Raw genomic sequence first — 112,173 nt, forward strand, 5'->3', positions numbered from 1 at the left:
ATTAATTTTCAGGGAATTCTACAACAGCCTAGACTAAGCTAACGCGATGTTGGATCAACTCTAAGGCGCTGATTTCACGTCTAAATGTCTTCGAACCCACCAACGAGTGATGCGAAAAAGAATGACTATTGTCAAAAAATTATGATTCCGCGCGGTGCTCGCGTTTCACACAAAGCACAGTATCAACGGGCTTTTCAAGCCATGTCTGCAGACATGTCGGGCGCTCAGTTGACTGTACCAACGGCACGAGACTGAGGCTCGACTGAGCACTGCGACGCGCGTCAGTGAATAAAGCCAAGCCGGATAGCCTTAGCGATCGCCTGGATGCGATTGACGGAGTCCAGCTTGATGGTCGCGGAGCCGAGGTAAGCATTGACGGTGTGAACGGACAGACCAAGCTTGGTTGCTATTTCTTCGCTGATCCTGCCATCGCCTGCCAGTTGCAGGCATGCGACTTCTCGCTCGCTGAGTGCCTCTGACGGCGAGACGCGACGCTCGTCCATGGCCAGGAGATCAATCATGATCTGCGTGGATTTGACGTGCTGCTCCAGCATGAGTTCATTGTCGAGCAACAGGTTGCCACCGCAAAAAATGACGAAGCCGTTGCCCATCGTGCCAAGCCGCACGGGGAAGCCGACACCGGAATATCCAAGGTTCTCGTTGTCGAGGCGAATGAGAAGGGCGGGAACGTCCGGCAGATCGGCAAAGCCCGATTCTTGCTCGCTCGTCCAGGCGACGGGGAGCAGGGACGATTCAAGATGATCGAGCAGACGTTCACCGAGTACCTTAACCAGCTGAGCGCTTTGTTCGCCGGCAGCCAGACCAAGATTTTCAAGTTCGCAGGAGAGCTTCCTTTTGTTGGGAAATCCGGCTGCAACGGCACGCAGAACGATGAAGTTTTTGGCGCCCAGACTTCTCTGCATGGCAACCAGCTTGGGGAAGAGGTCGGACCGCGTCACGGAGGGAATGGTCTTCGACGCTATCGGCTGACCCGATCCCTCATTGCTCAAATCCTTGACGAAACCCATGATGCGCCCTTTAGACAAGGTTGTTACGGACCGCGTAGGCAATGGCCTCCGAGCGGGTCTTGGTTGCTGTCTTGCGCATGACGCTGGTGATGTAGTTGTTGATGGTGTTGCGCGAGATGCCAAGGATCATGGCCATTTCATCGCTGGTCTTGCCTTCGGCAATCCAGAAGAGGCATTCAAGCTCTCTTTCTGTCAGATCGATATCGCGCTCGGTCTTCGTGCCTTCGACGATGCCAAAGCTTGCAAAGTAACCGGCCAGCATTCCAGCTTCACGAAGTCGATCTTCTGCCGGCAGAACACCTTCGGCAAACATCAAGAGCAGCGAGAAGCGGATGCGTCCAACGCAAAAGGTAATCGTCCAGTACTGGCGATCGATCCCTGCTGGCGCGACCGCATCGTCGGGAAGAGACAGCACGCGTGGCTTGAGCAGGGAAAGGCATTTCTCCATTTCACTGGATCGGCTCTGTGTCCCGGTCAATTCGTTGGCAAGCTTGCGCACCAGATCGAAGGGCCAGTCGGAGGTGACGATGAAGCTGAGGCTTGCCTCTTGCAGGAGGTCTTCACGCGACAGCAGATAGTGCGAAGCGCCGACATAGGATGTCAGATGCTCCATCGCACCAATGATGTCACTTTCCGCCGCTGCGGCTGCAATCTTGCGAATGAGCTGGTTGCGTGGCAAGGGCCTCGCAATCGTTTCAGCTGGCGCGGCAGACAGCCTGCGAATATCGACATCCACTTTCAATAGCCTACGCCCTCTCGTTCCCCGGACGGGGATGCCTAAACGGGATGGAACTCATTTCCATTCAGAAGCGCCGCTTTTGACGAACACCCCTGGCGACCGAATCGTTGTAGTCTAGGAGACGCTTGAAGAAATGTACCCGTCTGTAACGACCTATCCACTCTTTTTCGCGTGCACTACAACCCTGAACATATACCTGTTCGAAATTGCGCACATCCGCCTTTTCAACATACCCCACCTGAAATCGGCGATTTGATGAACAAATACTAAATCACATCCGCCATACGCCTACAGCAAGAATTTTCGAATAAACGAAAAAGGCCGGAGTTGATCCAGCCTTTATTCTTATCATGCTGCTTTTTCCACTGCCCATTTGCGGAGGATCTTGGCAGCACGTTCTTCGCTGATTTCCACCATGCGCGAAAGTCTGCGTTCCGGCCCTTCGCGGACCCTGCGGTTGAAGTCGCCCTCGCCTGTGTCCCCGCCAAGAAGATCGTCGGTACTGTCGAAGCCGAAGTCCGCTCCGAAGCCTTCCATGAGGCCGCCAGCAGCGCCACCGCCCATGGCAGGAGAGAAGTCTGGCAGTTCAAGCCCGGCCGAATCCTGGGCCAGTTCCGCCGAGGCAGGAGCCCCACCCGCCGACATGGAGCGGACGACCGGACGGACACCAAGCCAGACGACCAGGAAGGCGACCGCGACGAAGGCGAGCGAGTTGATGATGCCAGCGGAGTTGCGGCTCAATACTTCGGTGAAGCCTGGGCCGGCAACAGCCTCGTCCAGAAGCTGCGTCTCAAGGAAGTCCATGGCGGTGATCGTCACCACGTCACCACGCTCGGTCGAGGTACCGGCAGCAGAGGTGACGATCTTCTGCATCTCCGCAAGATAGGCGTCGATCTTGGCCTGGTCGGCCGGATCGCCGATCATCTTCGCGAGGCGACCCTTGTTAACGACGACCGCGACGGAAATCTTGTCGATCGAATAACCGTTGCGAACGGTCGCCACGGTTTTCGAGTTGATTTCGTAGTTGGTCTGCTCTTCCTTCTTGGCCGTCTCATCGGACGACTTCGGACCGGCGCCACCGCTCTGGGGAGCCGCCTGTGGTACGTTCTGTTCGACCGTGGCTGCGGAATCCTGCTGGGTTTCCTGGGATTTCTGATCCTCCTTCGTGGAGCGAACGGAACGCTCGACACGCGAGTTCGGATCGTAGACGGTTTCCTGGATCTGCTGGCTGTCGGTGTTAAGCGACGCGGTCACGCTCGAGCGGAAATTGTCCATGCCGAGGAAGGGCGCGAGGGCCTTGTCGATCTTTGTCTCAAGTTCCTGCTGCACGTTCTGCGCCAGCGTCAGCGACCGGCTCATCGCGCCGTTGCTGACATCGTCGCCCGACGCCAGAAGCTGGCCAGTGGAGTCAAGAAGGGTCACGTCATCGACTTCAAGACCGGGCACTGCGGATGCAACAAGGTGCCGAATGGAAGCGGAGGCCTTTCGGCCCGCGGACGCGCTCGCCCGGATCATGACGGAGGCAGTGGGCTTCTGTTCCCCCCGCCGGAAGTTGCCGACCTCGGGCATGACGATGTGAACTCGGGCGGCCGCAATCCCGTCGATCTGCTGGATCGAGCGACCGATCTCGCCTTCGAGAGCGCGCACCCGCGTCACTTCCTGCATGAAGGATGTGAGACCCAGAGAGCCGACATGGTCGAACAGTTCGTAACCGGCATTGGCGCTGTCGGGCAGGCCGCGTTCGGCCAAAAGCAGACGAGCCTTGCTCGTCATGCCAACTGGAACCTGGATGCTCGTTCCATCCGAGCCAACCTGAAAATCGACATTGGACTCGGCAAGCGCAATGCTGATCTTGTTCAGATCCATGGTTTCCAGGCCGACATAAAGCGTCTCATAGGCCGGCTTGTTCACGTAAAGAGCTGCAGCGAGAATGATTGCCATGGACAGAACGCCCACACCACCCAGCACCAAAAGCCGCGTCTGGCCTAAGGCCGCGAAGTTTTTAAAAACCTGAGGGAGTTGATTTAACAGATTCATTCTGTTCCGCACCGTCATTCATGGGTTCGAGACCTTCTGGTCCCGATGCCACCCTAGAGGACGAAGCTTGCGCGAGGATTTCTCATAGAACGCCCTGCGTCCTGACGGACGCGCAAAGGACGCTCTATCTCCTTAAGTCTGCGCATCGTGCTTTCCGAAAATCGCGTCCGATTTCCGGGCCGATACTGTAACTGATGCCGCCCTCCGGGTGGAGGGCGGGAATAAAGCCGCTGAAAGTGCCCTTTTAGGCGGCCAAATAGGTGGAGATGACGGCTGCGACCTGATCGGATGTCAGCGCACGCATGTGGGTGTTGAGAAGTGCCGTGACCTGGGCACTGGAGAGGCTGACCAGTGTCTGGGTGGAAAGCCCTGCGACGCCGCTGGAACTGAAAGCGGCAATGTCCTCGGTCGAAAACTTGGCAATATTCTCCTTGGAAAGCGAGGCGACCTGTGCGGCGGTCAGCGCCCCGACCTGCGCGGGCGTCAAAGCCTCGCTCTGGCTGGTCGTCAGCGATGAGATTGCGCCGGTTGTCAGGCCAGACACCGCGCCGCTGCTCAAGGCGGCGATCTCCTCGGTCGAGAGAAGCGCGATGTCGTCGGTGCCAAGCGCTGCGGCCTGAACTGCATTCAGACCGCCAATCTGCGCGGTGGTCAGAGTGGCAATTTGACCCGTGCTCATCGCCACGATCTGGTTATAGCCGAGATTGCCGATCTGGCTTGGGCTGAGAACCGCAATGTCGGCGCTGGTCAGGGAGGCGATAAGCGCCGTGGAAATACCACGGATCGCACCCGTGCTGATTGCCGCAATGTCAGCCGTGGAGAATGTCGCCATCCCGGCGGCGGAGATGCCGGCAAGACCATCGGCGCTCAATGCCGCGATCTGACCCGTCGAGAGCGCGCCGATCTGATCGGGCGCCATGGCAGCGATCTGCTTGCTGGTCAGCCCGGCGATCGCCCCCGTTGCGAGGCCCGCGACTTCACCGGTCGACAGCGCAGCGATAAAGCCGGTCGACAGGCCTGCAATGGCGGAGGCGTTGATTGCCGACAGTCTTTCAGGGGTAAAGGTATCGAGCATCTGGGATGTCAATCCGGCAATGGCGCCAGATGTCAGGGCGTTGATCTGCGTTGTCGATAGCGCGTGCACCTGTTCGAGGCTGAGCGCCCCCACCTGCTCGCTGGTGAGCCCCGGGATGCTTCCGGTGCTGAGTGCCAGAATTTGGGCAGTGGAAAGCGCTGACAGATCCGCCGTCTTCAGGCTGGCGATCTGCTTGGACGACAAAGCACCGATCTGGCCGGTGGAAAGACCGACGAAATGATCGTGGGAGAACGCCGAAAGCTGCGTGGTAGACAGGCCGGAGATGCCGAGTGTGCTCAGCGCAGCAATGGTTTCAGCCGAGAGCCCGGCTATCGTTTCCGTCGACAGACCAGCAATACCCGTCGCACTGATCGAGCCGACGTCCGCCGTCGAGAAGGCGCGCAACTGGGCTGCGCTCAGAGCACCAATCTGTCGCGATCCGAGAGCGGTCACCTGGGTTGGGGTGAAAGCCTCGACCTGATCGACACTCATCGCTTTGATCTGAAGCGTCGTCAGTCCGGCAATTCCGCCAGCACTCAGAGCGCCGACCCTGTCTGGCGAGAGAAGAGCAATCGCGTCCGTCGACAAGCCCGCTATGGCACTGGATGTCAGCGCCGCAAGGTCTTCGGTCGAGAAGCGCGCGATATCGTCCGTCCCCATGGCTGCGATCTGCGTGGAGGTCAATGCGCCAACCTGTGCAGGGTTAAGCGCTTCTACCTGATCGGCCGACAGTGCCGCGATGGCTGCCGAAGAAAGACCCGAGATGGCTGCAGTGCTCAATGCGCCTATCTGCTCGCGAGAAAGGGAGCCGATGCTTGCGGTGCCGAGAACGGAGATTTGGCGTGAGCCGAGAGCGCCGATCTGAGCCGTGGTGAGAGCTTCGAGTTGCTCTTTCTTCAAGACCGCTATTTGAGCGGTCGAGAGGCCGGCAACGCTGGCCGTTCCGAGTGTCGCAATGCGATCGGCGGAAAGGCTGGCAAGGGTGCCGGTGGAGAGGCCGGCAACAGCCGACGATGTCAGCGCCGCCAGTTCCGCGGTCGAGAAGACGCCGAGATCGTCTGTTCCAAGAGCGCCGACCTGAAGGGAGGTAAAGGCGCCGACCTGCGCGGTGTTGAATGCCTCGACCTGGCTCGTGCTCAGGGCGGCAATCTGGTCGGAAGACAGGCCTGTGATGCCGGTCGTGCTCAGAGCCGCGATTTGCGCAGTCGTCAGCGCTGCCATGTTGGCCGTGGAGATGGCCGCGACCTGTCTAGAGCCAAGCGACGCGATCTGCGACGTCGTCAAGCCAGCAAGCTGGGCGGAGGTCAGTGAAGCCATCTGGCCTGTGGAGAGACCCTGAATGCCCCCGGTCGTTCCTAAAACGGCAATGCGGTCGGCGGACAGGCTGGCAAGTGCCGTGGTCGAGAGGCCCAGGATTGCACTCGAACTCAGCGCCGCAAGCTCTGCGGTCGAGAGAACGGCCAAGTCATCCGTTCCGAGAGCCGCGACCTGCGTCGAGCTAAACTGTGCCACCTGTGATGTTTTGAGCGCTTCGACTTGCTCTGTGGTGAAGCTTGAAATCTGCGCTGCGGTCAAACCCGAGACGCTGGCGTCGTTCAATGCGGCGATCTGCGATGTGCTGAGCGCTGCAATGCTGGCCGTGCCAAGAACGCCAATCTGGCGCGATCCGAGAGCGCCGACCTGCGGCGCCGTCAAGCTACCAACCTGGGCCACGCTGAGCGCCGCAACCTGCGCTGTGGTCAAACCTGAGACGCTAGCAGTGGACAAAGCAGCGATGGTTCCAGCTGGCAACGCGGCAAGGGTTGCCGGTGGCAGGCCCACAATGGCGGTTGCAGAGAAAGCCGCGATGTCTCTCAACGAAAACGCCTTGATATTATCGACCGACAGCGCCGCAACTTGCGAGGAACTGAGCGCACTCACCTGAAGGCTCGTCAGCGCTTCGGCCTGGACGGCAGTCAGCTTTTCGACCTGAGCGGAGGAAAGGCCAGGTACAGCATCCTTGTTGATGGAGGCGATCTGGTAAGCATCGAGGAGCGCAATGCCAGTTGTACCCAATGCCGCAACCTGCCGGGAGGACAAGGCTGCCACCTGCCGGGTGGTCAGCGACTTCAGTTGGTCGGAGGACAACGCAGCGATCTGGCCCGTCGTCAATCCGGATATCCCGGCCGGACTGATCGCCGCCAAATCTTCGGTTGGCAGTTTCGACATCGCATCGGTGGAGAGACCAGCAACTGCCGACCCATTGATTGCCCCCAGGGCCGCTGCGGACAGCGCGCTGATATCATCCGATCCGAGTGCTGCAACCTGCTGTGACGTCAATGCCGCGATCTGCCTGGTGGACAAGGCGGCAACCTGGCCGGTCGTCAGTGCGCCGATCTGACCAGTGGTGAGAGAGGATACGGCCGCGGTTCCCAGCGCTGCGATCTGACCTGTGGTCAGTTCGGCGATAATGGCGGTCGATAGGCCGCCGATCGTACCGGGTGCGATGGCACCGATATCGGCTGTCGAGAACTTGGCCATAGCCTCCTTGCCGAGAACAGCCAGTTGCGCCGAGGTCAAGGCGCCGACCTGAACAGCGGTCAGCGCTTCCGCCTGAAGTGTGGTCAGTTTAGCCATTTGCGTGGCCGTGAGCCCCGATACACCATTGGTGCTCAAAGCCGTCACCTGCGCTGCCGACAGCGTCGCGATGTGGTCGGTGCTGAGAACTTTAATCTGGTCAGCCGAAAGCGCTGCGATCTGCTTTGTCGTCAACGCGCCGGCCTGGGCTGTCGTCAGCACCGACACCTGCTTCGTCGTCAGATTGCCGAAAGCACTGGCGTTCAACGCCGTCACCTGAGCTGTGGTCAGCCCTGCCACCACGGCTGTGGAGAGACCGCTGATTGCGCTCGATCCGATGGCTGCAATATCGCCGGTCGAAAACTTGGCAATGTCCTCTGCGCCGAATGCTTCAAGCTGGTCGGCAGAAAGGGCTGCGACCTGACGGGTCGTCAGCGCTTCCGCCTGATTCGGTTTGAGAGCGGCGACCTGTCTTGCGGAAAGCGCGGCGATGGCAGCCGTATTGATCGCCGCGATTTGGGCTTCCGAGAGAGATGCGACCTGGGCCGTCCCTAAAGCCGCAATATGCGACGACGTGAAGGCAGATATCTGGGATGTCGTGAGAACCGCCAACTGAGCGGTTGTCAGCGCAGATATGTGGTCGCCAGGGAGATTGGTAACGGCGCTCGTTTTCAGCGCTGCAATCTGATCGGTGGAAAGTGCCGCAAGGCCTGCAGAACTCAACGCAGCAGTTTGAACGGAACTTAAGGCGGAAACCTGGTTGATGGTCAGCGCTGCCAGCTGGCTCGTTTTAAGTGCTTCGACTTGGCCAGCGGTCAGTGCCGCGATAGCGCCTGTGGAGAGGGCGGCGATCTTGTCGCTTGTCAGCGAGCCGATCAGAGCGCTCGACAGCCCGGAAAGGCCAGACGCCGACAAGGCGGCCATGTCGCCGGTGGAAAATGTGGCAATGTCATCAAGTCCCAAAGCCGCAGTCTGCTCTGAACCAAGTGCGGAGATCTGCCGCGTCGTCAAGGCGTCTAACTGCGCGGTCGAGAGCGTAGCAATCTGCTCTGCCGTCAATGTCGCGATAGCCCCGGTGCTCAGCAATGCGAGCTTCTCTGTGGACAGAGCGGCAATCACCTCTTTCGAAAGACCGGCGATTGCCCCTGCCCCGAAAGCCTGTATGCCCGCGGTCGAGATGGCGGCGATATCTTCCGTACCAAAACCTGCCAGTTGGGTGGATGTCAATGCCGCAATCTGCCCTGGTGACAGCGCAGCCACCTGAACCGTCGACCACGCGACGATCTGTTCTGAGCTCAACCCCTTCAGCGCCGTGCCGGTCAGTGATGTGATCTGGTCGGTGGTCAGCTTTGCGATGAATGCAGGCGTCAAAGCTCCGAGCTGGCCCGACCCCAGGGCGCTCATCTGCTCTTTCGAAAGGGCAGCGATTTGGGCGCTCGACAAGCTGGTCATTTGTTCGGGCGTCAGTTTTGCAACCGCGCTCGGGTTCAGGCCCGCTATCTGGTTTGTCGTCAGCGCCGCAATCAAGTCAGTAGACAGGCCCGGAACCGCCTTGGTGCTCAACGCGGCAAGGGCTGTGGTAGAGAGGCCGGCGATCTGAACCGGCTTTCCTGCGCCTTCGGCGGGCAACCAGACATCTTTGACCTGGTCCGGTTTCAATGCCTCGACTTGTGCAGAGCTCAGGACGGCAACTTGAGATGAAGAGAGTTTGAAGAGTTGCGTAGCGGACAGGGCCTCGACCTGTTCCGTCGTTAGCGCAGCCACTGCGGCCGTTGCCAGAGCGGCCACGCGGTCCGGCGTCAACAGGGCGATGGCGTCAGGGCGCAACCCTAGAATGGTCCGGGCACTGATCGCGTTGATATCCGCCGTGGAGAAGGCATTGATACTCGCTCCATCCAGAACCGAAAGCTGGGCAGAGGTCATAGCCCTGACTTGAACGGACGTAAGCGCCTCAAGCTGCGCCGTCTCCAGGTTGGCAACCTGATCGGTGGTCAGATTTGCAACGGCTTCTGTGCTGAGCGCGGCGACCTGCGCAGTGGTAAGAGCCGCGATGTCTTCAGCCGCAAGCGACTTGATCTGAGCCGCCTTCAAAGCATTGAGCTGGACGGCTGTGAGTGCTTGGAGCTGCGTCGATGTCAAGGCCTTGAGCTGGTCGGTCGATAAGGCTGAAAAGGCTGAGCTTGACAGCTTCGCGACCTGTTCTGGAGTCAAAGCTCCAATGGCTGCGGTGCTGACGCCGAGTATCCCTCTTGAGGAAATTGCAGCGATCTCATCGGGGGTGAATGTCTGAATATCATCGGCGTGAAGCGCCGTCATCTGACTGGAGCTGAGGACCTTGATCTGCAGCGCGGTCAAGGCTTCGACCTGGTCGGTCGAAAGCGCGCCAATCTGGTCGGAGGACAGGCGCGATATAATCGTCGTGCTCAAACCTCCGATTTGTGCCGTCGTCAACGCCTTGATGACTTCAATGCTCAGTCCTGGCATGGCCTTGGCGGAAAGCGAACCGATGGCAGTCGCTTGGAGCGACTGGATCTTGGCCGATCCGAGCACGGCAACCTGAGCGGAGGACATCGCCCCAAGCTGGCTGCTGGTGATGGCGCCCAGTTGCGTTGACGTCAGTGCACCGATCTGATCGGTGCTGAGCTTAGAAAATGCCGCAGTACTCAAAGCGGCAATATTCTCTTTCGTGAGATTTTCAAGAATGGTCGGGCTGAGGCCGGCAACTGCGGCACCGTTGATGGCGGCCATGTCGGCAGCCGAGAAAGTGTTGATCTGGGCCGATGTGAGAGCCGCAATCTGATCGGAATTTAATGCCTTGACCTGCAGCGACGCGAAGGCCTCGACCTGCGCCGTTGAAAGTTTTTCAAGCTGTTCGGCGGTCAGTCCCGTCATCGCGCGGGAGGATAGCGCTGGAATCTGTCCAGTGGTGAAGGCGGCGACAGAGTTCGCGCTTAAGGCGGCCACCTGAGTAGAGGTCAGAGCCTTGACTTGCGATGAGGTTAGAGCCGCCAGCTGAGCGGTGGAGAGGGCACCGATCTGCTCCGTCGACAAGGACGCGATGGCGGTCGTAGACAGGCCCTGGATGGCACCGGACGTCAGATTGACGATATCATCGGTATCGAATGCCGCAAGCTGCGTGGGCCTCAGTGCCCCCAGCTGTAGCGATGTAAGAGCCTTCACCTGAAACTCGCTCAGGGCTTCGAGTTGTTCGATCGCCAGACGCGGAATAGCCTTCTGACTGATTGCCGCGATCTTCTCTGGAGATAAGACCTTCAGCAATTCAGGCGTCAGCCCCGGAATCGCACGACTGGAGATTGCCGCAATATCCTCGATGGAGAATGTCTTGATGTCGTCCGGGCTCATCGCCGCCAGTTGATCGGACGTCATCGATGCGACTTGAGATGCGGTCAAAGCTTCGGCCTGCGCGCTCGTCAGCCCTTCCACTTGCTCGGTCGTCAAGGCGCCGACCTGCCGTCCGGTAAGGCTTGCAATCGAGATGCTATCGAGGACCGCAAGTTGCGTAAGCGTCAGACCGATAATGGCGTTGGTCGAGACAGCGGCAAGCTGGTCAGGCTTGAAGGCCTTTAGATCCCCCGTCTCCAGTGCTGCAACCTGCTCGGACGACAGCGCTCGTATCTGCTGGGATGTAAGAAAGGAGATGTCTTCGGTGTTCCAGTCCTCGATTGCTTTTGTCGTGAGACTTCTGATCTGGTTGACGCTCAGCGAAGATACGATCGATGTCATTGATAAACCTGACCAAAGCTCAAACGGGCAGCATGCCCTCTTTTCTACCTCGGATACATCCCATCGACGGAATACGTCCGGCTATAGCAATCCTAGGTGTAATTGCTTGTGCGAAACTGTCAGCTTTCCGAAGCACGACCTCGATTACAGCGGTGGGTTCAGGAAGGCCGGCATCCTCTCTTGCTTGTCGTGGAGGTCGAGGAAAAGCCTTGCAGTATCCAGCGCTTCACGGATCGTCACGTCCATGTCGAGATATCGATAGGTACCCAGACGTCCGACGAAGCTGATGCCCTCTTCCGCGTTTGCGAGAGCGACGTATTCGGCCAGCTGTTCTTTTTCCTCCACCAGCCTGATGGGGTAGTATGGTGTGTCGTCCGGTCCGCATTCGCGGGCATATTCACGGTAGCACACCGATCCGTCATGCTTTTCCCATGGCGAGAAATGCTTGTGTTCGGTGATGCGGGTGTAGGGGATGGAGGTTTCCCCGTAATTCATCACCGCGCAGCCCTGATAGTCGCCGTCATAGGTGAAACGTTCGAAGTCCAGCGTTCGATAGCCGAGGCGGCCTTTCGCATAGTCGAAGTAGCCGTCCAGCGCACCCGAATAGAAGGTGTGGTCATAGTCGCCCGTGTCCGCCCGATCGAAGCCGGTCTTCAGCCTGACGGTGATGTCCGGATGATCGAGGATGCCGTCCACCATTTCGGTGTAGCCGTTTTCCGGCATGCCTTGGAATTTGTGGAAGAAATAGTCGTCGTCATAGTTGAAGCGGACCGGCAGCCGCTTGAGAATGGAGGCTGGCAAATCCTTTGGCGAACAACCCCACTGCTTTTGCGTGTAGCCCTCGAAGAATGCCTCGTAGAGTTCACGGCCGACAAAGCGCAGCGCCTGCTCCTCGAAGGTCTGCGGATCGGTAATCGACGTATCGGCCTGCTCCTCGATGAAGGCCTTCGCCTCATCCGGGCGCAGGGTCTTGCCGAAAAACTGGTTGATCGTGTGCAGGTTGACCGGCAGGGAAAAAACCTGGTCGCGGCTCGTGGTCTTCACCCGGTTCTTGTAGGGCTTGAAGGTCTGGAAGCGATTGACGTAATCCCAGACTTCGGCATCGTCGGTGTGGAAAATATGCGGGCCGTAGACGTGGACCATCACGCCGGTCTCTGCATCGCGCTCGGTATGGCAGTTGCCCGCAATGTGATCCCGCCGGTCGAAAATTACGACCTCGTGCCCCGCTTCCGCCAACTCACGGCCGATGACCGCACCGGAGAGCCCGGCGCCTACGATTGCAATCTTCTGTCGGGACACGGCGGCTCTGCCTCTGTTCAAGCGGTGGCGGATGCTTGCGTGGTCCACAAGCGGTTGTCATGCTGGATGGGCGAGAAAGCGTCCCATTCGCGCAGCTTTTGAAGATAGCGATCGCGGTAGGAAGCCTCATCGACGAAGTCGAGATTTTCCGACACAAGCTCGCTGCCGATCTCGTAATAGACATCGAGATTGCGAAGATCGGGGACAGGTGTTTCGCCCCGTTCGGCTTCGCCCTGCATCTGCCAGTAAAGGTCTTCGAGCCTTCGCGCGGTAGCGGGAATATCGCGCAGAACACTCTTTTCCCGCTCCGCTTCCAGCTTCTTCCTCACGGCCTTCAGGCTCGCCGGCTTCTTTGCGAATGCAATGGCCTTGGCAACGTAGTCCTCGGGGTCAGTGCAGACAAGCTCGGAACATCCCGTCGCAGCGACGACGCTGCTGCAGAAGCGCGCCGGGAAAGACTTGCCGGGGAATGTCAGAACCGGAAGACCGACGGTCAACGCATCCGCTGCGGTAGAGTGAGCCCCATAAGGGAACGTATCGAGGAAGAGATCTGCCACCGCGATGCGGGCGAGGTGCATCGCGTTCGGGGCTTTCGGCGCGAAGAGCAGACGCTCCGGCGCAATCCCGGCAGCCTCTGCCAGATCGCGCAGGCGCTGATCGGTCTTATCGCCACCAGTCAAAAGCCACAGGATGCTGCCCGGCGTTTCATTCAAAATGCGCATCCACTGCGCGAAGGTGGATGGTGTGATCTTCTGCATGCCGTTGAAGCAGGCAAACACGAAGGTGTTCTCTGGCAAGCCAGCTTCCTGGCGCGACGGGCGCGCCGCGATAACGCGCTTGCGGTCGAGCGGCTGATTGCAGGCAATCCGCAACACTTTTTCCGAATAGTAGATCTCGCTTTCCTCAGGCACGATCACCTCGTCGGCAATCATGTACTGGTGGAAAGGCGTGGCCATGGAGCCCGGGTAGCCACAGAAATTGACGATGACGGGCGCGGGGCGATAGGCGAAAATCTTGGTGCGGGCGTGCTTGGTATAGCCGTTGACGTCAATCAGGATATCGATCTCGTCGCTTGCGATCTGCTGCGCGGCTGCTTCGTCGGAGAGCGCGGCGACATCGCGCCAGCAATCCATGACCGCCTTCATCCGAGTTTGTGTCGGATCGTTGGCAACGGCTTCTCCGCAGTAATAGGCGTAGATTTCGACACGTGCCTTGTCATGCAGTTCCAGCACCTCTCTCAGCGCAAAGCCAACGGCGTGATCGCGCAGGTCTGATGACACGTAACCGACACGCAGCCTCTGGCCGGTGCCCGTTTTCTTACGGACGGTGGCGCGGGGGAAGTTTCGGATATCCGGTCGCCCAATGAGCGCCTTGCCGTATTGATGGGCGTTGGCCAGCTGAAAGATCGGATCGTCGGCATAGCAGCCAAGCGTGAGCGGCGGCATGGCGTCGATCATCTGGCGCTGGGTGACGTGATTGGAGGGCACCAGGATCGGCCATTTGCATTGGCGCTGGCGCAAAGCGCTCCAATGCTGTCCGGATTCCAGCTTGTGCGGGCGAAGCTCCATGGCCTGCCAAAGGGCTGCCTCCGCCTCCTCCATCAGTCCGGCATTTTCCATGACACGACCGATGTGCTGGAGCGCCAAGTGACGATAGAGCAGCTGATCCGGCGTCGTTTCAGATGTTTTCTCTGCAAAGCCCTGCCACTGCTGAATGGCAAGCGTCGCCATTCCGGCGTCTTCATAGGCAAGGCCGAGATTGATGTGGGCAGGGCCGAACATCGGATCATGCTTCAACGCCGCCTGCATGGCAGTCACGGCACCGGCAAGATCGTTCATCTGTCGCAGCAGAACGGAGAAGTTGAAGCAGACCATATGCTGGCCGGGATGGGGGTCGTTGAAGGCGAGCCAGCTCTTGTAGAGTTCTGCCGCCTCCTGGCGATTGCCTTGCGCCGTCAAAGTTTCTGCGAATTTCAGCAGGTCCACCAGCGAAAGACGCTGGGTTTTTGCAAGCTCCAACAAAGTGGGGAGGAGCGAATTCTGGGCCGTGCCGCCAATCGATGCATTCATTGCATTCAGAACCTTCAAGCCGGCCGCCCCGCCGGAGGCGGAATCATGGCCGTGATAGACTGACAACCGATTATACAATGAAGCTTGTGCGGCGCTTTACGCAACGAGAGGGGGATGCGGCCAAATCCATCAACCGGCCATGGCTCTCACAACTCATCAAAACTGTCGTTCAACATCTCGATCTTGCGCAAGCGTTTGCGACCGGATGGGCCGGCTTTTTCAAGGCAACGCGTAATCAGCAAATGGCAAAGCGCCATGACAGCCGTGTGGTTGAACAGCGGACCCGGCGCGAGCGTCTGACACCGGAAATGCCAAGTGGCACCGCTATGACCGGGAGCCCCCTCATCGGTGACGTAGATGAGCTTGGCCTCCGACGCCTTGACATGGTCTAGGATCGCATCGATCTGGGCAACGCGGCGTCGCATGGCAAACACCACGACGATATCGGCGTCCTGCAGACTGGCGAAATGTTCCCCCAGTGTCTGGCCAGGGCCAGGGATGGCGACGATGTTTTCAATGACCTGCGTCAGTTGCCATTGAAAATAGGCTGCGAATGGCTGGCTGCTGCGAAATCCTATCACCCAGACTTTCCGTGCCTGAAGCAGACAATCGGCGGCACTTTCTATCTGCCTGTCCGAGATGGCAAGGAATGTCGCCTCGATATTCGCAATATCCTGTGCGGCATGGGCTTTGACGGACTGCATTGTTTCGCTCTCGTCGGAGCGTTCCAGAAAGAGGCGCGAGCCGGTCTGTTTCTCCGCGCGCGCATGGCGCCGCGCCTCCTCGTAGCTGTCATAACCCAGCCGCTGGATGAAGCGCGTGACGGTCGCCTTCGACACATGGGCCAAGGCGGCAAGTTCCTGGGCGGAATAGCTCGCGAGCTCGCCCGGAAAATCGCAGACGAATTCGCCGACGCGTTTTTCCGCTGGATGAAGGTCCGGAAGGGCCTGCCTCACTCGAAACAGAAACGATTTTTCCTTTACCACAGCGCGCTCCGGCAAACGGTAGATGGGCGACTTTCTGCCGCCCGAATGACGCTTGCAACAAAAACAGCGCGTCGATGAAAGGACAGGCAGCCTCAACCATGGACGGTCGAGGCCTGGCCTTCTTAAAGCGCTCGGACCATCCACTCCACGGCCGACCTGATCGGCGCGATAACCGGAGCGGGAAACATGCCCTGCAACTGTTCCGCTGCCTGCCCGAGAGGCCCTCCGCCAATAATCACAGCCTCAGCCCCGTCCTCTTCGAAACATTGACGCGTCGCGATCGCCAGCGCTGCAAGCAGTGCATCGGGTGCGGAGGCGAGTTGTTGCGGATCGCCTGTCGTCAGCCGCGTTCCGGTAAAAAGAGATGCGACGCCAAGAGCTTTCGCCTTGGCAACGAAACTCCCCACGAGGTCTGGCGTGACGGTGGCGATGCCGAAGCGCCGTCCGCCCGCAGACGCCTCCATCATGCTTGCCTGACATATGCCGATACAGGGGATGCCGGACGTCTCGGCAAGCCGCTCCAGCCCAGGATCGCCGAATGCACAGATGATGAGGCCGTCGCTGCGTTCGGCAAGGTCCATTCCCATGAAAACGACGCCCTCTTCGGCAGCGGCAAGGGCTTTTTCATCGAGGATCATCGGCACGCCTTGTTTTGCCGTCAGGCCTTCAATGGCAAAGCCCTGCGGCAGGTAGAGGCGCGCAATATCCGTCATCATCGCAGTCGTTGCCTGCGATGTGTTGGGATTGATCAATCCTATGCGTTTCATGACTTTCAAGGTGCCGCCAAGGCACTCCCGCCCCCTATGTTCCTGTATTTTCTCGACGAGCGCCCAGCATTCCGAGGCCTTCAGTGCGCGAGAATACAGGCGACCTGTGAATCGGCAGACAGCCGCGTGAGCGCAGGAACATCCGCACGACACTCTTCACGCGCCAGCTCGCAACGGGGCGCGAAGGCGCAGCCCGGCGGCATGGCTGCAAGATCCGGCGGTGCGCCGGGAATGGTGATCAGCCGGTCGCGGCCTTCGGCCAGCTCCACACGCGCGCCCAGCAGGCCCTTGGTATAGGGATGGCGCGGGTTGCCGATGAGATCGCCGACACGTCCTTCCTCGACGATGCGTCCGGCATACATCACAGCGATCCGGTCTGCGACTTCCGCCGCAACGCCAATATCATGCGTCACGAAGATGACCGACAGGCCATATTCCTTCTGCAACTCGCGGATCAGCAGCAAGATCTGGATTTGTACCGTTGCATCGAGCGCCGTGGTCGGCTCATCTGCCAGCAGCACCTTCGGATTGCAGGCAAGCGCCATGGCGATCATCGCACGCTGCAGCATGCCGCCGGACATTTCATGCGGATAATTGCCAAGGCGCCGCTCGGGTGAGGGAATGCGAACTTTCTGGAACAATGCAAGGGCGCGTTGAGCGGCGACGGTGCGCGAGACGTTTTCGTGGCGCATGATGGTCTCTTCGATCTGGCTACCGACCGTATAGACCGGGTCCAGCGCCAGACGCGGTTCCTGAAACACCATGGAAACAACGGCTCCCCTGAGATCAGACAGAGCGCGGCTGGAAAGCCCCATAATGTCGCGCCCGTCGACCGACATGGCGCCTTCAACAAGTGTTCCCTTGGGATGAAGCCGCAAGAGCGAGCGCATGGTCACGCTTTTGCCCGAGCCGGACTCACCCAGCAGGGCCACCACCTCGCCCGGCTTGACGACCAAGTTTACGCCGTTGACGGCCTTGACGGATTTGCCGCCGCGCCGAAACGTGACCGACAGGTTGCGGATATTGATCATATCGTCGTTCTGCATCGTCATGCCTCCGTCAGTGCTGGTGCACGGCTGTGGCCGGAACCGGGTTTTGCCATCAGGCAGGCAGCTGCCTGGCTAGGAGACATCTCGGTGAGCGGCGGCAGCACCCGTTGACAGACATCCTCGGCAAAGCTGCAGCGGGTGTGGAAGCGACAGCCGGGGGGCGGATCGATGGGGTTGGGCGGATCACCTGTCAGCGGCGGCGCTTCGGTGCGTTCTGCGGGGTCGATTTTCGGCATGGAGGCCAGAAGTGCTGCCGAATAGGGGTGACCGGTATTGCCATAGATTGCATCGCGACTTCCGATCTCCGCCACCTTGCCGAGATACATGACCATGACCCTGTCGCACATGAAGCGAACGACGTTGAGATCGTGGGAGATGAACAGATAGGTCAGGCCGAAATCGCGTTTGAGGTCGAGCAACAGGTTCAGCACCTGCGCCTCCACCGATTTGTCGAGAGCCGAGACCGCTTCATCCAGAATGACGAGGCGTGGCTTGAGCGCCAGTGCCCGGGCGATGTTGACGCGCTGGCGCTGACCGCCGGAAAGCTCATGCGGATAGCGACCGGCAAAACGCGATGGCTCGAGGCCGACGCGGTGCAGCAGATCATGTGCCGTTGCAATCGCCTTTGCCGCTGGCGTGCCGTGGACCTGCGGTGCGAAGGCAATGGATTCCTCGATCGTCAATCGCGGATTGAGCGAGGCGTAACTGTCCTGAAATACCATCTGCACCTGACGGCGATAGGCAGAAAACGGCAAGACGCCGCCAACCGTTTCTCCGTCAAAGAGGATTTCGCCCTGGTCGGGTGCGATCAGTTGCATGAGAAGCCGCGCCGTCGTCGATTTGCCGCAACCGCTTTCACCGACAACGCCGAGTGTCTCTCCTTTCAGTATATCGAAATCGACGCCATCGACGGCGCGCACGACTTTTTTCGGTTTCAGGAAGCCGCTTCCCTTGACGGGAAAGTGCTTCAGCAGCCCGCGGGCGGAAATCAGTGGCTGGACCGGGCCACCCCTTTCTCCGATCGGCAGTTCAAGGCTTGGTGCTCCAACGACTTTCATCATGACTTCACGTCCATGGCTGTGCGCAGCCCGTCTGAGAACAGGTTGAAGCAGATCGAGGTGATGAAGATCATCACGCCGGGCAAGGCTGCAACGAAGGGGTTGGTATAGATGGCGGTGCGCAGCGTGTTCAGCATCAGCCCCCATTCTGCATCCGGCGGACGAACTCCAAGTCCGAGGAAGGAGAGACCTGAGGCAAGGATCATCGATACGGAAATCAGGCTCGTGGCGAAGACGAAGATCGGTCCGAGCACATTGCCGAGAATATGGACCCTGACGATGGTGAAGGCGGGAGCCCCGGACGCGCGGGCGGCATCCACATAATCGAGCTTGCGGACCTGGGTGGTGACGCTTTCGGCGACACGGGCGATCTGTGGGATGAAAACGACCGTGAGGGAAACAAGCGCATTTGTGAGGCCAGAGCCAAGCGCGCCGGACAGCGCCACGGCCAGCAGCACGGAGGGGAAGGCATAGAACACGTCAATGGTGCGCATGATCAGCGTGTTGGTCAAACCGCCCGCGTAACCGGCGATAATACCGATTGCCGAACCGATGACGAAGGCGATGGGGACCGGGATGACGCCCATGAGGAGCGACAGTCGCGCGCCGTAGATCAGGCGCGAAAGCATGTCGCGTCCAAGCTCGTCGGTGCCGAGGATATAGCCGGGTGTTCCGATCGGCTTCAGCCTTCGGATGACGCTGCCCTTCGCCGGATCGTAGGGCGCCAGATAAGGCGCGAAAATGGCCATGAGGATGAGAAGGACGAGAATCCCAAGCGCCACCATGGCAACGGGATCACGACGCAGTCGCATCAGAACGCCGCTCCAGAAGCCGGGAGACTTGGCGATTTTCTCGACGGGAATTGCGGATGCTTCAGCTATTGCGGCCATTGTCAGCTCCTCTGGATGCGCGGATCGATGGCGCTTTGCAACACGTCGACAATGAGGTTGAGAACGACGAAGAACATGGCGAGCACGAGGATGGTGCCCTGCAGGATGGGCAGGTCACGGGTGAAGATCGCGCCGTTGAGCAGGAAACCGGTACCCGGCCATGAAAAGACCGTTTCGATCAGGATCGAACCACCAAGAAGATAACCCAGTTGCAGACCCATGACCGAGAGAGCGGTCGGAGCGGCATTGCGCACCACATGACGCAGGATACGCCCGCTCATCAGGCCCTTGGCAGCCAGCGCCAGCGTGAAGTCCTGCGCGTATATATCTGCCACCAGCGAGCGAATGGTGCGGGCGATGATGCCCATGGGAATGACGGACATGGTAACGGCCGGCAGCACGAGATATTGAATATAATGCCAGCTGAAACTGCGGCCGGCAGAGCCACCTGGTCCTCCACCCATTGCCGGAAGCCATCCGAGTGTCACGGAAAAGGTGATGACCAGCACCATGCCGAGCCAGTAGTGCGGCACGCTGACGCCAAGCATCGAGATGCCGGAGGCGATGCGATCGACCCATCCGCCGCGAAACACACCGGCGAGAAAGCCGAGTGTCGCGCCGCCGACAAATCCAATGACCGCCGCAGACACGGCGAGAATGATCGAATTGATGGATGCATCGATGATCTCGCCGAGAACAGGCCGTCCGGTAGCGATCGAGGTGCCGAGATCGCCATGCAGCGCATGCCACATCCAAATTGCGTATTGTACGGCCAGAGGACGGTCCAGACCGTAGAAAGCGCGCATTTGCGTCTGCATCTCAGCCGAAGCATCCGAGGGAAGAATGGCGGCCAGCGGATCTCCCGGAGCAATATGGATGAGCATGAAACAAACCATGCTCACGCCAATTGCCACAGGGATGACGTGCAGCAGTCGCTTGAGCGCGTAGAGAAGCATGAAACCCTCTTGATGTTCGTGGCAAGGATCGGAAACGGCAGGCCGGGCGAGAACCCGGCCCGCTATCGCTTGGGATCAGCGATTAGGGATCGACAGTGACCGGCGAGAAATCCTGGAACCAGTTCTGTGCCTGCACGAAGCCCTTCACCTTTTTCGACATGGCGCGGGGGTTGACGTCATGCGTGACCATCAGGAACAGCGCCTCGTTGACGTATTTTTCGTGGATTTTTCTCAGAACCTTATCCTGTTCCGCCGCATCGAAGGTGTTGCGCACTTCGGCAAACAGCGCATCCATTTCGGGATCGCAGTAATAACCCCAGTTCGTGCCATTCGGCGGAGCAAGGTTGCACTGCGACTGACGGATCAGCGCCGTGAAGGGGTCTTGAATGAAGTAGCTGTAGTTGACGGCGGTGGCGCCCTTCGCGCTTGGATCCTTGGCGCCGGCGCGCCAGATGTTGATGACCGTATTCCAGTCCGCAACCTCGTATTCGACATTGATGCCGATTTCTGCCAGCGTTTGCTGGATGTATTCGTTCATTGCCAGAGGCAGCATCTGGCCCGATCCGGATGAGGAGATGACGACCTTGGTGGTGATCGGCTTGTCTGGACCGTAACCGGCCTCGGCCATCAACTTCTTGGCCTCCTCGATATTGTATTCCAGCTTGAATGTCGGATTGCCGAACCACTGGTGGCCGGGGGGCAGGTATCCTTGTGCCGGGACGGAAAGACCGCCGAGCAACTCGTTGATCCCTTCGCGGTCAACGGCAAGATTGGCGGCCTTGCGCACGCGCACGTCGTTCCAGGGTGAACCTTCGACGCGCGACAGGTGCCAGGTCCAGTTGTGTGGGTAGGAATTGGTGACGATGTCGAAACCCGCATCCTTGAGCGATTTGACGGAATCGGGCGCGGGCGCCTCGATCCAGTCGACCTGACCGGAGCGCAGGGCGGCCACACGGGTGTTGGGTTCGGGAAGCGGCACCAGAACCAGCTTGTCCAGCTTCGGCACGCGCGCCTTGTCCCAGTAGTCCTTGTTTGGCGTCAGTTCGGCGCGCTCACGCGGCGTGAACCCGTTTTCCAGCTTCCAAGGTCCCGTACCGGACGGCTTCTGAGCCACGGCATCCCAGCTTTTGCCCTGTGCCTCCCAATTCGCAGGCGAGGACATGAGTATCCAGCTCAACTGATAGGGGAGCGTCGCATCGGGCGTTTTGGTCACGATTTCGACCGTCAGCGGATCGATGACCTTGTAGGAGGCCACGGCTGGAATACGCGATTTTCCCTGCGCCGACTGGCGCTTGTCGAACTGGGGTGAATCCGGCACGAGAATCTTGTCGAGGTTCCAGACGACAGACGCCGCATCGAAAGCACTTCCATCGTGAAACTTCACGCCGTCGCGCAGTTTGAATGTCCACTTGGTCTTGTCGACGGGATCCACGGACCAGGATGTCGCGAGGGAGGGAATGAGGGTCGAGGGTTTGTCGGCACTCGAAAGGTCCCACTCGATCAGAGCGTTGTAGAGCGTATAACCCATGAAGCGCTGACCCTCGCCGCCCTGATCGGTCTGGCCGGTGGTCAGGGGGATATCGGAGGCCGTCATGCCGATGCGGAGCGTACCTTCGGCCAGGGTTTCGCTTGCCGTCATGGCCAGAAACGCCAATGCAGCAGAGCCCATCAACCGGGCGCGGCGCAATTTCTCGATGATGCCCGCAGCTGCCGGTGTTTTTCTGAAATCGTTTGTCATGCGTTCCCTCTCGTTCGATAGGCTGAGTATGTCTCAGTCGGGATACGCAATGCAGGTTTCGTGCCAGATGATATGAAACCACAGTTTCATATCTTTTTCAGTGAGTTACGCTTTCGTGCAGTCTTGCGATTGCTCTCCTTCCCGCGAAACCTGCTGTAATCGCATGCGGTAACAGGCGTCAGTGCCTAAAAATGGCTTGTTAGACGAAGAAGCGCGTATGTCTGCTAGAGAGGCGGGTTTACGGGCTCGCGGTCGTGGAAGCTAGCTCCGGCAGAGCGGCGTAGAATGCATCGTGCAGTATGCGCGGCGGCTTGTACCAGTGACGGGTTAAGAGCGAGGGAAGACACTCTGCGCTTACACGACAGCATCCCCCCGAAATCGGAATCGATTGTCGGAAAAGTACGATGGTTGAAAGAATGAGAAGTGTCGTTAATGCGTCCAGAAGGACGCAACGCCCGCTCTAAAACAGATCGAAGTCGCCAGATGCCTTGTCGATCGGCTGGGAGTGCCCGTGGCGCAGACCAGCGCCAAGTGCCTTCTGCATTTCGGCGAGCTTGACGAGGCTGAGAGCCGTCGTCACGTCCACGGCCCATTCCACAGGGATGGAGCCGGTGATGGTGTCGATGAACTCCGCAAGTCCGCGGGCCTTCTGGACCGCAAGATCGATACCCTGCAAGAGTTTCAACCCGTCATCGGTGACAGCACCATTGGTGGCCTCCAGAAGCTGGGGCTCAATGCGTTCGATCAGATAGGCAACGTCATGCAGTTCCGAGACGACCCGCATCAGGATCGTGGGCAAAGCCTCTTCAAACATTTCAGGTCCAGCACGCTCAGCGATATGCATAGGCAACTCCGTTGTCAAAAAAATTCGATATCGCTTGCCGCCGGCTTTGCAGCCGGAACCGGACGGGTTTCCAGCGCGACGGTCTTCTGGGTTTCGGCACCGCTCAGTGGGTGCTGGCGCGCCCTGCCCGAGACCGGCCAGAACTCCACCTTTCGGCCATGCTCTCCGCCCGTGGAGCTGCCGACCACCCGAATGCCTTCATCCTTTAAGAACTGCATCGCGAAGATTGCGTTCTGCTCCCCCACATTGGAGAAGCTGGCAATGGTCTTGGCGCCACCAAAGACCTTTGCCTCCAGACGATCACGGCGCGCGCCCTGCTTGAGCAAGCCGTTGATCAGAAGTTCCATGAGATGCACCCCATACCGGGTCGCATCTCCGCCCCCCATACCCCCTGTACCCGGCAGCAGAAAGTGATTCATACCGCCGACGCCCGCAACAGGGTCTCTGAGACACGCAGCCACGCACGAGCCGAGGATGGTCGACAGGACCACGTCGGGATCATTGGCGATCTTATACTCGCCCTGAATTATGTGTACGCGCTTGGCTGCGGTTTCGATCATTTCAGCGATCCAAATACGGCTTCAATAGCCGCCCTCATCTTGTCGATAGAAAACGGCTTGGCCAGCACGTTGTTGGCGCCGAGTTGGGCTGCTTTCTGCACCAGAGCGCGGTCTCCCTGCGCGGTCAGAATGATGAAGGCGGCCTTCTTCGTCGACGGGTTCGTGCGAACCGCCTGAAGGAAGCCGAGGCCATCCATCTTCGGCATGTTGAAGTCGGAGATCACCAGATGGTGGGGCTGTTGCTCCATGATCTTCATGCCCTGCTCACCGTCGCCGGCGGCAGTGATTTGCTTGAAGCCAAGCTGCGTGAGCGCATCACTCAGCAACAGGCGGCTGGTGACCTGATCGTCAACGATCAACACTTTTATCTTTTCTGCGAGAGACATTTAATCAGAACCTTCTTTTCGGGCGGCAGTTAGTTTCAGAATTTCTTCGCCGATGGCGTTCAGCGGAAGTTGATGTTCGACCGCGCCAAGCTCGTAAGCCACACGCGGCATTCCATAGACCACACAGGTTTTCTCGTTCTGTCCGACAGTGCGGGCACCGGCATGGCGCATCTTCAAGAGGCCTGCCGCACCGTCACGTCCCATCCCGGTCAGAATGGCGCCGACGGCGTTGCGACCGGCAAGTTCGGCCACTGAATCGAACAGAACGTCTACCGATGGCCGATGACCATTAACAGGCTCGCGTTCGATCAGCCTGCAGCATGGCGCGGCATGATTAACAACCTGCAAATGCCGGTCGCCACCAGGTGCGAGATAGACCTTGCCGGTCTGAAGCCGCGCGCCATCCGTCGCCTCTTCCACTACGGGCGCGCAGAGCCGGTTCAGGCGCTCGGCAAAGCTCTTGGTGAAGGTTGGCGGCATATGCTGGGTGATCACCGTCGGTGGGCAATTGATCGGAAACTTCTGCAAGACGGCGATCAGTGCTTCCACGCCACCGGTGGACGAACCAATGGCCACGATTTTGCGACCGACGCTGTAATTGGTGACCGCAACCGGCTGCGGCGCGGCTCGTCGTTCGGTCACGGCGCTGCGATAGGTGCGGTGCAGCGAGCGAGCCGCTGCCTTCACCTTCTCTGCAAGATCGGGAAAGGGCTGCGCGTCGCCCGGCACCGGCTTGCCAACGCAATCGAAGGCACCGATTTCGAGCGCAGCGAGGGAGGCATCCGCGCCGCGATGGGTCAGCGTCGAAACCATGATGACCGGCATGGGGCGCAGGCGCATGATCTTGTCGAGAAACTCAAGCCCGTTCATCTCGGGCATCTCGATATCCAGCGTCACGACGTCCGGATTGAGTTCCTTGATGGCGGCGCGCGCTTCCATGGCGTTGCCTGCCTGACCGATGACCTCGACATCCGGGTCGGATTGGAGGACGGCGGAGATCAGGCCACGCATGGTGGGAGAATCATCGACGACGAGAACGCGGGCGGGCATGCTCATGCTCTCCTCCCGGCGGACTTGCCGATGTATTTGTAGGTGGTGATGCCGGTATTGTCGAACTGCTCCTTGGCTTCGCCGGAAACGCGTTCGGAATGACCGATATAGAGGTGACCGCCCTGCGGCAGCAGGCCGGCAAAGCGCGACCAAATCTTCACCTGCGTCGGCTCGTCGAAATAGATGACGACGTTGCGGCAGAAGATCACGTCGAAGCCGCCCTTGAACGGCCACTGCGCCATCAGGTTCAGCTCGTTGAAGGTGATCAGACGCTTGACCTTGTCACTGATCTGGTGCTTGCGGCGTCCGCCGGCATCCACTTCCTGGAACCATTGCTTGCGCATGGCGGGCGATACGGTTTCCAGCGCGCCGTCGTCGTAAAGACCGGCCCTCGCCTGAGCGAGAATCTTCGGGTCGATATCGGTTGCCAGGATCTTAAAGTCGTAATCGGTAGCGTTCGGGAAGAGACCGAGCACGGTCAGTGCAATCGAATAGGGCTCCTGGCCATCCGAACAGGCTGCGGACCAGATGCGAACGCGTCCGCCGCTCTTTGCCCGTGCGATAAGGCCCGGCAGAACCTCGTCGCGCAGGTGATCGAAATGGTGGTTCTCGCGGAAGAAGCGGGTGAAGTTTGTGGTGAGATGCGACAGCATTTCCCGGCGGGCGGCAGCACCCTGCTCCGAGGAGACCAGTGCGCAATATTCCTTGAAGCCGGAGAGGCCGAGATTACGGATGTGCTTGGACAGGCGCGAATAGACGAGCGACGCCTTGGTATCGTTGAGGTAGATACCGGCATCCGCGTAGATCATTGCGGCGATATCCGCCAGGTCGCGACGCGTCAGCGGGTATTCGCCGCTGACGAGCACTTCATCCTGGGATCCACGCTGTTCGTTGAACTTAAGCGCTGTCATTCATCACCAACTTTTCAGCCTGTTGCCGCGAGCGACATTTCTTGTTTCAGGGACTGGCCGCGCGAGGCGCCGACCACGGCATCCACGTCAAGGATCAGCGCTACGCGGCCATCACCAAGGATGGTTGCGGCAGCGATGCCCGGAACATGGGTGTAGTTGGCTTCAAGGGACTTGATGACCACCTGACGCTGTCCCTGGATGGCATCGACCATCAGGGCGCGCTGGCCGCCGCCTTCGGATTCCACGAGAAGCGCCACGCCATCGACCGGGTTGGCCTGTGTGGCACGGAAGTTGAGAATGCGACCGACATCCACCAGCGGGCAGAAGGAGTTGCGGATCGAGATCAGCCGCTGATTGGAGCCGAAGGAATGAATATTCTGCGCTTCCGGCTGTAGCGTCTCGACGATCGCCGTCAACGGCACCACAAGCGTCTGGCCCGCAACCGTGACCACCATGCCGTCGAGAACGGCCAGTGTCAGCGGCAGGCTCATGGTGAAGGTCGAGCCGAGGCCAGGGCGGGACGAAATGCTGATGCGGCCACCGAGTGCCTGGATCGAACGCTTCACCACGTCCATGCCGACGCCGCGACCGGAAATGTCCGAAATCTTGTCGGCGGTGGAGAAGCCCGGTGCGAAGATCAGGTTGTCGATTTCCTCATCCGTCAGATTGGCATCTGCCGAGATCAGATCATTGTCGATCGCCTTCTGGCGGACGCGCTCGCGGTTGATGCCGGCGCCATCGTCCTGCAGTTCGATCAAAATACGGCCCGAACGATGCTTGGCCGTCAGCTTGACGGTACCTTCCGGATTCTTGCCGGCGGCTTCGCGCTTTTCGGGTGTTTCGATGCCGTGGTCGACGGCATTGCGGATCATGTGGGTCAGGGGCTCGGCCAGCTTGTCGATGACCGTCTTATCCACTTCGGTGTTTTCACCTTCCGTGATGAGGCGGATCTGCTTGCCGATCATGTCGGCAACTTCGCGGACGATACGTGACATGCGCTGGAAGACCGGCTTCACCGGCTGCGCGCGGATGGCCATGACGCTATCCTGGATTTCACGCGTCAGTTGCTGAAGCTCTTCCAGACCCATGTTGACGGCAGATGTGCCCGTCGTATCGTTTTCGATGACGCTCTGCGACAGCATCGCCTGGTTGATGACGAGCTCGCCCACCAGGTTGATGAGGCGGTCGACGCGGTCGAGATCGACGCGGATCGTCTGACCGGCGCTGGCGTTGTTGGCGGCATTGGCAGCATTTGCCGCAGCGGCAGGCGACGCTGCCTCGCGCTTTTCGACGGCAGCAGCAACGGCCTGGGTGACTTCCGTTGCAGCCGATGCGGTGGCGACAGCCTTTGCAACGACCGGCTCGTCCATGGAGGCCGGCTGAACCGCTGGCTCATGCACATCGTCTTCCAGCGCGGAAAGATCGAAGGGCACCGGAATCATCGGCAGTTCTTCATCGGCCGACGTTTCGTCTTCGGCCATCACGATGTCCAGCTCGCAATCCCACTCGGCAAATTCGAAGACGGAGCGGATGCCCTCTTCGCCCTTGTCGGTCTTGATCGCAATCTTCCAGAAGAAATAGGCGCCTTCCGGGTTCATCTCGTCAAGCGACGGCAGCGTGCTCATATCGCAATTGACGCTCATCTCACCGATGCGGGCGAGATCACGCAGCAACAGCGCCGATTCATTGCCCTTGGAATAAAGAGCTGCCGACGGCTTGAAGGTGATATTGAATGTGGGCGCTTCCATGAGCGGAATGGCCGCGTCCTCGAAATCGCCAAAGGAGAAGGCGATCGGCTGGAAGCCGCTGTCATCTGTCGGCGCTGGTGACGGTGCCGGCGGGGGCGCGACGGCTGCTTTGGCTGCCGGCTTGGGAGCTGCCGGTTCGGCTGCGGACGGCGTGATCGTCTCACCGTTGGCCAAAGCCTCCAGTTCCTTGACGAGACCGCGGGTGCGGCTTTCATCGACGCTGCCGCCATCGCGGGAAGCATTCGTCAAATCGGCGAGAACATCCGCCGATTTCAGCATCACTTTCAGGACATCCTGATTAGGATCGAGCTTGTTGGATCGAACGCAATCGAGCGTGGTTTCGAAGACGTGCGCGAAAGCCACCAGTTCATCGAGACCGAACGCACCGGCTCCACCCTTGATGGAATGAACGGCACGAAAGACAGCATTTACGGTTTCCGGGTCGCGGTCGCCGTCATTCAGTTTAAGAAGTCCCGATTCCAGTTCGGCGAGTTGTTCCTCGCACTCCTGGAAGAAGATTTCTTTGATTTCGTTCATATCCATCGTGAATGATCCCGTATCAGGCAGTTACACGTTCAATGGCATCGATCAGTTTTACGGGGTCGAACGGCTTGACGATCCAACCGGTCGCGCCAGCCTGGCGGGCACGGTTCTTCTTCTCGGCGTCGCTTTCGGTGGTCAGAACGAGGATTGGAACGGCACGGTACTTCTCGTTGCGACGAACGCCCTCGATGAAACCGAAACCATCAAGGCGCGGCATGTTGATATCCGTGACGATGACGTCGGGATTGCAACCTTCAAGGACTTCAAGACCTTCGACGCCGTCTTCGGCCTGAATGGTTTCGAAACCGGCATTGTTGAGCGTGACCAGCAACATGTTGCGGATCGTGCGGGAGTCGTCGACTGTGAGAACTTTTTTCTTCATTCCTATATCTCCTTCGGGAGCATATGACCGATATCAACGCCGATCAGTTTAAGGGTTTTATCAAAGGCTTCAGAAGCCTTTGAAAATGTGAATTGCTTGCCATCGGCCTCCCAGGCCTTGATGCCAGCCATCAATATCTGGACGCATTGTGCGCCGACACGCTCGACCTCGGAGGCATCGACCGTAACCGGCTTGCCTCTGAGTTCTTTCAATTTTCCGTGCAAGACGGATGCTTGATTGAGGTCCAGCACAGGTGACAATTTCAGTGTCGAATGCGCTGCTGTCCTGCCTGCCATCAAATGACTCCTTGGCGTTTGTATTGTTGCTGCGCATGGCCGTAATCCATGCGCTCGGGACGCATGACGGTCGCATTGGCTCTTCTCGGCTCCGGCGCGATCGCCTCTTCGGCATAAGCCTGGCGGGCGATGCGGAACTCGCGCACCGTGCGGCCGAGTTCGAGAATGACGGTGTGAAGATCGTCGGCCTCATTCGCCGATGAGGACAGGCGCTCGGCGGCGCGATGCGCGTCGGTTCCGATGGCCTCCAGTTCGACGGAGACGTGGTTGAGATGACCGGAATGCTCGCCCGTGCGGCGGGCGACATCGCCGATCATGTCGCTGATGCCAGAGACCTGACGCACGACACCTTCGATGGCTTCCTGGGTGCGATGAACCATGCGCACGCCTTCATCGACTTGCGTCTTGGTGCCGTTGACCAAGTTCTTGATCTCCCGTGCGGCTTCGGCGGAGCGTTGTGCCAGCGCCCGGACTTCCTGCGCGACGACGGCGAAGCCGCGTCCGCTTTCCCCCGCACGTGCGGCTTCGATGCCGGCATTCAGCGCCAGGAGATTGGTCTGGAAGGCGATTTCGTCGATGGAGCCGATGATGCGGCCGATCTGTTCTGCCGATTGCTCGATATCGGACATGGCGCTGATCGCTTCGCCGACCGCCATGCCGCTTTCGGTGGCGGCATTGCGTGCCTGCGACACTGCGGATTCGGCTGCCGAAATCCGGTCACTGCTATCACGGACATCGTGGATGACCGCGCCAAGGCGCTGCGAGGCATCGCCGAGGCGACGGGCCTGTTCCGTCGAGCCGGTGGCAAGGCCAGAATTTTCGCGCGACATGCGCTCGGCGACGGTTTGCGTCTTGTGAACGCTTTCTTGCGTGGCGGCCATAGAATGACCGATCCGCGTCATGGCAGAATTGAACGCTTCGGCGATCTCGCGGTAGGCTTCCGGCAGTTCGCCAGCGATGCGGGCTGTCAGATCGCCGGCGGCAAAGGCATTGAGCGCGTCGCCAAACAGCGTTACGACCTCTGCCTGATCGCTCTCGCGCTGACGGGCAAGCTCTTGTGTGTGGCGAATGCGCAGTTCGTTAAAGCGCAGGGAGACGGCAATCTCGGTATCGACCATCACCAGCCGAACGACGGATTTGACCGCTTCGGCCAATTCCTGATGGCGTTTGCGCGCACCCGGCAGCAGTGAGCGAGGTGGATGCTGCGCAATCAGGCCTGCGAGCAGATTTTCCAGCACGACCGCACGACCGGCCACACTCCAGCGCGGATCGAGGCCCATGCGGCTTTCGGTGTCGGACAGAACCTTGACGCGTTCGGCATAGAGGGCATCGAAACGCGCATCGGTCAGCACCGACCAGTGCGCCGTCTGCATGTCGTGCAGCCGTTCGATCTGATGATCGCTCTCGAAGGATGGCGAACAGTCCGGCATGGACTGGAAGCGCACCATCAGGTCGCGAAGTCCTGCCTTCAGATGAGGCTCGAGCATGGTGCGGTAACGGCGCAGCAGATCGCACTGGTCCTGATCAAGACCAGCAAAACGCAACCGGCCAGCCAGGCTGCCGCCTGTTGCCCTTCGCGAGTGATCTGTTGGCAGGTCCTGCCCCAAGTGACGTCCCCAATGTTTTACCGGCCAGACCGGCAGATGACGGTTAAGAGAACGCCAGTATCCTTGAGGGATGTCACGACATGGGCATCCGTAACGGACGCCTCACAAGCGTTAGCTGAGCCTTCTGCAACCAAACGGAATACCGGATCGACCCGGTACGGCAGCGCGGCATCATGCCTGGAAGGAGAGTCGCTCTCCATTTCGCCGTGAAATACGACTAATCTTTATGGTTAATTCCTTGCCTGAAAGTTAAGAATCTTCATTTCAGGGCATGATTATTAAAATTTGTCATTGATTTGCAGGAGAGCGTGCCCTGTGGCAGGTCCTGCCTCCGGCGTTTTGGATATCTCGCCGGTTTTTCATCTTTTTCGGCCTGGCGCGCTGGACAAGCGTTGCGCCATTACCCTAAGATAATCAATATGATATTTGCTTCACGATGGCGCTGTAAAGCGTGCCGCTCACGAATGTCGAGCGGTTTGCGATGACGTCGCACGTTGAAACAAGATGCGGGAGCATATCTGAAAGATCGCGACACGGTTTAGCTGAGGCGCACATACGTAGGAGGTGACGATTTTGCCATGGATGGGACGACATCGCGGTCTTCCGCACCATCCTGTCAGGGTCATCAACCTTCTTGTTGCCGGCATGCTGGTTTTCTTCGGCACGCCCGCCTTGGCAAATTCAAGTCCCGCCCTCAAGCCGCAACGACTGGAACGATCGTGCCTCTCCAGCGAAGAGCGCGCTTTCTCAACTCTGGAACGCTCTCTCGATCAGCCCGGCCTCAATCCTTGCCGCTACGCCCACACACTGCCCGTTCACGATTTTGTTGACGCATTTTTATCCGCTCCGGGGGTGGTAACGACATACATCAGAGCCCAGATTGGGTTCGACCCGGCGCGATCGATTTTGCATCGGGTTCAGCCCGTCCGCGTGGCGTCGCCGCGTGGACCTCCCCTAAAAGACTTCTCCTAGTCCGCCGGACTGCCGTTTCTTTGTTGGAAGGATTGGCATCTCTGGTGGAAACAACCGCGGAATATTTTAACGCCAGAGAAAATTGCCATCCTTTATGAGACTTGACGTTATCCTTCCCATTTTGATCGCTCTTCCCTTTATTGGCAGCCTTTGCACTGCCATGATGCCGCGCAATGGCGCAGCCCGGGGCCCGGCAGCCGTCGCGGGCGGCATTGCGCTTTTCGGTCTCATCTCGACGATTTTCCTCTACACCAGCGTCACCAATGGCCAGGTGCTCAAATATCACGTGGAATGGCTGCCGCAGCTTGGCCTGAACTTCACGCTCCGACTGGATGGCTTTGCGTGGATGTTCATGGTGCTGATTACCGGCATCGGTTTTCTCGTGGTGCTCTATGCCCGCTACTACATGTCGGCAGACGATCCAATTCCGCGCTTCTTCGCCTTTCTTCTGGCCTTCATGGGGTCGATGCTCGGCATCGTGCTGTCTGGCAACGTCATTCTGCTGTCGATCTTCTGGGAGATGACCAGCATTTTCTCCTTCCTGCTGATCGGCTACTGGCACAACAATGCCGCGGCCCGCGATGGTGCGCGCATGGCCTTGACCGTGACGGGCATCGGGGGCTTTTGCCTTCTCGCTGGCCTGCTGGTCTTAGGACACATCGCAGGAAGCTATGATCTCGATGCGATCATTGCCGAGGCGTCCAATGTCAAAGCCCACCCGCTTTACCTCACGGCCCTCGTCCTGATCCTGATCGGTGCACTGACCAAGAGCGCGCAGTTCCCCTTCCATTTCTGGCTGCCCAATGCGATGGCGGCGCCAACGCCGGTTTCGGCCTATCTGCATTCCGCCACCATGGTGAAAGCAGGCGTCTTCCTGCTGGCCAGGTTTTGGCCGGTGCTTGCGGGCACGCAGGAGTGGTTCCTGCTCGTCGGCTTTGCCGGCATGACCACACTTCTGCTCGGCGCCTATTTCGCCATGTTCCAGCAGGACCTAAAGGGGCTTCTGGCCTATTCCACCATCAGCCATCTCGGTCTGATCACCACGCTGCTCAGCCTCGGAAGTCCGCTGGCAGCCGTTGCGGCGATCTTCCATATGGCAAACCACGCCACCTTCAAGGCATCACTTTTCATGGCGGCCGGAATCATCGACCATGAGACCGGCACACGCGATATGCGCCGATTGAGCGGGCTTTATCGCTATCTGCCGGCGACTGCGACCCTTGCCATGGCCGCAAGTGCTGCCATGGCAGGCGTGCCGCTCTTCAACGGCTTTCTCTCCAAGGAAATGTTCTTCGCCGAGGCGATCGAGACCCATGCGGATTCGTTTCTCGACAAGGCGCTTCCCTATGTGGCAACCCTTTCCGGTGCCTTTGCGGTGGCCTATTCGCTGCGCTTCATCCATACGGTGTTCTTCGGGCCTCCGCCGCATGACCTTCCAAACCCGAAACCGCACGAGCCGCCGCGCTGGATGCGCTTTCCGATCGAGTTTCTCGTGCTCGCATGCCTGATTGTCGGTATCGTGCCAAGCCTTTCGGTCGGCCCCTTCCTGCACACTGCAGTGGTATCGGTTCTTGGTCCAGAAACGCCCTATTACAGCCTGGCGATCTGGCATGGTTTCAACCTGCCGCTCACCATGAGTATCGTTGCGCTGATCGGCGGCGTCGCGATCTATGCGCTTCTTGGAGATTACTTCTCCAAATGCGATGACGGTCCGCCGATCTTTAGGCACTTGAAAGGCCAGCGCATCTTCGAGCGCATCATCGTCACCGTCTCGTGGAAATGGGCACGCTGGCTGGAAAGCACGCTTGGCACCAGGCGGTTACAGCCGCAGCTGCGTATCCTTATCTTCGTCGCGCTCGTCGCCGGTTTCTCGCCATTGGTATCATCACAGTTCTCGCTCACCCTTCCGAGAGTTACCTCCTTCGATCCGATTTTTGCGGTTCTCTGGGGCATCGGCATGATTGCGGCCATGGGTGCTGCCTGGCAGGCGAAGTATCATCGGCTGGCCGCACTGGTCATGCTCGGTGTTTCCGGTCTCGTCACCTGCCTGACCTTCGTATGGTTGTCAGCACCCGATCTCGCCATCACGCAGTTGCTCGTCGAGATCGTCACGCTGGTGCTGATCCTGCTTGGCCTGCGCTGGCTGCCGAAGCGCGTGGTAAAGGTCGATAACAACAATGAACTGCCCGCGCAGCTTCGTCGTGGCCGCGACTTCCTGCTGGCCGTCTTCTGCGGCATCGGCATGACGGTGATTGCCTATGCGGTGATGACGCTGCCTGTGCCCAACACCATTGCCAACTACTTCCTTGAGCGCGCCTATAGCGAAGGCGGCGGCACCAATGTCGTCAACGTCATCCTCGTCGATTTCCGCGGCTTCGATACGATGGGCGAGATCGCAGTTCTGGCGATTGTCGGTCTCACCGTCTTTGCCCTGCTGCGTCGTTTCCGTCCAGCGCAGGACAGTGTCGGCCTGCCTGAGCAGCAGTTGATCCAGAATGCCTTCGATGCCGAAAGCCCCGAGCGCAGCAAGGGCGATACGGTGCGCGACTATCTGTTGGTGCCGTCAGTCATCATGCAGTGGATGTTCCCGGTCGTCATCACCTTCTCGATCTTCCTCTTCATGCGCGGTCATGACCTTCCAGGCGGCGGATTTGCCGCAGGCATCACCATGGCGATTGCCTTCCTGATGCAATATCTGGCAGGCGGCACCCGCTGGGCGGAAGATCGTATTCGCATTTTGCCGCTGCGCTGGATGGGCTTCGGTCTGTTGATGGCAGCCTCTACCGGAATGGGCTCGTGGTATTTCGGCTATCCGTTCCTGACCTCCTATTTCCAGTATACGGAGATCCCCTATATCGCGAAGATGCCGACAGCGTCTGCCCTGCTCTTCGATCTTGGGGTCTTCTCGCTCGTGGTCGGCTCCACGGTTCTGATTTTGATAGCACTGGCGCACCAATCACTGCGTAACTACAAGGTACGCACACCCGACGCCGCCAAAGCGGAGGATGTGTAATGGAACTCATTCTAGCCATCGGCATCGGTGTGATGACAGGATCGGGCGTCTGGCTCATCCTGCGTCCGCGAACCTATCAGGTCATTGTCGGCCTCTCGCTGCTGTCCTATGCCGTCAACCTCTTCATCTTCGGGGTGGGTGGCATCAAGACAAACGCGCCGCCGGTTTTGCTGGACGGCGTTTCCGTCTCGCAGCTGGCCGACCCTGTGCCTCAGGCGCTGGTTTTGACGGCCATCGTCATCGGCTTTGCCACCACCGCACTCTTCCTCGTCGTGCTTCTTGCCGCGCGCGGTCTGACGGGTACCGACCATGTGGACGGGAGGGAGAGCAAGTGAACTCGTTCCCATCCCACATCGTGATTGCACCCATTCTGGTGCCGTTGATCACCGGCGCGATCCTGCTCTTCATCGACGAGCGCAAGCGCAAGACGAAGGCGGCGATCAGCTTCATTTCCACCCTGGTGCTTCTCGCCGTCTCCATTGGCCTTTTCATCGAAGTCAATTCGACGGTGAACACCGAAATCGCCGCGATCATCTCCACAGGCGTCTATCTCCTCGGCAACTGGCCTGCCCCGTTCGGCATCGTGCTCGTGGCGGATCGGCTGTCAGGGTTGATGGTGCTTCTTGTGTCGCTGCTGGCGATCCCGTCACTCGTCTATTCGCTGGCAAAGTGGCACAAGTCGGGTGCCCATTTCCATTCGCTCTTCCATCTGATGCTGATGGGCGTGAATGGCGCGTTTCTGACCGGCGACCTCTTCAACCTCTTCGTTTTCTTCGAAGTCATGCTCGCGGCATCCTACGGTCTGCTGCTGCATGGCTCCGGTCAGTTGAGAGTGAAGGCCGGTCTGCATTACGTTGCGATCAACCTCGTTGCCGCACTGTTCTTCCTGATCGGCGTCAGCCTGATCTATGGCGTGACCGGCACGCTCAACATGGGTGACCTGGCACAGCGCATTGCGGGCCTCAATCCGGACCAACGCATGCTGCTGCAAACGGGCGCGGCCGTGCTCGGCATCGCCTTCCTCGTCAAGGCCGGCATGTGGCCGTTGAATTTCTGGCTGCCTGCCGCCTATGGCGCAGCCTCTGCTCCTGTCGGCGGCATTTTCGCGATCATGAGCAAGGTCGGCATCTATGTCATTGCACGGCTTTCCTTCCTCCTCTTCGGCCAGACGGCGGGGGATTCTGCCGGTTTCGGCCATGATGCACTGCTGATCGGCGGTATTGCCACCATCGTCTTCGGCACGATCGGCGTTCTGGCCTCCCAGGCGCTCGGCCGTCTTGCCGGCTTTTCGGTGCTCGTCTCTTCGGGAACGCTGCTTGCCGCGATGGGCACGGGTAATCCGATGGTGGCGGCAGGTGCGCTCTACTACCTCGTCAGCTCCACGCTGACCATCAGCGCTTTCTTCATGCTGATCGAACTGGTGGAACGTGGCCAGGATGCCGGGGCGAACGTTCTTGCCGTGACCATGGAAGCCTATGGCGATGGTGAGGAGGAAGAGGAGCAAGAGGAGGTCGGGGTGACGATGCCCGGCACGATGGCGGTGCTTGGTACCTGCTTTGCCGCCTGCGGCATTCTGCTTGCCGGATTGCCACCACTTTCGGGCTTCATCGCCAAGTTCTCAATGCTCTCCGCCATTCTCAATCCGCAAGGCATGGGCGCTGACACCGAAATCTCGACCCTCTCCTGGTGGCTTGTGTTCCTCATCGTTTTCTCCGGCCTTGCGGCTCTGATATCGATGACGCGTGCCGGCATTCGCACCTTCTGGAGCTCTCTTGAGGGCACGGTTCCCCGCGTCTTCGTCATCGAAATCGCGCCCATCATGCTGCTTATCGGTCTGACACTTGCGATGACCGTGCAGGCTGGGCCGATCATGCGATACATGCAGGAGACGGCACGCATTCTCGACCTGCCGGAAAGCTACATTCAAGGCGTGATGACGGCGCCGCGAGCCGGCAATCCTGGGGAGGCAGCGCAATGATCCGCCGCATTCTCCCCTACCCGCTGTTGACGCTGTCGCTGATCATCTTCTGGATGACGATCAACAGCTTCTCGCCTGGGCATCTCGTGCTAGGAACAGCCGTGGCGCTCATCGCCTCCTGGTCGATGGCCTCACTTCGACCAGCAAAGCCTCGCATCCGCAGTTGGAGCGCGGTGGTGAAGCTGACCTTCATCGTGCTTTACGACATCATCCGGTCGAATATCGCAGTCGCCACGCTCATCCTGTTCGGGCGCAAGAGAAGCAGCAAGTCCGGCTTTCTCACCATCCCGCTCGACATTCGCGATCCGCTTGGACTTGCAGTTCTGTCCATCATTCTGACAGCCACGCCGGGCAGTGCATGGCTGGAATACAATTCCTCCCAGGGCACATTGCTGATCCATGTGTTGGACAATGTCAGCGAGACCACCTGGATCAACCTCATCAAGAACCGATATGAAAAAATGCTGATGGAGATATTCGAATGAGTTCGATTATCCTTTTCTGGTCATTCTCTTTGGCCCAAATCTTCCTGGCAATTGCCATGTCGATATCCGTCTATCGTATCGCGATCGGCCCCCGTGCGCAGGATCGCGTGCTCGGCGTCGATACGCTTTATGTCAGCTCCATGCTGCTTTTGATGACCTTCGGCTTGCGCACCGGCAACGATATCTATTTCGAGGCCGCACTACTGATGTCGATCCTGGGCTTCGTCTCGACAGTGGCCCTTTCCAAATTCCTGATGCGTGGTGAGGTGATCGAATGATCAATGCTGGCGAATTTCCGCTCTGGGCGGCCATTCTCGTTGCCTTCTTCGTCCTGCTCGGCTCGTCGCTGACGCTGATCGGCACGATCGGCTTTGCCAAGCTGCAGAGCTTTTATGAAAGGCTGCATGCGCCGACACTGGGCACAAGCTGGGGCACGGGCGGCATTGCCATGGCGTCCATCATCTACTTCTCGGTGTCCGGCGGCCGCTTCGTCTTCCACGAAATCTTCATCGGCATCTTCATGACCATCACGACGCCGGTCTCGCTGATGCTCCTCGGCCGCGCGGCACTTTATCGCGACCGCGCCGAACAGAACCCGAGCAAGCCGGACAGGCTGTAACAGGCAGAAGGATCGCGGACGCGGCAGTTTGGCCGCGCCCGAACCGTTCGATCAGACGCCGCTTGCCGGAATTCCGGAGCGCTGCACCTTGCGCGGCGCGGTCAGTTCCTTCCAGGTGGAGAGCGCTTTTGCCGGTGCCGTCAGCGGCGGACGGGAAACGAAGCGGCCGTGGCCTTCCCGGCTCTTCATCGCGCCTTCCTCCACGGCCACCTGACCGCGCGTCAAGGTAAAGCGCGGCAGGCCCATGACCTCCTTGCCCTCGAAGACATTGTAGTCGATCGCCGATTGCTGGTTCGTAGCCGTTATCGTCTTGGCCAACGCCGGATCCCACACGACGAGGTCGGCATCCGCACCAACGAGGACCGCACCCTTCTTCGGATAGATGTTGAGGATCTTGGCGATATTGGTGGAGGTGACGGCGACGAATTCGTTCATGGTCAGGCGGCCAGTGCTGACGCCGTAAGTCCAGAGCATCGGCAGCCTATCTTCCAGTCCGCCGGTGCCATTCGGGATCTTGCGAAAATCTCCAAGACCTGTGCGCTTCTGCTGCGTGGTAAAGGCGCAATGGTCTGTCGCCACGCATTGAAGCGAGCCTGCGGCAAGGCCAGCCCAGAGGCTGTCCTGATGCGCGTTGCTGCGGAAGGGCGGAGACATGACACGACGTGCGGCGTGGTCCCAATCCTTGTCGAAATACTCGCTCTCATCCAGCGTCAGATGTTGGATCAGCGGCTCGCCATAGACGCGCATGCCCTTCTGCCTTGCGCGGCGGATGGCTTCGTGGCTCTCCTCGCAGGAGGTGTGGACGATATAGACGGGGCAGCCCGCCATATCGGCGATCATGATCGCACGATTGGTGGCCTCGCCTTCCACTTCCGGCGGGCGGGAATAGGCATGCGCCTCCGGACCGTCATTGCCCTGCGCCATCAACTTTGCCTGCATCTGCGCCACCACATCGCCGTTTTCGGCATGGACGAGCGGAAGCGCACCGAGTTCGGCACAGCGCTGGAAGGACGAGAACATTTCGTCGTCATCCACCATCAAGGCGCCCTTATAGGCCATGAAATGCTTGAAGGTGTTGATGCCCTTGTCGCGAACGATCGTCTCCATCTCGTTGAAGACTTGCTCGCTCCACCAGGTAATCGCCATATGAAAGGAATAGTCGCAGGCCGCACGCGAGGTCTTGTTGTCCCACATGGTCAGTGCTTCAAGCATCGACTGGCCGGGGTTTGGCAGTGCGAAGTCCACCACCATGGTCGTGCCGCCTGCGAGTGCAGCGCGTGTGCCGCTATCGAAATCATCGGCAGAATATGTGCCCATGAAGGGCATTTCCAGATGCGTATGCGGATCAATGCCGCCCGGCATGACGTAGCATCCCGTCGCATCCAGTTCGCTACCGCCCTTGAGGTCTGGTCCAATCTCGACGATCACGCCGCCCTCGATGCGGATATCGGCCTTATAGGTCAGGTCGGCGGTGACGATGGTCCCGTTCTTGATGATGGTGCTGCTCATGGCTGTTCCCTTATCATTGCGTTCATGACCGGCACCGCCTCCCGATCGGTTCCGGCTTCATCTTGCGTCTGTTTCGCCGCTGCACCCATCCGTGTCTTTGCGCACGGCGTGGGCGCGCGACCGAGCTACTGCACCACGCCTGCCGTTTCGACGACCGCATGGAACAGCACATCGCAGCCCGCCGCGGCCCATTCCTTGGAAATCTCTTCCGCTTCATTATGGGAAAGACCGCCGACGCAGGGGCACATGATCATGGTGGCAGGCGCGACTTTCGCTGCCCAGCAGGCATCGTGCCCGGCCCCTGAGATGATATCGCGATGCGAATATCCAAGCTTCTCCGCCGAACGGCGGACTGTGTCGACCAAAGCGGGGTCGAAGGTGACAGGGTCGAAATGGCCGACCGCTTCAACCGAATATCCAACGCCGATGGCGGCGCAAATCTCAGCCGCCTCTGCCTCGATCCGCTCGCGCATACGGTTCAGCTTGCCGAGATCAGGGGTACGAATGTCGACGGTAAAGACGACTTTGCCGGGGAGGACGTTGCGGGAATTGGGCGAGAAGATCACCTGGCCGACGCCGCCGACCGCGTCGGGCTGGCTCTCCATCGCCACGGTCTGCGCCATCTCGATGATCCGCGACATCGCCAGTCCCGCATTGACGCGCATGGCCATCGGCGTGGAGCCCGTATGAGCCTCCTTGCCGGTCAAAGTGAATTCAAGCCACCACAGCCCCTGGCAGTGGGTCACGACACCGATCGTCTTGTTTTCGGCTTCGAGGATCGGCCCCTGCTCGATGTGGTATTCGAGATAGGCGTGCATCTTGCGCGCACCGACCTCTTCCTCGCCCAGCCAGCCGATGCGCTGCAACTCCTCGCCATAGGTCTTGCCTTCCGTATCCTTGCGCGAATAGGCGTGCTCAAGTGTGTGGACACCGGCAAAGACGCCGGAGGCGAGCATGGCGGGCGCAAAGCGCGCGCCTTCCTCATTCGCCCAGTTGGTGACGACGACGGGATGCTTGGTGCGGATGCCGAGATCGTTCATGGTGCGTATGACCTCAAGGCCTGCTAGAACGCCCAACACACCATCGAACTTGCCGCCTGTCGGCTGGGTGTCGAGGTGCGATCCGACATAGACCGGCAGAGCATCGGGGTCTTCGCCGGCGCGGGTGGCAAACATCGTGCCCATCTTGTCCACGCCCATCGTCATGCCCGCCGCTTCGCACCAGGACTGGAACAGGGCGCGGCCTTCAGCATCCGCATCGGTCAGCGTTTGGCGATTGTTGCCGCCGGCGATGCCGGGGCCAATCTTCGCCATGTCCATCAGCGCATCCCAAAGCCGGTCGGCATCGACTCGCATATTTTCACCGGGCGCAGCCATAGCGTCTTCCTTCCATTGCTTTTGCCAGCATTCAGCCTGCTCGACCAATACTGCGCGTCGTTCCCATCTTTGGCCTCTTCGGCCTTTCTTGTTTCGTGCCGTGTTTGCTACGGTTCCGGCGCTCGTACAGTGGACGACTGGAATTGCCCCGACGTTCTTATTTTACGATTCGCCAGCTCCGAAGATACATGATGTCGTCACGCTGAAAAGCTTTGGCCTGATCAGGCATTGCGAAGATTATTCAGTTCACACGTCTTTTCCCGACAGGCTGTCGAGGATCGCGGCAGCCACCGCAACCTCCGTTCCCGCAAGACCAACCGAGCAAAAAAGGGTGGTCTGGTCCGATGACGTCCGGTGCGCCGTGCGCCCTGCAACAATATCCGAGAGCTCCACCATGCGTTGCTCATGACTGGAACCCTGAAGGAAAAAGGGGGAAGCGTAGGAGCGGGCTTGTTCTGTGGAATCGGTCGCGATGATGCTGGCTGCAGCGGCGACATCCAATCCCAACTCATGCGCATAAATTGTTTTAGGCCCCAGTGTGTTGATGTGCGCTCCGGGCTTGAGATCGGACATATCCAAGACAGGCCGGGTGCTCGATGTAGCGCAGATCACGATATCCGCCTCCCTTGCCGCATCTTTTGCGCAAGCAACCGGTTTCACCTCGAGGCCAAGCTGCGCCTGCATGTCCTTGGCAAAGGCTGCACGACGCCTCGCATCGCGACTATAGATATAGGCCTTTCTGATTGGCCGAACGGACGCTGCGGCAGCCAACTGCATGCGGGCCTGAAGTCCGCTTCCTATCAAACCAACGACTTTGGCGTCCGGCGGACTGAGGTGCCGGATGGCCACGCCACCGATAGCGCCTGTTCTGATTGCTCCGAGACGCTCGCCCAGGACGACGCCTTTGAGCCGGGCATCGTCGGCCGACCAAACCGCGACGATCTGGGTCTGTTCGTTCCGGGTGAAGGTGGCGTAGACACGGAAGCCAGCGAGTGGCCTGTCACCGGTTATACCGCCTATCGTGAAGACCAAATCTCCGTGGCCATCGAATGGGACATGATGTCGAGGTGGAGACACCGTCTTGCCGTCAGCGCACGCCACCATAAACGCTTCAGCAGCCTCAATCGCCGTCTGCATGAAGCTGTAACCACTCAATTTTTGGTCGTCCAAGATTGTCGTCATGATAGCCACTCCATCGGTTTGGGTGACCTTGCGATCTCAACCACGGTTGAGGTCAATATGTTTTTGGGAGGGCTTCTTTATCAATCGTGCTCTCGACCTGACCGCTTGCGCCGCTGATCTTTATCTTTTCCTTATGCGCACCCGACATCTTCCCAATCGAAATATGACGGCGATCGGCAGCATCATGCTCTCCTGACATAACAGGAGAACACCATGCCCGATGTCCTTTTTCTGGCGCTCGGCTTCGGCACGCTGATCGTGCTGGCGCTTTATGCGCGCGCCCTCAACCGGTTTTGAGAGGTGCTGCGATGCTGGAACCCATCTTCGGCCTCGTCGTGGCGATTGCGCTCGGCGTCTATCTCATCATCACCCTGCTGCGTCCGGAACGCTTCTGATTTTCCTGGAGAATCCCCATGACCATTCTCGGGTGGCTGCAAATCAGCCTCCTTTTCATCGCCGTGCTTCTGGTTATCAAACCGCTCGGCCTCTACATGGCGCACGTGTTCAATGGTGAGCGGACCTGGCTGACGCCGGTCCTCGCTCCCGTCGAACGGGGGCTTTATGCCGTGGCGGGCGTCGATATCAAGAAGGAGCAGAGCTGGCTTGGCTACACGCTCTCCATGCTCGCCTTCTCGATCGCCAGCTTTGCGGCACTCTATGCCATCCTGCGCCTTCAGGCTTTCCTGCCCTTCAATCCACAGGGCTTCGGCAACGTGGAACCGGGCCTCGCCTTCAACACCGCCGTCAGCTTCGTGACCAACACCAACTGGCAGAACTATGCCGGTGAAGCGACGATGAGTAATTTCAGCCAGATGGCTGGATTGACGGTGCAGAACTTCCTTTCCGCCGCAGTCGGCATGGCACTCGCAATTGCCTTTACCCGCGCCTTCGTCCGCTCGCAGGCCAGCACGCTCGGCAATTTCTGGGTGGATATGACCCGCGCCACGCTCTATGTGCTGCTGCCGATCGCGGTCATCGTGGCGCTCGCCTTCGTCGCCATGGGCCTGCCGCAGACGATGGATGCCAGTGTAACCGCAACCACCCTTGAAGGAAGCCAGCAGGTCATTTCGCTCGGGCCCGTTGCCAGCCAGGAAGCGATCAAGCAGCTCGGCACCAATGGTGGTGGCTTCTTCAACGCCAATGCCGCCCATCCCTTCGAAAACCCGACGGCGCTTTCCAACTATCTCAACATCTTCTCGATGCTCGCCATTTCAGCGGCCTTTATCTACACCTTTGGCCAGATGGTCGGCAGCCGCCGCCAGGGCTGGGTGCTGCTTTCCGCCATGGCCGTTCTGCTGATTGCGGGTGTTGCTACCGTCTACTGGGCCGAAAGTGCCGGCAACCCGATCCTCACATCGATTGGTGTCGATGCTGCGCAGGGCAATATGGAAGGCAAGGAAGTTCGCTTCGGCCAGGCCATGACCGCGCTCTATGCAGCTGTCACCACCGGTCTTTCGGATGGCGGCGTCAACGGCATGCACGGCTCCTTCACCGGCCTTGGTGGACTTGCTCCCATGTTCCTGATCCAGCTTGGCGAGGTTCTGCCGGGCGGCGTCGGCTCCGGTCTCTACGGCATGATCGTCTTCGCGCTTCTCTCCGTCTTCGTCGCCGGCCTGATGGTCGGTCGCACGCCGGAATTTCTCGGCAAGAAGATTGAAGGTCGCGAAATGAAGTTCGCCATGCTGGCGGTTCTGATCCTGCCCACCGTCATTCTCGGCTTTACCGCCCTATCCGCCATGCTGCCCTTTGCGGTTGCCAGCATCGGCACGGCCGGTCCTCATGGACTTTCGGAAATCCTTTATGCCTTCACCTCAGCAGCCGGCAATAACGGCTCGGCCTTCGGCGGCCTGTCCGGCAATACCGACTGGTACAACACCACGCTTGGCATCTCGATGCTGCTTGGTCGTTTCGCCTACGTGGTGCCGGTGATGGCGATTGCCGGATCGCTTGCGGCGAAGGTCCGCGTCCCGGCCTCAAGTGGTACCTTTCCGACGGATGGCCCGCTCTTTGTCGGCCTTCTCGTCGGCATCATCCTCATTCTCGGCGGGCTGCAGTTCTTCCCCGCGCTCGCACTCGGCCCCATCGTCGAGCATTTCGCCATGCTTGCCGGCCAGACTTTCTAGAAAGCAAAAAGATGTCCACACATCCAAACTCATCGGCTCCAGCGAGACCTAGCCTCTTCGACCCCGCCATCATCGGTCCAGCCATCAAGAACGCTTTCATCAAGCTTGATCCCAGGCAGTTGATGCGCAACCCCGTGATCTTCGTGACCGAGATCGTCGCGGCCGTCGTCACCATCTTCTTCATCCGCGATCTTCTCGCCCATAACGGCACGGCCGTCTTTTCCGGCCAGATCGCGGCCTGGCTCTGGTTCACCGTGCTATTCGCCACCTTCGCCGAAGCGGTGGCCGAAGGGCGCGGTCGCGCCCAGGCCGACAGTCTGAAACGCACCCGCTCCGACCTGTCCGCACGCCGCCTTAGCGCGGACGGCAAAGAGGAGAGCATCGCGGCCACCATGCTCAAGGTCGGTGACATCGTCATCGTCGATGCGGGCGAACTCATTCCAGGTGACGGTGAAGTCATCGAAGGCGTGGCCTCGGTCAATGAAAGCGCGATCACCGGCGAATCTGCGCCCGTCATCCGCGAATCCGGCGGCGACCGTTCGGCCGTCACCGGCGGCACGCAGGTTCTGTCCGATCAACTCAAGATCCGCATCACCACACCGCCCGGCGCAAGCTTCGTCGATCGCATGATTGCGCTGATCGAAGGTGCGGAACGCCAGAAGACGCCGAACGAGATCGCGCTCTCGATCCTGCTATCCGGCCTCACCCTCGTCTTCCTGATCGTCGTCGTCACCGTCTGGGGTCTGGCGGGCTACTCCGGCACGCTGGTCTCCATCACGGTGCTGGCAGCCCTCCTTGTTACCCTCATTCCCACCACCATCGGTGGCCTTCTCTCGGCCATCGGCATTGCCGGCATGGATCGTCTCGTGCGCTTCAACGTCATCGCCACGTCCGGCCGCGCGGTGGAAGCCGCAGGCGATGTCGACACCCTCCTGCTCGACAAGACCGGCACCATTACCTTCGGCAACCGCATGGCGGCAGATTTCATTCCGGTGCCAGGCGTCACGGCTGAACAGGTGGCGGAAGCCGCACTGCTCGCCAGCCTTTCGGACGAAACACCAGAGGGTCGGTCAATTGTGGCACTTGCGACTGGCGATTTTGGAATCGCCTCGCCCAAGGTGACCGTCGATGCTGTTGTCCCCTTCTCGGCACAGACGCGTCTGTCGGGCGTCGATACGAACGGTAAATCCTTCCGCAAGGGCGCTATCGACGCCATCCTGAAGTTTGCCAATGCCAACGATGGCAAGGCCCCGGCAGAGTTTCATCAGGCCGTAGACCGCATTGCTCGCACCGGTGGCACGCCGCTTGGCGTGGCCGAAGGCAACCGCCTGCTTGGCGTCATCCACCTGAAGGACGTGGTCAAGCCCGGCATCAAGGAACGCTTTGCAGCACTTCGTGCCATGGGCATTCGCACCGTGATGGTCACGGGTGACAATCCCGTCACCGCAGCGGCGATTGCCTCAGAAGCGGGCGTGGACGACTTTCTGGCGGAAGCGACGCCTGAGGACAAGCTCGACTATATTCGCCGCGAACAGAAGGGCGGCCGGTTGATCGCCATGTGCGGTGACGGCACCAACGATGCGCCGGCGCTTGCGCAAGCCGATGTGGGCGTTGCCATGCAGACCGGGACGCAGGCTGCACGCGAAGCCGCCAATATGGTGGATCTCGACTCCAGCCCGACCAAGCTCATCGAGATCGTCGAAATCGGCAAACAACTTCTGATGACACGCGGTTCGCTGACGACGTTTTCGATTGCGAACGATGTGGCGAAGTATTTCGCCATCATCCCGGCTCTCTTCGTCACGACCTATCCGGCTCTCGGCACCCTCAACATCATGGCGCTGTCATCACCGCAATCGGCCATCCTATCCGCCGTCATCTTCAATGCGCTGATCATCATCGCTCTCATCCCGCTGGCGCTGAAGGGCGTGGCCTATCGCCCTGCAGCGGCGGCATCGCTTCTCAGACGAAACCTGCTTGTCTACGGCCTCGGCGGTCTGCTTCTGCCTTTTGCCGGGATCAAGGTCATCGATATCGCGGTCTCCGCACTTCATCTGGTGTAATCATGCTGAACCAAATTCGTCCCGCCATCGTCATCCTGGCCTTCTTTATCGCGCTGACCGGTCTCGGCTATCCACTGGCGATCACCGGTATTGCGCAATCGCTGATGCCTGCACAGGCCAATGGATCGTTGATCCGCAACGGCGACGCGGTCATCGGCTCCAGCCTGATTGGACAGAACTTCACCTCCGATCGCTACTTCTGGCCGCGCCCCTCCGCGACCAGCCCAGATGCCTACAACGCCGCCGCTTCCTCGGGCTCCAATCTTGGTACCACATCTGCCAAGCTCAAAGACCGGGTTGCTGGCGACGTTGTACGGCTGAACGGCGCAGGGATCGCTTCGCCGGTTCCAGCCGACGCGGTGACCACCTCTGCCTCGGGTCTCGACCCGCATATCACACCGGATTTCGCTGCCGCGCAGGTCCAGCGGATTGCCAATGCACGCAGCCTTTCACCTGAGGTCGTAAAAGCGCTCGTCGACCAAAAAACCGAGGGACGGCTCCTCGGGATTATCGGCGAGCCGCGCGTGAATGTGCTAGAGTTGAACCTTGCGCTCGATGCGCTGAAGAGCTGAGACGAATGGCGTCACATGACCGTGAGGGCTTGAACAGGCCCGATCCCGATGCATTGCTTGCCCTGGCGGAGAAAGACCGCCGGGGCAAGCTCACTATATTTTTAGGCGCAGCGCCAGGTGTCGGCAAGACCTACGCCATGCTGGCGCGCGCACGCCGACTGAAGACCGATGGGGTCGAAGTCGTGGTCGGCCTTGTCGAAACCCACGCGCGCGCGGAGACCTCGGCACTTCTCGACGGCCTGGACGTCCTTCCTCGGACCGAGGTGGGCTATCGCGGCAAGATACTGAAAGAATTCGATCTGGACGCAGCGCTTGCCCGCAAGCCGCGCGTCATCATCGTCGACGAGCTTGCTCATTCCAACCCGGAGGGTTTTCGCCATCCGAAACGCTATCAGGATATCGAGGAACTGATCGCAGCGGGCATCGATGTCTGGACCGCGCTTAACATCCAGCATCTCGAAAGCCTGTCCGATCTCGTCTCACAGATCACCGGTGTCACCATTCGCGAACGCGTACCGGACACCGTCTTGAAACGCGCCGACGATGTGGTGCTGGTCGATCTGCCGCCCGGTGAACTGATAGAGCGGCTGAAGGAAGGCAAGGTCTATCTTCCCGATAGCGCCAAGCGGGCCACCGACCGCTTCTTCCGCCTCGGCAATCTCACAGCGCTTCGCGAACTCGCCCTTCGCCGCACTGCAGACCGGGTGGACGACCAGATGGTCGATTATCTGCGTCAGAATGCCATCGAAGGCCCTTGGGCGACCGGCGAAAGATTGCTGGTCTGCATTGGCGCCGATGCGTTGTCCGATAAGGTCGTGCGTGTGGCAAGCCGTCTCGCCTCCGGGCTCAACGCGCCCTGGACAGTCGTCAGCATGGCGCGGGACGATCAGGAGACCATGGATGAGGACAGTCTGAGGCGGATCGACGAGGCCTTTCGGTTTGCCGAAAAACTTGGAGCAGAGACGCGCCATCTGACCGGCAATGACTTCGTCACGGAGATCCTGAAACTTGCGCGGCGTGAGCATGCGACCCAGATCGTCATCGGTTCGCAGCGACGCCGCTGGTTTTCCAATCCTTTCCGACCGAGCCTTGCGGATGCTCTGGCGAAGGAAGCGAGCGGCGTCGGCCTGCATCTGGTCACTGCGGATGGAACCAAGGCGCCGGCATTCGCCCGCAAGAAGCAGCGCTTTCAGCTTTCCGTCTTCTCCCGGTCCCTGTACTGTGCCGTCGGCGCGGTCGCAGTCGCCACCCTCTTCGGCCTGGCGTTGGATGAATTCACCCATCTGCCGAATATCTCACTGCTGTTTTTGCTCGCCGTTCTGGGTGCTGCATCCGCCGCTGGCTTCACGGCAGCCTTGATGGCGGCCGTCGTCTCGGCACTAGCCTACAATTTTTTCTTCATCGCCCCGGTGGAGACCTTCACCATAGCCTCGCCGCATGAGGTCTTTGCGCTGGCTGTCTTCATCGTCGCAGCACTGATCGCCGGCAGTCTCGCATCGCGCATTCGCGAACAAGCGCAGGCAGCGCGCCAGCGCGCCGCAGACATGCAGGCGCTCTACGATTTCTCCCGCAAGCTTGCAGGAACCGCCAAGCCGGAGGAAGTCTTGTGGGCGTCAGTCACGCAGTTGCAAGGAAGCATAGGTCGTCACGTGGTGATGCTTCTGCCCAAGGGTGACGACCTGGAGGTGGTGGCCGCTTGGCCCCCAGACACCGAGCTTGGCGTCTCCGAACTGACGGCGGCGCGGTGGGCAAGCAGCCGATCGGAGCCATCTGGTTTCGGCACGGGCACGCTTCCCAACGGACGCTTCCAGTTTCGTCCGCTCACCAGCCCGCATGGCGTCGTCGGTGTCTGCGGCTTCGAACCCGGCGCAAGCGGGCTTGATTCCAATGCCGAACGGAAACTCGCCGCCATTCTTGACCAAGCGGCCACGGCAATCGACCGCGCCCGTTTGTCCTCCGAAAGCACCGAGCAGGCGGCAAGGCTGGAGGGCGAGCGCTACCGGGAGGCACTGCTGTCGTCGATCTCGCATGATCTGCGCACGCCTTTGGCGACCATCACCGGGTCTGTTACCAGCCTGCGTGAACTGGGTGACCGCATGTCGCCGGAAAGCCGTGACGATCTTCTGCAATCCATCGAGGAGGAAAGCGCAAGGCTCAGCCGCTTCGTCGCCAATCTTCTGGACATGACACGCATCACTGCGGGCACCTTGCAGGCGAAACGGGACTGGGTGGATGTCGCCGACGTGATCCGCTCTGCGGTGGGACGAGCGCGAAAATACTTTCCGACACAGAGTTTCGAGACTGGCATTGCCAGGGATTTGCCGGTCATCCGCGCAGACTCGGTCTTGCTCGGCCAGGTTCTATTCAACCTGCTCGACAACGCCGCCAAATATGGTGGCGGCGATCCGGTGAATGTTTATGCACGGCGCGATGGGGACGAAATCGTCATCTCTGTCACGGACAATGGCAAGGGCATCCCTGCCGAAGACCTCGACCGCATCTTCGAGAAATTCTATCGTCGTTCGCGCTCGGACGGACGCTCTCCAGGAACCGGGCTTGGTCTTTCCATCGCTCGAGGCTTTATCGAAGCCCTGGGCGGGCGCATATATGCAGAGAGTCCGGCGGTGAAAAAGCGTGGCACCCGCATCGTCATGCGCTTTCCGGTGACCGAAAGAAGTGAAGGCAGGCAGCAACGATGACATTGGGACGTATTCTGGTGGTGGATGACGAGCCGCAGATCCGGCGCTTCCTTCGCCCGGCATTGGCTGCCGCCGGTTACGACGTGATCGAGGCGGAGAATGGCGCCGACGCGATCAAGGCGGCGGCAACGGCAGCGCCAGATGTCATCATCCTCGATCTCGGGCTACCGGACATGGACGGCAAAGATGTCATTGCCAATCTTCGCGGTTGGTCGACATTGCCCATCATCATTCTTTCCGCCCGCGACCGCGAAACCGAAAAGATCGCCGCCCTCGATCTTGGTGCCGACGACTATATCGAAAAGCCATTCGGCATCGGAGAACTCACCGCGCGCATCCGCACCGCCATGCGCCATGTCGGCAAGTCCGAGATGCTGCCCTCTTCCATCGAGGCGGATGGCCTGTCGATCGACACACAGCGCCGTGTCGTCGCCCGTGGTGGCTCTAGCATAAAATTGACGCCCAAGGAATACGATCTTCTCACGCTCCTGGCGCACCATGCCGGTCGCGTGGTGACGCACCGGACGCTTCTGACCTCAGTCTGGGGGCCAGCACATGGTGAAGACCTGCATTATCTCCGAGTCTTCATCGGTCAATTGCGACAGAAGGTCGAACAAGACCCGGCACAGCCAAAGATTATCCAAACCGAGCCAGGGGTCGGCTATCGTTTTGTAACGGAATGATGCGGGGAAAAATTGGAAGACGTCGGAGGATGCGCTTTGCGCTTTCGTTCCGGTGCCTGCCCATCAGCCTAGGGGGGCTGATGGGCCTTGACTGGAGTCAACAGACGACGCTTTTGGCGGTGGATCACGCCTTTTGACTGGGATTATGATGACTAGAAAAACTGAGTTTGTCCAGTATTATTTAGCATTTTCTAAAATAAAAAGCCCGACGAAACGCCGGGCTTTCCAAGTCAATACAGTCGGTTAGACTATATTAGAACGAACGCTGCAGACGAACGAAACCGTTCCACTGGTCGGTGTCGGCACCATCTTCGTCGTAGTAGTTGACAGCAACCTTGGTGGAGAGACCTTCGGTGATTTTGTAATCAACCGTGATACCAGCCTGCCATGCATCGCGGTTCGAGAAGTCGTTGGAAACGATGGCCGTACCGGTCTGAACGAAGGTATCAGCACCGTTAATGTCAACAATTCCACCGACAGCTGCACGGTCTGCAACATTGCCGAACCACTGAGCACCGGGGGTGATCGTCAGGCGATCAGTCGCCTTGATTGCGTATTCAGCAGCGATCGCCCATTCGGACTCTGCGTAGTAAGCGTTCGCGCCGGAAGCCCAAACACCAGCCAGGCCGAGCGTGCCAGGACCGATTTCAGCCGTTGCGATCAGGCGAACTGCGCCTTCTTCCTGATCAACGTCGTAGGAGCCGATCAGCTGAAGAGCAGCTGCGCCGAAGTTGCCACCGATGCCGCCGGTGATACCGACGTTGTTGTCACGTTCCTGAGTGTACACGCCGTACAGGTTACCATCAGCGTCGGCTACAGTCGCACCAGTGTCGAACGCGAACTGGCTGCCCGTGCCTTGCAGCTCGTCAACCGAGACACCTGCCCAGAAAGAGCCGGCGTCGTAGGTGTAACGAATGGAGTTGAACAGAGCGTTCGTGGACAGAACGTCAGCTTCGCCAGAGAGGCCATCGTCCCACCAGCTGTAGAACTTACCGACCTTCAGGCCGCCGAGTTCGATGAAGGCTTGGTCAACGAAGACAGACGAAGAAGCCGCGGAACCGTTGTCGGCATTGCCGCGGAAGCCGATGAAGCCACGCAGAGCGCCGAGCTCGGTGTCGGTGCGGGTGTCAACTTCGAACTGAGCGCGCGTGAAGGAGTTCCAGTCAGACGTGCCGGAGAGATCACGACCGAAGTCGGTCTGGAAACGAACGTAACCGCCGAACTTCAAGCAGGTTTCAGTGCCAGGAATGTAGAAGAAGCCCGTGCCGAATGCATCGCAGACGCGTACATATTCCAGGGGCTCTGGCTCAGCAGCGACGATAGCGTCAGCAGCCTTTGCGCCAGATACTGCTGCAAGAGCTGCAGCGGAGCCGATGAGAAGGCTCTTGATGTTCATAATGACCTCCAGTCATGTTTCGTTACAAAAGCGGCGACCAGGAACATGCCCTTGAGGTGCCCCCCGCTTCACGAACCAATAGACAGAAAGCCACCCGCTCTCGCAATCGTATATCACTAAATTAGCATGTTTTCAGATTATCCGAATTTTAGCGTGTTGTATTTTAGGCACAACTTACGTTAGGGCGGACGAATATGACGTTGAAAATTTAAGACCCTGTTAAGGTTTGGCAGGTCGTCTTCAGCAAAGGCCTCGCCTGTGAGAGCACGACATCGCGAGTGGCGATTCGTGAAAAGCGCGTGGCGCGATCTTTGGAAACGACGATTCGCGAGCGCCAAAGTCTTCTCGCTCACTTGACGGAGACTTTGCGCAAGACCGCGCTCCTCACGAGCGCAGTCTTGCGGCGGAGGTCAAAGCAGACGGGGGAACTCGTTATATAACGAACGGATCTCTTGAGCCCTGACAGTTCCGTCGGCCACGAGCCTCATGGTGTTTTCCAGGTCTTGAGGAGCATCGCCACAAATTTCTCCGCCGCGGGTGAAAGCGCACTGCTTCTTCTTTGTACGATCCCGATGGTACGCGAGACCACCGGATCGACAATAGGGCGGGAGACGAGATACGGATGATCTTCCTGTGGGGTCGCCAAGCGCGGCAGAACAGAGATGCCGAGCCCTGCCTCTACCAATCCCAATGACGTGTTGAGGTGCGTCACCTCATAGAACCAGTTGAGTTTGAGATTGTGTCGTGCCAGCGCTCCATCCAACAGGGTTCTGTTGCCGCTGGAGCGATCAACAACCACTAGAGGATAAGGCTCGAGCTGATTCCAATGAATGGTGTCGTATTTCGCCAGCGGATGGTCCTTCCGCATGGCGAGAACAAAAGGGTCATCGATGAGCGGCTCGAATGACAGATCGGGATCGGAATTCCCCATCAGGTTGATGCCGAATTCCACCTCGCCGCGCGCCACAGCCTGCAAGCCTTCATTGGCCGTCAGATCGCGGATGCGCAGTCTTATATGCGGATACTGCTCGCTGAATGTCTTGATGACGGTCGGCAGGAAGTAGAAAGCGGCCGTCGGAACACAGGCCATGGTGATCAGGCCACGGCGAAGCGCGCCATCTCTCATGGCAAAAAGAGAACCATCAAATTCTTCCAGCATGCGTCTGACCAAGGGCATCACCTCTTGTCCCATGGCCGTTGGCGCCACATGGCGTGTGGTGCGCTCCAGCAAAGGGGCACCGATCGCCTGCTCCAGCTTCTGAATGCGCCTGGTCAGCGCCGGTTGCGAAATGTGCAGTGCCTCGGCTGCCCGATGAAAACTCTCCAGTTCCACTACCGCCTGAAACGCCCGAAGATCAAGAATTTCGCAATTGATGCTCATATCGCAATAAACCTCTCGAAAATTGCATTTAACAAATAAGCCTTTCTTCCTCATATTGCAACAACTGGACAGATTGATCCATGAAATGCAAGATTGAGGCGAAGATGAACGATCTCCTTAGGATACCTTGTGTGCTGATGCGCGGCGGAACCTCTCGTGGGCCGTTTTTCCTGGCATCGGATTTGCCACGCGATCCAGCCCAGCGAGATGCCGCTCTCCTCTCTATCATGGGGTCAGGCCATCCGCTTCAGATCGACGGCATTGGCGGCGGCAATCCGGTCACCTCGAAGGTCGCGATCATCGGACCGTCGAAAGTGAAGGGTGCAGATATCGACTATCTCTTCGCTCAGGTTCGGACCGACCGGCAGTTCGTGGATTACTCTCCCAATTGCGGTAACATGCTCGCAGCCGTCGGCCCATTTGCCATCGAAGCGGGGCTCGTGGCGGCCAAGGAACATGACACACTGGTGCGCATTCACAATGTGAATACCGGCAAGTTGATCGAGGCCAAGGTTCCCACCCGCGGCAGTGAAGTGATCTACCTGGGAGACGCATCGATCGACGGCGTACCCGGGCTTGCAGCACCGATTGCCTTGACCTTCGTCGACTCGGCTGGCGCCAAAACCGGCAAGCTTTTGCCGACCGGCAAGCCGATCGACGTCATTGATGGCGTCGATGTGACGGCAATCGACTGCGCCATGCCGATGGTTTTGATGCGTGCTGCCGATCTCGGCGTCACGGGATATGAGGATCCTCAGGCGCTGACGGCCAATCGCGCACTGATCGATCGCATGACACGCATTCGCCTCGAAGCGGGAAAGTTGATGGGTATGGGCGACGTGTCCGACATGGTCATCCCCAAGCCCGTGCTGATCTCGCCCGCGCGAAAAGACGGAACGATGTCGGTGCGCTACTTTATGCCGAATGAATGCCACCCGGCATTGGCGACAACCGGTGCCGTCGGCATTGCGACCGCTGCCGTCACCCCCGGCACGGTGGCATTCGAGGAAGCTGGAGAGCCCAGCGTCCCGACACTCATCCGGATCGAGCATCCGGCAGGACGTCTCGACGTCCAACTTGAACTGCGAAACGGCGCCATTGCGGCCGGTCTTGTGAGAACCGCGCGCCGTCTCTTCGAAGGTTTCGCCTTCGCAAAACCAGCAGCCGCGATTGAACACGCAGCATAGACAACGCCATTATGGCAACAGCATAGAGAAAACCGGGAGGAGACCCACATGCGTAAATTCCTGCTAGCCACTGCAGCGCTCTGCGCCTTCGCAGCCACCGCCAATGCCGAATCCGTCAGAATGAGCGTTGGTTCCTACAATCTCAACAACCTGCCTTTCCCCGTCGCAGCCAGCCTCGGCTATTACAAGGATGAAGGCCTGGATGTGACCACCGAGAACTTCGCCCAGGGCGGTTCCAAGGTGCTTCAGGCACTGGTCGCCGGCTCTACGGATGTCGCGGTCGGCTTTTACGACCACACGATCCAGATGCAGTCGCAGAACAAGCACGTCGTCGGCTTCGTGATGCTGGCCCGCAACTCCGGCCTGGTTCTCGCCGGCAAGAACGACACCGACTTCGATCCGGCCAAGCCCGAGACGATCAAGGGCAAGAAGGTTGGCATCACCTCACCGGGTTCGTCGTCAGACTTCTTCATCCGTTACTACATGAAGGAACATAATCTCAGCGACAACGACATCTCGATCATCGGCGTCGGTTCCGGTGCTGCAGCCGTCGCCGCTCTTCAGCAGGGCAAGATCGACCTGCTCGTCAATTACGACCCGGCTGCAACCATCGTCGTCGAGCGCGGTCTCGGCAAGATCCTGATCGATGCGCGCAGCGACCAGGGCGCCAAGGATGTCTACGGCGGCATCTATCCCACCTCGGTCCTTTACGCGACCCAGGATTATATCGATGCCAATCCAGAAGTGATCCAGAAGGTGACCAACGCCACGGTGCGGGCGCTGCACTGGATGAAGGCGCATTCGGCTGAAGAGATCGTTGAAAAGCTGCCGGACGATTTCGTCTCGGGCGACAAGGCGACCTACATCAAGGCTGTCGAAGCGGCGAAGGCCATCTTCTCTGAAGACGGCAAGTTCGAGCCGAAAGATCTCGAGACGCCGCTCGCCGTGCTGAAAAGCTTCAACGAGGCTGTGGCCAAGGCGACGATCGATCTCAACACCACCTATACCAACAAGTTCGTCGAAGCCGCCGCTTCGAAACCCGCAAACTGAGGGTCCGTCCATGTCTTCACCAGTCAGAAAGCTCACGCCGGTGGCACAGTCAGAACCAAAATCGATGGTCGCCATCGATAATGTGACGATGGCATTTGGTTCTTTCACCGCCGTTCAGGACGTCAACCTCGCGGTTGGCGATGGAGAATTCCTCTCCATCGTCGGCCCGACGGGCTGCGGCAAATCCACCATCCTCAACGCAATCGCCGGTCTGTTGAAACCCGCCAAGGGCTCCGTCAGCATTGATGGTGCGCCCGTCAGCGGCGTACAGAACAATATCGGCTATCTCTTCCAGCAGGATGCCCTGCTTCCCTGGAAGACGGCCTACCAGAATGTCGAGCTAGGCTTGATGTTCCGTGGCGTGCCGGAAGCGGAACGCCGGGTGAAGGTCATGGCCTGGCTTGAAAAAGTCGGCCTCAAGGGCTTCGAGAGCCGCTTCCCGCACATGCTGTCCGGCGGCCAGCGCAAGCGTGTGCAGATGGCCCAGGCTCTCATCACCGAGCCGAAGGTCATCCTGATGGACGAGCCCTTTTCGGCACTCGATATCCACACCCGCCACCTGATGCAGAACGAGCTTCTGCGCCTATGGCAGGAAGATCGCCGCGCGGTCGTGATGATCACCCACGATCTGGAAGAAGCCATTGCGCTTGGCGACCGCGTCGTCGTTCTGGCCGCTGGTCCGAAGAGCCGCGTAATCGAAAGCTTCCCTGTCGATCTCGAGCGTCCGCGCAATGTCGCTGAAATCAAACTCGACCCGAAATTCATGACTCTGTACCGCGATATCTGGGCATCCCTGCGCGGCGAAGTGGAGAAAAGCTATGCACGCCATTAACATTCGCCTCATCCAGGTCGTACTTCTGGTCGTCATTCTCGGTGGATGGCAGCTTGGCGTATCGACCGGCGCCATCGACCGCTTCTTCTTCCCAGCCCCATTCGATATCGTCAAACAGGTGATCGACTGGGTGGGCGACGCGGGCTTCTACAAGCATGTCGGCATCACCCTCAGTGAAACGGTTCTCGGCTATCTGATCGGTACGGGTCTCGGCGTCGGCGCTGGCGTCTGGCTCGGTCTCAGCCCCTTCGTGGCGCGCGTCCTCGACCCGTTCATCAAGGCCGTCAACGCCATCCCGCGCGTCGTCCTGGCACCGATCTTCGTTCTGTGGCTCGGTCTCGGCCTGTGGTCCAAGGTTGCGCTGGCCGTAACGCTGGTGTTCTTCGTCACCTTCTTCAACGCCATGCAGGGCGTTCGCGAAGTCAACCCGGTCGTTCTGTCGAACACCCGCATCCTCGGTGCCAAGCGCTCCGACCTTCTGCGCCATGTCTACTTCCCGGCCGCAGCAAGCTGGATCCTGTCTTCACTGCGCACCTCCGTCGGCTTCGCAGTCGTCGGCGCCATCATCGGTGAATATCTCGGCGCATCCGCTGGCCTTGGCTATCTGATTGCCCGCTCGGAAGGCAACTTCGATGCTGTTGGCGTCTTCGCAGGCATCATCATCCTCGCCATCTTCGTCCTCATCATCGACCTCATCCTTGATGTTGCCGAGAAGAAGCTGATTACCTGGCGTCCAAATGCCGGTGAAGAGCGGCCTGCCTGAGACGGCACATGCTGCGACAGAATTGGAAGGGGCGGTCTATTGGCCGCCCTTTTTATTATCAGGAAGAGCACATAGACGGCGTGCGGCGAAGGTTTTGATCTGCTCCACACACCAGAGCTCCTCAGTAGTACTTAGCCCGCGCGTATAGAAATTCACGTCGCCAGCACGCACTGGCCCTTGCCATTCCCCTTCGCGCCGTAGAGTGCCTTATCGGCGAGCACCATCATTTCGGTCAAATCTGTGTCTTTGCCGCCAAGCGCTGCGCCAATGCTGGCGCCCACATGGGCCGTTCCCATCGAGCCGATGTCATAGGGAGCGGAAAGCGACGCAATCAGCCTGGCACCGAGATTCTCGATGCCCTGAACGGTCCTCTCCTTGCAGAGAATAAGAAACTCGTCTCCACCCAGACGACAGGCCACCGCGTCAGGACCGATCGTCGATGTCAGGCGCCTTCCAACCTCTTCCAACAGCAGATCTCCAACACGATGTCCGTGCCCATCGTTCACCTGCTTGAAGTTATCGAGATCGAGAAACAGAAGCGATGGTCGAGCACCGTGCACGGTCAGGCTTTCGAATGCGCGTTCCATGCCGCGGCGATTGAGGAGACCCGTGAGAGGATCGCGAAAGGATTGCGCCCGGCTCTCGATTTCTGCGATGATCGCACGCACCGTGACGCTCCGCTGTTGCTCAATCATCGTCAGGTTCATCAGAAAGAACAGCACGGTCTGACAGAGGATGAGCGGCAGAAACTCGGGATAAAGAAAGCTGAAACTCGCCTTGAAGCTCAAGTCGAGGAGCAGGACCTGCGTCATGGCGTAGCGCGGCGCGGCGAAGTTGCGGCCGATGATGCTGCCGATTGCAGCGAGACTTGAGGCCAGCACGATGATGGTCATTGGAATGTCGCGCGACAGCACAACAAGCGAGATCGTGAAAGCCTGCGTTAAAGCCCATGTCAGCCCGACCACGAAGAAGGGAGCCTTGCTCCGCTCCGCCGTTCGAATAGCCGCCAGTCTGGCGACGAGGAGCATCACTTCCAACGCTATGATGACCAGAAACACAGGATCACCGATCCTGTAGAAGGCGACACTAAGAACCGCGGTGGAGTTGGCCGCTCCAAGGAAGAACGGCTTGGTGGAGGCGAAGAACATGTCCCCAAGACGCTTTCGCACCTCATGGGGCAATGTCGGATCAATAGATGCAATCCAGCGTAATGGCGCAAAGTTTAAAATCGCGCCCGACGACAACCGCTGCATCAATACCTCCATGTGTGGGAAGCGATGATGCCCGACATCGATTGAAAAGCCATTAATATTCGTCTTCGCTACACTTGGAGAAGTGCCGACATGTTCCCCGTTTCTTCAGATCTTCTGCAATGCCGGCCCCTGTTACCGCAATGTCTACCTCGGTTTTCACAGCAGATAATCGTCCCGATGGTGATGGCTACCCTAGGTAGGGCTGGCTTTTTCACCTCCAATCGGAACGCGATCCGCCTTCGATCCGTTGGACCGACATCGATAATCAGTCCAAGGAGGAAACATCATGAGCATCTTCGGCAAAATCAAAGACGCGATCTTCGGTTCGGCCCATGCCGAGCAGACATCCCCGTCCGCCACGGAACCGACACCTGCCCCCTCATCCATCCCTGAGCCCGCCGCAACCACCGCACCGCCCGTCGGCGGCACGGGCCAAGCCGTTCCCTCCACCTCCGGCAGCTCGGCACCTGTCCCGTCGGCGCCAACCTCTGCATCCACCCAGCAGGTCGATGTCGCGTCGCAGCTCGACGCCGCAGTCAAGCGCAGCGGACATCGCCTCGACTGGAAACATTCGATCGTCGATCTGATGAAGGCGCTCGGCATGGATGCAAGCCTCGCAGAGCGCAAGGAACTGGCGCAGGAACTCGGCTATACCGGCGAACTCAATGGCTCGGCCGAGATGAACAACTGGCTCCACAAGGCTTTGCTTAAAAAACTGTCAGAAAATGGCGGCAAGGTACCCGCAGAATTACTCGATTAAAACTTGGAACCAAACGCGCCGTCCCGCATCCTCTTCACCGAGTGGCGTGGCGGCGCCACCGCTTGCACGTTGACCACGGATGTACTGGCGGCAGATGACAAGCGACAAGAGGTCGGTGCGAATTCGCCCCGGCCTTTTTTGTTGCTTTTGTCTAGGCGAGACCCGGGGTGCTCTGGCCCTGCGTAGAGCCGCGCCAGCGGTACAGCACCTAAAGGGGAGTGGCGCTGGCGCCATTGATCCGCGCAGGCCGAGGGCATCGAAAGGTCGCCACAACGTGCCGATCGTCCAAGCCCGAGTTTCCAAGCGGAGCCAAGGGCCTGCCGCGCATACCTGGTGCGCGGCCGAGCAACATCTGCCGGGCGGCTTCTCCGCTCGCAGATGTGCAGCGCCAGTATCTCGACTACGGCAAGGGCCGATCGCTTGCAGAGGAATTTGCGTCCGCGATCTCAAATGCAGATGTGTTTCGCGGCGTTCGCGAAAAGCTGGAGGCCTCCACGCAGGCGGCGGCGGCTGATAAGACTTCCTCCTCGGAGCGAGGGCCTCTATCTAAACGGTTCAGGATAGTCGCTTTGGTGGCTTTCCCAGCCTTCGCCAGATGTCTCCAACGCGAAGCGGGCGGTTAGTCCGAATATAAAAAATGCCATCGCGAACTGCGCTGCAAAGAGGAATGTTTCGGTTCCTGCGTCTAGATACCACCGGTAACTGAACTGTTGGCCGATGTTGGTATTGACACGCCCGGTTTGCGTAAGGTGCGGCATATCTGCTGTAATATCCGCAACTATCTTCTCCGCCCTGCCGTGCGCAAACTGGATCCATTGGGTTTTGATCATGTGTGTGGCGGGTAGAATGTTGCCAGCATGTCTGTAAAAGAGGGCGCACGTCAGCCGTCGGGAAAATACCTTAAAATCGTGGTGGACGTCTCGCGTAATGCCTACGATCGGCAAGCCTGCGTAGGTATCTCCTGTTTGAAGCGCGATGTTAGACCGTCGCGCTAATTGCCGCTTTTGGTTCGCGGAAACTTCCGTAATCGGCACGCGCGTTGGCGAATTGTTGCGCAGGCCGCTCAGTAGCTTCTCAACCTGAGGCCGTCCACGAATGTCCTCGGCGAAATCGGTGCAGTGGCGATATAACGCAACTGTCTGTTCAGCTGGCCCGGCGGAATTGTTGCACCTTTTGCAAGCAGGAAACTCATAACCTTCTGGTCCGACGCGCCCGATGAAGCACTCCCTTGACGGGACATGATCAATTGTTGTTGCGGCCCCGCCGCAGAATAGCAGTTCGAGTGGGCGCTCAAAAAGCGCTGCAGCTTTTGCTTTTTTGCCCCCATCAACGATCTCTCTTCATTGTCAGAACTGTCGAGCTTGTTGGCCGCTCGCCCACGTGTCGCGATCATTTAATCCTTATGACTCGCCATGCTTCGGACACAGTGAAGACCTCGCAACGGTGCTTCTCACAGCTTGAGATAATAATCTCCATCAGATGTGCGGTTATATGGTCGATTTGAAGGGCGATGTCCCGCAGTTTGCTATATTCGATGCGCCGACTTGATGCCGCTTTTCCTCGCTGGAGCACTGAAACGCCCATGGCGTCGTTTTCTTTCCCCCAAACACCATGTACAATTTGGTCACGATGCGTCTTGACGGAGAGGGCATCGTTTAAAATATTTGTTAGTGGCGTAGCCCATTCTAGTCTGATCTGGGTCGCAATTTCACTCTTCAGATAGCGAGCGCGTTCCACGAACGAAGCTCGGCTCCCTTTGCCGCTTTCAAATGGTTGACCGCCAGCCTGTACGATAAGAACATCGATCAGCCCTTCGAGTTGAGACCAATTGTGCGCCACCAAACCAATGCCAGCGAGCTCATTATCAGTGATGGCCGGCATCACCTTGAAGCCCTTCCGGTTAATCGTAAGCATCGACGGTCCCCCGCAGAGCGTTGCATCCACTCTGAGAGTGGATGCAGATAATTTATTTTTTTAAAGCCCGCAGAGCGGACGCATAAAGATCGAACAACTCGTGCGCTACGCCAGAAGCGTCCTCGTCGGACATCGTGTTGATTGTGGCTTGGATCTTTCCCTCGCCTCCTTGCGCGGAGACAGATGTAACTAGAGAATAGAGAGCGTCGAACCTCTTCCCCAGAGCCTCATCAGAAAAATTGCTGCCATTGATTGTTGTCATCGAAATGAAGGCATTAACCAATCGGGAATGAATACCTCCAATGCCGACAAGGCAGGAAACGCCTGCAGCGAGTTTTTCGCGAACATATCCATCAGTGCTCATTCACTACCTCCCGCTTTTGCTAGTGACGCGGCGTACGTCCTTGAGTTAACCGTCGACCTCTCCTCTGCCAGCGCTCGAAGATGCTTTTCGATCTCGATAAACGTCGCCAGAAGGCCGCATACAATTGAGGCAACTATCAATCCAACCACTACACCGATGACCGCACCAAATACAGCGGCGCCGCCTTGATGGGATAACGTGAAAAAGCCAACCACAGCGCATGCAAGAATGATGAAAAGCGCCAGCAGGTTGTTCAGGCCATCTAGCGCTTTGATAAGTGTACGGTTCATATTACCACTCCCATGAGTTGAGAGCAGATTTCAGCAAAAGCGACTGTTTAGCAAGTAAGATTTCGGACCGACACACGAACACCTGTTGAAGTTGTGATGGTTTTCTATCTTTAGAAAATTTCAGAGCCCTTGCGCGGTGTGGAGCTGAACTTGAATGAAATCAAACGTCTTTTTCAGAAGTAAACTTTAGATCGCGGCGACGCATTTATCGATGCGATTAAGGGCGACGATGCGATCATTGCGAAGCTCGGCTGATGGCTGACAGAAAACGCCCCAAGGGCTTCCAGATTTTTCAGGATAAGGAGCCGCCCTTTCGCTGGCGCTGCTATCATCGCAAGACCGGAGCGGTGATTGATCTGGATAAGTTTCCGTTGTGGACCATGGAGTTTTACGGCGAGTGCTATCGGCTGAGACAGCTTCACGAAAAGAGCGAGACAACGCGGGCCGGAACGCTCGGCGCACTGATCAAGAAGTACAGGGCCAGCCCTGCCTTTCAAAGCGACATCTCTGATCGTACTAGGTCGGACTATCAGAAGCGCTTCGACTACCTGAAAAGTATCGAGGACACGCCGCTAACCAGTTTCACGCCGCCGCTGATCGTGAATATCCGGGGCAGGCAGGCGAAAGCAAAGGCCGTAAATTCGGCTCGTATGTTCGAACGGTTTTGTCGCTTCTCTTTGCCTGGAGCAAGGAGCGTGGCGAGGTGAAGGATAACCCGGCCGCTGGTATCAAAGCCATCAAGCGACCGAAGAACGCGCCACAGGCGCATCGACCATGGATGGATGCTTAGCGCGGTGCGGTGCTGGCAGCGTTGCCATCCCATATCCTGCCAGCGGTCACGCTTCATGATGTTTTACGGGCTTGATCCGCAGGATGCTCTCGCTCTGCCGCGTACAGCCGTTCAAGCTTGAATGATCAACACGAAGCGCGGCAAAACTGGGGAAGAGGTCTATCTGCGCTCCTGAAGCCGGTCGCGGATGCGCTCGCAGCTGCGCCAGCTCATTCGGCCATAATGCTTTGCGCCACCTCGCAGGGGAAGCCGTGGACGATCTCAGGCTTTCGAGCATCATGGCGACCGATCAAGATCAAGCTCGAAGAGAACGGAAGTGTGCAGCCTGGCCTTACACTCAAGGGCTTGCGGCATACCGTGGCAACGATCCTGCGCGAGATGAACATGGATTATGGCACGATCGCCAATGTTCTCGGTCAACGGACCGAGGCCATGGCGAGCACTATTCCAGGCGAGCCGATATGTCGAAACAGACGATCGCAGCGGTCGAGGATTTCGAGGCCGAAGTGAACAGACGGAAAACGAAAAATGTCAAACCATCTTGATAAAACTGTCAAAACCACTTCGAAGCAATCAAGCCGAAAAGTAAAAAAAAACCAGCGATTTGAGTAAGTTAAAATGGTGCCCGGAGGCGGATTTGAACCACCGACACGCGGATTTTCAATCCTAGTGTCTCATTCATAGCCCATTTCCAATTTTGTTTACAAGTGTCGATATACCGTCACTCTCAAGCGAAATACGCCAGCAATTTCAGGCTATTGTCAACAATTATGCCCTCTTGAATGTTTCAGGCACTTAAATCAAGCTAGGTGCCATCGGCTCTTGTCAACCAATTTGGAAGCGGTATAGGAGCGGTATAGAATACGGCGACGGTATAGAGTGAGGCGTAAACGGTATGGCGACTGAGAAGCTGGTCATTGGCGACAAGGAGATCCTCCGGGCGAAGAAGATGGCTGAGGCTGGCGAGACTCCAGACGGCAAGATCTTCATATTCACGGACGAGAAGCTCACCGGACTCCGGCTGATGGTTCAGGGAAAGCGCGCATCCTGGATCGTGAGGTGGAAGGAATATTCCCCAGTCATCGGCTACGTCCACGCGAAGGGCGAGCGGATCATGACAGCTCCGAAGACCGTCCGTGATCTAGCGACCACTGTCCTCAGCCTCCTGAAGGACGATCCGAAAAAGGTTGGGCCTTTCCTCGATGCTCACTGGTCGGGGCAAAAGAAGTCGGACGCGCTGCAGGCGGTTCATAAAACGGCCGACACCTGGACGCTGCGTGAGTGCGTTGAGAAGACGATCGAGGGTAAGACGGCTCCGGATGCGAAACACAAGATCGGCGCGAACACGGTCAAAGACTACCGCGGCACATTCAACCGCGACATCTTTCAGAAGGTTCTCGACAAGCCAGCCGTCCTCGTCACCAGAGGAGACATCGAGAGCGTCCGCGATCACGTCAAGAAGCACGTGGGCGCTTCTCCGGCGATCAAAGTTGTGACCTATACGCGTGCCGTCCTCGACTACTGCGCTCGGAATCATGCCGGGCAATCTGGTCTCGATAAAGTCGACGCATGGTGGCACTTCCTCAATGCGCCCTTTGAGATCAAGCCTCGTAATCGCCGCCCTGAAGTGGAATCCGTCGTGGCCACCCTGTTGCTCGCCGAAGAGTATCTGACAAAGCCGCTACCTGGACGCGCGCAGGGTGTCAACGGCACCAATCCGGGCACTCTCGCGGGTCTTTGGTGGCTCGTACTCACTTGCCAGCGCGCCACCGCGGGGATGTCGCTGCTGGCTCACGATGTCGTTGCCGATCCGGACAGCGAGGACTTCCTGCTTGCTGCATGGGCGGAAGACGTGATGAAAGCAGGTCAGGCTCATGTATTGCCAATACCCGCGCGGGCTTGGGATATGATCAACTCTTTCCGAGAGAAGGGTCGCTACGCAGGATCGCAAGAATGGGCGTTCCCCTCCGAGCGCAAGAAAGACGCACACGCCACGGCATCCGGCGTATACCGCATTCTATACCGTCTGGCGGGACGGGACGCTCTAATCCAAGACACCAAGGTCGAGCGAAAGGGCAAGAAAGTCCCTGAGCGCACCGAACGTCGTGATCTGCTCGCCGAAGCTGGGATCGACTGGTGGTCTCTTCACGACCTCCGCCGCAGCCTGACAAAAGTTCTCGATGAAAATGGCATCCCTGGGGGCGCGACTGTTATCTTAGCACACGACATTCACGAGAAGTCTGAGCTAGCTGTCACCGCTTCGGAACGCGAACGAGAAGACTTCCAGCGTCTGCGCACCGCGCGCATCACGAAGATGGCCTATGGCGGCGCTCAATACATTGCGCTGAAAAAGGAAGCGATGCGGATTTGGACAGACGCAGTCCTGGACGAGTACGAGCGACAGAAAGCTGCGAAATCGGCCGCATTACTCGCTGCCGAGTAAATCCTGCCCTATCCCAGTGCCCGGCAATTTCTCCAAGCCGGGCACTGGGTGCCAGTTCTCAATGCCGGGTCACCGGCACATCGCCGCAATCGGTATCCGACACGCTTTCGCGCTGCAGCTCTCTCACCAAATCTAAGCCGGCACCATAGTCAGCCCAGAAGTGTGCCAGTGCTTCCTGCTCGGATTCAAACATTGCAGACATCGCTGCCCGGCTGCGCAGCCATTCTTCGGCATCGACAACATCCAGATGCACCGGACACCTCGCCCTCGCATCAATGCCGCCGCCGATCATTCCACCGGGTCGACCGCAGAACTCGCACGTGACGACAATTTCCGCCATCGAGGCCCTCTTAGTCGGTTTTATCCGCCATCGACATCTCAACGTCGTCGTTGTCTTCGTTCCATTTCCACGGATCCGAATGCAAACCGTCATCTTCCCGGAACCCTTCGAAGATCGCGGCATGCTTGTCACAGACCGTCTTCGCATATGATCCGGGCCGCAGCCTGCCATGACCGCCGCAAATGTCGCAGGTCGCAAGAGAACGCAGCCGAAACTCCTCGCGCAACCGCTCGACTTCGGCTCGGCATCCGCGCTGGTCGTGGTCGCAGGCGATGTGAAGGACGAGGCAGCCGAACTTCTCCTTGCCGCCGACGATCATCACCTTCCACGCCGCTGGATACGTCTCAACGCGTTCGGCAGCCGACTGCAAGAGCTGCCGCCATCCGACATCAAAAGCGAACGTTGCGTCGGCCGAGATCGTTTCACGATTCATCTTCTTGATCGCATCGAACACGGCGTTTCGGTGGCTCTGGTGCTGTTCTCTCAAACGTGGCCAGAGATCATCGAGGACGAGATCCCGCAAGATCAGAATATCTGTTTCGGTCACCGGCTTCCCGGAGAGCCGCTCAGGCATCGCCGTCATCTCTTCATCGAGCACAGGCTCCGCAAAGCGGTATCCCCAATCCGCGAGCTTGGATTTCGTGATTGCAGATGCACGCCGGATTTCGAGAGCACACATCTGCGCGAGTTCGGCTTTCCTGTTGTTCGTCATCAAATCCTCTTTCCGAGCCGCACCCAGCCATCGTCTGTCAAAGCCATCGCTTTCTCGCGATGCAGATACAGCAGCCTGCTCCAGATCCGCGGTAGCCACTCTCTGTGATAGACGCTGCCGTTCACGCGCCATTCGGCCGGAGTGCTCCCGGACTGCCAGAGATGAATGCTCCATGGCGTGACAATTGGAGCCTGGTACATTTGCTCGTCAGTCGGCTCCGTCTGCCTCGAAAGCCGGAATTCGATCGGGGGCATCAAGTATTCGCCCGGAGCCGTGAGCTGCAGGAGCCTCCGGCCGATACGGAAATCCGTGCCTGTCCTCGCGGCCATGTGCCATCCGAGACGAGAAGCGGTGGCATCCGCGTCGAAGTCATAGAGATCGAGCGCCTCAATCTCTGTGCGTCCGATGCGGATCAAGGCCTCGGTGACGAGCTGCTCGCGATCCAAGCTTTCGACATGGAGGCCGGGCCGCACTCCGAAGCGCCGACGAGCAGCCGTCAATCCAGCCATTCAGGCGGCTCCGATGGGATGAAGGTATCGAGATCCGGATCGTAGACTTCCCAACCGTCGGCGGTCTGTCGATAGTCCCTTGGCTCCGGCTCGTCGGGGACGGCGAGCACACCATCCCGGATTGCATGATCATCGCAGGTCACGGTGAGATAGCCGCGGCGACGGCTAAAACGTCCGCGCTGCCCGCAGTGCTCGCATGTGTGCAGACTGCGCGCTGTCGCGAGTGCGTGGGCTTCGCGGATCGCAGTGATTGACGACAACGGCTCGTCGTAGCTGGAGTCGTAGATGCGCATCGTGCCGAGCTTTTCTTTGATTTGTTTGACAACGTACGGAACGCCATCAGGCAGCTCACGATCGACGAGCGCGAAATAGTCGTCGAGGATTCGAAGCCAACCGACCTCGCACTGGAAGCCAAATTTTGCCGGGATCAGTCGCGGATATTTCGCCTTCAATTCGTCCCAGTCCATCATCGAAAACGCTCCGGTGTCTCAATCGGAATCATCGAGTCTGTCTCGCGGTCATAAGCGTACCATTGCCCCTCGTACTGCATCGTGCCCGAGCTCCATGCCGTCTGCTGACCCCACATCGCTTGATCTGGCGACGCATGCTCAGAGCACAGCGTTCTCCACCATGCAAAGCGCCGCGGAGGCGGACGGCGCAGCCATCCTTCAGCACCGCACACTTCACACGTCATGCCCGATTTCGCTTCTGCCTTACCTTTCGCGAGCCGAGCCGCGAGCACATCGGTGTCGCACCAGATGCGCATCGTTCCCCACTTTTCTTTGATTTCGCGGACAATAAGGATGGGGTCGTGAGGCAGCGCCTCGATCACGAAATCGCGCACCAGCGGCAACCACCCGATGCCGACATCGACATAGCGGGCGCTGTCGAAGACACCCGGGTAGTCTTCACGGAGGTCATCGAGTTTGATGCGAGGAAAATCCGGATCAAGCATTGCTGCAGCACTCCGTTTCGCATTCATCGCACGTCACCAGGCGCGCTTGTCCGCGGTCGCGCGCATGTGCAGACCCGCAGCCCGCGCATGTGTGAAGCGACTGGGTGACATAACTTTGCACAAGGCGGCCGAGCTGAAGCCGGCTACCGGGGTCGAGACGGCTGTCATCGACATCGACAGTGAGCCAGCCGCGATCACTCGTCATCGAGCGGACGCGGACATCCGGGTATTCGCGCATGAGAGCGAGACGCAAGTCCGTCACGAGATCAAACCAGCCAATCGGAAGACGGTCAGTCATGCGTGCTCCAGTCCTGGTAGCATTCGGCACAAAGGAGGCGGTCACCGAGAGCGGTGCTGGGGTCATCCAGCAGCGCTTCCAGACCAGATTTCGCGATGATTGACCCCGGCCGCCCGCAGTGCTCGCAAGCCGCCCGCATTGCGGCTTTGTGCCGCTCAAAGCAGAGGTCGAGAGCGATACGGTCGTCTTGGAAGATGCCGGGCTTGTAATCCGTGTTGATCACAACGAAACCAGCGTTGCGCGTCGTGATGCTCCGGATGGCGACGAGCGGCAGCAGGTCGAGATCGCTGAGCTGCGCGTACATATCGGCTACAGCATTCTGCAGACCGCGGCGGATCCGGAGATGCTCGATGTCGGGAACTGCGGAGCCGTAGTGAGCGCGCATCGACGAGTACCAGGTATCGTCTGGCCTCAGCGGGTAGCTATCATTAGACATCGAGAGACTCCCTGATTTCGGCAAAAGTCATCGGCGCAAAATTGGTATCGGCGCAGTCGATGCCGACATCGCGAGATCGTCCCTGTGGCTCTAGAGAGCCGTGCGAATGCCCGAAAAGGTGGTAGCCACCGCGCAGATGGCGGGGCCAGACACGACACGCGTAATGATGCAGATACAGGTGACAGCCCTCGTCCGTCGTCTCGAGTGCATGAACTGGCGGCTGATCCCACGGCAGCGCAGCAATGTCTTTCCGGACGCGCCCTTTGTTATCGAGATCGTGATTGCCAAGAATGAGACGCTTGCGTCCGGGGAGCATATGGAAACAATGACGCACGTACTCGGAATCGCTGCAAACGGCGAAGTCGCCAAGAATGTAGAGGATGTCATCTTTGCCAACGCGCTCTTAGACTCGCCACATAACAGCGATGTCCATCTCTTCGACGATCGCGAAATTGCGCGTGTCGGGGCAATGCTTGCGAATATTGGAATGGCCGAAATGCAGATCGGCGGTGTAGAATTTACGCGTGAAGGACATAGGAAGACTCCGAGAATAGGCATAGCGAGCGGCACCGCGCGAAGGCGGATGTCAGGCTGCGGCTATCGCTATTCGGAGTACCTGCGGCATTGAGTGCGTCCTTTTGGTCTGATCCGTTGATAGCAGGACCCGGAGAGGTTGTGAGCCCCGCCGAACAAGATTGATGCCGGCGGGTTAACAGAGTGCGATCGGCTCAGGTATTTTTACGTGAGTTTGATCAGACGGCGCGGCGACGAACGAAAAAGGGGGAGCTGCCGGAAGCTCCCCCTCGATGAGATCGTGCTCAGGTAAAACCCGATCCTGAGAATAGTGTGCGGCAACAATAGGCCTTGCACAATAGCCGACAGCAAAGTCAGGCAGCGATATCGTTCAGGACTGCATCCAGGTGCTTGTACACAAATGCGCGACTGACACCGGCACGGATCGAGATGGCCTCCTTCGACATTCCGGCAAGCGTGCCAGCCTCTTGCAAGGCGACGATTGCTGTCTTCAAGGTTTCCAAGGATTTCCGGTAACGGGTGTCCTGCGCATATGCCGCCCCCGCTCTTTGCCTGTCTTCAACCGTTGTCATGTTCTCGACGACGTGGGCCAGACGCTTGCGCGCTTTGGGCTTCTCCAGCCTCGAAGGATCGAAGCTCGTTGCGAGATAGGTGGCCACTTTCTCGATTACGTATGCGGCTCGGTCTTCATCCAACCGGGATGTCGCGGCATAGGATTCCATCTCCTGGTAGATCGCGTTGCCGAGTTCATCGACGGGAAGCTGAATGCGCTCATCGCGTCCGAAGTGCCACCCAGACAGAAGCTTGGCCCCAAAGTCGAGTAGCTTGTTGAAGAGCTCGTTTGAAGCCGTCTTCCCCATGCCGCTCTGACGTTCAGCCGCATGCCGGATCAGTTCAGGACGTGTCGCTTTCATGTTTAGCCTGGAAGCGTACTCTTTCAGAGACATGAACTGGCTGGAATTTGGTGTCAGTGTCACCCAGATCGGCGAAAGGGGGTTCTTGCAGCGAAGAGTGGCGTGCGGAGCGCTGGGATCGACTCCGATATCGATAAGCGCCGCTGCCAGTCCTCTCGAAACAGCTTCGAAAAGGCGGATGGGAGCCTTCCGGCAGCGAGCATCGGCAGAATTCCACGCCCCAGTTTCGAGCATGAAGAGAAAGTGAGGGTTCGCAAAGTGGCCATTCGGCAACTCATCTCCGACGACGATGTGCGGCAAGTGCGGAATAGCACCCGTGTCGACGCGAGCCTGGAGTGCCGACACGCATGCCTCAGCCGATGTGAAAACGGCATCACAGTCTAGTCGGATGAAGCTTAGAAACTCCTTCGTGCCTTCGATGTAAGCACAGTCGAGAGTCAGCAGTTTTGAAAAATACGGAACGTAAAGATCGGCTTTGTTATCCGATGCACGTACCTTGCCTTTCCGGGGCAGTCTGGAAACGAACAACTTCAGGATAGGACTGCCCGCACTCCTCAGTCCACGCTCCGCGAAGGGCTGCCTGACCCGACCTGCAATCTCACGAGCGAAGGGAAGTACGTATCCTTCTTCCACGCGCTCTCGGATCATCCGCTTCTCTTCGGCAGCGCGGACATGAAAGGGATTTGTAATGTCGAACTTGCTAGTCCGAGACTTCATATCCGCGACCTCATCGCGGGACCTGCGGTTCTGGTCATACTTGTGGCAGAAGTCGACAAGCCAATCGCTCGTCGTAGTGATGTTCGAATTCATTTGCACCTACCTGAAGGATGTTCCGGCATCCGTAAAACAATGGTGCGTGTCGGCGGAGAGTGAATCAATGGGTCTGTTCGAATCTCCGTATCTCTTTTTAACTTAACACCACCAGAGACAAATATATGGACGGCAGGTTTACTCGGCGAGCGCCTATAAAATCGTCAACTTTATTGTCCGTGATGGTGTTAAGTTAAAAAGAGATGTTTGAAACGAGCACTCACATAACTGTTGTAGCGTGCGCCGCCGACAGCAATCCTAAGATCACGTAGTGATGGAGAGATCCATCGTAGTGATGAGAGGGAGTGGTCGAGATGCCCAGGCGAGCCGATCCGAGCAAAGATCTAGGTAGACGCGCGACGGAGCGCTGGAGAGCAGGACTGCGTGCAGCGGCCCAGCCAGAAGCGTGTCATGTCGACACTGCGTTGGCCGCAGCGGTGGCCGTTTACGTAGCACGAGTGCAGGCTGCTGGAGGTGACATACCAGCGCCGATCAAAGCGCTTATCGAAGACGCAGTCCGGATTTTGGAGGCCCGCGGCTTTGGTGCGGTTGCGGCGAAGAGGAAATCAGTTGGCCGACTCCTGTACCGACGCGATCGCGAGACGCTTCTCCACACGATCGAGCAGCCGCGCGGGAGATCACTAGCATGACCGATTTCACTCCGAACTCCCCCCATTACTTCACGACTGAGAATCGCAACTCGCGCGTTTCCCGTAGTGAGCCGGGAGCTCTATCATGAGGAAGTTTACGCCACCGCCGCGCGGCGATGATCCTCGCTTGCCAAAAATCGCCGAAGCTCTCCGCATTCTCGCAGCGGTCGCGGCCGAAGACTCCGATTACGCAAAGCTGCAGAACGGAAGAGGTTTTTCAAAACCCGACTCGACGAAAGGGCACGCTCTCGCTCAACTGCGCCCGGGCGTAGTCATCTCCAACCCGTCGACATACGCCGAAGTCATCAAGATGGCGACGCGTTACCGCCGCCAGGCATCGAAAATCGCACAGGGTAATTTGCTGTAACTCGACACGAGTTGCGGATTCCGGATTCACCCACGGTTTCAGCCGGCGCTCGAATCTTTCACACCCGATCGTTGACCATGGTCTCGTACCAGGAGACCGCCGATGACGATCAGATCCGCAGCACCACAGACCATTCCACCGCGCGTTTCGTGGCTCGAAGACGCAGTCGCGGATCTCTACACGCGCGCGGGATCAGAGCCGGGCGGTGGCACTGGTGAGCGAGACGTGAAGCTATGGCAGTCGACTTTCGTCGGCGCTCAGGCGGGCGCAACGTGGGGCACAACCCCGTGGTCGGCATCCGACTTCATCTACGGCCCAGACTCCACCAACGAGTTGTCTTTGCACCAAACCGTTTTCGGCACTGACTCGACCGGAGCACAGAAGTGCCAAGACGGGAAAGGTCTCTACGGTTGGATCTTCCCGACATCCGAAACCCGTTGGCAATTCGGCCCTGAGAACGGCTCACGAAACCTTGCCGTCGAGATTTTCGACCAGCCGGACTCCGGATACGTGCACTCGCTCCGCGCAGCGTCTCTGTCGCTCATGGAGTCGATCTTCAAGAGCGTCGAATATGTCGGCGACTACACGATCATCGACCGAATTTTGGACATTGCGACGGAGCTAGAGTCATTGGCGACGAATGTTGAGAACGCTCTATTGTCGATGCAGACAGAGTTTCAGTCGCAGATAGATTCGATCCGTTGAAACTATGACAGCCAGCTCGACCAAATCCGCGCTCGACTGACGGAGGGAGGCTTGTGATGACCGAGACCGACCTCACACCGCGCCAAGCCGTTTCCGCTTACCTCGGCGACGAAGCTGTTGCTGCGCATGTCCTACGCGCGGCAATCGCTCAATACTTGGTTGGCTACGAGCAGCTCGTCGACCTCGCATCCGATCTCGTCAACGATCCGGAACAGTCCGGCACACGCGAAGAGCTCGCCAGCGAACTCGTGATGCAGCAGACGATGCTCGAGGAGTTCTACGTGCTGACGGCTGCCGCCACGTCGCTGCCGGATCTTGTGCGAAGCCGGACACCTTCGCAGAGAACTCGGGCATGAATTCTCTTGCGCCGACGGCCGCCGAAGCACACCATTCATCTACCGCTGGATTCATTCCCCGCTGGTTCCTTCTGACTGCGCCGGCTGCTGCGCGGTTGATCGCGCGCCCGGGGTTCTTTTTTGATGGGGTGATGCATGGCTAAGGGCGATGTTTTTAGCTTCGATCTCCGCAGCTTCGAGAAGTCTCTGACGAGGATCGAGAAAAAGGTTCTGCCGCAGGCACAGGCCGGGCTTCTCAACGGGATTGCGTTCGGCGCACGCAAAGCGCTGCTCGCACACGCGGACAAGACCATTCAGGGGAAGCCGACCGCGTGGACGAAAAAGGGATTCATCGTCGATAAGGCTAAGCCGGAGAGCCTTGAGGCGGTCATCCGGATCCAGCCCCAGCAAGCTGCGTACATGACGTATCTCATCAACGGCGGCACGAGGCGCAAGGGAGATCCGGGCGCTACACCTTTCGACGTTCTGACCGATGCGCCGGAAACCGAAAGGAATGCGTTCGGCAACGTGAAGCGCGGCTACCTCAAGAGAATCGCGCGTCAGGCTCGAACGGAGAAAACGAAGCGGGCGCGGCTGGCTGCAAAGAGGGAGAAGCTCCGGGCAGCCGGCAAGTCGACGGCAAGATGGGCGGCAGACAACGCGAACAAACCCGGCATCTTCTTCGGCAAGGTCGGTTCGCAGAAGGGGTATTGGCAGCGCGCAGCGAAGCGTGACGGCGACTTCCGCTTGAGGCTACTCGCTCGAATGTCCGACGAAGCTGTCTACAAGCCAATGTTCCGGTGGGACGACACGATCTCCGCTTCTATTAAGTCGTCTGACATCGAGAAAGCCTACGCTGGCGAGATCAAGCGTGCGCTCCGGAAGCTCAACGGCGGGTAACTTCACCCACGTTTACGGGCTCGAAACTCTCCCCCGGGTATGACCTCACGTATTCTGTCGTGAGGTGTCGAATGCAATTTATGGAATTGTTCGCTGGTGTTGGCGGCATGGGTCTCGGACTCGAAGCTGCAGGTCTCACCCACCTGCTCAGCTTCGAACTCGGCGACGCGCCGCATGATGTCCTTGTTCATTCTGGCAAGCTTGCGATCAAGATGGATCTCAGGGATGTCGGCAATGCCGTCCTCGCTATGCGACAAGTGCCCGACGTGATTGTTGGAGGCCCTCCGTGTCAAGACTTTTCAATTGCGGGCCAGCGGCAGATCACTGATCGCGCTAAGCTTACTCAGCACTTCGCTCAAATCATATGCCTTGCCAGACCAGAGTGGTTTGTATTCGAGAATGTCCCTCGGGCTGGGAAATCTAGTCAGTACAAATATGCTAGAGCCCTTTGGAAGCGACACGGGTACGGCCTCACAGAGGCCGTTTTGGATGCTCAGTTTTACGGAGTCCCCCAGCGCCGCGAACGCCTCTTCTGCGTCGGTCGGCTCGGCGAAATCGATCAGTTTCTGCTAGCCGAATTGAAGTCTGCTGCGACCAAGGGGATGGTCGTTCGCGATATTCTAGATCCCAAGCGAGACGATGATGCAGCGCTTCTCGCGGCCGGTGCCTTTTTCGCAAGGCCTTGGATGGGCAAGGCGGGGGAGCCGAGCGGGCGAGGTGTCATATCGATCGACGAGCCTTGCCCGACGATAACACGGAACAGGCACGAAGCTCCGGGAGACGCGTATCAACGGCACCCGGACGGCGCAGCAGACATCAAAGAAGCTCACATACTAACTCCAGGTCAGGTCGCGAGAATCCAGGGTTTTCCGACAGCTTTTGACTTCAAGCGAAAGAAGCAAAAGCGTGCGGCGGAAGGTTGGCCTGAAGCGGTCGTCAATCTTATGGTCGCAAACGCGGTTCCAGTGACGATGGCTCAGCGCATCGGGAAGGTGATCTTTGATAGACACCACGGACTTTCCTTGCCGAAGTTAGGCCCTGATTTCACCGATTTCTTGCTGGCTCGGAAACGCAAGAATCCGAAGTCGAAGACTTTGTCAGACAGAGCGCTAGAGAACATTCGACACAACACAAACCGCGCGCTGCGCATGTGCGACGGTCGCATCTACTCGGACATTTGGCGGCAGATTGCCCATCTCGAATCCGGCTTCGACAAGACCGGAAAGCCGTTCTCAGCGATGACAGCATCGGTTCAGTCAGATCTCCGAAATGCCATCATCGCCTATTGCGAATACCGCGCGGATGCAAAGAGGTTCCCGCCCTCGGATTGGGCACCCGCGAAGCCTTTGGCTCGAGACCTTCGCCTCCGGGCTTTTGCGAAGCCCGTTCGCCGCAAGCGGAAGGGTACCGAACTCGCTCCAGCAACTCCGCATCCGATCACTGAAAGGATCGGAAAAACGGTGACTTGGCCACCGCCGTACCGACCCGGATCTCTCGACCCCGAGCTATCGGCGCTCATGGACATGTTCGATCCCTACGATCACGACGACCCATATATTCCGCAGCCGCCAGCGATTGATCCGGATGAGGCTTGGAGGCCAGAAGGCTACGACCGCGATGACTACGACGGCTATTATGAAGTCGACGAGGACGACGAGAGCGGCGGCTGACTTGCGTCACGCGCCGCCGGCAAGCACGATTCTCCTGTAATCGAGGAGGAAATGCATGCAGACGGCGACCAACATTGAACGATTTCCCATCTGGGCGGCGCGCGCTCCGGCTCCCTCAGCACAGCGAGTGGACTGGGTCTGTCTCGGAAGTGAACACGACATCGCGCACATTGTCAGGCTCTGGCAGCTTGTCATGCGCTTCCGGCTCGAAGACCTGCCAGACGACGAGTCCATCATGTGGCAGCTCTCCGACAAGCTCCGCGGCCGCCGCAGCGATATAGTGCGCATCCGGGAAGCAGACATCGAGATCGATCGCCTCCACCTGAAGGATTTCCGCGACCAGATCGATTGGCTTTGGGATCATCTTGTCGATGAACACGGAGAGCAACGGTACCAGTTCTCGCGGGACTTCGGCGATTTCGTCAGGATCGAGAGCGAGCAGAAGCCGATCACGGATCTCTATGATGCCCGGAGAGCCGTCGACATCATCACAGCGCTGGATGAGCTGATTGCCGACAACGTGATCAGGATTGGGGGGTGAAGTCGATGGCTGCCCGCAAACAGAAAGCGCCCCCTGCCCCGACAGCCGTCGTTGAGACCGCTCCGGAACAACCTGACATCTGCTACCTGGCGAATCCAATCACTGTCGCGCATCAGACACCGCGCACGCGAGAAGAGATCGCGCTCCGTGATGCCGTTCGGAAGGCGCTCAGCGATGTCGAAATGTTGGTCATGGACTTCGTGGCCGAAAAGAAGTCAGAGCGGCTCTCTGATGCTGAAATCGATGAACTATTCGTTGTCGAGCTGCCGATCCAGTTGCGGTATCGAAATGACGGCGGCCGGATCCGGGTGTCATATGATGCACAGATCGTTGAGCGCGCTGCGTAGCCTTGCTACAACTACGGCAGACTTGCAGAAAGAAGCCGCCTGATGAGGGCGGCTTTGTCATGCTTAGTGGTAGGCCGGAGCGTAGTCCGGGGCCAGCTTGTCGCCGAAGTACGTCCTCAGTTCCTCAACGACGGCTCCGAAGTCCTGCGGCATGCCGGTGACACGGTTGCGGTGCAGGTAGCGCTCCCAATCCGACTGCTTTGCATTCGCAAACGCCGGGGTCAAGCACCTCTTCGTGGCCAATCCTCTCATAGGTGTGGACATCGATGTCGGCGGTGGCGCGGTTGAGGTCGAGAAACTCGGGAGCGAAATGATAGCAGCAGCCGCCCTTCAGTGTCAGCGTACGGCTCTCTTCGTGCGCCCACAGCCTGACGCACAGGCGTTCCTGAATGTATTTCTGAAGCTGCTGGGCCGAGTCCAAGCCGCGAGCTTTTGCCTTCGCCTTGATCTTCTCTGCTATTCGTTCGTCGATGGTGTGCGTGTCCGACATTTCGCTCTCCACATCACGTAGTGATCTGAGGAGATGATTTGCGTCGACGATGCATGGCGCAAACGCGCCGGTAGCTTTCAGAGGTAGGCTCGGACGTAGTAAGTCATCTGCTCGGCCGCTTTCTGTCCGCGCTCCCGAGCCTTCGTCATCAAGAAAGAGACATCCGGACGCGTCTCTGAGAGATGAAACGCGCCTTTGTAGACTTCGGCGACATCGTCGACACCGAACATAGCTTCGTTGACCGCCATCTCGAGCAGCGTCCGCTCTGCAGATGCTACGCGATACGGCCGCCCTTCTGTGTCTTCCCGGACTTCTACACCCCACGGCAGATCGACACCCGGGAGCCATTCCAACTCGTAGTCTCCCCACTTGGCGGGCATCCGCATCCGCTCCGGTTGGCTAAGCTGCCGGAAGCCATGCGAGTTCGCGCTCGTCCATCCACGTGCGATTGCCGACTGCATAGCCGTCAGGTGCGCTTGCGGGAAAGCGGCGCAGAGATCCGCCCAATTGGCTTGAGCGGCGAAGCTGTCGAGCAATTCGGCATCGCGCCCGGTCGTCGTCCGCGACTGCTGCAGCCATTCTTGCGCGCGCACGGTCATGTGGTCTTTGACACCGACCTCGCCGACGCGGAGCCTCTTGGCAGTGCGCTCTGAGACATCGAGGACGACGGCAAGCTGCGGGGCCGACAGCCCGGAGGCGGCTGACCATTTCTGAAAGTCGTCGGTCGTCCAAAGTCGGCGGGGCATAGTCGTCTCCATTCCAGCGCAATGACTACTGGGTGTCAGAATATTGGCACCTAGTCAACGAGGGCACGCGCAGACGGTTAATGGTATACGATCGAGAAGACGGAGGATTCGATGATTGGAAAGAAGCAAGGGCGCGCGCCGGAAAACTGGAGTGATGACACGCTCACATCTTACCTGGAGGATTATCGCAACAATCAGTTCGCGACATTCGTGGGCAAGAAAGCCGAGGTCTCTGACATTATTGCAATCGACGGCATTCTAAGAAGACTACTGGAAGGCGCGCGGGATCCTAAACCGTTTGTCCCGATGACATTCCTTCTCCGGGCCCATTCGGCTTATCGTGCAGCGGCGGGAGCCGTTATGGCCGGGCAGCTTTACGAGGCACAGGCATGTCTCCGACTTTGTCTAGAGCACGCTGGCTATGGGCACTACATTGGTGGCGATGTCGATCTGTGGGAGCGCTGGATGCGCCGCCACGACAGCGATGATCATCGCAAGGCTGTCAGGAGAGAATTCACGGCGGCCAATGTTGAGAAGAAACTGCAGGCTGCCGATGCATCGGTCGCGAAGGCGTATGAGATCCTCTACGAGCGCCTGATCGACTTCGGCGCACATCCGAATGAAAAGGGCTTCTCGATGTCGTCGAACATCCGCAGGGAGAACGGCGACATCCACATCGAGGCCGTCTATCTCCACGGAGATGGCATGCAACTCAATCTCGCGCTGAAGACAACGGCTCAGGTAGGCATCTGCGTTCTCAGGATCGGACGGATACTCTACCCGCAGCGTTTCAAAGATCTTGGACTAGATGTCGAGCTAGACGGCATCCGACAGCGGTACTAGCGCAAAGATCTGAAAGGCTTAATCAAGCCTTTTGCACTCATACTTCCATGGATCGCTAATGACCTCGTCGAAGTCTGTGAGACCGCCCGCCGTCGAGTAGGCCGACCTCACATTTGCGAAATCGACATCGAGCATAATCACAGGGGAGTCGAACGGATTTTCAGAGTAGTCGGTGTTCAGTCCGACCACCCGGAGACTATCTTGTGCCTTCCAGACTATCTTCCAATTGTCGCCGACCGGGATCGGGAACTTGCCCGTCTTGTTCTCGGGTGGCTGCTTGGTGAGATCGATCTTCAGGCTGCCAACGTCGAGATCGGCAGTGACAGTGTAGACGAACAACTCCGCTTTAGAGCCGTCGGATCCGATCTGGTATCGCTCGCATTCCATCGACTTCGCCGCAACGGCCGTGGTCATTGAGAGAGCGCATACGATAGATGCGAAGGCAGTGATGTAACGAGTGTTCAGCGACCTCATGGCAGCACCAGAATTGCAAAGATCGCGAACAGGCCGATGGTAACGATCATGCCGATTTCTTTGAGTCGTTTCTCAATTTTCCGTACTGTAGCCGCGTTAACGGGCTCGTAGGGAGTTGGTGGAACGTAATCACCGTCTTCGTCGATTTTGTGATGAGGGACGTAGGCTACGACTGGCTGAAATACAACCTGCACCGTCTCAACCCGCGCCCGCGCGTTTGCTACGTCCAAGTTCGAACCCCTCAGAAGCATACCATAGTCTTTCCGGTGCCATGGCTCTGCAAGAAAGGCATCAACCTCGTGCTCAAACAGCTCCACAAGCACCCGCAGTAGTCCCTTCTGTATCGGAGCAGAGGTCATCGAAAAGCGTTGGATCAAGGCATTGAATTCAGTTTCGTCGACATAAGCTTCGAGGCAAAGGCATGGGTCTTTTCGACCTGTGGGCCACTGATCGCGCTCCGGGTCGAAGTACATGAGCATTCCTGGCTCTTCAGCCATGAGCCCGTCTTCTGGGACTGGTTCCGTTGACGCTCCGGCAAACGAGATACCATCGGATGTCGTCGCTCTACGTTTGCCGCCGACATGACCCTTTGCCAATGGTTTAATATAGATTTCGGCGATCTCTTCGAAGCTAGCTTTCTTTCCGTTAGGCACACTGAAGACGGTGATCCGGTCTCTCATTTTTCCGCGAGCGGTGATTACCGACCGAAGTTTATAGTTCGGATTGCTGGCTTCCGCGACTTTGTCCTGCCACTCCGCTGAATGGCTGATCTCAATGTCAAACAGATCAACATACACCGCTTGAGGTACGCACGCGCTTATAAGCGGATGTCCGCTGCCCCCCTTCTCAGGGTGTTGAATTGTGAACTGATTGACGAGCTTCGCTCCGTCTAGATAATCGAACCTTGTCATATCTCCCCCGCCAGTTGCCGAACACTACCCAGCCACCACTTTCCCGACAAGACGAAACCTGCCGGCGTTTGCGCCGAGCGCCGATAGCCCACACCATCTTCTCCAGACACCAAAGCATAGGAAAGGTGGTGTGAGCATTGTTGAGTGGGAGCCGGTTGATGAGGACAGGCTAACGAGATACGTCGGACGGCAACGAGCCTTTGACATCATGCCGTGGACGGATGAGTCCCATCGGTGGCCATGGCAGTTGCAGATCAGGAGCGACATCTTCTGCCAAGGCGAATACGTGCGTGCGGCCAGGACACAGGAGGAAGCCAGGCTACTTGCTAAGGATCTCACACGGTACGCTTTCGTCGCACTTGATGTAGTCCCCGCCGATCCCGAGGCCGCGGCTATCTACCTCACTCCGCGGAGCGACCCGTCGCGGAAGGCAGACGAGGAAACGCTGCGATCCCGTGATTGCTGGCTTCGCGAAACCGGATGGTATGATCCATCAGTCTGACCCCACAAGCCGCCCGGAGGCGGCTTTTCCATGCGTCCAAAACCTGCCGGCGTTTGCGCCACGCTCCGCCAGCGCACACCATCTTGTCAGGCACCTAAACGAGGAAGATGAGATGCCAGTACTAAATATCAACGAAGACGAGAAGAATGCAGTGATCGCCGCCCTTCATCATGAGCGCGTGCGTTTGACCGGAGAGTGGTCGAAGGCATTCGATGACGAGGAAAGCTCCGTGATCTATCGAGACAGCGAGCTGGAACGGCTGGCTGCGGCCATCGACCTGACGACTGATCTTCGGAGGAAGATTGAGACCGCCGCAGAAGATCAGTCGTCAGGTCGATGGTAAAACTACCACGTTAGAGGGCAATTCCGAAGGGTTGGCGCGTCTACTCAGAGACATGAATCTCGCGCAGCGCAGATACTGAAGCTCTAAAGAGCGCCGCCGAGCTGATGAGCTCGGCGGCGTTTCTGCTCGTGCTTGCTGCCGGACAAAAGAAAACCCCGGATCTCTCCAGGGCTATTCTCCGGCCGCTCAGGCGACCTCATGGGCTGTGCCCGACAGCATAATAGGTGCCGGGATCGCGTTATACAAAGTGCTTGCCGAGCAAATTCATTCCGGTGATCGATCCCGTCGCCCAGCTCCGAGGTTCGGCACCGTAAACGTCACTAACGACGCTGACATACTGACCAACAAAGTTGCCAACGCCCTGCGCCACAGTTCCAATACCGCCAGCAATGTCGCTGACAGCTTGAGCATATTCTGCGGCCCGCCGAGCCGAGTTTGCAGGAAGGTCACTTGCGGCAATCCGGATAAGATCACTGGAGCCACTTACTACCGAGTAGATATCTTTGAGAGCTTCGATCGGGTTCATCACTGTTCCTCCCTGCTATCTGATATTTTCATCGATCGTCGTCCTTTCAAGTGCCGCAGTGAATTTCAGCCGGCGTTTGCGCCGTGCCGCCTCCCAGCACACCATCATGGTATCCGAAACGAGGTGGATGGGATGACGGAAGAATTCAAGACACCGCAGCCAGGCGACTGGGTCGACATCGAGATCCCCGGAGGCTGGGACGTGCTCTACGCAGCGGGTGAACAGCAGCCTGCCCTAACTGATGAGCGGATACTCGCTATCGCTAAGCGGCACCGCAATCATACGCTCACAGCGCAGTCTGGGACGAAGTTTGATGTCATCGAGCACAAGGACTTGGTGGCGTTTGCTCGAGAGATTGAGGGCGCAGTGTTTGGGCGGCAGGTCCGATGGCGGGCTAGACAGCTCCCCGTCATTGCCTGCCTTGCCCTGTTCGCAAATTTCGGCCATCTCAGCTTTGTCAGTTTGCCAAGACAACCCTGACCGTAGTGCTGTTTTCACTTCAGATGTCCAAAGCTGGATTTGGATCTCTAGCATTCGCCTCGGCGCTGCGCTGTCCGATATGGGGCCGACAGGAGACTGTCCGCTTCTCACGCTAGAACCGCAGAAGCGGACAACCGGAATCAGTACTAAGATAGCCTAAATCTCGGTACGCTCCGCTAACTCAAGGGCATCTTCAACGTCGACGCCGAGATACCGCACGGTGTTTTCAATCTTGCTATGCCCCAACAGGATCTGGATCGCGCGAAGATTGCCCGTCGCCTTGTAGATTAGAGCAAACCTGATTGCGGAAGCACATCCGGTTCAGAAAAGTACGACACAGGCACGCTCTGAATACCGGGCGGAAGGCAGGGACGGACCAGAATAGGACGGCCGTCGCTTCACCGTCGATATTTCTGGATGAATCGGCTGTCGATGCGATACTTCCATCGGGCCACCCAAGCGCCAGAGATTGCCAGGCCCCACTTGTCGGCAATAGCCCGCCCATCGGAGAGCGAGATCAGCACCAGCCAGTAGGACTGCGGGCAGTAGGGCTTATGGCGCTTTTGAGAGAGGCTGCGATGGATGTTTGCAGTCAGGACGGGCCCCTGACGCACAGCGAAGACGCCGGCCTTGGGCCGTGGGTCTGGCAAAGACGCGACATCACCGGCCGCGAAAACATCCCGATGAGAAAGGGATCGCAAGGTATGATCCACTCGGATGAAACCCATGTCGTCGAGGAGGAGCCCGGTCTCGCGCAGGAAGGCAGGCGCGCCGCTTGATGTTGTCCAGACGACCTCATCCACCGCGAGCCGCCGCCCGTCACGCGACACCAGTTCGCCGTCGCGAAAAGCCACAACATCGAAAGCCGGGTGGTGAGCGATGCCTGCTTTGCGCATTTCCCGTTCGAGCAGTCGCCGCGACCAACGGCTACGCTCCGGAACCGGCTCTGCGGTACGCCCGACGAGGGAAACACCGATACCGCGTCCCTCCAACCGGCGCTTCAACGCAAAGGCCACCTCGACACCAGCGACGCCCTGCCCCACCACCGCCAGTGTTGAGAGCCGTCCCTCTCCCGCCAGCGCATCGAGCCGAGCAAGCCGATCGGCAAAACTCGCGATTGGCTTTACGGAGATGCCGGTCGATATGCCCTTGGGCAGTGAGGGCGTTGAGCCGATATCGATCGAGAGCAGGCCGTAGCCGAGGCTTTCGCCGCTCGCGAGCGAGACCACGCGCTGTTCCGGGTCAATGCCGGTCGCGGTAGTTTCGAGGAAGGTGACGCCGGAGCGTGTGCACAAGGCAGCCAGATCAATATGGAAATCGTCGAAACTGTATTCACCGGAGATATGGCCCGGCAACATGCCGGAATACGGTGCATGACGGGAGGGCGAAACCAGCGTGATCTGCGCGCCGAAGCCGAGCTCGCCCAGCCGGCGCACCACCTCGACATGGGCGTGGCCACCGCCGAGCAGAATGACCGGGACGGGCGTTGCGCGTCCCTCAGCCATCCGAGGGCTCCTTCATGCCGATACGATGAACAGGACCGCCCGCAGCCTCGGCATCGGCCTCGTCATGGGTCACGAGAATGACCGGCAGGCCGGCGGTCCTTGCGCGCTCGAACACCAGGGCGCGCATCTGGGCACGCAGCTCCATGTCGAGTTTGGAGAAGGGTTCGTCGAGCAGCAGCAATCGGGGTCGAGAGACGAGAACGCGGGCAAGCGCCACCCGCGCCTTCTGCCCGCCCGAAAGCGTGGCCGGATCGCGGTCGGTAAAACCTGTGAGGTCCATGTCGACCAGAATGTCTGCCGCAATCTGCCGACGCTGGCGGCGATCCGCGACATCTGCCGGGATGGCGAAGGCGACATTGGCACCAACAGACATATGCGGGAAGAGCAGCGGGTCCTGAAACAGGATCCCGGCCCGGCGCGCTTCTGGTGCGAGCGACAGGAGATCCACGCCGTCGACGGAGACGGCGCCCTTGGCATCAAACACCGGATCGAGGAAGCCGCCGATGAAGGACAGCAAGGTGGATTTGCCGGATCCCGACGGTCCCATGACGGTAAAGACCGAACCGGCAGGCACATCTGCGGTCAACTCGATCAGACTGATATCGCCGAGGCGGATCAGGATATTCGCAAGGGAAAGGCCGTTGTTGGGCTGTCGCTGGAGCATCATCACACCCTCATGTCCCGGCGATTGCGGTGAAGGGCTGCGGGGATCAGCGCGGCGAGCGCGAAGGCGAGGAACGGCAGGATGGTCTGCAGCAGGGCATAGACTCCGATGACGCGGCGATTGTTGCCGGAGGCGAGCGCGACGGCCTCCGTGGTGATAGTCGAGAGCCGCCCCTCGCCGATCAGCAATGTCGGCAGATACTGCCCGACCGAGACGGCAAAGCCAACGGCGAGCGCCGTCAGGATCGGGCGGATCAGCATGGGCAGGCGGATCGACATCAGCACCGAAATCCGCGACCGACCAAGGGCCGTGGCGATGATCTCGTAGCGGCGGTCGAGTGCCCGCCAGGGATCGGCCAGCGAAAGGAAGACGTAAGGCAGCACGAAGACGAGGTGGACGAACACGAGGGCTGTCAGCCGGTAGTCGCCGCCGCCACTGCCGATGAAAAGAAGCTGAAGGCCGAAGACAAAGGTGATCTGCGGCACGATCAGCGGCAGGTAGAGCACCAACAGCGCCTTCTCGCCGACGCTGCGTCCCGTCTGAAGCTCGCGTTCGAGGCAGCCGATGGTGAGCAGGATGGCCATGAGCGTCGAGGCAAGCCCCGTCACCAGCGTCGTCACCAGCGGGTCGGCGATGCGCGGCAGGGCACTCATCCAGCTTCTGAACGTAAAGCTCTGCGGCAGGAGATCGGGAAACTGCCAGAGACCGGCGAGAGACCAGAGGGCCAGAGTGGCAAGGCCTGCAAACACCACGCCGCCGATCAGGCCGACGATAAGGATCGAGGCGCGGCGCAGGAACTGGTCGCGGAGGAACCGCCAACCTTTTTCTCTCGCCAGGCGAAGCAGGAGAGACGCCAGACGTTCGAGGACAAACCAGAACAGGAGTGCGACCACGGTGACACCCAGTTGCAGGACGGCACCGGCCGAAGCGAGGAAACGCGCCGACAGATCCGGATCATTCATCCACTGGACGAGCCGGGTTGCCAGCGTGCCGGGCAAGTTAGGGCCGAGGATCAGGGCCACGTCCACGACAGACGACGAGTAGGCGATGACGGCGTAGACGGCAAAACGGATCTGCCGGTAGAGCGCCGGCCAGAGCAGGTAGACGAAGCCTGCGATGCGTCCATAGCCGAAGGAGGCTGCAAGCCTTCGGGCCGCCGGGAGTTCGACCTGCGGCAAGGCTGCGAGCGTGACGAGAAAGAGGAAGGGCGTTTCCTTGATCACCAGGCCCGCGATCATCGTCAGCCCCATCGGATCATGGGGGATCAAGATATCCGGCGGCCGATCGATGCCGAGAAGTGGCGCGACGAGGCGGATGAGGAAGCCTGAGGGGGCAATCAGGAAGGCAAAGCCAAAGGCGGCGGCCGCATGCGGAACTGCCAGCAGCGGCGACAGCAGATGCTGCAGGCGCGACAGCGTCGGTGTGCCCGCGTAACTCGCAACGAAGACCAGAGTGATGCCGAGAGAGATGAACGTGGCGGCGAGCCCGGTTGCCACACTCAAGACTGAGGCTGTGGCCAGACCTGGTGTCGCCACAAGGTCTCGAAAGGGTTGCAGGCTGAGGTAATCTCCGCCGAGCGCGGGCAGGTAGCCGAAGGCCGGCAGCAGCGTGCCAAGGAGCCCGAAGGTGATCGGCAAGACCAGAAGGCCAAGCGTGAGGGCGACCGCACTCCTCGGGAGACGTGCGGTTAATCCTGCCACGAAAGAGCGATCGGTCGCTCGAGCTGTCACGGCTTAGTTGCCGCTGGCATATCGTCGGCGCCATTCAACCTCGATGCGCTCCATCCAGCTCGCATGCGGCTCGGCAATCACGGGACCGAGCTTGTCCGGAGAAAGGGTGGCTGCTCCGAGGTCAAGCGCTGCGAAGGCGGCACGATCGGCTTCCGGAAGCTTCGGCATGGCAAGAACGGTCGGATCCCCCCAATAGGCCGGGTCCTGCTTACGAAGCTGGGCTTCCGGCGAGATGAGGAAGTTCGCTGTCAGCAGCGCCCCCTCCTTGGCATTGGCATTGTAGGGAATGGCGACGAAATGAGTGTTGCCGAGCGTGCCGCCGGAGAAGGTGAAGGAGCGTACCGTCTCGGGCAGTTCGCCTGCCTTGATGCCGGCAGAGGCTTCGGACGGATTGAAGGCGAAGATGATGTCCAACTCGCCGTCAGCCAGCTTCTGCTTCATATCCGGATAGTTCTGCGGGAAGGTCTTGCCCGAACGCCAGGCGACCGGATGCAACTGACCGAGATAGGCGAACAGCGGCTCCACATCCTGCTCGAAGCTCTCCTCGACCACCGGCTTTGCCAGCTTGGCGGGATCGGCGATCACTTCGCTCAGCACCTGTTTCAGGAATGAGGAGCCAATGAAATCCGGGGGCGCGGGATAGGAGAACCGTCCTGGATTGTTCTTCGCCCAGTCGAGCAGTTGCTTGGCATTGTCCGGCAGATTGGATGCTTCCGTGCGGGCGCTGTCGTAGAAGAAGACCATCTTCGCGCCGCCCCAGGGGCTTTCCAGCCCTTCCGTCGGCTCGGTGAAGTCAGTCAGAATGGTGGGCTGGTTCTCGATATCGACATAGCGCCAGTTGGGTAGCGCCGTTGCCCAGCCGGGGGTGAGGAGCAGATCCTGCTGCTTCATCGAGACGAAGTTCTCGCCATTGATCCAGATGAGATCGACCGACCCGCCCTCGTTCTTGCCGGCGGCTTTCTCGGCAATCACCTTGGCAACGGCGCTTGCGGTATCCTCAAGCTTTACCTGCACCACGGTCACAGCGTAGCGCGACTGCATTTCGGCGCCGACCCATTCGAGATAGGCGTTGATGTTTTCAGACCCGCCCCAGGCGTTGAAGTACACCGTCTGGCCGGACGCTGCCTTTTCCAGGGCAGCCCAATCGGCCAGCTCGGGGCCGGCAGCCTTGGCCGGAACGATACTTGTGGCTGCCATCAGTGCGGCGGCGAAAATCCCTGTCATCAATCGCATTGTGTGCCCTACTCCCTCAAAATCGACCGCCGGACGCTGATGCGTTGCGGCTTTTGTTTGAACTACGGTTCAGAGATCCGGCGGATCTCACGTTTTCTTGCCAGACCCCATCTGTCGTCGCGCGAGTGCAGCCTTGATCTCCTCGCTCGGCACCGGATTGTGCATGGCACCTGCCATGGCGGTCAGAGCATGAGTGACGCGCATCTGCTCGACGAAGGCCCTGCATCCCCGGCACATCGCCAGATGAAGCTTGATGTTCAGCCGCGGCCAGAAGCCGAGATCGCCATCGATCAGGAGACTGGCACGCTCGGCGACTTCACTGCATCGAAACATGGTTCAGCCCTCCCCGGACATGGTGAAACGAAATCTCATGGCGACGTCCTGCGTTTGCGGATCTGGCGCACCAGCGTCGGGATCAGCGCCACCAGCGCCAATGCGAAGAAGGCGAGCGTGATGTCGCGTGTCACGAGATCCGAGATCTGCGCTTCCCGGCCGCTCGCCTGTGCCGCGACCAATACGCTGTCGACACCCTGGCCGAGATAGGCATAGGCGAAGGTGCCGGGCAGGATGCCGAAGAACGTCGCGGCGATGAACCGGCCGAGGCTGATGTCGAACAGGGCGGCCGCGATGTTGACAACGAAGAAGGGAAAGACCGGCGCGAGACGGATGACGAAGAGGTAGCCGAAGGCATTTTCGCGAAAACCGTCCGCCATCTTCTTGACCACGCCATCGACCCGGTGGCGCAGAAAGTCGCCGAAGGCAGAGCGCGTGGCGAGAAACAGGAGCGAAGCACCGATCGTGGCACCAACGGCAACCAGCGCGCCGCCGATCATCCAGCCGAAGAGAAAGCCGCCGAAGATGGTCAGCACGGAGGCCGCCGGAAACGAGAAGGCGACAGCCAGAATGTAGACGGCGAGAAACAGCAGCGCGGACCAGAACACATTGGCATCGACATAGGCCCTCAGAGCCTGGCGTTGTTCGGCGAGAAATCCAAGGCTGAGATAGTCCTGCAGGCCGAAGGCATAACCAAGCGCCAGACCCGCGACGACGAGGACGACAGGCGTATAGCGCCAGAGGCTGCCTCGACCGACAGCCCCCTTCGAGGCGGTGCGTTCGTCCTCCGGTGGGCGGCCTTGCTGCGGGGAACGGCTGTCAATCATCGTGGTTTCCTCGAAACGCCCGCGCGCCCTGTAAGATCACCGGTTCCGGCGCGACTGATCCCCTATGGTCACTATGGCTTGATGGGGTCGAATGCTGCTGGACATGGAAGGCGATTGTTTTGCTAATGGCGCCCGGGCTGAGGCAGGGGGCGGCGTGGCGCAGGATGAAGGTGACGATCTGGCTCTGGCGCGACACCTCGTTGACGGGGATGGTGCAGTCTTCGAGCTGCTCTATCGCCGGCACAATGCCGCGATGATCCGCTTTTGCGCGGGCATCGTCCGGTCGCGCGACATCGCGGAAGAAGTCGTGCAGGACACCTGGGTGGCTGTGCTCGGCCGCATCGATCTCTTCGAAGGACGCGGGTCGCTCGCAGGTTGGATCTACACGATCCTCCTCAACAGGGCGCGCAGCCGCGCTCGTCGCGAAGGCCGCATCGTGTCCTTCGACGATCTGGGGGATGGCAATGGTCTCGGCGAGGCTTTTGACGGGAGCGGACACTGGCGCACCAGACCCGAGCTCTGGGAAGACCTGACGCCCGAGCGGCACATCGAGGGGCGAAGCGTTCTGCAACACGTCGAGGCGGTCATCGAAACGCTGCCACCCGCGCAAAGGGCGGTGCTGATCCTGCGCGGCCAGCAGGAGCTCGATCCGGCGGAAGTCTGCGCGTTGCTCGACATCTCCGAGGGCAATATGCGCGTGCTTCTGCACCGGGCGCGGCTGACGGTTCGCAATGCGCTCGACCGGCTGAATGCTGGCCTCTGACCGAGATAGGACAAGGCTCATCGGTCACCTCCCGAAAAGGCAAGCCAGCCCTGGCGCCAGCGGATGACTGTCGTCAGCGCGCAAAGGGCGGCAAAGCCATAGGCGATAAGCGGAAAATGGTGCGGCAGGAGACACATGGCGACGAAGACCGCGATCGTCTCGAAACCTTCTGCCAAACCACCGGCATAGTAGATCCCCTTGGAGGGGAATTCCGGCGCCTTGCGACCGAGTTTTGCGGCAACTGCCGAGAAAGCGAGGAAGGAAGAGCCCGTGCCGACGAAGGAAACGATCAGGACGGCAGCCGGCAGCGCATTCACGTCGGGCATCGCCACCGCAAAGCCGAGCGGGATCAACGCGTAGAAGACCATATCAAGCGCGATATCGAGATAGGCGCCACGATCCGTCGGCCCCCAAATGCGGGCGACGGCGCCGTCGAGGCCATCCAGCGCGCGGTTCACGAGGATCAGCAGAAGTGCTGCCAGGAAAGAGCCGAAGCAGAGTGCAGCGAAGGCGCCGAGACCTGCGAGGAAACCGATCAGGCTGACCTGATCTGCCTTCACCCCGCGATGCGCCAGGAATTCGGCGACGGGCTGCAGGGCCGCCTTCTGCAGCGGCAGGATCTTGGCGTCGATCATCCACGCCTCCAGGTCTGAAAGCGTTCGAGCAGTGACAGGAGGAAGCCGTTGATGTGATTGCGGCGCCACTGGCCGGCGACCAGCTTGTTGGCCTCGGCGAGCGTCGGATAGATGTGGATCGTGCCGAGGATCTTGCCGAGGCCGTGGCCATGTTTCATGGCGAAGACGAATTCGGCGAGCAGGTCGCCGGCATGTTCACCGACGATGGTGGCGCCCAAGATCTTGTCCTTGCCCGGCACGGTCAGCACCTTGACGAAGCCGCTGGCGGACCTGTCCGCAATCGCGCGATCGAGATCGTCGATGCCGAAGCGGGTCACCTCATGCGGGATCTTCTTCTCCTTCGCCTCGGCCTCGGACAAGCCCACCCGCGCCACTTCCGGATCGGTGAAAGTCGCCCAGGGGATGACGCTATAATCGGCCTTGAAGCGCTTGAGATCCCCGAAGAGCGCGTTGATCGCCGCAAACCAGGCCTGATGCCCGGCGACATGGGTGAACTGGTAGGGCCCTGCGACATCGCCGGCCGCCAGGATGTTCGGATGCAGTGTCTGGAGGTAGTCGTTCGTCTCGACGACCCTATCCACCTTGATGCCGAGGTCTTCGAGCCCGAAGCCCTTCAGCCGTGGCGCCCGTCCGACAGCGACGATGATCTCGTCGAAGCCGATGCGGAACTTGGCCCCGTCCTTCTCGACCTCGATCCACTTCTCGCCGGCACCTGTTCCACAGGCGACCGCCTTGTGGCTGGTCAGGACATTGACGCCGTCAGCCTTCATCGACGCCTCGACGAAGCGGGCTGCATCCTCGTCCTCGCGCATCATCAGGCGCGGTGCCATCTCGATCTGCGTGACCTCGGAGCCAAGCCGGGCAAAACTCTGCGCCAGCTCGCAGCCGATCGGTCCTCCCCCCAGAACGACCAGCCTCTGCGGCACGGCTGGGCAATCGCGAAGGCGCTCCCACATGTTGTCCGAGGTCAGATAACCGATCTCGGCGAGGCCTGGGATCGGGGGCACGAAGGGCTGCGCACCGGTTGCGATGATGATTGCGCGCGTCGTCAGACGCTGCGTGCCGCCATCGTTCAGCGCGATCTCCACCGTCCAGGGATTAATCAACCTTGCATAGCCCTGCAGGACTTCGACGCCGAGGCCGGTGTAGCGCTCCACGCTGTCATGCGGCTCGATCTCGGCGATCACCTTGTGGATACGCTCCATCACGGCGGAGAAAGGCACCTTTGGCTCGACCGGCTCCAGACCATAATGGTCGGCATGGCGCATTTGGTGCGCCACCCTGGCGCTCTTGATCAGCGCCTTCGAGGGCACGCAGCCGAAGTTGAGGCAATCGCCGCCCATTTTGTTTGCCTCGACCAGCGTCACCTTCGCCTTGGCGGCGGCCGCGATATAGGCCGACACGAGCCCGGCTGAGCCTGCACCTATGACGATCAGGTTTCGATCGAAACGGTTCGGCCGTTTCCAAACGGATGGTGGAAGGCGCTGATCTTGATTTCTAGAATTCATGTTCCGGCCTGGCCCTGTACGTTTCAACAGGAAGACCATCAGAAATCTAAGTTGTTACAAGGCCGCCCAAAGAATTTTTCATGAATGGATTTTCGCTAGCGACGTGCGCTTCGCGTTATGCCCATTTCTGGTTCGCAGAAATCATCTCCGCCGCATATCTATGGCCGCTTTGGGCCACGCACCACGATGGCCGGTACGACCGTAGTGACGGCGCGAAGCGGAAATCATTTCCGCTGTCGGGCCCTTACCGGACATCAGCGCCGCGCTCAGCCCAGCACACGTGTATCAGTACCGTATTGGGCGGGTGCACCGAGATGATGACGTAGGGTGTGCCCCTCATAGTCGCGATGGAACAACCCGCGCTCCTGCAAGATTGGGACGACGCCGTCCACGAAGGCGTCGATCCCGTCCTCGAACACGTCTGGGACTACCCAGAAGCCATCGGCGGCATCAGCTTCAAACCATGCCTGCATGAAGTCGGCAATTTCGATAGAGGGTCCTGCGATGGCTGGGTGAAACTCGATCACTCCGTGCGCCAGTACATCGCGCAAGTTCCAGCCTTCGCGAGCGACCTGCAATGCATAGACCGAGCGAGGGTCAGCCGGGGATGGGCGGGCTGCGGCCAGTTGCTCAGGAGACAACGGTGCGTCGAGACTAGCGGATTCGAGCCGCAGCCCAAGCATCTGCCCCAGGTAGACGACGCGGTCGGCGAAAGTGTGTTCCGTTAGCAGGATACGGCGGTCGAGCCCCGCACGCCTGTCCGACGCGACCGTCGTCATGATGCCAGCGAAGTACTTTATCTCGTCCGGGTCGCGCCCTGCACGTTGAGCAGCCGCCCTTAGCTCGGAGCGCTGGTGGCGGGCATCCTCCATCGTCTGGGGTGCCCCCATCACGCCGGTGGCATAACGTCCGGCTACTTCCAGCCCGTTCCCACCGCCACCTGCCTGAAAGATTACCGGTTGCCCCTGTTCGGAGGGCGGGAGCGGCAACGGCCCGCGTGCACCGACATGCCGCCCGCTTAGATTGATTGGCTTGATCTTCGCGGGATCGGCAAACTGACCGGAGGCTGTGTCGAGCACCCAGGCATCCCGTTCCCAGCTTCCCCATAGAGCCTGGACCAACTGGACGACCTCATGGAGCCGCTGGTATTTTTCCTCACGCGGAGGTAGCTGTCGGCCAAAATTGGCGGCGACAGCAGGGTCCCAGGAGGGCACGGCATTCCATCCCACCCGGCCGTGGCTCATGATGTCCAGTGTCTTGAACTGGCGTGCGAGGTTGTAGGGTTCGTTGAAGGTGGTCGATCCGGTGGCGACCAGACCGATCCGGTTGGTTTCACGGGCGATTGCGGCAAGTGTGAGCATAGGTTCAAGCGAAACCCAGGGAGCCTCCATGGCCACGTCACCCTTAAGCGCAGGGTAGTCGGGCAAGAACAGGAACTGGAACTTGCCCCGCTCGGCGGCCTGGGCGTAGCGCACCTGACTGTCGAAACTTGTGTAGTTTGCCGGATCGACCCAAGGCATCCGCCACGCGCTGTTTTGCGCACCATAGCCGTTGCCCAGGGCAACGCCGATCATCATCTGCTTGGTCATTGACCTCTCGCTTTTCCGCCCACGGAAGCACGCCGTGTACTCTTCGAAGCAATCGCCTGAGCTTTTCGTTTGCCGCGTTCTTCTATGCAAAAACGTCATGGCGCAGAAGCGCCATGAGCGGGTTCTACATTCGCCGGAACTCATCCGTGGAACGTCACGCTTTCCTCAATCGGTGCCTTGCCGATCCGATAGGTGTTCGCGGCATGAGTCGCGTCGGGATAGCCGAAGGAGATGCCGAACAGCATCTTCGATGACTGGTCAATACCAAGCACGTCGCGGATGGTGTCAGCGTACATGCCGAGCATGGTCTGCGGGATGCCGCCAAGCCCATGGGCGGTGAGAGCCAGCAGGAAGGTCTGAGCGTACATGCCGAGGTCACCCGCTACCCGAACGTTGTCGCCCACCTGAGGCATGAATAGGAGAGCGACGTGCGGCGCACCGAAGAAGCTCAGGTTGTAGCGGGCTGCGGTCCGTCGATCTTCTTTGGCTTCCCGCGAGACGCCAATTGCCTGATAGTAGGCCGCCCCCTGGTCCCGCGCACGCTGGCGGTACACGCCGTCGAAGTCCGCGAGGTCGAAGCTGAAATCTAGCTTGTATCGGCCTGCCTCATCGTCGGCCAGAATGGCCTTACTAAGCGCGTCCCGCTTCTCGCCGGAAACGATGTGAACTTGCCAGGGCTGGGTGTTGCAGTTCGAGGGCGCGAGCTGCGCGTCTTGCAGCACCTCCCCCAGAACGTCAGCAGGAACCGGGTCTGGCCGGAAGCTGCGAACAGAGTGGCGGTTGCGAACGACGTCGCGGAAAAGAAGTTCTGACATTTCTCTGTTTCTCGTCTGATTATGCGTTCATGTCGATGACGACCTTGCCGACCATCGCGCCACTGGCGAGGCGTCGATACGCGTCGCGGTATTCGGCAAAAGGAAAGACCTGATCGATGACCGGCTTCATCTGGTGGGCGCTCATAGCGGCCAGAAGAGCCTCGAAGTTCAGGCGGGAGCCGATGGACGTTCCGCCGATGGTGAGCGACCGGGACAGGATGTCAATTGGAGGTAGACCGCCTCCCACTCCGCTGGCGAACCCGACAAGCGCGATCTCGCCCCCGATCTTTGTAGAAGCGGCTGACTTAACGATGGTCTTCTCACCCGCGATGTCGATCAGCCTGTCGACGCCCACGCCATCCGTTAGCTTGAGGATTTCGACATCCCAGTCCGGCTGGCTGCTATAGTTGACGACAGCCTCTGCACCCAGCTCCTTCAGTTTCTCGGCCTTCTCGTCCGATGACGTGATCGCGAAGACCCTTGCACCGACCATTCGGGCGATCTGGAGCGAGAACAGGGAAACCCCGCCTGTTCCCTGCACCAGCACCGTCTGGCCTGGTTGGATTGGCGTGATCCGATTCACGGCTGTCCATGCGGTCACGGCTGCACAGGCGAGAGAAGCGCCTTCAACGTAGGACAGGTAGTCCGGCAGATGGACGATGGCGTTCTCGTGCAGGGCGATGTGCTCCGCCAGCCATCCGTCTTGGGTGAAGCCTAAAGAACTGGACTGATACTCGTGTAGATAGGGGCCGCCGATCCAGTGCTCGAAGCAGCTCGCGGCAACCCGGTCGCCTACTTTCGTGCGGGTGACATCTTCACCGACGGCGACGACTTCTCCAGCACCGTCAGATACGGGAACGACGGCCTCGGTGCGACCCCCATAGTTTTGGTCGAGCACCGCCTGGTCGCGATAGTTGAGAGACGACGCGTGAACCCGGATGAGGACGTCCCGTTTTCCGAGCACGGGTAGCGGCTCGTCGCGCTCTACCAGCGCGGGCTTGTCCGCGAAGTTATACCTTATCGTTTTCATAGATCAGTCCCGTGTTACGTGATTGCACGTGGTGGTCAGAGAATTAAGAATGGCCACCGGCGAAATCGCCGTGGCGGAAGCTGGAATATGTCTCGCGTGCTAGAAAATTGTATCTAGTACACGAGACACTCGAATGCTAGAGGTAATTTATGGAATCTTCATCGCGCACCACCAGGCATGAACTCGACAAGCAGCTTTCATTCGCGCTCTATGGCGCGACGGGCCGAATGGTCAGGCTACACAAGCCGTTCCTCGATCCTCTTGGCCTGACGTTCCCGCAGTACCTCGTCATGGTAGAACTGCTTGACAGGTCACCACGGTCCGTCGGGGAGCTGGGTGCAAGAGTCGGCATGGACACGGGGACAATTACGCCTTTGGTGAAGCGGCTTGAGATCGCGGGCTTGATCACTCGCCGACGCGATGCTCGCGACGCACGGCGGGTACTCGTGGCTTTGACGTCCGCCGGAGAAGCGTTGCGCGAGGGTGTGTGGGCTGTTCCTGGGCAAATTATGAGCGCTTGCAAGATCACTGACGCTCAAGCCGAAGAGCTGCGGGCGGCATTGGATTCCATGGCTCAATCAGCGGAATACTGATTATTCACGTCCGGATGTCCGAATAGGACCTAACTCTGACGTCTCCCGTCGCAGAACTCTGGCCAGGGCGACACTTGAGTTTCTGAGTTCTGCGACGCGCGGAAAACGAAGCTCTGCTATAGCGTCTAATGACCGCTGTTCGCGCTTCTAAGTCGTGACAGGAGTCGGCCCAAACCGGGCATCCATAACCATTTGCACGCTTCAGGGATGGGGTTGGAGGGCGACCGTCGGCTTCCAGCGTTGAGATGAAACAGCGGGTCTTTTCATCACAGGTGCCGCAGCAAACTAGGGTAGTCTGTATAGCCCTCAGGGCCCTCGCCATAGAACGTGTCCTTGTTCGGTGTGTTCAGAGGAAAGTTCTGCTGAAGGCGCTCTGCGAGGTCCGGATTGGCGATATAGTCGCGACCGAATGCCAGGGCGTCGGCATGACCGGACTCGATAAGTCGCTCCCCATCTTCCTTTGACATAAGTTCATTGGCTATGACCGGCCCCCCGAACCGACGCTTGATCTCACCGAGAAGGCTGTCTTCGGCTTCAATTTCGCGGACAAAAATGAAGGCAATCTTCCGTCTTGCCAGTTCGTCGGCGACGTACCCGAAAATTGCCTTGGGGTTGCTGTCCCCCATATCGTGTTCCTCGCCCCGAGGTCGAAGGTGCACGCCGACACGATCAGCGCCCCAAACCTCAGTCACTGCATCCGCAATCTCAAGGAGAAACCTAGCGCGGTTCTCGACTGTGCCACCGTAGCAATCGGTGCGCTTGTTGGTCTTGTCCTGTAGGAACTGATCAATCAGATAGCCATTGGCAGCATGCAACTCGACGCCATCAAAGTCAGCGGCCTTTGCTCGCTCCGCGCCCTGTCTAAAGTCCTCAACGATTCCCGGTATCTCATTCGTTTCCAAAGCCCGTGGAATAGGATGCGGCCTTTTCGGGCGTAGTCCCGAGACATGACCAGCGGCGGCGATTGCGCTCGGCGCTACGGGAAGTTGGCCATCGAGAAGTTCGGGGTCGGAGATGCGGCCCACGTGCCAGAGCTGCAGGAATATGCGACCATCGGCTTCGTGAACCTGCCGCGTGACGTGTTGCCAGCCTTGGACCTGGGCATCGTTCCAAATACCAGGCGTGCCCCAATATCCAACGCCTTGTGGGGACACAGAAGTCGCTTCGCTCAGAATCAATCCGGCACCAGCCCGTTGCCGATAGTATTCGGCCATCATCGCGTTGGGTACGCGCTCGACGCCGGAGCGCTTGCGTGTAAGCGGGGCCATGATAACGCGGTTCGGCAGCTCGAGAGCCCCAACCTTCAACGGATCGAACAAACGGGACATCGATATCTCCTGGTTTAGCGCAGATATGGCTCTGCTTCTGTCTGGAGACAATTGTCCTTCCGGTTGTCAGACTGTACACTTCAAGTCGTCAATTGGAGTGCCTGCAGAATGGCTATTACCAGCACCTTCGGTGGCGTAGAAATCTTTATCACCGTGGTGAAAGCCGGGTCGTTCACTGCGGCGGCGGCACAGTTTGGCATCACCAAGTCGGCCGTCGCCAAGTCGGTGGCCCAGTTGGAGGGTCGGCTTGGCGTCAAACTTCTGCATCGGACAACACGTCGGCTATCGTTGACGCCCGATGGTCAGGCCTACTTTGTGCAAGCCGAAGCCGCACTTGATCAGCTCCGGTCAGCAGAAGACCTCGCACGGTCCAAGGCCAGCGCGGTTAGAGGAATATTGCGGGTGGACATGCCAGTGGCGTTCGGCCGACGGATCGCCATGCCGATCCTATTGGATATCCTCAGGGCCCATCCCGGACTCCGTTTGGAGGCCAGCTTCTCTGATCGTATTATAGACCCTGTCGAGGATGGGGTAGACCTATGTCTGCGGTTCGGCGAGCTGCCTGACCGAACTGACATCTCTGCCCGACCGCTCGGAACACAGCGCCTCGTTCTCTGTGCAGCACCACGCTATCTTAGTGAAGCAGGGGCACCAACAAGCCTACGTGATCTACAAGACCACGCCTGTATCCTCGGAGGCAGGCCAGGCAGAGCCGCACCCTGGCGCTTCCTGGAGGAGGGCGGGCGCGTAAAGTCGCTTGATCCGCTGGCCGCTCACCTAGTGAGCGACGGAGAGGTGGTCATCGATATGGCGGTTGCTGGTTTCGGCTTATGCCAAATGCCACAGTCTCTCCTGCAGCCTTACATCGATGGGAAAGAATTGGTCGAGGTGCTGCCGGATCGGTGCCAGGTGCAATCGCCATTTAACGCTGTGTGGCCAACGACCCGTGCGATACTTCCCCGGATCCGGGTTGTTGTGGATGAGTTCGTTAGACGGGCCAACGCGAAAGCTCTTTAGCAGGCAGAAGATGACGAGTCCTACGTCTGCTTCCAGGTCAGCTCGTATCAAGACTGGCGGACCTGAATGGGGTGGCAACAGGTCCTTCATAATGCGTCGGCGGACGTCCGCTTATGGCGGATACTGTTGAAATACTCCCGTGGGCAGCTTCTCGTAAGCTTTAGCTGAAATGACATTGCTTAGAGGAAGCTCTGTACCCACTCTGCCGCAAATCCGTTTCAGTCAGCTAAGATCATCGGAAATCCATTCCGGACAGTCACGGCAGTGAGTTGTTTTGTCGACCCTCAGCGGAGTTTTTCAACACTATCGGCGTAAAGGCGACGTGACGCGGGCGCCGAGGCTATGTCTGCTTTTAGGCACGCACGACGACACGACAGCCTCTATGACCGACATGGAGGCGCATAGCGGAAATCATTTCCAGTCCGGGGCCGATGGCAGACTGACCGCTGCTAGGGCACCTACGCGAAGGCGGACATCGATGTATGACGGCGAGGTTTCAGCCGATGTCTACTTTCAGGCAGGCACACGAAGGCCTCGGGCGCGAAGCGGAGACGTTTCAGCAATCTGAACTTTGCGGAAACGAATATTGCGACGAAGGTATTATACCAACCGTCATTGATCAGAACCCTTGTGCCCATTTGCGTCTGCCGATCGACATGATCTTCCATGGTCGGTCCTGGAGTGTTCTCCAAGCGTAGCAGCAATGGTCGACGATATCCTCGTAGGACTTGAAGACGCGGTTTGAGAGCCAGTTGTCCCTCATGAACTGCCAGATGTTTTCGACCGGGTTCAGCTCGGGTGATTTGGGCGGCAGTGGCAGGATGGTGATGTTTTCTGGGACGACGAGATTGTTGGACATGTGCCATCCAGCCTGGTCCATGATGAGGACGGCATGTTCGTTATCTGCAACATTACGGGATATCGATCAGGTGCTGGTTCATGGCATGGGTGTCGCACCACGGCATGACGAGAGCGGCAGCCTTGCCCTGTTTGGGGCAGATGGAACCGAAGATATAGGCCGGCTTGGTTCGCTGGTCGTGTGGCGCAGACGGCCTTGTTCCCCGCTTGGCTCAGCGGCGGGTGATCTTGTTCTTCTGGCCTATACGAGCTTCGTCCTGAAACCAGACTTCGATCACTTTGCTCTTGGCGGGGCCGGCGGCAATTTCTGCCACAGCGGCGGGGAAGTTTTTTTAAAAGCCTCGGCCGCTTCGGCATCCTGAGCATGATGTCTTGGGCGAGCAGAGAGCTTGCGCTACCCCATGGCACGCACTTCGCGACCAAGGGCCTCCTGGCTCACCGAGATGCGGAACTCTTCCCAGAGCCATTGCGCCAGATCACACAGACGCCAACGAACGACGCCATCCAGTACGGTGTCGGTCCGCGCTCTATGGCTTGCGCCAAGGCCGCTCGCTGTTCGTCGTTCAGGAGAGAAGGCTTGCCCGAAGCCTTGCCATTGATCAGACCGTCTGGACCGCGATCGTTGAAGCGGACCACCCAGTCGCGCACGATCTGAACTGTCACGCTGCCAAGCCGGGCGGCATCGGCGCGCGAGCCGCCATCATAGATCGATGCAAGAGCCAGAAGCCGTCGCGCCTGATTGGCATCCCGTGTCTGGCGAGCCAGACGCCGCAACCTGGCCCCGTCGAAATCCGACCGCAATGAAAGCGCTGAACCCATCGCAACCTCCTGTTTGCAACAAAGATTCAGATTCGTCGGCTGCTGGGAATCCCCACGAGAGTCACATTCACTGAAGGTTGGTATTATTCCACCAGCGCCATCAGTGCCCGAACTTCGTGCCGTCTCATGTTCCGGGTCAAGCATGCGACGTGCTCAACGTAAACGTCGTTCAGCTCCATTATGGGCAGGCGGACAACGTTGCTTTCTGCCCGGCTGACCGCCAGTTCGAACATGAATCCTATTCCCAGTCCTTGGTGCACTGCCTCGTAGACCGCCTCACGCTCGCCGAGTGAGAGAGCTGGCTCAAGGTTTACGCCAGACTTCCTTATTGCCATGTTCAGCGCCGATTGCGTGAGAGATTGGTCGTTGCGAAAAATGAGTGGCTGATCGGCAAGTTCATGCAGCGAAAGGGGCTTGCCTCGCTTTGCCAGCGGGTGCCCGGCAGGCACCAGCGCGACCGCTCGCTGCTCCATGTACGGAATGCGCGTCAGGCTATCGTCGTCCGGTACGCCTGTCAGGATGATCGCGTCGCATTGTTGCTCATAAAGTGCCGTCGTGACCCGATGCCAGTTACCAAAATTGGCGGTAACCCGGACACCGGGGTAACGGCGCCTGAACTCGGAAATCAGCGCCATTGCCGGATTCGGAGCGCCGCACATGATGTTGAGTTCACCCGTCTTCAACGCGCTCGATGCACCCAGGATATCGGCGGCTACAGCCTCTATAACATGCAGCTCTTGTGTCTCCTGAAACAAGCTCTTGGCGAGTGGCGTCATCCTTGCACCGTCCCCCCTGCGCTCGAATAACAGCACGCCGTAGCTCTGTTCCAAAGCTTTGACCTGCGCCGTTATGGCAGGCTGACTGAGGCCGAGGCGACGCGCGGCAGACGAGAAACTGCCTTCCTTTGCAACCGCATTGAATGCTCGCAACTGGGCATAGCTAAGCTTGGAACGCATTGAGCCTCACGAAAAATGAGAGGTGTCTACCTGATGGGCGGTATAACCTGAATTTATAATGCGTCATTGTAATGTAAAATCTATGAAGTATCTGGCCAGCCATTGAACACATTTTTTTGGGCCTTCCTTCATGGCAAGCGTAAACATCAGATCTGTCGTTAAGACATTCGGGGAGACCCATGTTTTGAAAAGGATCGATCTGGATATTCGGGACGGCGAGTTCATTTCCTTGGTTGGCCCGTCAGGCTGCGGAAAGTCCACTCTATTGCGCATCATTTCCGGCCTCGAACAGCAGAGCGGGGGCAGCATCCTACTAGATGGTGCAACTGTCGATAGGATCCGGCCACGCGACCGCGACCTCGCCATGGTGTTCCAGTCCTATGCACTGTATCCGCACCTGACGGTGGCGGAAAACATCGCCGTACCGCTCGTCATGCGCCGCCTGAACACCACTGAGCGGTCGCTCCTCGGCACTCTTCTGCCGTCGGCGAAGGCGAAGCGCAAGGAGATCGCAGGGGAAGTGGGCAGAGTTTGCGATGCCCTATCAATCTCTATGCTAAAGGACCGCAAGCCTGCTTCACTTTCAGGCGGCCAGCGCCAGCGTGTGGCACTTGCCCGCGCCATGGTGCGTAAACCGAGCGCCTTCCTGATGGACGAGCCGCTCTCGAATCTCGATGCCAAGATGCGGGTACAGGCGAGAGGCGAGATTGCCGCGCTCCACCGCCAATTGGGTTCGACCTTTATCTATGTCACCCACGATCAAGCCGAAGCGATGACCATGTCCGATCGTATCGCAGTGATGATGGGTGGCGAAATCCTGCAGGTGGATACGCCTGACCAGATCTACCAGATGCCCCTGGATCTTCGCGTCGCGGAGTTCATAGGTAGTCCCAAAATCAACGTTCTTCAGGCGGCTCTGACTGAAGGTGACGTCCTATCCTTCACCTTCGCCGATACCGCGAACAACCGGGTGCAGGCGGCTTTTCGTCCAGAGGCGGCTCGACTAGCAGGCATAGCCAACGCACCGCTTGCCGGCGTTATCCACCACATCGAAAATCTCGGCGCCGACCTCTTCGTCCAAGTCATGACCGCTGGCGGCAACCTCGTCGTTGTGCGCTGCGATCCGGGCGGCATCCGCCCAGCCATCGGCGACAAAGTGGGGATCGTGATGGATGAAGCGCGCCTGCATGTCTTCGGCACAGACAACCGGCGAATAGAAGGCAGCTACCGACTGGAGGCTCCCCTATGAGCCTTTCCGCCAGCCAAAACCGAGCAGGCCTTGCCCTCATCGCGCCGGCGTCCATCTTGGCAATCATCTTCCTGATTGCGCCGCTCTCCTCGATTCTTGTGCTGGCCTTTACCGACTATCAGCTCGGTGATCGCTCGCTGAGATTTATCGGTTTCGAAAATTTTCAAGCGCTGATCGATGACCCGGTCTTCTGGAAGTCGTTGAGCAATACGCTGATCTACTCTGCCGTCGTCGTGCCCGGCTCGATGCTGCTAGGCCTGGTCAGTGCGCTTCTGATCGACGCAGGAACCTCGTTACGATCCTTCTATCGCACCGCCTTTTTCATGCCGGTGATGGCGAGCCTGCTTGCCATGGCCATCGTCTGGGAGTTCATGCTGCACCCGAGCTTTGGCATCGTCAACACGACGGCGAAGGCCCTGGGATTTGCCTCGCACAACTGGCTCAAGGATGGCGACATCGCACTCTACGTGCTCGCGGTCATCGGCATCTGGCAAAGCTTCGGCTTCAACATGGTGCTCTTCATGGCCGGTCTTTCTGCCATCCCGCGCGATCTATACGACGCAGCCGAGCTAGACGGCACACCGCATGCCTGGGAGCGGTTCAGGCTGATCACCTGGCCACTGCTGGCACCTGTCGCCGTTTTCGTCGCCATCACCTCCGCCATCCGCTCTTTCCAGGTCTTCGACACGGTTCATGCACTCACTCAAGGAGGGCCGAACAAGGCGACCGAAGTGCTGCTCTACACGATCTATGCCGAAGGCTTCGAGTTCTTCCGCAGCAGTCACGCGGCGGCGATCACGATTGTCTTCATCCTGCTCGTCGTCAGCGTCAGCCTGCTGCGCTTCGTATCCCTCAAGAAGAATGGAGAAGGCGCATGACGGCTCGTTCCTTTGTAAGCTCGGCGCTTCGCCACACAGCACTGCTCTTGATTGCTGCCTTTGCCCTTCTGCCCTTCGCCGTGATGGTTTCGACCTCGATCAAGCCAGCCGACGAGATCTTTTCCGAAACGTTGCGCTGGTGGCCGCAAAAACTCGCCGTCATCGAGAATTATACGGAAGCATTTTCAGCAGCCCCGCTGATGCTCTATCTCATGAACGGCGTCGTCGTTACGGCAGCGATCTTTTTCCTGCAGGTGCTCGTCACGCTGCCGGCAGCCTATGCACTGGCCAAACTGCATTTTTTCGGTCGCCGTCTAGCCTTCGGTTTCGTGCTCTTCTGCTTGCTGATCCCCTATCAGGCAATTGCTGTGCCGCTGTTCATCCTACTGTACTACGTCGGCCTGCTCGACAGCTACAGCGCGCTGGTGTTGCCCTTCACGATTTCAGTGTTCGGCATCTTCCTGATGCGGCAGTTCTTCATGGGCGTTCCGGATGATCTGGTCGATGCGGCCCGTATGGATGGCATGTCTGAATTGTCGATCGTTTGGCGGGTCATGCTGCCGGCCGCCATCCCGGCGCTCACGGCCTTCGGCGTCTTCTCGATCGTCACTCACTGGAACGATTATTTCTGGCCTCTGGTCGCCGTATCAAGCGACAAGTACTTCACGCCGCCGCTCGGCGTCATGGCCTTCCGCAATGCCGAGGCCGGAAATGACTTTGGCCCGCTGATGGCGGCCGCGACCATCATTGTTGCCCCGCTTCTTTGCCTCTTCCTGCTGGCGCAACGACGGTTCATCGAAGGCATCGCCTTCACCGGCATCAAGTAGCAGTCCTCTCACCCCCCCAACCACCGGAGACTTGTCCATGAGAACGATCCTGACCGCCGCAGCCCTGTCCCTGATGGCATCCGCAGCGATGGCCGATACTACTACGATCACCGTGCAGTACGCCTATCCGGAACTGTTCGACACGACCCAGAAGGAGATGCTGGAAGCCTTCAGCAAGAAGCATCCCGACATCAAGGTTGAGTTCCGCACGCCCTACAAGGATTATGAGGACGCCGCCCAGCGCGTGCTGCGCGAAGGCATCACCGGTAATGTACCGGACGTCACCTTCCAAGGCCTCAATCGCGTACGCGTTCTTGCTGACAAGGAAATCGCCGTTCCGCTCGATGATTTCATCGCCAACGAAACGGACTTCGACGCCGCCGGCTATCATGACGGCATGCGCCAGGCCGGCGCCGTCGACGGCAAGGTTTACGGCCTTCCCTATGCCATCTCACTGCCGATCGTCTATTACAATATGGATCTCGTGAAGAAGGCCGGTCTCGACGAAAACAGCCTTCCCAAGACTTGGAACGATATCATCGCGCTCGCCAAGAAGATCGAGGCTCAGGGCGAGGCTGACGGTATCGAAACCGAATGGGCGATCACCGGAAACTGGCTGTGGCAGGCGCTGGTGTTTGCAAATGGGGGCACGATGCTCAATGAGGACGAAACCAAGGTCGCCTTCGACGGCGAGGCCGGCAAACAAGCGATCGGCACACTGGCACGTCTCGTGATCGAGGCGCAGTCGCCGAACATGACGCCGAACGAGATGCTGGCGGCTTTCTCCGCCGGCAAAATCGGTATGATGGTAACCACAACGGCTCGCGTCAATGCCGTCACCAAGCAGATCGGCGGCAAGTTCGAACTAAAGACCGGCAACTATCCGGATCTGAAAGAAGGCGTCTCGCGTCTGCCGGCCGGCGGCAATGTCGCGATAATCACGGCCAAAGACAAGGACAAGCAGAAGGCAGCATGGGAATTCCTGAAGTTCGCGACGGGCCCCGAAGGTGGCGCAATCATGGTCAAGACCACCGGGTACATGGCGCCGAACACCAAGGCGGCCGACCTCCTGAAAGATTTCTATGCCGAGAACCCGAACCAGGCGGTTGCTCTTTCCCAGCTACCCTATCTGACCGGCTGGTACGCGTTTCCCGGCGATAACGGCCTAAAGATCACAGACGTGATCAAGGACCGGTTGCAGTCGGTCATGGACGGCAGTCGCGCCGAGGAAGCCGAGGCGGTTCTCGCCGACATGGCAGCAGACACCCAGGCTCTCCTGCCGCGTCGCTGATCTGCCAACCTCCCGCTACGTGGCCAATCGGCCACGTAGCCTCACCATCAGGAAGGTCACCATGAAGATCGTTCATGTCACTGATATCCACCTCGTGCCGCAGCCGGCAACCTTGTACGGGCTCGACCCGTGCGCGCGGTTCGATGCAGCGATTGTCAGCATCCATGCGGACCATTCCGACGCCGATCTCATGGTCATCACTGGCGATCTGGCTCACTGGGGCGAGGTTCCAGCCTATCAGGCACTTCGCCAGCGTATCGATCTCCTCAAGGTCCCTGTGGTGATGATGGTCGGCAACCATGACGACAGGGCCTCGTTGCGAACCGTGTTTCCCGAGGCGATGGATGATGGCAACGGCTTCGTCCAGAGTAGCCGCATCGAAGGCGGTCATAGGCTGGTGTTTCTCGATACCAAGCAGGAAGGCAGTCATGCGGGAGCCTATTGCCAAACACGGCTGACATGGCTTGCCGAGGAGCTCGCCCAGAGCAACGAGCCTATCCTTATGTTCATGCATCATCCGCCCATCCTGACCGGCATCTCGTCTATGGACGCGATCACGCAGCAGGATGCCGACGCCCTCTGGCAGGTGCTTCAGCCGCATTCGCATCGCATCCGCCACATCTTCCTGGGGCATGTCCATCGCCCGATTTCTGGCAACTGGCACGGCATCTCGTTTTCCCTCATTCCAGGCCTCAACCACCAGGTGCCGCTGGAACTGTCACCGCATGGCGAAGACATCCCCGGCAGCCACGAACCGCCAGCCTATTCTGTAGTCTCAATCAACGCAGACAGTGTCGTGGTGCATCTGAATTACTTCCTTGAAGAGTCGCGGCGCTTCCCGCTCGACGGCTATGAAATCAAGGGCCGCGACTACGCACTCGGTTTTCCAGCGGAGTAGGTCTGGCATGATCTTCAATTTCCACGATACCCGAACGCAGGGAGAAGCTCCTGCGCTGGGTCTCCATTGCCTGAGCGCACGGAATGGATGATTTTCTAAACGTAGACGGTGTCCTGTTCGATCTGGACGGGACGCTCATCAGCGGAGGCCAAGCCCTCCCGTGGGCGCACGATCTCATTGATGCTAGCCGAGGAAATTTCGCGATCGTCACCAATGACGCCGAGCACACTGCTTTCGAAATCGCAATTCTGATGGACCAGCTCGGATTTGCCGTGGCTGAAGAAAGAATTGTAACCGCTGGGATGGCGGCGATCCGGATGGTGGCGGAGAAAATGCCAGGGGCGCAGATTGCCATGGCGGCAAGCGAGTCACTTCAAGAGTATGCGCGAAGCCTCGGTTTAAACATATCTCGGGAACGGCCAGATGTCGTCCTGATCGGCCGCGACCGGACGTTTTCATATGATACAATCCAATCGGCAGCCAATTCCGTACTGGCCGGTGCGCAACTCGTCGTTTGTAATCCGGACCGCACTCATCCTGGCCGAGGTGGGAGCATTGTTCCCGAGACTGGAGCGCTTGTGGCAGCAATTCTGGCCTGCACTGGGCCGGTCCCTCACCAAATAGTCGGAAAGCCCGAACCCGGCATTTTCCTTGCCGGGGCCCAATTGCTCGGCACCTCTCCAAACCGTACATTGATGGTCGGAGACAACCCGGAGACTGACGGCAAGGGTGCTATGCGAGCTGGAATGACCTTCTTGAAAATCGGCTAGTTATGCCGAGGCGCACCAGTGAAGTGACGCCGCTGCCACGACGATGTCCGCTTTCAGGTAGGTGCCAAGACGGCCTCAACGACCGATTTGGAGGCGCGTTCCCGCCACGGCAGCATTCGCTTCCAGCCAGAACTTTCGACTGTTACGGTTAGCGGCCTCGACGGAATGACTGCCGTGATTCCTTTGCAGAATCCGAAAAGCTCGGAGGCTTGTTTCTCACCCAAGTGACGAATGTTCGCACCGCAGGGTCTTCCACGATGGTTTCGATCGTGGAAAACTTCTTGGCGAGTTGAGCATCGGTAAAGATCGAATGGATCTGGTCGTGGCAGATACGGTGCAGGAGGACGGTTTTCTTCCCACCCTTGCTCTTGGGAACGAGATGATGCTCGTCTCTCTGATGCTCCGGGATTACGCGCTCGCACATCGGACAGAACACCGGCTCTGGCGTAGGCTCGTCCCAGGAAGCTAGCTCATCTCTGTTCTTGCGGGCCAACGCTCGATCTTTCCTGTTGTAGACCCCGGATGCTGTTCTCGAGGATGGGTGTTAGTGTTGCACGCGCACGCCAGTAGCACGAAACCATCAGAAGCGCATGGCTTCTTTGAAGGCGCAAAGCGGATCGAATCCTTCGAGAGGCTCTCGCAGCGAAAGGGCGCGACCCCACAACGTGCGGGGCCGTCCTCAGTCAGATTTCAGTCCGCTCGGCCAGTTCTAGTGCGTCCTCAATGTCGACGCCGAGATATCTGACTGTGTTCTCGATCTTGGTATGGCCAAGCAGGATCTGGATCGCTCGAAGATTGCCGGTGGCCTTGTAGATCATGGCAGCCTTCGTTCGCCGTAGAGAATGCGTACCGTAATCCTCCCGACGAAGCCCGATCGCCGTCACCCACTCATCGACCAGTCGGGCGTACTGCCGAGTGCTGAGATGATCAGCGTGGTCGACGCGACTGGGAAAGGCATAGTCATCGACTGTTCCTCCCCTTCGTTGAAGCCAGGCAAGCAGACTAGCTCTGACCTCCGTCGTAATTTCGAACTGCACGGGTCGTCCAGTCTTCTGCTGAACGACCATCGCCCGAGTTCGAATGTCGTGGCCGGTGACGAGGGTTCCGATTTTCAGTCTTACCAGATCGCAGCCGCGGAGCTTGCTGTCGATGGCAAGATCGAAAAGCGCCCGATCTCGTATCCTTCCTTCACGGTCGAGGAAGAAGCGGACTGCCCAGATCTGGCGCTGTTTCAGAGGCTTCTTGACGCCAATTTGTTTGCCTGAGTTCCAAGCCGGTCGACCCAGTGCGCCAGGATCATATTGTGAAATACCCATATTCGTTCTCCTATGGCCACCATTGGCCACAGGCAGAACGCGCATCCTACAATTGTATGACGGTGTCGTGAGGAGACAGTCGGCTGGAGTCCGAAGACCAACGGAAGCGGATATCATGCTTCGGACAAAGCGCCCCTCCTGTCGGCGACAGGGTCATTGCGAAACGGCTACGACTACCTTGCCCTTGGCGCGCCCGGTTTCGACATAGGCCAACGCCTCAGGCGTTTGCGCAAAGGGATACACCTTGTCCACGATCGGACGGATGGCGCCAGCGTCGATCAGATTGGCGATCTCTTGCAGTTGCTGGCCTTCCGCGCGCATGAAGAGGAAGGAATAGTCGACGCCCCGGTTCCTTGCCTTCTTCAGAATGGCTCGGCTCAGCATCCGCATGACGAAGCGCAGAAAGAGATTCATGCGCAGGGCCTTGGCGAAGGGAACGTCCGGCGGACCGGAGATCGAGATCAGCTTTCCGCCCGGCTTCAGCACGTTCAGTGACTTTGCCCGCGTCTTGGCATCCTGGCTGTTCAGCACCAGATCGTATCCTGACAGTACCTGTTCGAAGTCCTGCGTCTTATAGTCGATCACGATATCCGCACCGAGACTTTTCACAAGCTCGATATTCGCCGTACTGGTCGTTGTAGCGACTGTGGCGCCGAGATGTTTGGCGAGCTGGATGGCGAAGGTGCCGACACCGCCGGAACCGGCCTGAATGAACACCTTCTGGCCGGGCTTGACCTTGCCCACCTCGACAAGCGCCTGCCACGCGGTCAGTCCGACCAGCGGTATCGATGCGGCCTGCTCCATGGAGAGGCTTATCGGCTTCAGCGCAAGGTCTGCAGCATCCACCGCTATCATCTCTGCAAAGGTGCCAACCCTGTGATCACGCGGCCGGCCATAGACCTCGTCGCCTGCCTTGAATTGCCTGACATTGACGCCGACACGCACGACCGTCCCGGCCAGATCGTGGCCGAGAATGAAGGGTGGGCGATAGGGCAGGAACAGCTTGAATTCGCCGTCGCGCACCTTGGAGTCGAGAAGGTTGATCGCGGTGGCCTCGATGCGAACCAGCACATCATTGGCACCGATCTTGGGATCGGGCATGTCGGCCAGACGCAGCGGGCCGTTCTTCTTGTATGTGTCGACGACGAAGGCTTTCACAGGCTTTCTCCAGTGTGAAACGATTGTCAGTTCAGGCAGCCAGGAAAGCGAGCGCTTTCGGCACGAACTCGGAATGATATTGGAAGATCCCACCGTGGCCGGCATCCTTGTAGATGATCAGCTCGGCCTTCGGGATGCGTCGCGCCAGATCGCGGCTGTTGGATGTCGGCACCATGATGTCATTGTCCCCATTCGCCACGAGTACGGGGATATGGATCCGCCCCAGATCCTGCGGCGCCTGACGACCCCAGGCCTTGATGGCACCAAGCTGGCGCAGAAAGGCACGCGGTGTCGGACTTCTGTCGCGATCGAGCTGGCGCTCGTTCAGGCGCGCCAGAAAGTCATTCGCTGCCCGACGGCCTTTGGTGGTTGAGGTGAAGAAGAGGTAGGTCTTTGGGTCACGCAGCGTCAGCATACCCTTCAAGATCAGGGGCCACGACACAGCTCCAACCCTTGCGATGCCGGCTCCACCCGCAGGGCCCGTCCCCGTGAGGATGAGTTTGCGCACCAGGCCGGGGGCTTTGAGCGCAACATCCTGAGCAACGAAGCCGCCCAGCGAGAAGCCCATGAGATCGACGGCGGTATAGCCCAGTTCGCTGATGACGGCGATCACGTCGCGTGCCATTTCATCGATGGTCGCAGGCGCCGTTCCGCCGGAAAGGCCGATCCCCTGATAATCCAGCGCGATGATGTGATGGGAGACGGCAAGTCCGTCGACAATCCGCGGGTCGAAATTGTCCAGCACCGCGCCCCAGTGATTGAGGAGAACCAGCGGCACTCCACCGCGTGGACCGAGCTCGCGATAGGCAAAGCGAATCTTGCCTGCAGTGACGGAGCGGTTGGGGGCGTAGCGGTAGCCGTTTGTCGATGCGATGGTCATGAATGCGTCAGTCATGATGGGCCTGCTTTTTGCCCGCGCTCGGGCCAATGGCGTGAGGTCTTGTGCTCAGGCGATGTTGAACTGCTTGCGAAGGATGCGATCGAACAGCGCACGCGGGAGGAACCGCCGGGCGAACGCGGTCTGTCGAGCAGCCTTGCCCGAGGGATAGCGGTGTCGCGGCTTACGTGCCTCGGCTGCGGCCAAGATGGTCGCTGCCACATCGGCTGCGGTGTCGCCAGTGGCCATTGCCGCATTGAACGCGGCCTGGTACCGGGTGAATGTCGGGCGATAGGCTGCTACGGGACGATCGCCCTCAGGTGAGTTCGCTTCGATCGAGGTCTTCGTCGCCCATGGCTCGATGACGGCTACGCGGATACCGAAGGATCGGACCTCATGGTCCAGCGATTCCGAATAGCCCTCGATGGCGTGTTTGCTGGCAGTGTAATAGGCGCCAAAGGGACCGGGAATGAGGCCCACGACCGAGCCGATGTTCAAGATTCGCCCATCTCGCTGCTGACGCATGATCGGAAGAATTTCGTTCGTCACCCGCACAACGCCCAGGAAGTTGGTGTCGAACAGCGCTCTGACCTGCTCGATCGAGCTTTCCTCTGCTGCCCCCGATACGGCGTATCCGGCATTGTTGACCAGCAGGTCAATGCGGCCGAGTTCTGCGTGGGCAAGTGCCACGGCGGCGGCAACGGAAGCGTCCGAGGTCACGTCGCAAGCGATCATTCTGATACCATCGCTGACCTCGCCAAGTGCCGCCTTGCGGCTTGTGCCGATCACCCGGTAGCCCGCTCGGCTGAGTGCCAATGCCGCCGCCTTCCCGATACCGCTGGAGGCGCCGGTCACGAATGCAGTCTTCGGTCCTTTGAATACAGACGTTGCCATAGGTTGTCTTCTCGATCTGGCGCGCGACACCGGCCGCTGAGCCTTGGGAATTGTCAGGGATTGATGATGATCTGGATCAGAAGAGCCGCACCAAGGTGCGGCCCCTGATGGCTCAATTGCCGGCTGCCTCGGCAAGCGTGGGGTAATCTGTGTAGCCTGCAGCGCCACCACCGTAGATCGTAGCAGGATCGATCTGATTCAGAGGTGCCCCGCCCTGCAAACGTGCGACCAGATCAGGATTGGCGATGAACGGTTTGCCGAATGCGAAGAGATCCGCATTGCCACCAGCAAGCTGCGAGGTCGCGAGTTCGAGATCGTAACCGTTGTTGGCAATATAGATTTTGCTGAAGCGGCGGCGCAGCGATCCGTAGTCGAAGGGAGCGACATCGCGCGGACCGCCGGTCGCACCTTCCACAACATGGATATAGGCAACGCCGAGTGCATCGAGCTGATCGACGATATAGTCGTACTGGGCCTGGGGATCGCTAGAGGAAATGCCGTTGGCGGGCGAGACCGGCGAAATCCGGATCCCGGTGCGCTCAGGCCCAATCTCCTTGGCCACTGCAGCGGTGACCTCAAGCATCAGACGGGCGCGGTTTTCGACGGATCCGCCATAGGCATCCGTCCGGACATTGGCGCCGTCCTTGGCGAACTGCTCAAGCAGATAACCATTGGCCCCGTGAACTTCAACACCGTCGAAGCCAGCCTTGATGGCATTGGCTGCCGCCTGCCGGAAATCGTTTATGATGCCCGGAAGCTCATGAAGCTCAAGCGCTCGCGGCTCGGACACATCAGCGAAACCGTTGTTCACGAACGTCTTGGTCACGGCGCGAATGGCAGAGGGCGCAACCGGTGCGTCACCGCCAAGAAGATCTATATGGCTGACACGACCGACATGCCATAGCTGAACGAATATCCGTCCACCCTTTGCATGAACGGCGTCTGTCACCTTCTGCCAGCCCGCGATCTGATCCGGTGTGTAGAGCCCTGGCGTATCCTGGTATCCCTGGGCCTGCTTGGACACCTGAGTAGCTTCGGTGATGATCAGTCCGGCGCTTGCGCGCTGGGCATAATACTCCGCAGCAAGTTCGGGCGGCACGAGGCCCGCTGCAGCGCGGTTTCGGGTGAGCGGCGCCATGACGATCCGGTTGGAAAGCGGGATGTCACCGAGGGCAGCGGGTTCGAAAAGCGGGTTGCTGGTCATTTTGCACCTGTTGTGTGTGTTCGCAGTGGCTTTGGCTTGCTGACCGGGGGCGCTCAGGCGAGCTTGTGGTAGCGTTCAGCGGGGAGAGCGTTGACGAGGTTTCCAAGCATGGCCTTGCGCGTGCCATCGAAGGCGTCCCACTGGCCGACATCGTGCAACGGCGGGATGGTCACCGGTTCCCGGCGGTCGAACCCGACCAGGGCGGCATCGACCAGATCGCCGACTTCCATGACATTGCTCATGGCATTGACGTCGGCGCCCACATGATCCCAGATCTCGGTACGGGTCGTGGCGGGCAGTACCGCCTGGATGTAGACGCCCTTTGGCCCAAGCTCGTGTGCAAGCCCCTGGGACAGGAAGAGCACGAAAGCCTTGGTCGCGCCGTAGACGGTCATGCCGAATTCGGGGGCGAGGCCCACAACCGAGCCGATATTGACGATCGCGCCGTCCCCAGCCTTGGCAAGGCGCGGGGCAATGGCGCCAGCAAGCCGGACGAGCGCGGTCGCGTTGAGCGCCACGAGTTTGGTCATGTCATCGACGCTCTGGTCGACGAAGCTTCCGCCGATCGCCGTCCCAGCATTGTTGACGAGGATGCCGATGCGCGCATCGTCACGCAGCCGGGCTTCGACCTTCGCCAGATCCGTCGCCTGGGTGAGATCGGCTTGGAGGATATTGATGGCGACGCCCGTTTCCTGACGCAGACGGCCCGCAAGCGCCTCCATGCGGACCACGTCCCGGGCGACCAGCACGAGATCATGGCCGCGGCGCGCGAAGCGTTCGGCATAGGTGGCACCAATGCCTGTGGAGGCACCGGTAATCAGGACTACGGAAACTTGGCTCATCGGATTGCTCTTCTCTGTCATTGATACTATATTCATGACAACCATCATGATTGGATTTAAATATGATGGCCATCATGTAAATGTCAACGGGTGTTGCGGAGAATTTTGAAAATGAAGGTCAGCCGAGAACAGATGGCGGAGAACCGTCGCCGGATTCTGGACGTCGCCAGCCGGTTGTTTAAGGACAGGGGATTCGATGCGGTGAGCGTGGCCGAGGTCATGAAGGCAGCCGGCATGACCCATGGCGGCTTTTACGGACACTTCACATCAAAGGACGATCTGGTCGCACAAGCGCTGGCGCAGTCGCTGGCAGCAGACAGTTTCGGGGACGGCGAGTTCAGCGGTTTCGTCCGTTCCTATCTTGCGCCGCGTCATCGGGATAATCCTGCCAATGGATGCCCAACGGCAGGCCTGGCCGCCGCCATCCGCCACCAGACACCGGCGGCAAAAGCAGCAATGACAGAAGGACTGCGCTCCCAGATCGCCCGTATCGAGCAGGCTCTACCGGAACAGGATCCAGCCGCCAGGCGCCGTGCAGCAGTCGGAAGCTGGGCGGCAATGGTCGGAGCCGTCATCCTCGCCAGGGCGGTCGATGACCCTGAATTATCTGATGAGGTTCTTGAGCAGACCCGCGCTTGGATCGACGCTCAGGTCGAGTAGGAGCATGTGAAAGGGCGGATTTCGAGTGCTTAATCTACGTCTGCTTGGAGGATACACTCGAACTTCACGTAATGGCAGAAATGAAGGCGCATAGCGGAAACGTTTCCACAGGGGCACGCGTGAGGCGACCGTCATGCCCGCGGCCGCATCCACCCAGTGCAGGAAGTAGCCGCCCTCAAGGAGGCGCTCGCTGCTGGCTTCATCTCCCGCAAGCGCATTGCCTCAATCTATGGCGACGACGTAGAAGATATCGACGAAGAGAACGCTCTCGACCAGCAGAGATCCATGAAACTCGGCCTCAAATACAGCGTCTACCCCGGCCTTGAAGGGCTGGATTTCAACGCGATCCTGCAGAGCACGATGGTCGAAGACGAGCTGGAAAACCTCGAAGGATCCGGCGCGTCGGACGCAGGCTCGATCATGTCTGCAGGCTAAAGAACACGGCCTGCAGCCGGTGACAAAATCACGTATTTTTACGTGGAATCAAAATTAACACATTGATTTCACGTGCCTTTATTTCTGTAGTTTTCGTCGCAAAGACTGTTGACGGATCTCGGAATTGGCGTTCTTCTGAATGGGTACTTCAACGACAGAAAGGAAAAGTACCTTGTATTTCTGTGACTTCGTCCGGCTCGGCGACGAGCGCTTCTATGTGTCTGTCGACACACGCACCGCATTCATCCGACTCGAGCGCGTCAGCAACGACGCTATCGAGCGCTTCATCCGCAACGTTCTGAGCATGGGCGAAGATCG

The 112,173-nt window shown here is 59.0% G+C and carries 108 protein-coding genes and 2 pseudogenes (1 of these 110 running past the window's edge); 42 read left to right on the top strand and 68 right to left on the bottom strand.

The genetic code is table 11. The features are described 5' to 3' along the window. Positions 1–281: 281 nt before the first annotated feature. From visR to ACTJK5_RS10365, 22 genes are all read right to left on the bottom strand, one after another. Complete coding sequence (gene visR / locus ACTJK5_RS10260; RefSeq protein WP_082479154.1) at positions 282–1,028, bottom strand: transcriptional regulator VisR; 747 nt, start codon at positions 1,026–1,028, stop codon at positions 282–284. Between the two features lie 10 nt (positions 1,029–1,038). After that, positions 1,039–1,770: a transcriptional regulator VisN gene (gene visN, locus ACTJK5_RS10265; RefSeq protein ID WP_062425103.1), complete on the bottom strand. Its 732-nt coding sequence runs from the start codon at positions 1,768–1,770 to the stop codon at positions 1,039–1,041. Between the two features lie 345 nt (positions 1,771–2,115). Next, the gene (gene fliF, locus ACTJK5_RS10270) at positions 2,116–3,804 is read right to left on the bottom strand and encodes a flagellar basal-body MS-ring/collar protein FliF (RefSeq protein ID WP_062425102.1); all 1,689 of its coding nucleotides are present in this window, start codon (positions 3,802–3,804) and stop codon (positions 2,116–2,118) included. 244 nt (positions 3,805–4,048) lie between these two features. Next, on the bottom strand, positions 4,049–11,179 hold the full coding sequence (locus ACTJK5_RS10275) for a hypothetical protein (protein ID WP_440612344.1): 7,131 nt from the start codon (positions 11,177–11,179) through the stop codon (positions 4,049–4,051). A gap of 144 nt (positions 11,180–11,323) precedes the next feature. Further along, positions 11,324–12,478 (bottom strand): UDP-galactopyranose mutase, encoded by a 1,155-nt coding sequence (gene glf / locus ACTJK5_RS10280; protein ID WP_440612345.1) that lies wholly within the window; start codon positions 12,476–12,478, stop codon positions 11,324–11,326. A 17-nt stretch (positions 12,479–12,495) separates the two neighbouring features. Further along, complete coding sequence (locus tag ACTJK5_RS10285; RefSeq protein ID WP_440612594.1) at positions 12,496–14,547, bottom strand: O-linked N-acetylglucosamine transferase, SPINDLY family protein; 2,052 nt, start codon at positions 14,545–14,547, stop codon at positions 12,496–12,498. A gap of 146 nt (positions 14,548–14,693) precedes the next feature. Continuing rightward, a complete protein-coding gene (locus ACTJK5_RS10290; protein WP_440612346.1) occupies positions 14,694–15,533 on the bottom strand; it encodes a MurR/RpiR family transcriptional regulator in 840 nt (279 codons plus the stop codon). A 122-nt stretch (positions 15,534–15,655) separates the two neighbouring features. Next, a complete protein-coding gene (locus ACTJK5_RS10295) occupies positions 15,656–16,300 on the bottom strand; it encodes an aspartate/glutamate racemase family protein (protein ID WP_113226540.1) in 645 nt (214 codons plus the stop codon). Between the two features lie 80 nt (positions 16,301–16,380). Continuing rightward, the gene (locus ACTJK5_RS10300; RefSeq protein ID WP_440612347.1) at positions 16,381–17,346 is read right to left on the bottom strand and encodes an ABC transporter ATP-binding protein; all 966 of its coding nucleotides are present in this window, start codon (positions 17,344–17,346) and stop codon (positions 16,381–16,383) included. A gap of 2 nt (positions 17,347–17,348) precedes the next feature. After that, complete coding sequence (locus ACTJK5_RS10305) at positions 17,349–18,410, bottom strand: ABC transporter ATP-binding protein (protein ID WP_113226542.1); 1,062 nt, start codon at positions 18,408–18,410, stop codon at positions 17,349–17,351. Beyond that, the gene (locus ACTJK5_RS10310; RefSeq protein ID WP_113226543.1) at positions 18,407–19,297 is read right to left on the bottom strand and encodes an ABC transporter permease; all 891 of its coding nucleotides are present in this window, start codon (positions 19,295–19,297) and stop codon (positions 18,407–18,409) included. The genes ACTJK5_RS10305 and ACTJK5_RS10310 overlap by 4 nt, the downstream gene beginning before the upstream one ends. 2 nt (positions 19,298–19,299) lie before the next feature. Continuing rightward, positions 19,300–20,253 (bottom strand): ABC transporter permease, encoded by a 954-nt coding sequence (locus tag ACTJK5_RS10315; RefSeq protein WP_113226544.1) that lies wholly within the window; start codon positions 20,251–20,253, stop codon positions 19,300–19,302. 82 nt (positions 20,254–20,335) lie between these two features. Beyond that, positions 20,336–21,922 carry an ABC transporter substrate-binding protein gene (locus tag ACTJK5_RS10320; protein ID WP_440612595.1) on the bottom strand — a complete coding sequence of 529 codons (1,587 nt, stop codon included), beginning with the start codon at positions 21,920–21,922 and terminating at the stop codon, positions 20,336–20,338. Between the two features lie 529 nt (positions 21,923–22,451). Beyond that, positions 22,452–22,835 (bottom strand): chemotaxis protein CheT, encoded by a 384-nt coding sequence (gene cheT, locus ACTJK5_RS10325; protein WP_062425093.1) that lies wholly within the window; start codon positions 22,833–22,835, stop codon positions 22,452–22,454. A 14-nt stretch (positions 22,836–22,849) separates the two neighbouring features. Beyond that, positions 22,850–23,395, bottom strand: a complete 546-nt coding sequence (gene cheD, locus ACTJK5_RS10330; protein WP_062425092.1) for a chemoreceptor glutamine deamidase CheD — start codon at positions 23,393–23,395, stop codon at positions 22,850–22,852. Next, a complete protein-coding gene (cheY2, locus tag ACTJK5_RS10335; protein WP_062425091.1) occupies positions 23,392–23,781 on the bottom strand; it encodes a chemotaxis response regulator CheY2 in 390 nt (129 codons plus the stop codon). Before cheY2 ends, cheD begins: the two co-directional genes overlap by 4 nt. Next, positions 23,782–24,837 carry a protein-glutamate O-methylesterase CheB gene (gene cheB / locus ACTJK5_RS10340; RefSeq protein WP_113274271.1) on the bottom strand — a complete coding sequence of 352 codons (1,056 nt, stop codon included), beginning with the start codon at positions 24,835–24,837 and terminating at the stop codon, positions 23,782–23,784. It lies immediately after the preceding gene. Continuing rightward, positions 24,834–25,742, bottom strand: coding sequence for a protein-glutamate O-methyltransferase CheR (gene cheR, locus ACTJK5_RS10345; protein ID WP_113226546.1), 909 nt, complete (start codon positions 25,740–25,742; stop codon positions 24,834–24,836). Before cheR ends, cheB begins: the two co-directional genes overlap by 4 nt. A gap of 14 nt (positions 25,743–25,756) precedes the next feature. Then, complete coding sequence (locus ACTJK5_RS10350) at positions 25,757–28,033, bottom strand: chemotaxis protein CheA (RefSeq protein ID WP_153312187.1); 2,277 nt, start codon at positions 28,031–28,033, stop codon at positions 25,757–25,759. A gap of 16 nt (positions 28,034–28,049) precedes the next feature. After that, positions 28,050–28,415: a chemotaxis response regulator CheY1 gene (gene cheY1, locus ACTJK5_RS10355; RefSeq protein ID WP_062425087.1), complete on the bottom strand. Its 366-nt coding sequence runs from the start codon at positions 28,413–28,415 to the stop codon at positions 28,050–28,052. A 2-nt stretch (positions 28,416–28,417) separates the two neighbouring features. After that, the gene (locus ACTJK5_RS10360; protein ID WP_062425086.1) at positions 28,418–28,711 is read right to left on the bottom strand and encodes an STAS domain-containing protein; all 294 of its coding nucleotides are present in this window, start codon (positions 28,709–28,711) and stop codon (positions 28,418–28,420) included. Next, on the bottom strand, positions 28,711–30,318 hold the full coding sequence (locus ACTJK5_RS10365; RefSeq protein WP_274100907.1) for a globin-coupled sensor protein: 1,608 nt from the start codon (positions 30,316–30,318) through the stop codon (positions 28,711–28,713). Before ACTJK5_RS10365 ends, ACTJK5_RS10360 begins: the two co-directional genes overlap by 1 nt. Before the next feature lie 1,066 nt (positions 30,319–31,384). On the opposite strand from ACTJK5_RS10365, the gene ACTJK5_RS10370 reads away from it, so the two are divergent. The 6 genes from ACTJK5_RS10370 to mnhG are packed head-to-tail and all read left to right on the top strand — an operon-like array spanning position 31,385 to position 37,385. Beyond that, positions 31,385–34,303 (top strand): monovalent cation/H+ antiporter subunit A, encoded by a 2,919-nt coding sequence (locus tag ACTJK5_RS10370; protein WP_062445468.1) that lies wholly within the window; start codon positions 31,385–31,387, stop codon positions 34,301–34,303. After that, positions 34,303–34,638: a Na+/H+ antiporter subunit C gene (locus ACTJK5_RS10375; RefSeq protein WP_062425083.1), complete on the top strand. Its 336-nt coding sequence runs from the start codon at positions 34,303–34,305 to the stop codon at positions 34,636–34,638. Before ACTJK5_RS10370 ends, ACTJK5_RS10375 begins: the two co-directional genes overlap by 1 nt. Next, positions 34,635–36,281, top strand: coding sequence for a monovalent cation/H+ antiporter subunit D (locus ACTJK5_RS10380; protein ID WP_062425082.1), 1,647 nt, complete (start codon positions 34,635–34,637; stop codon positions 36,279–36,281). The genes ACTJK5_RS10375 and ACTJK5_RS10380 overlap by 4 nt, the downstream gene beginning before the upstream one ends. Further along, entirely contained in the window at positions 36,278–36,766 is a 489-nt protein-coding gene (locus tag ACTJK5_RS10385; RefSeq protein WP_062445473.1) for a Na+/H+ antiporter subunit E, read from the top strand. The genes ACTJK5_RS10380 and ACTJK5_RS10385 overlap by 4 nt, the downstream gene beginning before the upstream one ends. Continuing rightward, positions 36,763–37,044, top strand: coding sequence for a K+/H+ antiporter subunit F (locus tag ACTJK5_RS10390; RefSeq protein WP_062425080.1), 282 nt, complete (start codon positions 36,763–36,765; stop codon positions 37,042–37,044). Before ACTJK5_RS10385 ends, ACTJK5_RS10390 begins: the two co-directional genes overlap by 4 nt. Then, positions 37,041–37,385, top strand: a complete 345-nt coding sequence (mnhG, locus tag ACTJK5_RS10395) for a monovalent cation/H(+) antiporter subunit G (protein WP_062425079.1) — start codon at positions 37,041–37,043, stop codon at positions 37,383–37,385. Before ACTJK5_RS10390 ends, mnhG begins: the two co-directional genes overlap by 4 nt. Positions 37,386–37,436: 51 nt before the next feature. On the opposite strand, the gene hydA is transcribed toward mnhG, so the two are convergent. The 3 genes from hydA to ACTJK5_RS10410 form a co-directional block, all read right to left on the bottom strand. After that, positions 37,437–38,894, bottom strand: a complete 1,458-nt coding sequence (gene hydA / locus ACTJK5_RS10400; protein ID WP_440612348.1) for a dihydropyrimidinase — start codon at positions 38,892–38,894, stop codon at positions 37,437–37,439. 125 nt (positions 38,895–39,019) lie between these two features. Then, on the bottom strand, positions 39,020–40,270 hold the full coding sequence (locus ACTJK5_RS10405) for a Zn-dependent hydrolase (RefSeq protein WP_440612349.1): 1,251 nt from the start codon (positions 40,268–40,270) through the stop codon (positions 39,020–39,022). Between the two features lie 246 nt (positions 40,271–40,516). After that, positions 40,517–41,452, bottom strand: coding sequence for an ornithine cyclodeaminase family protein (locus ACTJK5_RS10410; protein WP_440612350.1), 936 nt, complete (start codon positions 41,450–41,452; stop codon positions 40,517–40,519). Between the two features lie 293 nt (positions 41,453–41,745). On the opposite strand from ACTJK5_RS10410, the gene kdpF reads away from it, so the two are divergent. Genes kdpF through ACTJK5_RS10440 form a run of 6 tightly spaced genes read left to right on the top strand, consistent with a single transcriptional unit; the run spans position 41,746 to position 49,592 of the window. Then, the gene (gene kdpF, locus ACTJK5_RS10415) at positions 41,746–41,847 is read left to right on the top strand and encodes a K(+)-transporting ATPase subunit F (protein ID WP_194286758.1); all 102 of its coding nucleotides are present in this window, start codon (positions 41,746–41,748) and stop codon (positions 41,845–41,847) included. Positions 41,848–41,865: 18 nt separating this feature from the next. After that, positions 41,866–43,575 (top strand): potassium-transporting ATPase subunit KdpA, encoded by a 1,710-nt coding sequence (kdpA, locus tag ACTJK5_RS10420; RefSeq protein ID WP_144621732.1) that lies wholly within the window; start codon positions 41,866–41,868, stop codon positions 43,573–43,575. An 11-nt stretch (positions 43,576–43,586) separates the two neighbouring features. Next, positions 43,587–45,638, top strand: a complete 2,052-nt coding sequence (gene kdpB, locus ACTJK5_RS10425) for a potassium-transporting ATPase subunit KdpB (RefSeq protein WP_111848341.1) — start codon at positions 43,587–43,589, stop codon at positions 45,636–45,638. 2 nt (positions 45,639–45,640) lie between these two features. Next, a complete protein-coding gene (gene kdpC / locus ACTJK5_RS10430) occupies positions 45,641–46,210 on the top strand; it encodes a potassium-transporting ATPase subunit KdpC (protein WP_113259900.1) in 570 nt (189 codons plus the stop codon). A 5-nt stretch (positions 46,211–46,215) separates the two neighbouring features. Next, a complete protein-coding gene (locus tag ACTJK5_RS10435) occupies positions 46,216–48,909 on the top strand; it encodes a sensor histidine kinase (RefSeq protein ID WP_113259899.1) in 2,694 nt (897 codons plus the stop codon). Continuing rightward, the gene (locus ACTJK5_RS10440; protein WP_113259898.1) at positions 48,906–49,592 is read left to right on the top strand and encodes a response regulator; all 687 of its coding nucleotides are present in this window, start codon (positions 48,906–48,908) and stop codon (positions 49,590–49,592) included. Before ACTJK5_RS10435 ends, ACTJK5_RS10440 begins: the two co-directional genes overlap by 4 nt. Before the next feature lie 253 nt (positions 49,593–49,845). Here the strand turns inward: ACTJK5_RS10440 and ACTJK5_RS10445 are convergent, their stop codons facing one another. Then, positions 49,846–50,988, bottom strand: a complete 1,143-nt coding sequence (locus ACTJK5_RS10445) for a porin (RefSeq protein WP_113259897.1) — start codon at positions 50,986–50,988, stop codon at positions 49,846–49,848. A gap of 484 nt (positions 50,989–51,472) precedes the next feature. Continuing rightward, positions 51,473–52,369: a LysR family transcriptional regulator gene (locus ACTJK5_RS10450; RefSeq protein WP_062445492.1), complete on the bottom strand. Its 897-nt coding sequence runs from the start codon at positions 52,367–52,369 to the stop codon at positions 51,473–51,475. A 104-nt stretch (positions 52,370–52,473) separates the two neighbouring features. Here ACTJK5_RS10450 and ACTJK5_RS10455 point away from each other — a divergent pair, with 104 nt between their 5' ends. Genes ACTJK5_RS10455 through ACTJK5_RS10470 form a run of 4 tightly spaced genes read left to right on the top strand, consistent with a single transcriptional unit; the run spans position 52,474 to position 56,201 of the window. Further along, on the top strand, positions 52,474–53,556 hold the full coding sequence (locus ACTJK5_RS10455; protein ID WP_113260141.1) for a 4-oxalomesaconate tautomerase: 1,083 nt from the start codon (positions 52,474–52,476) through the stop codon (positions 53,554–53,556). Positions 53,557–53,604: 48 nt separating this feature from the next. Further along, positions 53,605–54,606 carry an ABC transporter substrate-binding protein gene (locus ACTJK5_RS10460; RefSeq protein WP_062445494.1) on the top strand — a complete coding sequence of 334 codons (1,002 nt, stop codon included), beginning with the start codon at positions 53,605–53,607 and terminating at the stop codon, positions 54,604–54,606. 10 nt (positions 54,607–54,616) lie between these two features. After that, positions 54,617–55,438, top strand: coding sequence for an ABC transporter ATP-binding protein (locus ACTJK5_RS10465; protein WP_440612351.1), 822 nt, complete (start codon positions 54,617–54,619; stop codon positions 55,436–55,438). Next, a complete protein-coding gene (locus ACTJK5_RS10470) occupies positions 55,425–56,201 on the top strand; it encodes an ABC transporter permease (protein WP_062445496.1) in 777 nt (258 codons plus the stop codon). Before ACTJK5_RS10465 ends, ACTJK5_RS10470 begins: the two co-directional genes overlap by 14 nt. 152 nt (positions 56,202–56,353) lie before the next feature. Here the strand turns inward: ACTJK5_RS10470 and ACTJK5_RS10475 are convergent, their stop codons facing one another. Continuing rightward, positions 56,354–57,454 carry a diguanylate cyclase domain-containing protein gene (locus ACTJK5_RS10475; RefSeq protein ID WP_440612352.1) on the bottom strand — a complete coding sequence of 367 codons (1,101 nt, stop codon included), beginning with the start codon at positions 57,452–57,454 and terminating at the stop codon, positions 56,354–56,356. Between the two features lie 286 nt (positions 57,455–57,740). Here ACTJK5_RS10475 and ACTJK5_RS10480 point away from each other — a divergent pair, with 286 nt between their 5' ends. Further along, positions 57,741–58,214, top strand: a complete 474-nt coding sequence (locus tag ACTJK5_RS10480) for a DUF3597 domain-containing protein (protein WP_062426994.1) — start codon at positions 57,741–57,743, stop codon at positions 58,212–58,214. A gap of 542 nt (positions 58,215–58,756) precedes the next feature. Here ACTJK5_RS10480 and ACTJK5_RS10485 read toward each other — a convergent pair. From ACTJK5_RS10485 to ACTJK5_RS10505, 5 genes are all read right to left on the bottom strand, one after another. Next, positions 58,757–59,044 (bottom strand): hypothetical protein, encoded by a 288-nt coding sequence (locus ACTJK5_RS10485; protein ID WP_440612353.1) that lies wholly within the window; start codon positions 59,042–59,044, stop codon positions 58,757–58,759. A gap of 233 nt (positions 59,045–59,277) precedes the next feature. Beyond that, positions 59,278–59,607, bottom strand: coding sequence for a hypothetical protein (locus ACTJK5_RS10490; protein WP_440612354.1), 330 nt, complete (start codon positions 59,605–59,607; stop codon positions 59,278–59,280). Further along, on the bottom strand, positions 59,604–60,128 hold the full coding sequence (locus ACTJK5_RS10495; protein ID WP_144621740.1) for a hypothetical protein: 525 nt from the start codon (positions 60,126–60,128) through the stop codon (positions 59,604–59,606). The genes ACTJK5_RS10490 and ACTJK5_RS10495 overlap by 4 nt, the downstream gene beginning before the upstream one ends. Before the next feature lie 52 nt (positions 60,129–60,180). After that, entirely contained in the window at positions 60,181–60,492 is a 312-nt protein-coding gene (locus ACTJK5_RS10500) for a hypothetical protein (RefSeq protein WP_440612355.1), read from the bottom strand. Further along, positions 60,489–60,782 (bottom strand): hypothetical protein, encoded by a 294-nt coding sequence (locus ACTJK5_RS10505; RefSeq protein WP_111849955.1) that lies wholly within the window; start codon positions 60,780–60,782, stop codon positions 60,489–60,491. The genes ACTJK5_RS10500 and ACTJK5_RS10505 overlap by 4 nt, the downstream gene beginning before the upstream one ends. Before the next feature lie 254 nt (positions 60,783–61,036). Here ACTJK5_RS10505 and ACTJK5_RS10510 point away from each other — a divergent pair, with 254 nt between their 5' ends. Together ACTJK5_RS10510 and ACTJK5_RS10515 are read left to right on the top strand one after the other, a co-directional pair. Further along, a complete protein-coding gene (locus ACTJK5_RS10510) occupies positions 61,037–61,489 on the top strand; it encodes a hypothetical protein (RefSeq protein WP_440612356.1) in 453 nt (150 codons plus the stop codon). 978 nt (positions 61,490–62,467) lie between these two features. Continuing rightward, positions 62,468–64,015 carry a hypothetical protein gene (locus tag ACTJK5_RS10515; protein WP_440612357.1) on the top strand — a complete coding sequence of 516 codons (1,548 nt, stop codon included), beginning with the start codon at positions 62,468–62,470 and terminating at the stop codon, positions 64,013–64,015. A 58-nt stretch (positions 64,016–64,073) separates the two neighbouring features. Here the strand turns inward: ACTJK5_RS10515 and ACTJK5_RS10520 are convergent, their stop codons facing one another. From ACTJK5_RS10520 to ACTJK5_RS10550, 7 genes are read right to left on the bottom strand one after another with little or no spacing between them, the layout of a single operon-like run. Beyond that, the gene (locus ACTJK5_RS10520; protein WP_440612358.1) at positions 64,074–64,355 is read right to left on the bottom strand and encodes a hypothetical protein; all 282 of its coding nucleotides are present in this window, start codon (positions 64,353–64,355) and stop codon (positions 64,074–64,076) included. A 10-nt stretch (positions 64,356–64,365) separates the two neighbouring features. Then, positions 64,366–65,070, bottom strand: coding sequence for a hypothetical protein (locus ACTJK5_RS10525; protein ID WP_440612359.1), 705 nt, complete (start codon positions 65,068–65,070; stop codon positions 64,366–64,368). After that, positions 65,067–65,576, bottom strand: coding sequence for a hypothetical protein (locus ACTJK5_RS10530; protein ID WP_440612360.1), 510 nt, complete (start codon positions 65,574–65,576; stop codon positions 65,067–65,069). The genes ACTJK5_RS10525 and ACTJK5_RS10530 overlap by 4 nt, the downstream gene beginning before the upstream one ends. Beyond that, entirely contained in the window at positions 65,564–66,046 is a 483-nt protein-coding gene (locus ACTJK5_RS10535) for a hypothetical protein (protein WP_440612361.1), read from the bottom strand. Before ACTJK5_RS10535 ends, ACTJK5_RS10530 begins: the two co-directional genes overlap by 13 nt. Next, on the bottom strand, positions 66,043–66,531 hold the full coding sequence (locus tag ACTJK5_RS10540; RefSeq protein WP_440612362.1) for a hypothetical protein: 489 nt from the start codon (positions 66,529–66,531) through the stop codon (positions 66,043–66,045). The genes ACTJK5_RS10535 and ACTJK5_RS10540 overlap by 4 nt, the downstream gene beginning before the upstream one ends. Further along, a complete protein-coding gene (locus ACTJK5_RS10545) occupies positions 66,524–66,829 on the bottom strand; it encodes a hypothetical protein (RefSeq protein ID WP_440612363.1) in 306 nt (101 codons plus the stop codon). The genes ACTJK5_RS10540 and ACTJK5_RS10545 overlap by 8 nt, the downstream gene beginning before the upstream one ends. Beyond that, the gene (locus ACTJK5_RS10550; RefSeq protein WP_440612364.1) at positions 66,822–67,265 is read right to left on the bottom strand and encodes a hypothetical protein; all 444 of its coding nucleotides are present in this window, start codon (positions 67,263–67,265) and stop codon (positions 66,822–66,824) included. Before ACTJK5_RS10550 ends, ACTJK5_RS10545 begins: the two co-directional genes overlap by 8 nt. A gap of 106 nt (positions 67,266–67,371) precedes the next feature. Here ACTJK5_RS10550 and ACTJK5_RS10555 point away from each other — a divergent pair, with 106 nt between their 5' ends. Next, positions 67,372–67,893 (top strand): hypothetical protein, encoded by a 522-nt coding sequence (locus tag ACTJK5_RS10555; RefSeq protein ID WP_440612365.1) that lies wholly within the window; start codon positions 67,372–67,374, stop codon positions 67,891–67,893. 259 nt (positions 67,894–68,152) lie between these two features. Here the strand turns inward: ACTJK5_RS10555 and ACTJK5_RS10560 are convergent, their stop codons facing one another. Continuing rightward, entirely contained in the window at positions 68,153–69,523 is a 1,371-nt protein-coding gene (locus ACTJK5_RS10560; protein ID WP_440612366.1) for a hypothetical protein, read from the bottom strand. 735 nt (positions 69,524–70,258) lie between these two features. Here ACTJK5_RS10560 and ACTJK5_RS10565 point away from each other — a divergent pair. The 7 genes from ACTJK5_RS10565 to ACTJK5_RS10595 all read left to right on the top strand — a co-directional run bounded on the left by ACTJK5_RS10565 (position 70,259) and on the right by ACTJK5_RS10595 (position 75,038). Continuing rightward, entirely contained in the window at positions 70,259–70,540 is a 282-nt protein-coding gene (locus ACTJK5_RS10565; RefSeq protein WP_440612367.1) for a hypothetical protein, read from the top strand. A gap of 102 nt (positions 70,541–70,642) precedes the next feature. Further along, positions 70,643–71,245 (top strand): hypothetical protein, encoded by a 603-nt coding sequence (locus ACTJK5_RS10570; RefSeq protein ID WP_440612368.1) that lies wholly within the window; start codon positions 70,643–70,645, stop codon positions 71,243–71,245. 56 nt (positions 71,246–71,301) lie between these two features. Continuing rightward, entirely contained in the window at positions 71,302–71,601 is a 300-nt protein-coding gene (locus tag ACTJK5_RS10575; protein ID WP_440612369.1) for a hypothetical protein, read from the top strand. 135 nt (positions 71,602–71,736) lie between these two features. Next, positions 71,737–72,480, top strand: coding sequence for a hypothetical protein (locus ACTJK5_RS10580; RefSeq protein WP_440612370.1), 744 nt, complete (start codon positions 71,737–71,739; stop codon positions 72,478–72,480). 71 nt (positions 72,481–72,551) lie between these two features. Next, positions 72,552–74,150 carry a DNA (cytosine-5-)-methyltransferase gene (gene dcm, locus ACTJK5_RS10585; RefSeq protein WP_440612371.1) on the top strand — a complete coding sequence of 533 codons (1,599 nt, stop codon included), beginning with the start codon at positions 72,552–72,554 and terminating at the stop codon, positions 74,148–74,150. Positions 74,151–74,205: 55 nt separating this feature from the next. Continuing rightward, the gene (locus ACTJK5_RS10590) at positions 74,206–74,691 is read left to right on the top strand and encodes a hypothetical protein (protein WP_440612372.1); all 486 of its coding nucleotides are present in this window, start codon (positions 74,206–74,208) and stop codon (positions 74,689–74,691) included. Positions 74,692–74,696: 5 nt separating this feature from the next. Continuing rightward, a complete protein-coding gene (locus ACTJK5_RS10595; RefSeq protein ID WP_440612373.1) occupies positions 74,697–75,038 on the top strand; it encodes a hypothetical protein in 342 nt (113 codons plus the stop codon). A gap of 124 nt (positions 75,039–75,162) precedes the next feature. Here ACTJK5_RS10595 and ACTJK5_RS10600 read toward each other — a convergent pair whose 3' ends face one another. Next, complete coding sequence (locus tag ACTJK5_RS10600) at positions 75,163–75,528, bottom strand: hypothetical protein (RefSeq protein WP_440612374.1); 366 nt, start codon at positions 75,526–75,528, stop codon at positions 75,163–75,165. 77 nt (positions 75,529–75,605) lie between these two features. Then, a complete protein-coding gene (locus ACTJK5_RS10605) occupies positions 75,606–76,274 on the bottom strand; it encodes a hypothetical protein (RefSeq protein WP_440612375.1) in 669 nt (222 codons plus the stop codon). Between the two features lie 111 nt (positions 76,275–76,385). Here ACTJK5_RS10605 and ACTJK5_RS10610 point away from each other — a divergent pair, with 111 nt between their 5' ends. Continuing rightward, the gene (locus ACTJK5_RS10610; RefSeq protein WP_440612376.1) at positions 76,386–77,117 is read left to right on the top strand and encodes a hypothetical protein; all 732 of its coding nucleotides are present in this window, start codon (positions 76,386–76,388) and stop codon (positions 77,115–77,117) included. Positions 77,118–77,135: 18 nt separating this feature from the next. Here the strand turns inward: ACTJK5_RS10610 and ACTJK5_RS10615 are convergent, their stop codons facing one another. After that, on the bottom strand, positions 77,136–77,531 hold the full coding sequence (locus ACTJK5_RS10615; RefSeq protein WP_440612377.1) for a hypothetical protein: 396 nt from the start codon (positions 77,529–77,531) through the stop codon (positions 77,136–77,138). A 56-nt stretch (positions 77,532–77,587) separates the two neighbouring features. Next, the gene (locus ACTJK5_RS10620; protein ID WP_440612378.1) at positions 77,588–78,502 is read right to left on the bottom strand and encodes a hypothetical protein; all 915 of its coding nucleotides are present in this window, start codon (positions 78,500–78,502) and stop codon (positions 77,588–77,590) included. A gap of 614 nt (positions 78,503–79,116) precedes the next feature. Between ACTJK5_RS10620 and ACTJK5_RS10625 the strand changes: the two genes are divergently transcribed. Then, positions 79,117–79,347, top strand: a complete 231-nt coding sequence (locus ACTJK5_RS10625) for a hypothetical protein (protein ID WP_440612379.1) — start codon at positions 79,117–79,119, stop codon at positions 79,345–79,347. A 238-nt stretch (positions 79,348–79,585) separates the two neighbouring features. On the opposite strand, the gene ACTJK5_RS10630 is transcribed toward ACTJK5_RS10625, so the two are convergent. Continuing rightward, positions 79,586–79,873, bottom strand: a complete 288-nt coding sequence (locus ACTJK5_RS10630; RefSeq protein WP_440612380.1) for a hypothetical protein — start codon at positions 79,871–79,873, stop codon at positions 79,586–79,588. 132 nt (positions 79,874–80,005) lie between these two features. On the opposite strand from ACTJK5_RS10630, the gene ACTJK5_RS10635 reads away from it, so the two are divergent. Further along, on the top strand, positions 80,006–80,353 hold the full coding sequence (locus tag ACTJK5_RS10635; protein WP_440612381.1) for a hypothetical protein: 348 nt from the start codon (positions 80,006–80,008) through the stop codon (positions 80,351–80,353). A 156-nt stretch (positions 80,354–80,509) separates the two neighbouring features. Here the strand turns inward: ACTJK5_RS10635 and ACTJK5_RS10640 are convergent. From ACTJK5_RS10640 to ACTJK5_RS10670, 7 genes and pseudogenes are all read right to left on the bottom strand, one after another. Further along, positions 80,510–80,647: pseudogene (locus ACTJK5_RS10640) on the bottom strand (integrase); the annotation flags it as partial. A 104-nt stretch (positions 80,648–80,751) separates the two neighbouring features. Continuing rightward, on the bottom strand, positions 80,752–81,858 hold the full coding sequence (locus tag ACTJK5_RS10645) for an FAD-dependent oxidoreductase (protein ID WP_440612382.1): 1,107 nt from the start codon (positions 81,856–81,858) through the stop codon (positions 80,752–80,754). Next, the gene (locus ACTJK5_RS10650; RefSeq protein WP_440612596.1) at positions 81,851–82,522 is read right to left on the bottom strand and encodes an ATP-binding cassette domain-containing protein; all 672 of its coding nucleotides are present in this window, start codon (positions 82,520–82,522) and stop codon (positions 81,851–81,853) included. Before ACTJK5_RS10650 ends, ACTJK5_RS10645 begins: the two co-directional genes overlap by 8 nt. 2 nt (positions 82,523–82,524) lie before the next feature. After that, positions 82,525–84,222 carry an ABC transporter permease gene (locus ACTJK5_RS10655; protein WP_440612383.1) on the bottom strand — a complete coding sequence of 566 codons (1,698 nt, stop codon included), beginning with the start codon at positions 84,220–84,222 and terminating at the stop codon, positions 82,525–82,527. A gap of 33 nt (positions 84,223–84,255) precedes the next feature. Continuing rightward, entirely contained in the window at positions 84,256–85,476 is a 1,221-nt protein-coding gene (locus ACTJK5_RS10660) for an ABC transporter substrate-binding protein (RefSeq protein ID WP_440612597.1), read from the bottom strand. 96 nt (positions 85,477–85,572) lie between these two features. Continuing rightward, positions 85,573–85,818: a zf-HC2 domain-containing protein gene (locus ACTJK5_RS10665; RefSeq protein WP_440612384.1), complete on the bottom strand. Its 246-nt coding sequence runs from the start codon at positions 85,816–85,818 to the stop codon at positions 85,573–85,575. 35 nt (positions 85,819–85,853) lie between these two features. Then, positions 85,854–86,645, bottom strand: a complete 792-nt coding sequence (locus ACTJK5_RS10670; RefSeq protein ID WP_165215302.1) for a TVP38/TMEM64 family protein — start codon at positions 86,643–86,645, stop codon at positions 85,854–85,856. Positions 86,646–86,736: 91 nt separating this feature from the next. On the opposite strand from ACTJK5_RS10670, the gene ACTJK5_RS10675 reads away from it, so the two are divergent. Then, the gene (locus ACTJK5_RS10675) at positions 86,737–87,408 is read left to right on the top strand and encodes an RNA polymerase sigma factor (protein ID WP_440612385.1); all 672 of its coding nucleotides are present in this window, start codon (positions 86,737–86,739) and stop codon (positions 87,406–87,408) included. Positions 87,409–87,425: 17 nt separating this feature from the next. Here ACTJK5_RS10675 and ACTJK5_RS10680 read toward each other — a convergent pair whose 3' ends face one another. The 5 genes from ACTJK5_RS10680 to ACTJK5_RS10700 all read right to left on the bottom strand — a co-directional run bounded on the left by ACTJK5_RS10680 (position 87,426) and on the right by ACTJK5_RS10700 (position 92,985). Beyond that, positions 87,426–88,043 (bottom strand): CDP-alcohol phosphatidyltransferase family protein, encoded by a 618-nt coding sequence (locus ACTJK5_RS10680; protein ID WP_440612386.1) that lies wholly within the window; start codon positions 88,041–88,043, stop codon positions 87,426–87,428. Then, positions 88,040–89,551, bottom strand: a complete 1,512-nt coding sequence (locus ACTJK5_RS10685; protein WP_440612387.1) for a dihydrolipoyl dehydrogenase family protein — start codon at positions 89,549–89,551, stop codon at positions 88,040–88,042. Before ACTJK5_RS10685 ends, ACTJK5_RS10680 begins: the two co-directional genes overlap by 4 nt. A gap of 266 nt (positions 89,552–89,817) precedes the next feature. Then, positions 89,818–91,239, bottom strand: a complete 1,422-nt coding sequence (locus ACTJK5_RS10690) for an NtaA/DmoA family FMN-dependent monooxygenase (protein WP_440612388.1) — start codon at positions 91,237–91,239, stop codon at positions 89,818–89,820. 41 nt (positions 91,240–91,280) lie between these two features. Beyond that, complete coding sequence (locus ACTJK5_RS10695) at positions 91,281–91,955, bottom strand: nitroreductase (RefSeq protein ID WP_037093927.1); 675 nt, start codon at positions 91,953–91,955, stop codon at positions 91,281–91,283. A 19-nt stretch (positions 91,956–91,974) separates the two neighbouring features. Further along, complete coding sequence (locus ACTJK5_RS10700; protein ID WP_052114315.1) at positions 91,975–92,985, bottom strand: zinc-dependent alcohol dehydrogenase family protein; 1,011 nt, start codon at positions 92,983–92,985, stop codon at positions 91,975–91,977. A gap of 149 nt (positions 92,986–93,134) precedes the next feature. Here ACTJK5_RS10700 and ACTJK5_RS10705 point away from each other — a divergent pair, with 149 nt between their 5' ends. Next, positions 93,135–93,578 (top strand): MarR family winged helix-turn-helix transcriptional regulator, encoded by a 444-nt coding sequence (locus ACTJK5_RS10705; protein ID WP_440612389.1) that lies wholly within the window; start codon positions 93,135–93,137, stop codon positions 93,576–93,578. Between the two features lie 266 nt (positions 93,579–93,844). On the opposite strand, the gene ACTJK5_RS10710 is transcribed toward ACTJK5_RS10705, so the two are convergent. Next, positions 93,845–94,906, bottom strand: a complete 1,062-nt coding sequence (locus ACTJK5_RS10710; RefSeq protein WP_037093924.1) for an alkene reductase — start codon at positions 94,904–94,906, stop codon at positions 93,845–93,847. A gap of 108 nt (positions 94,907–95,014) precedes the next feature. On the opposite strand from ACTJK5_RS10710, the gene ACTJK5_RS10715 reads away from it, so the two are divergent. Continuing rightward, positions 95,015–95,923 carry a LysR family transcriptional regulator gene (locus ACTJK5_RS10715; RefSeq protein WP_037093923.1) on the top strand — a complete coding sequence of 303 codons (909 nt, stop codon included), beginning with the start codon at positions 95,015–95,017 and terminating at the stop codon, positions 95,921–95,923. Between the two features lie 619 nt (positions 95,924–96,542). Here the strand turns inward: ACTJK5_RS10715 and ACTJK5_RS10720 are convergent. After that, positions 96,543–97,600, bottom strand: a pseudogene (locus ACTJK5_RS10720) (IS630 family transposase). A gap of 83 nt (positions 97,601–97,683) precedes the next feature. Then, positions 97,684–98,556: a LysR substrate-binding domain-containing protein gene (locus tag ACTJK5_RS10725; protein ID WP_052114314.1), complete on the bottom strand. Its 873-nt coding sequence runs from the start codon at positions 98,554–98,556 to the stop codon at positions 97,684–97,686. Positions 98,557–98,740: 184 nt separating this feature from the next. Between ACTJK5_RS10725 and ACTJK5_RS10730 the strand changes: the two genes are divergently transcribed. The 6 genes from ACTJK5_RS10730 to ACTJK5_RS10755 all read left to right on the top strand — a co-directional run bounded on the left by ACTJK5_RS10730 (position 98,741) and on the right by ACTJK5_RS10755 (position 104,469). Beyond that, entirely contained in the window at positions 98,741–99,805 is a 1,065-nt protein-coding gene (locus tag ACTJK5_RS10730) for an ABC transporter ATP-binding protein (protein WP_333630014.1), read from the top strand. Continuing rightward, positions 99,802–100,683 (top strand): carbohydrate ABC transporter permease, encoded by an 882-nt coding sequence (locus ACTJK5_RS10735; protein ID WP_037093917.1) that lies wholly within the window; start codon positions 99,802–99,804, stop codon positions 100,681–100,683. Before ACTJK5_RS10730 ends, ACTJK5_RS10735 begins: the two co-directional genes overlap by 4 nt. Beyond that, entirely contained in the window at positions 100,680–101,510 is an 831-nt protein-coding gene (locus ACTJK5_RS10740; RefSeq protein ID WP_037093916.1) for a carbohydrate ABC transporter permease, read from the top strand. Before ACTJK5_RS10735 ends, ACTJK5_RS10740 begins: the two co-directional genes overlap by 4 nt. A 37-nt stretch (positions 101,511–101,547) precedes the next feature. Next, positions 101,548–102,801 carry an ABC transporter substrate-binding protein gene (locus ACTJK5_RS10745; RefSeq protein ID WP_037093913.1) on the top strand — a complete coding sequence of 418 codons (1,254 nt, stop codon included), beginning with the start codon at positions 101,548–101,550 and terminating at the stop codon, positions 102,799–102,801. 61 nt (positions 102,802–102,862) lie between these two features. Beyond that, positions 102,863–103,699: a phosphodiesterase gene (locus ACTJK5_RS10750; RefSeq protein ID WP_037093910.1), complete on the top strand. Its 837-nt coding sequence runs from the start codon at positions 102,863–102,865 to the stop codon at positions 103,697–103,699. A gap of 83 nt (positions 103,700–103,782) precedes the next feature. Next, a complete protein-coding gene (locus ACTJK5_RS10755; protein ID WP_037093935.1) occupies positions 103,783–104,469 on the top strand; it encodes an HAD-IIA family hydrolase in 687 nt (228 codons plus the stop codon). Positions 104,470–104,617: 148 nt separating this feature from the next. Here ACTJK5_RS10755 and ACTJK5_RS10760 read toward each other — a convergent pair whose 3' ends face one another. The 7 genes from ACTJK5_RS10760 to ACTJK5_RS10790 form a co-directional block, all read right to left on the bottom strand. After that, positions 104,618–104,962, bottom strand: coding sequence for an HNH endonuclease (locus tag ACTJK5_RS10760; RefSeq protein ID WP_440612390.1), 345 nt, complete (start codon positions 104,960–104,962; stop codon positions 104,618–104,620). A gap of 190 nt (positions 104,963–105,152) precedes the next feature. Beyond that, complete coding sequence (locus ACTJK5_RS10765; RefSeq protein ID WP_440612391.1) at positions 105,153–105,785, bottom strand: tyrosine-type recombinase/integrase; 633 nt, start codon at positions 105,783–105,785, stop codon at positions 105,153–105,155. 153 nt (positions 105,786–105,938) lie between these two features. After that, complete coding sequence (locus ACTJK5_RS10770) at positions 105,939–106,943, bottom strand: NADP-dependent oxidoreductase (protein ID WP_440612392.1); 1,005 nt, start codon at positions 106,941–106,943, stop codon at positions 105,939–105,941. Between the two features lie 31 nt (positions 106,944–106,974). Continuing rightward, complete coding sequence (locus ACTJK5_RS10775) at positions 106,975–107,838, bottom strand: alpha/beta fold hydrolase (protein WP_440612393.1); 864 nt, start codon at positions 107,836–107,838, stop codon at positions 106,975–106,977. Positions 107,839–107,889: 51 nt separating this feature from the next. Beyond that, positions 107,890–108,714, bottom strand: a complete 825-nt coding sequence (locus ACTJK5_RS10780) for an oxidoreductase (protein ID WP_440612394.1) — start codon at positions 108,712–108,714, stop codon at positions 107,890–107,892. 112 nt (positions 108,715–108,826) lie between these two features. Continuing rightward, positions 108,827–109,918 carry an alkene reductase gene (locus ACTJK5_RS10785; protein ID WP_440612395.1) on the bottom strand — a complete coding sequence of 364 codons (1,092 nt, stop codon included), beginning with the start codon at positions 109,916–109,918 and terminating at the stop codon, positions 108,827–108,829. A gap of 53 nt (positions 109,919–109,971) precedes the next feature. Next, positions 109,972–110,760 carry an SDR family NAD(P)-dependent oxidoreductase gene (locus tag ACTJK5_RS10790; RefSeq protein ID WP_440612396.1) on the bottom strand — a complete coding sequence of 263 codons (789 nt, stop codon included), beginning with the start codon at positions 110,758–110,760 and terminating at the stop codon, positions 109,972–109,974. A gap of 111 nt (positions 110,761–110,871) precedes the next feature. Here ACTJK5_RS10790 and ACTJK5_RS10795 point away from each other — a divergent pair, with 111 nt between their 5' ends. From ACTJK5_RS10795 to ACTJK5_RS10805, 3 genes are all read left to right on the top strand, one after another. Continuing rightward, complete coding sequence (locus ACTJK5_RS10795) at positions 110,872–111,420, top strand: TetR/AcrR family transcriptional regulator (RefSeq protein ID WP_440612397.1); 549 nt, start codon at positions 110,872–110,874, stop codon at positions 111,418–111,420. A gap of 156 nt (positions 111,421–111,576) precedes the next feature. Next, positions 111,577–111,855: a hypothetical protein gene (locus ACTJK5_RS10800; RefSeq protein WP_440612398.1), complete on the top strand. Its 279-nt coding sequence runs from the start codon at positions 111,577–111,579 to the stop codon at positions 111,853–111,855. A gap of 172 nt (positions 111,856–112,027) precedes the next feature. Next, positions 112,028–112,173, top strand: the 5' portion of a protein-coding gene (locus ACTJK5_RS10805; RefSeq protein WP_440612399.1) for a hypothetical protein. 37 nt of this gene lie beyond the right edge of the window; 146 of the gene's 183 nt are visible here — the first part of the coding sequence; it begins with the start codon at positions 112,028–112,030; its stop codon lies off the right edge, out of view.

Origin of the sequence: Agrobacterium sp. 22094 (assembly GCF_052046015.1) — a bacterium.
Classification (GTDB): Bacteria; Pseudomonadota; Alphaproteobacteria; order Rhizobiales; family Rhizobiaceae; genus Agrobacterium; species Agrobacterium cavarae.

Coding starts and splice junctions, on each gene's coding strand:
- kdpC (WP_113259900.1), top strand. CDS start 45,641: ATGCTGAACCAAATTCGTCCCGCCATCGTCATCCTGGCCTTCTTTATC.
- ACTJK5_RS10560 (WP_440612366.1), bottom strand. CDS start 69,523: ATGAATTCGAACATCACTACGACGAGCGATTGGCTTGTCGACTTCTGC.
- ACTJK5_RS10600 (WP_440612374.1), bottom strand. CDS start 75,528: ATGTCGGACACGCACACCATCGACGAACGAATAGCAGAGAAGATCAAG.
- fliF (WP_062425102.1), bottom strand. CDS start 3,804: ATGAATCTGTTAAATCAACTCCCTCAGGTTTTTAAAAACTTCGCGGCC.
- ACTJK5_RS10755 (WP_037093935.1), top strand. CDS start 103,783: ATGGATGATTTTCTAAACGTAGACGGTGTCCTGTTCGATCTGGACGGG.
- ACTJK5_RS10625 (WP_440612379.1), top strand. CDS start 79,117: ATGCCAGTACTAAATATCAACGAAGACGAGAAGAATGCAGTGATCGCC.
- ACTJK5_RS10570 (WP_440612368.1), top strand. CDS start 70,643: ATGACGATCAGATCCGCAGCACCACAGACCATTCCACCGCGCGTTTCG.
- ACTJK5_RS10480 (WP_062426994.1), top strand. CDS start 57,741: ATGAGCATCTTCGGCAAAATCAAAGACGCGATCTTCGGTTCGGCCCAT.
- ACTJK5_RS10510 (WP_440612356.1), top strand. CDS start 61,037: ATGGCTGACAGAAAACGCCCCAAGGGCTTCCAGATTTTTCAGGATAAG.
- ACTJK5_RS10690 (WP_440612388.1), bottom strand. CDS start 91,239: ATGACGTTTTTGCATAGAAGAACGCGGCAAACGAAAAGCTCAGGCGAT.
- ACTJK5_RS10545 (WP_440612363.1), bottom strand. CDS start 66,829: ATGACTGACCGTCTTCCGATTGGCTGGTTTGATCTCGTGACGGACTTG.
- ACTJK5_RS10360 (WP_062425086.1), bottom strand. CDS start 28,711: ATGGCAGGCAGGACAGCAGCGCATTCGACACTGAAATTGTCACCTGTG.
- ACTJK5_RS10435 (WP_113259899.1), top strand. CDS start 46,216: ATGGCGTCACATGACCGTGAGGGCTTGAACAGGCCCGATCCCGATGCA.
- kdpA (WP_144621732.1), top strand. CDS start 41,866: ATGACCATTCTCGGGTGGCTGCAAATCAGCCTCCTTTTCATCGCCGTG.
- ACTJK5_RS10440 (WP_113259898.1), top strand. CDS start 48,906: ATGACATTGGGACGTATTCTGGTGGTGGATGACGAGCCGCAGATCCGG.
- ACTJK5_RS10310 (WP_113226543.1), bottom strand. CDS start 19,297: ATGGCCGCAATAGCTGAAGCATCCGCAATTCCCGTCGAGAAAATCGCC.
- ACTJK5_RS10605 (WP_440612375.1), bottom strand. CDS start 76,274: ATGCCCCGCCGACTTTGGACGACCGACGACTTTCAGAAATGGTCAGCC.
- ACTJK5_RS10390 (WP_062425080.1), top strand. CDS start 36,763: ATGAGTTCGATTATCCTTTTCTGGTCATTCTCTTTGGCCCAAATCTTC.
- ACTJK5_RS10740 (WP_037093916.1), top strand. CDS start 100,680: ATGACGGCTCGTTCCTTTGTAAGCTCGGCGCTTCGCCACACAGCACTG.
- ACTJK5_RS10410 (WP_440612350.1), bottom strand. CDS start 41,452: ATGACGACAATCTTGGACGACCAAAAATTGAGTGGTTACAGCTTCATG.
- ACTJK5_RS10495 (WP_144621740.1), bottom strand. CDS start 60,128: ATGCTTACGATTAACCGGAAGGGCTTCAAGGTGATGCCGGCCATCACT.
- visR (WP_082479154.1), bottom strand. CDS start 1,028: ATGGGTTTCGTCAAGGATTTGAGCAATGAGGGATCGGGTCAGCCGATA.
- ACTJK5_RS10645 (WP_440612382.1), bottom strand. CDS start 81,858: ATGGCTGAGGGACGCGCAACGCCCGTCCCGGTCATTCTGCTCGGCGGT.
- ACTJK5_RS10590 (WP_440612372.1), top strand. CDS start 74,206: ATGCAGACGGCGACCAACATTGAACGATTTCCCATCTGGGCGGCGCGC.
- ACTJK5_RS10275 (WP_440612344.1), bottom strand. CDS start 11,179: ATGACATCGATCGTATCTTCGCTGAGCGTCAACCAGATCAGAAGTCTC.
- cheY2 (WP_062425091.1), bottom strand. CDS start 23,781: ATGTCTCTCGCAGAAAAGATAAAAGTGTTGATCGTTGACGATCAGGTC.
- ACTJK5_RS10695 (WP_037093927.1), bottom strand. CDS start 91,955: ATGTCAGAACTTCTTTTCCGCGACGTCGTTCGCAACCGCCACTCTGTT.
- ACTJK5_RS10285 (WP_440612594.1), bottom strand. CDS start 14,547: ATGAATGCATCGATTGGCGGCACGGCCCAGAATTCGCTCCTCCCCACT.
- ACTJK5_RS10705 (WP_440612389.1), top strand. CDS start 93,135: ATGGAATCTTCATCGCGCACCACCAGGCATGAACTCGACAAGCAGCTT.
- ACTJK5_RS10575 (WP_440612369.1), top strand. CDS start 71,302: ATGACCGAGACCGACCTCACACCGCGCCAAGCCGTTTCCGCTTACCTC.
- ACTJK5_RS10470 (WP_062445496.1), top strand. CDS start 55,425: ATGCACGCCATTAACATTCGCCTCATCCAGGTCGTACTTCTGGTCGTC.
- ACTJK5_RS10515 (WP_440612357.1), top strand. CDS start 62,468: ATGGCGACTGAGAAGCTGGTCATTGGCGACAAGGAGATCCTCCGGGCG.
- ACTJK5_RS10315 (WP_113226544.1), bottom strand. CDS start 20,253: ATGCTTCTCTACGCGCTCAAGCGACTGCTGCACGTCATCCCTGTGGCA.
- ACTJK5_RS10735 (WP_037093917.1), top strand. CDS start 99,802: ATGAGCCTTTCCGCCAGCCAAAACCGAGCAGGCCTTGCCCTCATCGCG.
- ACTJK5_RS10750 (WP_037093910.1), top strand. CDS start 102,863: ATGAAGATCGTTCATGTCACTGATATCCACCTCGTGCCGCAGCCGGCA.
- ACTJK5_RS10725 (WP_052114314.1), bottom strand. CDS start 98,556: ATGCGTTCCAAGCTTAGCTATGCCCAGTTGCGAGCATTCAATGCGGTT.
- ACTJK5_RS10305 (WP_113226542.1), bottom strand. CDS start 18,410: ATGATGAAAGTCGTTGGAGCACCAAGCCTTGAACTGCCGATCGGAGAA.
- ACTJK5_RS10550 (WP_440612364.1), bottom strand. CDS start 67,265: ATGTCTAATGATAGCTACCCGCTGAGGCCAGACGATACCTGGTACTCG.
- ACTJK5_RS10565 (WP_440612367.1), top strand. CDS start 70,259: ATGAGGAAGTTTACGCCACCGCCGCGCGGCGATGATCCTCGCTTGCCA.
- ACTJK5_RS10780 (WP_440612394.1), bottom strand. CDS start 108,714: ATGGCAACGTCTGTATTCAAAGGACCGAAGACTGCATTCGTGACCGGC.
- ACTJK5_RS10455 (WP_113260141.1), top strand. CDS start 52,474: ATGAACGATCTCCTTAGGATACCTTGTGTGCTGATGCGCGGCGGAACC.
- ACTJK5_RS10620 (WP_440612378.1), bottom strand. CDS start 78,502: ATGACAAGGTTCGATTATCTAGACGGAGCGAAGCTCGTCAATCAGTTC.
- ACTJK5_RS10670 (WP_165215302.1), bottom strand. CDS start 86,645: ATGATTGACAGCCGTTCCCCGCAGCAAGGCCGCCCACCGGAGGACGAA.
- ACTJK5_RS10795 (WP_440612397.1), top strand. CDS start 110,872: ATGAAGGTCAGCCGAGAACAGATGGCGGAGAACCGTCGCCGGATTCTG.
- ACTJK5_RS10500 (WP_440612355.1), bottom strand. CDS start 60,492: ATGAGCACTGATGGATATGTTCGCGAAAAACTCGCTGCAGGCGTTTCC.
- ACTJK5_RS10635 (WP_440612381.1), top strand. CDS start 80,006: ATGACGGAAGAATTCAAGACACCGCAGCCAGGCGACTGGGTCGACATC.
- ACTJK5_RS10680 (WP_440612386.1), bottom strand. CDS start 88,043: ATGATCGACGCCAAGATCCTGCCGCTGCAGAAGGCGGCCCTGCAGCCC.
- ACTJK5_RS10460 (WP_062445494.1), top strand. CDS start 53,605: ATGCGTAAATTCCTGCTAGCCACTGCAGCGCTCTGCGCCTTCGCAGCC.
- ACTJK5_RS10475 (WP_440612352.1), bottom strand. CDS start 57,454: ATGCAGCGGTTGTCGTCGGGCGCGATTTTAAACTTTGCGCCATTACGC.
- dcm (WP_440612371.1), top strand. CDS start 72,552: ATGCAATTTATGGAATTGTTCGCTGGTGTTGGCGGCATGGGTCTCGGA.
- kdpB (WP_111848341.1), top strand. CDS start 43,587: ATGTCCACACATCCAAACTCATCGGCTCCAGCGAGACCTAGCCTCTTC.
- ACTJK5_RS10790 (WP_440612396.1), bottom strand. CDS start 110,760: ATGAGCCAAGTTTCCGTAGTCCTGATTACCGGTGCCTCCACAGGCATT.
- ACTJK5_RS10555 (WP_440612365.1), top strand. CDS start 67,372: ATGCCCGAAAAGGTGGTAGCCACCGCGCAGATGGCGGGGCCAGACACG.
- ACTJK5_RS10765 (WP_440612391.1), bottom strand. CDS start 105,785: ATGGGTATTTCACAATATGATCCTGGCGCACTGGGTCGACCGGCTTGG.
- ACTJK5_RS10580 (WP_440612370.1), top strand. CDS start 71,737: ATGGCTAAGGGCGATGTTTTTAGCTTCGATCTCCGCAGCTTCGAGAAG.
- ACTJK5_RS10540 (WP_440612362.1), bottom strand. CDS start 66,531: ATGCTTGATCCGGATTTTCCTCGCATCAAACTCGATGACCTCCGTGAA.
- ACTJK5_RS10665 (WP_440612384.1), bottom strand. CDS start 85,818: ATGTTTCGATGCAGTGAAGTCGCCGAGCGTGCCAGTCTCCTGATCGAT.
- ACTJK5_RS10465 (WP_440612351.1), top strand. CDS start 54,617: ATGTCTTCACCAGTCAGAAAGCTCACGCCGGTGGCACAGTCAGAACCA.
- ACTJK5_RS10745 (WP_037093913.1), top strand. CDS start 101,548: ATGAGAACGATCCTGACCGCCGCAGCCCTGTCCCTGATGGCATCCGCA.
- cheR (WP_113226546.1), bottom strand. CDS start 25,742: ATGACAGCGCTTAAGTTCAACGAACAGCGTGGATCCCAGGATGAAGTG.
- ACTJK5_RS10300 (WP_440612347.1), bottom strand. CDS start 17,346: ATGCAGAACGACGATATGATCAATATCCGCAACCTGTCGGTCACGTTT.
- ACTJK5_RS10505 (WP_111849955.1), bottom strand. CDS start 60,782: ATGAACCGTACACTTATCAAAGCGCTAGATGGCCTGAACAACCTGCTG.
- ACTJK5_RS10490 (WP_440612354.1), bottom strand. CDS start 59,607: ATGATCGCGACACGTGGGCGAGCGGCCAACAAGCTCGACAGTTCTGAC.
- ACTJK5_RS10535 (WP_440612361.1), bottom strand. CDS start 66,046: ATGATGGACTGGGACGAATTGAAGGCGAAATATCCGCGACTGATCCCG.
- ACTJK5_RS10685 (WP_440612387.1), bottom strand. CDS start 89,551: ATGAATTCTAGAAATCAAGATCAGCGCCTTCCACCATCCGTTTGGAAA.
- ACTJK5_RS10530 (WP_440612360.1), bottom strand. CDS start 65,576: ATGGCTGGATTGACGGCTGCTCGTCGGCGCTTCGGAGTGCGGCCCGGC.
- ACTJK5_RS10610 (WP_440612376.1), top strand. CDS start 76,386: ATGATTGGAAAGAAGCAAGGGCGCGCGCCGGAAAACTGGAGTGATGAC.
- ACTJK5_RS10595 (WP_440612373.1), top strand. CDS start 74,697: ATGGCTGCCCGCAAACAGAAAGCGCCCCCTGCCCCGACAGCCGTCGTT.
- cheB (WP_113274271.1), bottom strand. CDS start 24,837: ATGAGCATGCCCGCCCGCGTTCTCGTCGTCGATGATTCTCCCACCATG.
- cheY1 (WP_062425087.1), bottom strand. CDS start 28,415: ATGAAGAAAAAAGTTCTCACAGTCGACGACTCCCGCACGATCCGCAAC.
- ACTJK5_RS10520 (WP_440612358.1), bottom strand. CDS start 64,355: ATGGCGGAAATTGTCGTCACGTGCGAGTTCTGCGGTCGACCCGGTGGA.
- ACTJK5_RS10450 (WP_062445492.1), bottom strand. CDS start 52,369: ATGAGCATCAATTGCGAAATTCTTGATCTTCGGGCGTTTCAGGCGGTA.
- ACTJK5_RS10295 (WP_113226540.1), bottom strand. CDS start 16,300: ATGAAACGCATAGGATTGATCAATCCCAACACATCGCAGGCAACGACT.
- ACTJK5_RS10350 (WP_153312187.1), bottom strand. CDS start 28,033: ATGGATATGAACGAAATCAAAGAAATCTTCTTCCAGGAGTGCGAGGAA.
- ACTJK5_RS10320 (WP_440612595.1), bottom strand. CDS start 21,922: ATGGGCTCTGCTGCATTGGCGTTTCTGGCCATGACGGCAAGCGAAACC.
- ACTJK5_RS10785 (WP_440612395.1), bottom strand. CDS start 109,918: ATGACCAGCAACCCGCTTTTCGAACCCGCTGCCCTCGGTGACATCCCG.
- hydA (WP_440612348.1), bottom strand. CDS start 38,894: ATGAGCAGCACCATCATCAAGAACGGGACCATCGTCACCGCCGACCTG.
- ACTJK5_RS10715 (WP_037093923.1), top strand. CDS start 95,015: ATGGCTATTACCAGCACCTTCGGTGGCGTAGAAATCTTTATCACCGTG.
- ACTJK5_RS10700 (WP_052114315.1), bottom strand. CDS start 92,985: ATGAAAACGATAAGGTATAACTTCGCGGACAAGCCCGCGCTGGTAGAG.
- cheT (WP_062425093.1), bottom strand. CDS start 22,835: ATGCATATCGCTGAGCGTGCTGGACCTGAAATGTTTGAAGAGGCTTTG.
- ACTJK5_RS10710 (WP_037093924.1), bottom strand. CDS start 94,906: ATGTCCCGTTTGTTCGATCCGTTGAAGGTTGGGGCTCTCGAGCTGCCG.
- ACTJK5_RS10660 (WP_440612597.1), bottom strand. CDS start 85,476: ATGACAGGGATTTTCGCCGCCGCACTGATGGCAGCCACAAGTATCGTT.
- ACTJK5_RS10370 (WP_062445468.1), top strand. CDS start 31,385: ATGAGACTTGACGTTATCCTTCCCATTTTGATCGCTCTTCCCTTTATT.
- cheD (WP_062425092.1), bottom strand. CDS start 23,395: ATGATCGAAACCGCAGCCAAGCGCGTACACATAATTCAGGGCGAGTAT.
- ACTJK5_RS10405 (WP_440612349.1), bottom strand. CDS start 40,270: ATGGCTGCGCCCGGTGAAAATATGCGAGTCGATGCCGACCGGCTTTGG.
- ACTJK5_RS10650 (WP_440612596.1), bottom strand. CDS start 82,522: ATGCTCCAGCGACAGCCCAACAACGGCCTTTCCCTTGCGAATATCCTG.
- ACTJK5_RS10445 (WP_113259897.1), bottom strand. CDS start 50,988: ATGAACATCAAGAGCCTTCTCATCGGCTCCGCTGCAGCTCTTGCAGCA.
- ACTJK5_RS10615 (WP_440612377.1), bottom strand. CDS start 77,531: ATGACCACGGCCGTTGCGGCGAAGTCGATGGAATGCGAGCGATACCAG.
- ACTJK5_RS10385 (WP_062445473.1), top strand. CDS start 36,278: ATGATCCGCCGCATTCTCCCCTACCCGCTGTTGACGCTGTCGCTGATC.
- mnhG (WP_062425079.1), top strand. CDS start 37,041: ATGATCAATGCTGGCGAATTTCCGCTCTGGGCGGCCATTCTCGTTGCC.
- ACTJK5_RS10485 (WP_440612353.1), bottom strand. CDS start 59,044: ATGATCAAAACCCAATGGATCCAGTTTGCGCACGGCAGGGCGGAGAAG.
- ACTJK5_RS10675 (WP_440612385.1), top strand. CDS start 86,737: ATGCTGCTGGACATGGAAGGCGATTGTTTTGCTAATGGCGCCCGGGCT.
- ACTJK5_RS10775 (WP_440612393.1), bottom strand. CDS start 107,838: ATGACTGACGCATTCATGACCATCGCATCGACAAACGGCTACCGCTAC.
- ACTJK5_RS10630 (WP_440612380.1), bottom strand. CDS start 79,873: ATGAACCCGATCGAAGCTCTCAAAGATATCTACTCGGTAGTAAGTGGC.
- ACTJK5_RS10375 (WP_062425083.1), top strand. CDS start 34,303: ATGGAACTCATTCTAGCCATCGGCATCGGTGTGATGACAGGATCGGGC.